This is a genomic window from Streptomyces sp. NPDC016677 (genome assembly GCF_055562815.1).
In genome coordinates, this window is the sequence record NZ_JBVHEO010000011.1 from 1 (window position 1) to 111,953 (window position 111,953).

At 73.5% G+C, this 111,953-nt stretch carries 108 protein-coding genes and 1 pseudogene (1 of these 109 running past the window's edge); 61 read left to right on the forward strand and 48 right to left on the reverse strand.

Going from position 1 to position 111,953, the window contains the following annotated elements; translation table 11 throughout:
• The 5 genes from ACZ3IG_RS25595 to ACZ3IG_RS25615 all read left to right on the forward strand — a co-directional run.
• The coding region (locus ACZ3IG_RS25595; RefSeq protein WP_467434935.1) for an alpha-glucosidase C-terminal domain-containing protein at positions 1–418 on the forward strand (418 nt) is incomplete at its 5' end.
• Complete coding sequence (gene treS / locus ACZ3IG_RS25600; protein ID WP_467434937.1) at positions 415–2,133, forward strand: maltose alpha-D-glucosyltransferase; 1,719 nt, start codon at positions 415–417, stop codon at positions 2,131–2,133. The genes ACZ3IG_RS25595 and treS, both read left to right, overlap by 4 nt.
• Before the next feature lie 28 nt (positions 2,134–2,161).
• Positions 2,162–3,529 (forward strand): maltokinase N-terminal cap-like domain-containing protein, encoded by a 1,368-nt coding sequence (locus ACZ3IG_RS25605; RefSeq protein WP_467434938.1) that lies wholly within the window; start codon positions 2,162–2,164, stop codon positions 3,527–3,529.
• 1 nt (position 3,530) lies between these two features.
• Positions 3,531–5,750 (forward strand): 1,4-alpha-glucan branching enzyme, encoded by a 2,220-nt coding sequence (gene glgB, locus ACZ3IG_RS25610; RefSeq protein WP_467434939.1) that lies wholly within the window; start codon positions 3,531–3,533, stop codon positions 5,748–5,750.
• 108 nt (positions 5,751–5,858) lie between these two features.
• On the forward strand, positions 5,859–6,947 hold the full coding sequence (locus ACZ3IG_RS25615; RefSeq protein ID WP_467434941.1) for a glutamate--cysteine ligase 2: 1,089 nt from the start codon (positions 5,859–5,861) through the stop codon (positions 6,945–6,947).
• 13 nt (positions 6,948–6,960) lie between these two features.
• Here ACZ3IG_RS25615 and ACZ3IG_RS25620 read toward each other — a convergent pair whose 3' ends face one another.
• Positions 6,961–7,194, reverse strand: a complete 234-nt coding sequence (locus ACZ3IG_RS25620; RefSeq protein WP_467434942.1) for a DUF6480 family protein — start codon at positions 7,192–7,194, stop codon at positions 6,961–6,963.
• A gap of 191 nt (positions 7,195–7,385) precedes the next feature.
• Between ACZ3IG_RS25620 and ACZ3IG_RS25625 the strand changes: the two genes are divergently transcribed.
• Positions 7,386–9,326, forward strand: coding sequence for an AMP-dependent synthetase/ligase (locus ACZ3IG_RS25625; RefSeq protein ID WP_467434944.1), 1,941 nt, complete (start codon positions 7,386–7,388; stop codon positions 9,324–9,326).
• Here ACZ3IG_RS25625 and ACZ3IG_RS25630 read toward each other — a convergent pair.
• Entirely contained in the window at positions 9,304–9,591 is a 288-nt protein-coding gene (locus tag ACZ3IG_RS25630; protein WP_467434945.1) for a DUF4190 domain-containing protein, read from the reverse strand. The two genes, ACZ3IG_RS25625 and ACZ3IG_RS25630, sit on opposite strands and share 23 nt — an antisense overlap.
• 368 nt (positions 9,592–9,959) lie before the next feature.
• Here ACZ3IG_RS25630 and ACZ3IG_RS25635 point away from each other — a divergent pair, with 368 nt between their 5' ends.
• The gene (locus tag ACZ3IG_RS25635; protein ID WP_467434947.1) at positions 9,960–10,394 is read left to right on the forward strand and encodes an ATP-binding protein; all 435 of its coding nucleotides are present in this window, start codon (positions 9,960–9,962) and stop codon (positions 10,392–10,394) included.
• Positions 10,395–10,432: 38 nt separating this feature from the next.
• Here the strand turns inward: ACZ3IG_RS25635 and ACZ3IG_RS25640 are convergent, their stop codons facing one another.
• Positions 10,433–10,798, reverse strand: a complete 366-nt coding sequence (locus ACZ3IG_RS25640) for a PRC-barrel domain-containing protein (RefSeq protein ID WP_467434948.1) — start codon at positions 10,796–10,798, stop codon at positions 10,433–10,435.
• Positions 10,799–11,203: 405 nt separating this feature from the next.
• On the opposite strand from ACZ3IG_RS25640, the gene ACZ3IG_RS25645 reads away from it, so the two are divergent.
• The 10 genes from ACZ3IG_RS25645 to ACZ3IG_RS25690 all read left to right on the forward strand — a co-directional run bounded on the left by ACZ3IG_RS25645 (position 11,204) and on the right by ACZ3IG_RS25690 (position 26,892).
• A complete protein-coding gene (locus ACZ3IG_RS25645) occupies positions 11,204–15,205 on the forward strand; it encodes a HAMP domain-containing protein (protein ID WP_467434949.1) in 4,002 nt (1,333 codons plus the stop codon).
• 103 nt (positions 15,206–15,308) lie between these two features.
• Positions 15,309–17,744: a SpoIIE family protein phosphatase gene (locus ACZ3IG_RS25650; RefSeq protein WP_467435171.1), complete on the forward strand. Its 2,436-nt coding sequence runs from the start codon at positions 15,309–15,311 to the stop codon at positions 17,742–17,744.
• 208 nt (positions 17,745–17,952) lie between these two features.
• Positions 17,953–18,354, forward strand: coding sequence for an STAS domain-containing protein (locus ACZ3IG_RS25655; RefSeq protein WP_467434951.1), 402 nt, complete (start codon positions 17,953–17,955; stop codon positions 18,352–18,354).
• Positions 18,355–18,522: 168 nt separating this feature from the next.
• Entirely contained in the window at positions 18,523–19,422 is a 900-nt protein-coding gene (locus tag ACZ3IG_RS25660) for an STAS domain-containing protein (RefSeq protein WP_467434952.1), read from the forward strand.
• Complete coding sequence (locus tag ACZ3IG_RS25665; protein WP_467434953.1) at positions 19,419–19,838, forward strand: STAS domain-containing protein; 420 nt, start codon at positions 19,419–19,421, stop codon at positions 19,836–19,838. Before ACZ3IG_RS25660 ends, ACZ3IG_RS25665 begins: the two co-directional genes overlap by 4 nt.
• On the forward strand, positions 19,838–20,278 hold the full coding sequence (locus ACZ3IG_RS25670; protein ID WP_467434955.1) for an anti-sigma regulatory factor: 441 nt from the start codon (positions 19,838–19,840) through the stop codon (positions 20,276–20,278). Before ACZ3IG_RS25665 ends, ACZ3IG_RS25670 begins: the two co-directional genes overlap by 1 nt.
• On the forward strand, positions 20,279–21,349 hold the full coding sequence (locus ACZ3IG_RS25675; RefSeq protein WP_467434956.1) for an anti-sigma regulatory factor: 1,071 nt from the start codon (positions 20,279–20,281) through the stop codon (positions 21,347–21,349). It abuts the gene before it with no gap.
• Entirely contained in the window at positions 21,349–23,067 is a 1,719-nt protein-coding gene (locus ACZ3IG_RS25680) for a PP2C family protein-serine/threonine phosphatase (RefSeq protein ID WP_467435172.1), read from the forward strand. The genes ACZ3IG_RS25675 and ACZ3IG_RS25680 overlap by 1 nt, the downstream gene beginning before the upstream one ends.
• A 121-nt stretch (positions 23,068–23,188) precedes the next feature.
• On the forward strand, positions 23,189–24,556 hold the full coding sequence (locus tag ACZ3IG_RS25685; protein WP_467434957.1) for an NAD(P)/FAD-dependent oxidoreductase: 1,368 nt from the start codon (positions 23,189–23,191) through the stop codon (positions 24,554–24,556).
• A gap of 89 nt (positions 24,557–24,645) precedes the next feature.
• The gene (locus ACZ3IG_RS25690; RefSeq protein ID WP_467434959.1) at positions 24,646–26,892 is read left to right on the forward strand and encodes an FUSC family protein; all 2,247 of its coding nucleotides are present in this window, start codon (positions 24,646–24,648) and stop codon (positions 26,890–26,892) included.
• Positions 26,893–26,921: 29 nt separating this feature from the next.
• Here the strand turns inward: ACZ3IG_RS25690 and ACZ3IG_RS25695 are convergent, their stop codons facing one another.
• From ACZ3IG_RS25695 to ACZ3IG_RS25710, 4 genes are all read right to left on the reverse strand, one after another.
• On the reverse strand, positions 26,922–27,353 hold the full coding sequence (locus ACZ3IG_RS25695) for a hypothetical protein (RefSeq protein WP_467434960.1): 432 nt from the start codon (positions 27,351–27,353) through the stop codon (positions 26,922–26,924).
• 28 nt (positions 27,354–27,381) lie between these two features.
• Positions 27,382–28,221 carry a DUF1206 domain-containing protein gene (locus ACZ3IG_RS25700; protein ID WP_467434961.1) on the reverse strand — a complete coding sequence of 280 codons (840 nt, stop codon included), beginning with the start codon at positions 28,219–28,221 and terminating at the stop codon, positions 27,382–27,384.
• A gap of 304 nt (positions 28,222–28,525) precedes the next feature.
• A complete protein-coding gene (locus tag ACZ3IG_RS25705; protein WP_467434962.1) occupies positions 28,526–29,407 on the reverse strand; it encodes a SigB/SigF/SigG family RNA polymerase sigma factor in 882 nt (293 codons plus the stop codon).
• Between the two features lie 170 nt (positions 29,408–29,577).
• Positions 29,578–30,036: an ATP-binding protein gene (locus tag ACZ3IG_RS25710; RefSeq protein ID WP_467434963.1), complete on the reverse strand. Its 459-nt coding sequence runs from the start codon at positions 30,034–30,036 to the stop codon at positions 29,578–29,580.
• A gap of 165 nt (positions 30,037–30,201) precedes the next feature.
• Here ACZ3IG_RS25710 and ACZ3IG_RS25715 point away from each other — a divergent pair, with 165 nt between their 5' ends.
• The 3 genes from ACZ3IG_RS25715 (at position 30,202) to ACZ3IG_RS25725 (ending at position 32,753) form a co-directional block, all read left to right on the forward strand.
• On the forward strand, positions 30,202–30,423 hold the full coding sequence (locus ACZ3IG_RS25715; protein WP_467434964.1) for a hypothetical protein: 222 nt from the start codon (positions 30,202–30,204) through the stop codon (positions 30,421–30,423).
• 86 nt (positions 30,424–30,509) lie between these two features.
• Positions 30,510–31,988 carry an aminotransferase class I/II-fold pyridoxal phosphate-dependent enzyme gene (locus ACZ3IG_RS25720; protein WP_467434966.1) on the forward strand — a complete coding sequence of 493 codons (1,479 nt, stop codon included), beginning with the start codon at positions 30,510–30,512 and terminating at the stop codon, positions 31,986–31,988.
• A 306-nt stretch (positions 31,989–32,294) separates the two neighbouring features.
• Positions 32,295–32,753 (forward strand): cyclic nucleotide-binding domain-containing protein, encoded by a 459-nt coding sequence (locus ACZ3IG_RS25725; protein ID WP_215167190.1) that lies wholly within the window; start codon positions 32,295–32,297, stop codon positions 32,751–32,753.
• A gap of 4 nt (positions 32,754–32,757) precedes the next feature.
• On the opposite strand, the gene ACZ3IG_RS25730 is transcribed toward ACZ3IG_RS25725, so the two are convergent.
• The gene (locus tag ACZ3IG_RS25730; protein WP_467434967.1) at positions 32,758–34,065 is read right to left on the reverse strand and encodes an MFS transporter; all 1,308 of its coding nucleotides are present in this window, start codon (positions 34,063–34,065) and stop codon (positions 32,758–32,760) included.
• Between the two features lie 76 nt (positions 34,066–34,141).
• Entirely contained in the window at positions 34,142–34,759 is a 618-nt protein-coding gene (locus tag ACZ3IG_RS25735; protein ID WP_467434969.1) for a LysE/ArgO family amino acid transporter, read from the reverse strand.
• An 80-nt stretch (positions 34,760–34,839) separates the two neighbouring features.
• Here ACZ3IG_RS25735 and ACZ3IG_RS25740 point away from each other — a divergent pair, with 80 nt between their 5' ends.
• From ACZ3IG_RS25740 to ACZ3IG_RS25750, 3 genes are all read left to right on the forward strand, one after another.
• On the forward strand, positions 34,840–35,853 hold the full coding sequence (locus tag ACZ3IG_RS25740) for a LysR family transcriptional regulator ArgP (RefSeq protein ID WP_467434970.1): 1,014 nt from the start codon (positions 34,840–34,842) through the stop codon (positions 35,851–35,853).
• 31 nt (positions 35,854–35,884) lie between these two features.
• Positions 35,885–36,136: a WhiB family transcriptional regulator gene (locus ACZ3IG_RS25745; protein ID WP_467434971.1), complete on the forward strand. Its 252-nt coding sequence runs from the start codon at positions 35,885–35,887 to the stop codon at positions 36,134–36,136.
• A 97-nt stretch (positions 36,137–36,233) separates the two neighbouring features.
• Complete coding sequence (locus tag ACZ3IG_RS25750) at positions 36,234–36,587, forward strand: DUF488 domain-containing protein (protein ID WP_467434973.1); 354 nt, start codon at positions 36,234–36,236, stop codon at positions 36,585–36,587.
• A gap of 69 nt (positions 36,588–36,656) precedes the next feature.
• Here the strand turns inward: ACZ3IG_RS25750 and ACZ3IG_RS25755 are convergent, their stop codons facing one another.
• On the reverse strand, positions 36,657–38,330 hold the full coding sequence (locus tag ACZ3IG_RS25755; RefSeq protein ID WP_467434975.1) for an FAD-binding dehydrogenase: 1,674 nt from the start codon (positions 38,328–38,330) through the stop codon (positions 36,657–36,659).
• A 177-nt stretch (positions 38,331–38,507) separates the two neighbouring features.
• Here ACZ3IG_RS25755 and ACZ3IG_RS25760 point away from each other — a divergent pair, with 177 nt between their 5' ends.
• The 3 genes from ACZ3IG_RS25760 to ACZ3IG_RS25770 all read left to right on the forward strand — a co-directional run bounded on the left by ACZ3IG_RS25760 (position 38,508) and on the right by ACZ3IG_RS25770 (position 40,555).
• Positions 38,508–39,134, forward strand: a complete 627-nt coding sequence (locus ACZ3IG_RS25760; RefSeq protein WP_467434977.1) for an alpha-ketoglutarate-dependent dioxygenase AlkB — start codon at positions 38,508–38,510, stop codon at positions 39,132–39,134.
• 89 nt (positions 39,135–39,223) lie between these two features.
• Entirely contained in the window at positions 39,224–40,006 is a 783-nt protein-coding gene (locus ACZ3IG_RS25765; RefSeq protein ID WP_467434979.1) for an MBL fold metallo-hydrolase, read from the forward strand.
• Between the two features lie 129 nt (positions 40,007–40,135).
• Positions 40,136–40,555: a RidA family protein gene (locus ACZ3IG_RS25770; protein WP_467435173.1), complete on the forward strand. Its 420-nt coding sequence runs from the start codon at positions 40,136–40,138 to the stop codon at positions 40,553–40,555.
• Positions 40,556–40,571: 16 nt separating this feature from the next.
• On the opposite strand, the gene ACZ3IG_RS25775 is transcribed toward ACZ3IG_RS25770, so the two are convergent.
• Positions 40,572–41,408 carry a PhzF family phenazine biosynthesis protein gene (locus ACZ3IG_RS25775; protein WP_467434981.1) on the reverse strand — a complete coding sequence of 279 codons (837 nt, stop codon included), beginning with the start codon at positions 41,406–41,408 and terminating at the stop codon, positions 40,572–40,574.
• Between the two features lie 53 nt (positions 41,409–41,461).
• A complete protein-coding gene (locus tag ACZ3IG_RS25780) occupies positions 41,462–42,025 on the reverse strand; it encodes an esterase/lipase family protein (RefSeq protein WP_467434982.1) in 564 nt (187 codons plus the stop codon).
• Positions 42,026–42,377: 352 nt separating this feature from the next.
• Between ACZ3IG_RS25780 and ACZ3IG_RS25785 the strand changes: the two genes are divergently transcribed.
• Positions 42,378–43,613, forward strand: a complete 1,236-nt coding sequence (locus ACZ3IG_RS25785) for a DUF4032 domain-containing protein (RefSeq protein ID WP_467434983.1) — start codon at positions 42,378–42,380, stop codon at positions 43,611–43,613.
• Position 43,614: 1 nt separating this feature from the next.
• Here ACZ3IG_RS25785 and ACZ3IG_RS25790 read toward each other — a convergent pair whose 3' ends face one another.
• The gene (locus ACZ3IG_RS25790; RefSeq protein WP_467434985.1) at positions 43,615–44,487 is read right to left on the reverse strand and encodes a universal stress protein; all 873 of its coding nucleotides are present in this window, start codon (positions 44,485–44,487) and stop codon (positions 43,615–43,617) included.
• 65 nt (positions 44,488–44,552) lie between these two features.
• Between ACZ3IG_RS25790 and ACZ3IG_RS25795 the strand changes: the two genes are divergently transcribed.
• The 9 genes from ACZ3IG_RS25795 (at position 44,553) to ACZ3IG_RS25835 (ending at position 53,402) form a co-directional block, all read left to right on the forward strand.
• Positions 44,553–44,906 carry a VOC family protein gene (locus ACZ3IG_RS25795; protein WP_215167176.1) on the forward strand — a complete coding sequence of 118 codons (354 nt, stop codon included), beginning with the start codon at positions 44,553–44,555 and terminating at the stop codon, positions 44,904–44,906.
• A 155-nt stretch (positions 44,907–45,061) separates the two neighbouring features.
• Positions 45,062–46,738 (forward strand): NAD(P)/FAD-dependent oxidoreductase, encoded by a 1,677-nt coding sequence (locus tag ACZ3IG_RS25800; RefSeq protein ID WP_467434986.1) that lies wholly within the window; start codon positions 45,062–45,064, stop codon positions 46,736–46,738.
• The gene (locus ACZ3IG_RS25805) at positions 46,735–48,195 is read left to right on the forward strand and encodes an ATP-binding protein (RefSeq protein ID WP_467434988.1); all 1,461 of its coding nucleotides are present in this window, start codon (positions 46,735–46,737) and stop codon (positions 48,193–48,195) included. Before ACZ3IG_RS25800 ends, ACZ3IG_RS25805 begins: the two co-directional genes overlap by 4 nt.
• Positions 48,192–48,563 (forward strand): UBP-type zinc finger domain-containing protein, encoded by a 372-nt coding sequence (locus ACZ3IG_RS25810; protein ID WP_467434990.1) that lies wholly within the window; start codon positions 48,192–48,194, stop codon positions 48,561–48,563. Before ACZ3IG_RS25805 ends, ACZ3IG_RS25810 begins: the two co-directional genes overlap by 4 nt.
• Positions 48,564–48,755: 192 nt before the next feature.
• Positions 48,756–50,096, forward strand: a complete 1,341-nt coding sequence (locus ACZ3IG_RS25815) for a CAP domain-containing protein (RefSeq protein WP_467434992.1) — start codon at positions 48,756–48,758, stop codon at positions 50,094–50,096.
• A gap of 43 nt (positions 50,097–50,139) precedes the next feature.
• Positions 50,140–50,817, forward strand: a complete 678-nt coding sequence (locus tag ACZ3IG_RS25820; RefSeq protein ID WP_467434994.1) for an AIM24 family protein — start codon at positions 50,140–50,142, stop codon at positions 50,815–50,817.
• A 37-nt stretch (positions 50,818–50,854) separates the two neighbouring features.
• On the forward strand, positions 50,855–51,835 hold the full coding sequence (locus tag ACZ3IG_RS25825) for a threonine/serine dehydratase (protein ID WP_467435175.1): 981 nt from the start codon (positions 50,855–50,857) through the stop codon (positions 51,833–51,835).
• Positions 51,836–51,899: 64 nt separating this feature from the next.
• Positions 51,900–52,877 carry an LLM class F420-dependent oxidoreductase gene (locus ACZ3IG_RS25830; protein WP_467434995.1) on the forward strand — a complete coding sequence of 326 codons (978 nt, stop codon included), beginning with the start codon at positions 51,900–51,902 and terminating at the stop codon, positions 52,875–52,877.
• A gap of 99 nt (positions 52,878–52,976) precedes the next feature.
• Positions 52,977–53,402 (forward strand): SsgA family sporulation/cell division regulator, encoded by a 426-nt coding sequence (locus ACZ3IG_RS25835; RefSeq protein WP_467434996.1) that lies wholly within the window; start codon positions 52,977–52,979, stop codon positions 53,400–53,402.
• A gap of 9 nt (positions 53,403–53,411) precedes the next feature.
• Here the strand turns inward: ACZ3IG_RS25835 and ACZ3IG_RS25840 are convergent, their stop codons facing one another.
• Positions 53,412–53,927: a DUF6328 family protein gene (locus ACZ3IG_RS25840; RefSeq protein WP_467434997.1), complete on the reverse strand. Its 516-nt coding sequence runs from the start codon at positions 53,925–53,927 to the stop codon at positions 53,412–53,414.
• Positions 53,928–54,072: 145 nt separating this feature from the next.
• Here ACZ3IG_RS25840 and ACZ3IG_RS25845 point away from each other — a divergent pair, with 145 nt between their 5' ends.
• Positions 54,073–54,417 carry a hypothetical protein gene (locus ACZ3IG_RS25845; RefSeq protein ID WP_467434999.1) on the forward strand — a complete coding sequence of 115 codons (345 nt, stop codon included), beginning with the start codon at positions 54,073–54,075 and terminating at the stop codon, positions 54,415–54,417.
• Between the two features lie 18 nt (positions 54,418–54,435).
• Here the strand turns inward: ACZ3IG_RS25845 and ACZ3IG_RS25850 are convergent, their stop codons facing one another.
• Together ACZ3IG_RS25850 and ACZ3IG_RS25855 are read right to left on the reverse strand one after the other, a co-directional pair.
• Positions 54,436–55,419: an aldo/keto reductase gene (locus ACZ3IG_RS25850; protein ID WP_467435001.1), complete on the reverse strand. Its 984-nt coding sequence runs from the start codon at positions 55,417–55,419 to the stop codon at positions 54,436–54,438.
• Between the two features lie 12 nt (positions 55,420–55,431).
• Positions 55,432–56,646: an FAD-dependent monooxygenase gene (locus ACZ3IG_RS25855; protein ID WP_467435003.1), complete on the reverse strand. Its 1,215-nt coding sequence runs from the start codon at positions 56,644–56,646 to the stop codon at positions 55,432–55,434.
• Positions 56,647–56,785: 139 nt separating this feature from the next.
• Here ACZ3IG_RS25855 and ACZ3IG_RS25860 point away from each other — a divergent pair, with 139 nt between their 5' ends.
• Entirely contained in the window at positions 56,786–57,235 is a 450-nt protein-coding gene (locus tag ACZ3IG_RS25860) for an SRPBCC family protein (RefSeq protein WP_467435004.1), read from the forward strand.
• 12 nt (positions 57,236–57,247) lie between these two features.
• On the opposite strand, the gene ACZ3IG_RS25865 is transcribed toward ACZ3IG_RS25860, so the two are convergent.
• Both ACZ3IG_RS25865 and ACZ3IG_RS25870 read right to left on the reverse strand, forming a co-directional pair.
• Positions 57,248–57,931 carry a ribonuclease H family protein gene (locus ACZ3IG_RS25865; protein ID WP_467435006.1) on the reverse strand — a complete coding sequence of 228 codons (684 nt, stop codon included), beginning with the start codon at positions 57,929–57,931 and terminating at the stop codon, positions 57,248–57,250.
• Positions 57,932–58,379: 448 nt separating this feature from the next.
• On the reverse strand, positions 58,380–58,871 hold the full coding sequence (locus ACZ3IG_RS25870; protein ID WP_467435008.1) for a VOC family protein: 492 nt from the start codon (positions 58,869–58,871) through the stop codon (positions 58,380–58,382).
• A 119-nt stretch (positions 58,872–58,990) separates the two neighbouring features.
• Between ACZ3IG_RS25870 and ACZ3IG_RS25875 the strand changes: the two genes are divergently transcribed.
• From ACZ3IG_RS25875 to ACZ3IG_RS25885, 3 genes are all read left to right on the forward strand, one after another.
• Positions 58,991–60,205 (forward strand): epoxide hydrolase family protein, encoded by a 1,215-nt coding sequence (locus tag ACZ3IG_RS25875; protein WP_467435009.1) that lies wholly within the window; start codon positions 58,991–58,993, stop codon positions 60,203–60,205.
• A 109-nt stretch (positions 60,206–60,314) separates the two neighbouring features.
• A complete protein-coding gene (locus ACZ3IG_RS25880; RefSeq protein WP_467435011.1) occupies positions 60,315–60,956 on the forward strand; it encodes an ATP-dependent Clp protease proteolytic subunit in 642 nt (213 codons plus the stop codon).
• Between the two features lie 2 nt (positions 60,957–60,958).
• Complete coding sequence (locus ACZ3IG_RS25885) at positions 60,959–61,561, forward strand: ClpP family protease (RefSeq protein ID WP_467435013.1); 603 nt, start codon at positions 60,959–60,961, stop codon at positions 61,559–61,561.
• Positions 61,562–61,638: 77 nt separating this feature from the next.
• On the opposite strand, the gene ACZ3IG_RS25890 is transcribed toward ACZ3IG_RS25885, so the two are convergent.
• Positions 61,639–62,019: a helix-turn-helix domain-containing protein gene (locus tag ACZ3IG_RS25890; protein WP_467435015.1), complete on the reverse strand. Its 381-nt coding sequence runs from the start codon at positions 62,017–62,019 to the stop codon at positions 61,639–61,641.
• A gap of 242 nt (positions 62,020–62,261) precedes the next feature.
• Between ACZ3IG_RS25890 and ACZ3IG_RS25895 the strand changes: the two genes are divergently transcribed.
• On the forward strand, positions 62,262–63,125 hold the full coding sequence (locus tag ACZ3IG_RS25895) for an RNA polymerase sigma factor SigF (RefSeq protein WP_467435176.1): 864 nt from the start codon (positions 62,262–62,264) through the stop codon (positions 63,123–63,125).
• Between the two features lie 60 nt (positions 63,126–63,185).
• On the opposite strand, the gene ACZ3IG_RS25900 is transcribed toward ACZ3IG_RS25895, so the two are convergent.
• On the reverse strand, positions 63,186–63,638 hold the full coding sequence (locus ACZ3IG_RS25900; RefSeq protein WP_215167157.1) for an ATP-binding protein: 453 nt from the start codon (positions 63,636–63,638) through the stop codon (positions 63,186–63,188).
• 180 nt (positions 63,639–63,818) lie between these two features.
• On the opposite strand from ACZ3IG_RS25900, the gene ACZ3IG_RS25905 reads away from it, so the two are divergent.
• The 4 genes from ACZ3IG_RS25905 to ACZ3IG_RS25920 all read left to right on the forward strand — a co-directional run bounded on the left by ACZ3IG_RS25905 (position 63,819) and on the right by ACZ3IG_RS25920 (position 66,317).
• Positions 63,819–63,965, forward strand: coding sequence for a hypothetical protein (locus ACZ3IG_RS25905; protein WP_467435016.1), 147 nt, complete (start codon positions 63,819–63,821; stop codon positions 63,963–63,965).
• Entirely contained in the window at positions 63,962–64,549 is a 588-nt protein-coding gene (locus tag ACZ3IG_RS25910; protein ID WP_467435018.1) for a PRC-barrel domain-containing protein, read from the forward strand. The genes ACZ3IG_RS25905 and ACZ3IG_RS25910 overlap by 4 nt, the downstream gene beginning before the upstream one ends.
• Entirely contained in the window at positions 64,546–64,962 is a 417-nt protein-coding gene (locus ACZ3IG_RS25915; protein ID WP_467435019.1) for a PRC-barrel domain-containing protein, read from the forward strand. The genes ACZ3IG_RS25910 and ACZ3IG_RS25915 overlap by 4 nt, the downstream gene beginning before the upstream one ends.
• Before the next feature lie 77 nt (positions 64,963–65,039).
• Positions 65,040–66,317, forward strand: coding sequence for a streptophobe family protein (locus ACZ3IG_RS25920; RefSeq protein ID WP_467435020.1), 1,278 nt, complete (start codon positions 65,040–65,042; stop codon positions 66,315–66,317).
• Here ACZ3IG_RS25920 and ACZ3IG_RS25925 read toward each other — a convergent pair.
• Positions 66,281–66,766 carry a carboxymuconolactone decarboxylase family protein gene (locus ACZ3IG_RS25925; RefSeq protein WP_467435022.1) on the reverse strand — a complete coding sequence of 162 codons (486 nt, stop codon included), beginning with the start codon at positions 66,764–66,766 and terminating at the stop codon, positions 66,281–66,283. The genes ACZ3IG_RS25920 and ACZ3IG_RS25925 overlap by 37 nt on opposite strands.
• Positions 66,767–66,904: 138 nt before the next feature.
• Here ACZ3IG_RS25925 and ACZ3IG_RS25930 point away from each other — a divergent pair, with 138 nt between their 5' ends.
• Positions 66,905–67,798, forward strand: coding sequence for an RNA polymerase sigma-70 factor (locus tag ACZ3IG_RS25930; RefSeq protein WP_467435024.1), 894 nt, complete (start codon positions 66,905–66,907; stop codon positions 67,796–67,798).
• A gap of 6 nt (positions 67,799–67,804) precedes the next feature.
• On the opposite strand, the gene ACZ3IG_RS25935 is transcribed toward ACZ3IG_RS25930, so the two are convergent.
• Entirely contained in the window at positions 67,805–68,215 is a 411-nt protein-coding gene (locus ACZ3IG_RS25935; RefSeq protein WP_467435026.1) for a hypothetical protein, read from the reverse strand.
• A 197-nt stretch (positions 68,216–68,412) separates the two neighbouring features.
• On the reverse strand, positions 68,413–69,405 hold the full coding sequence (gene mgrA, locus ACZ3IG_RS25940; protein ID WP_467435027.1) for an L-glyceraldehyde 3-phosphate reductase: 993 nt from the start codon (positions 69,403–69,405) through the stop codon (positions 68,413–68,415).
• 110 nt (positions 69,406–69,515) lie between these two features.
• On the opposite strand from mgrA, the gene ACZ3IG_RS25945 reads away from it, so the two are divergent.
• Positions 69,516–70,400 (forward strand): LysR family transcriptional regulator, encoded by an 885-nt coding sequence (locus tag ACZ3IG_RS25945; RefSeq protein WP_467435029.1) that lies wholly within the window; start codon positions 69,516–69,518, stop codon positions 70,398–70,400.
• Between the two features lie 25 nt (positions 70,401–70,425).
• The gene (locus ACZ3IG_RS25950; protein ID WP_467435030.1) at positions 70,426–70,941 is read left to right on the forward strand and encodes a mycothiol transferase; all 516 of its coding nucleotides are present in this window, start codon (positions 70,426–70,428) and stop codon (positions 70,939–70,941) included.
• On the opposite strand, the gene ACZ3IG_RS25955 is transcribed toward ACZ3IG_RS25950, so the two are convergent.
• From ACZ3IG_RS25955 to ACZ3IG_RS25975, 5 genes are all read right to left on the reverse strand, one after another.
• Positions 70,905–71,996, reverse strand: a complete 1,092-nt coding sequence (locus ACZ3IG_RS25955) for an adenosine deaminase (RefSeq protein ID WP_467435031.1) — start codon at positions 71,994–71,996, stop codon at positions 70,905–70,907. The genes ACZ3IG_RS25950 and ACZ3IG_RS25955 overlap by 37 nt on opposite strands.
• Positions 71,993–72,400: a VOC family protein gene (locus tag ACZ3IG_RS25960; protein WP_467435033.1), complete on the reverse strand. Its 408-nt coding sequence runs from the start codon at positions 72,398–72,400 to the stop codon at positions 71,993–71,995. The genes ACZ3IG_RS25955 and ACZ3IG_RS25960 overlap by 4 nt, the downstream gene beginning before the upstream one ends.
• Before the next feature lie 83 nt (positions 72,401–72,483).
• A complete protein-coding gene (locus ACZ3IG_RS25965; protein WP_467435034.1) occupies positions 72,484–73,368 on the reverse strand; it encodes an aldo/keto reductase in 885 nt (294 codons plus the stop codon).
• 33 nt (positions 73,369–73,401) lie between these two features.
• A complete protein-coding gene (locus ACZ3IG_RS25970; protein WP_467435035.1) occupies positions 73,402–74,289 on the reverse strand; it encodes a glycoside hydrolase family 19 protein in 888 nt (295 codons plus the stop codon).
• Between the two features lie 210 nt (positions 74,290–74,499).
• Positions 74,500–74,667, reverse strand: coding sequence for a hypothetical protein (locus ACZ3IG_RS25975; RefSeq protein ID WP_215167143.1), 168 nt, complete (start codon positions 74,665–74,667; stop codon positions 74,500–74,502).
• A 234-nt stretch (positions 74,668–74,901) separates the two neighbouring features.
• On the opposite strand from ACZ3IG_RS25975, the gene ACZ3IG_RS25980 reads away from it, so the two are divergent.
• From ACZ3IG_RS25980 to ACZ3IG_RS25995, 4 genes are all read left to right on the forward strand, one after another.
• Positions 74,902–75,351 (forward strand): SPW repeat protein, encoded by a 450-nt coding sequence (locus ACZ3IG_RS25980; RefSeq protein ID WP_467435036.1) that lies wholly within the window; start codon positions 74,902–74,904, stop codon positions 75,349–75,351.
• Between the two features lie 156 nt (positions 75,352–75,507).
• Positions 75,508–75,771 carry a GlsB/YeaQ/YmgE family stress response membrane protein gene (locus ACZ3IG_RS25985; RefSeq protein WP_467435037.1) on the forward strand — a complete coding sequence of 88 codons (264 nt, stop codon included), beginning with the start codon at positions 75,508–75,510 and terminating at the stop codon, positions 75,769–75,771.
• 127 nt (positions 75,772–75,898) lie between these two features.
• Entirely contained in the window at positions 75,899–76,384 is a 486-nt protein-coding gene (locus ACZ3IG_RS25990) for a nucleoside deaminase (protein WP_467435038.1), read from the forward strand.
• Positions 76,385–76,585: 201 nt separating this feature from the next.
• The gene (locus ACZ3IG_RS25995) at positions 76,586–78,187 is read left to right on the forward strand and encodes an alpha/beta fold hydrolase (protein WP_467435039.1); all 1,602 of its coding nucleotides are present in this window, start codon (positions 76,586–76,588) and stop codon (positions 78,185–78,187) included.
• A 4-nt stretch (positions 78,188–78,191) separates the two neighbouring features.
• On the opposite strand, the gene asnB is transcribed toward ACZ3IG_RS25995, so the two are convergent.
• Positions 78,192–80,033: an asparagine synthase (glutamine-hydrolyzing) gene (gene asnB, locus ACZ3IG_RS26000; RefSeq protein WP_467435040.1), complete on the reverse strand. Its 1,842-nt coding sequence runs from the start codon at positions 80,031–80,033 to the stop codon at positions 78,192–78,194.
• Between the two features lie 349 nt (positions 80,034–80,382).
• Here asnB and ACZ3IG_RS26005 point away from each other — a divergent pair, with 349 nt between their 5' ends.
• Positions 80,383–81,411 (forward strand): Gfo/Idh/MocA family protein, encoded by a 1,029-nt coding sequence (locus tag ACZ3IG_RS26005; RefSeq protein ID WP_467435042.1) that lies wholly within the window; start codon positions 80,383–80,385, stop codon positions 81,409–81,411.
• A gap of 259 nt (positions 81,412–81,670) precedes the next feature.
• A complete protein-coding gene (locus ACZ3IG_RS26010; protein WP_467435043.1) occupies positions 81,671–82,996 on the forward strand; it encodes a PAS domain-containing protein in 1,326 nt (441 codons plus the stop codon).
• A gap of 15 nt (positions 82,997–83,011) precedes the next feature.
• On the opposite strand, the gene ACZ3IG_RS26015 is transcribed toward ACZ3IG_RS26010, so the two are convergent.
• A complete protein-coding gene (locus ACZ3IG_RS26015; protein ID WP_467435045.1) occupies positions 83,012–84,514 on the reverse strand; it encodes a DNA-binding protein NsdB in 1,503 nt (500 codons plus the stop codon).
• 338 nt (positions 84,515–84,852) lie between these two features.
• Between ACZ3IG_RS26015 and ACZ3IG_RS26020 the strand changes: the two genes are divergently transcribed.
• Together ACZ3IG_RS26020 and ACZ3IG_RS26025 are read left to right on the forward strand one after the other, a co-directional pair.
• Complete coding sequence (locus tag ACZ3IG_RS26020) at positions 84,853–85,986, forward strand: aminoglycoside phosphotransferase family protein (RefSeq protein ID WP_467435046.1); 1,134 nt, start codon at positions 84,853–84,855, stop codon at positions 85,984–85,986.
• 458 nt (positions 85,987–86,444) lie between these two features.
• Positions 86,445–88,301 carry an N-acetylmuramoyl-L-alanine amidase gene (locus ACZ3IG_RS26025; RefSeq protein WP_467435177.1) on the forward strand — a complete coding sequence of 619 codons (1,857 nt, stop codon included), beginning with the start codon at positions 86,445–86,447 and terminating at the stop codon, positions 88,299–88,301.
• A 3-nt stretch (positions 88,302–88,304) separates the two neighbouring features.
• On the opposite strand, the gene ACZ3IG_RS26030 is transcribed toward ACZ3IG_RS26025, so the two are convergent.
• The 7 genes from ACZ3IG_RS26030 to ACZ3IG_RS26060 form a co-directional block, all read right to left on the reverse strand.
• Positions 88,305–88,802, reverse strand: coding sequence for a hypothetical protein (locus tag ACZ3IG_RS26030; protein WP_215167132.1), 498 nt, complete (start codon positions 88,800–88,802; stop codon positions 88,305–88,307).
• Positions 88,803–88,892: 90 nt separating this feature from the next.
• Positions 88,893–89,804, reverse strand: coding sequence for a universal stress protein (locus ACZ3IG_RS26035; RefSeq protein WP_467435047.1), 912 nt, complete (start codon positions 89,802–89,804; stop codon positions 88,893–88,895).
• Between the two features lie 157 nt (positions 89,805–89,961).
• Positions 89,962–90,204, reverse strand: coding sequence for a DUF397 domain-containing protein (locus ACZ3IG_RS26040; RefSeq protein WP_467435048.1), 243 nt, complete (start codon positions 90,202–90,204; stop codon positions 89,962–89,964).
• Positions 90,205–90,360: 156 nt separating this feature from the next.
• Positions 90,361–90,552 (reverse strand): DUF2795 domain-containing protein, encoded by a 192-nt coding sequence (locus ACZ3IG_RS26045; protein WP_467435049.1) that lies wholly within the window; start codon positions 90,550–90,552, stop codon positions 90,361–90,363.
• 121 nt (positions 90,553–90,673) lie between these two features.
• Positions 90,674–92,242 carry a phytoene desaturase family protein gene (locus tag ACZ3IG_RS26050; RefSeq protein ID WP_467435050.1) on the reverse strand — a complete coding sequence of 523 codons (1,569 nt, stop codon included), beginning with the start codon at positions 92,240–92,242 and terminating at the stop codon, positions 90,674–90,676.
• 183 nt (positions 92,243–92,425) lie between these two features.
• A complete protein-coding gene (locus ACZ3IG_RS26055; RefSeq protein WP_467435051.1) occupies positions 92,426–94,645 on the reverse strand; it encodes a serine/threonine-protein kinase in 2,220 nt (739 codons plus the stop codon).
• Positions 94,646–94,799: 154 nt separating this feature from the next.
• A complete protein-coding gene (locus ACZ3IG_RS26060; protein WP_467435052.1) occupies positions 94,800–95,219 on the reverse strand; it encodes a four-helix bundle copper-binding protein in 420 nt (139 codons plus the stop codon).
• Positions 95,220–95,354: 135 nt separating this feature from the next.
• On the opposite strand from ACZ3IG_RS26060, the gene ACZ3IG_RS26065 reads away from it, so the two are divergent.
• From ACZ3IG_RS26065 to qcrB, 4 genes are all read left to right on the forward strand, one after another.
• Entirely contained in the window at positions 95,355–95,759 is a 405-nt protein-coding gene (locus ACZ3IG_RS26065; protein ID WP_467435054.1) for a ChaB family protein, read from the forward strand.
• Positions 95,760–95,795: 36 nt separating this feature from the next.
• Positions 95,796–96,155, forward strand: a complete 360-nt coding sequence (locus ACZ3IG_RS26070; protein WP_467435055.1) for a DUF6479 family protein — start codon at positions 95,796–95,798, stop codon at positions 96,153–96,155.
• Between the two features lie 95 nt (positions 96,156–96,250).
• Complete coding sequence (locus ACZ3IG_RS26075; RefSeq protein ID WP_467435057.1) at positions 96,251–96,601, forward strand: DUF8129 domain-containing protein; 351 nt, start codon at positions 96,251–96,253, stop codon at positions 96,599–96,601.
• 46 nt (positions 96,602–96,647) lie between these two features.
• Complete coding sequence (qcrB, locus tag ACZ3IG_RS26080; protein ID WP_467435179.1) at positions 96,648–98,237, forward strand: cytochrome bc1 complex cytochrome b subunit; 1,590 nt, start codon at positions 96,648–96,650, stop codon at positions 98,235–98,237.
• On the opposite strand, the gene ctaF is transcribed toward qcrB, so the two are convergent.
• The 11 genes and pseudogenes from ctaF to ACZ3IG_RS26135 all read right to left on the reverse strand — a co-directional run.
• Complete coding sequence (gene ctaF / locus ACZ3IG_RS26085; protein ID WP_467435058.1) at positions 98,204–98,623, reverse strand: aa3-type cytochrome oxidase subunit IV; 420 nt, start codon at positions 98,621–98,623, stop codon at positions 98,204–98,206. The genes qcrB and ctaF overlap by 34 nt on opposite strands.
• Positions 98,620–100,315, reverse strand: a pseudogene (gene ctaD, locus ACZ3IG_RS26090) (aa3-type cytochrome oxidase subunit I). The gene ctaF and the pseudogene ctaD overlap by 4 nt, the downstream one beginning before the upstream one ends.
• A gap of 182 nt (positions 100,316–100,497) precedes the next feature.
• Complete coding sequence (locus ACZ3IG_RS26095) at positions 100,498–102,621, reverse strand: golvesin C-terminal-like domain-containing protein (protein WP_467435059.1); 2,124 nt, start codon at positions 102,619–102,621, stop codon at positions 100,498–100,500.
• A 50-nt stretch (positions 102,622–102,671) separates the two neighbouring features.
• Positions 102,672–103,637 carry a dihydrodipicolinate synthase family protein gene (locus ACZ3IG_RS26100; protein ID WP_467435060.1) on the reverse strand — a complete coding sequence of 322 codons (966 nt, stop codon included), beginning with the start codon at positions 103,635–103,637 and terminating at the stop codon, positions 102,672–102,674.
• Positions 103,637–105,250: an FAD-dependent oxidoreductase gene (locus ACZ3IG_RS26105; RefSeq protein WP_467435061.1), complete on the reverse strand. Its 1,614-nt coding sequence runs from the start codon at positions 105,248–105,250 to the stop codon at positions 103,637–103,639. Before ACZ3IG_RS26105 ends, ACZ3IG_RS26100 begins: the two co-directional genes overlap by 1 nt.
• Positions 105,247–107,415: an MGH1-like glycoside hydrolase domain-containing protein gene (locus ACZ3IG_RS26110; protein ID WP_467435063.1), complete on the reverse strand. Its 2,169-nt coding sequence runs from the start codon at positions 107,413–107,415 to the stop codon at positions 105,247–105,249. The genes ACZ3IG_RS26105 and ACZ3IG_RS26110 overlap by 4 nt, the downstream gene beginning before the upstream one ends.
• Positions 107,416–107,483: 68 nt before the next feature.
• Complete coding sequence (locus tag ACZ3IG_RS26115) at positions 107,484–108,347, reverse strand: ABC transporter ATP-binding protein (protein WP_467435064.1); 864 nt, start codon at positions 108,345–108,347, stop codon at positions 107,484–107,486.
• Complete coding sequence (locus ACZ3IG_RS26120; RefSeq protein WP_467435066.1) at positions 108,344–109,375, reverse strand: ABC transporter ATP-binding protein; 1,032 nt, start codon at positions 109,373–109,375, stop codon at positions 108,344–108,346. Before ACZ3IG_RS26120 ends, ACZ3IG_RS26115 begins: the two co-directional genes overlap by 4 nt.
• Entirely contained in the window at positions 109,372–110,913 is a 1,542-nt protein-coding gene (locus tag ACZ3IG_RS26125) for an ABC transporter substrate-binding protein (protein WP_467435067.1), read from the reverse strand. Before ACZ3IG_RS26125 ends, ACZ3IG_RS26120 begins: the two co-directional genes overlap by 4 nt.
• A 54-nt stretch (positions 110,914–110,967) precedes the next feature.
• Complete coding sequence (locus tag ACZ3IG_RS26130; RefSeq protein WP_467435068.1) at positions 110,968–111,843, reverse strand: ABC transporter permease; 876 nt, start codon at positions 111,841–111,843, stop codon at positions 110,968–110,970.
• A protein-coding gene (locus ACZ3IG_RS26135) for an ABC transporter permease (protein WP_467435180.1) crosses the window boundary here: on the reverse strand, positions 111,843–111,953 show its 3' portion. Its footprint extends 807 nt past the window's final position; the window shows 111 of its 918 coding nt (coding positions 808–918); the start codon falls outside the window, past its right edge — the gene reads right to left on this strand; the stop codon is at positions 111,843–111,845. The genes ACZ3IG_RS26130 and ACZ3IG_RS26135 overlap by 1 nt, the downstream gene beginning before the upstream one ends.

Below are 111,953 nucleotides of genomic sequence, written 5' to 3' on the forward strand. Positions count from 1 at the left end.
ACCCCGCGACTGGGAGGCCGCCGCCCGCGAGGGCCGCACCATCGCCCCCCTCATCACCCGCCTCAACACCATCCGGCGCACCCACCCCGCCCTGCACCGGCTCAGGAACCTCCGCTTCCACCACACCGACAACGACCAGGTCATCGCGTACAGCAAGCGCGCGGGCTCCGATGTCGTGCTGGTGGTCGTCAACCTCGACCCCCACCACACCCAGGAGGCCACGATCTCACTCGACATGCCGCACCTCGGCCTCGACCGGCACGCGTCCGTGCCGGTGCGTGACGAACTCACGGGTGAGACCTATCACTGGGGCGGGAGGAACTACGTGCGGCTGACGCCGGGCCGGGCTCCCGCCCATGTCCTGCACGTCCGACCGCCGTCCGCCACGCCGAAGACCGGGGAGCCGGGAACCTCATGACCGTCAACGAGCCCGTCCCGGACACCTTCGAGGACACGCCCGCCAAGGACCGCGACCCGGACTGGTTCAAACGAGCCGTCTTCTACGAGGTCCTGGTCCGCTCCTTCCAGGACAGCAACGGCGACGGCGTCGGCGACCTCAAGGGCCTCACCTCACGCCTGGACTACCTCCAGTGGCTCGGCGTGGACTGTCTGTGGCTGCCGCCCTTCTTCAAGTCCCCGCTGAAGGACGGCGGTTACGACGTCTCCGACTACACCGCCGTACTGCCCGAGTTCGGGAACCTGGCGGACTTCGTGGAGTTCGTCGACGCCGCCCACCAGCGCGGCATGCGCGTCATCATCGACTTCGTCATGAACCACACCAGCGACCAGCACCCGTGGTTCCAGGAGTCCCGGAAGAACCCCGACGGCCCCTACGGCGACTACTACGTCTGGGCCGACGACGACACCCGGTACGCCGACGCCCGCATCATCTTCGTCGACACCGAGGCGTCGAACTGGACCTACGACCCGGTGCGCGGCCAGTACTACTGGCACCGCTTCTTCTCCCACCAGCCGGACCTCAACTACGAGAACCCGGCCGTGCAGGAGGAGATGCTGGGCGCCCTGAAGTTCTGGCTGGACCTCGGCATCGACGGGTTCCGCCTGGACGCGGTGCCGTACCTGTACGCCGAGGAGGGCACCAACTGCGAGAACCTGCCCGCCTCGCACGCCTTCCTCAAACGGGTCCGGCGCGAGATCGACGCCCAGTACCCGGACACGGTGCTGCTGGCCGAGGCCAACCAGTGGCCCGAGGACGTCGTCGACTACTTCGGCGACTACCCGAGCGGCGGCGACGAGTGCCACATGGCGTTCCACTTCCCGGTCATGCCGCGCATCTTCATGGCCGTGCGGCGGGAGTCCCGGTACCCCGTCTCGGAAATCCTGGCGAAGACCCCGGCGATCCCGGCGCGTTGCCAGTGGGGCATCTTCCTGCGCAACCACGACGAGCTGACGCTGGAGATGGTCACCGACGAGGAACGCGACTACATGTGGGCGGAGTACGCCAAGGACCCCCGCATGCGCGCCAACATCGGCATCCGTCGGCGGCTCGCCCCGCTCCTCGACAACGACCGGGACCAGATCGAGCTGTTCACCGCCCTGCTGCTCTCCCTCCCCGGCTCGCCGATCCTCTACTACGGCGACGAGATCGGCATGGGCGACAACATCTGGCTCGGCGACCGGGACGCCGTCCGCACCCCGATGCAGTGGACCCCGGACCGCAACGCCGGGTTCTCGTCCTCCGACCCGGGACGGCTCTTCCTCCCCACGATCATGGACCCGGTCTACGGCTACCAGGTGACCAACGTCGAGGCGTCCATGTCCTCCCCGTCCTCACTGCTGCACTGGACCCGGCGGATGATCGAGATCCGCAAGCAGAACCCGGCCTTCGGCCTCGGCTCGTACACCGAACTGCCCTCCTCCAATCCGGCGGTGCTGGCGTTCCTGCGCGAGTACGAGGACGACCTGGTGCTCTGCGTCAACAACTTCGCGCGGTTCGCCCAGCCCACCGAACTGGACCTGCGCGCGTATGCCGGGCGTCACCCGGTCGAGCTGTTCGGCGGTGTCCGCTTCCCGGCCATCGGCGAACTGCCCTACCTGCTGACCCTCGGGGGCCACGGCTTCTACTGGTTCCGGCTCACCCGAGTCGCATCCCGCATCGGCCGCCGGGCATGAGCCCGTGCCGAGGAAAGGACGCGTCACCATGCCGAAGACCGCACCCCTGCGCCCGAGACCCGCGCGCCATCCCGACGACCCGATGGCGTCGCTCGGCGGTCTGCTGCGCCAGTGGCTGCCCAGGCAGCGCTGGTTCGCGGGCAAGGACCGGCCCGTGGCCGACCTCGGCCTGCTGTCGATGACGGAGCTGTTCCCCGGCTGTCTGCACCTGCTGATCCACGCCGGGCACGGCACGGTGCCCGCGCCCGGCGGCGCCCCGCCGGCCGGTGACTGCTACCAGCTGCTGCTGGGCGTGCGCGAGCACCCCTCGCCGCGCCTGGGCCGGGCGATCATCGGCCGGGTGGAGGAGGGCTCGCTCGCCGGTCTGACGGTGTACGACGCGCTGCAGGACCCCCGGATGGCCCAGTTGCTCCTGGAGCGGCTGCGGCACCCCGGCACGGCGGGCCCGCTCTGCTTCGAGGCGGACCCGGCGCGTCCGGTGCCCGCCGCCGCGCTGGCGCCCCGGCTGCTCGACGCCGAGCAGTCCAACTCCTCGCTGGTCTACGGCGACGAGCTGATCCTGAAGGTGTTCCGGCGTGTCCAGCCCGGCGTCAACCCGGACCTGGAGGTGCCGGGCGCGCTGGCCCGGCAGGGCTGCGGCCGGGTGCCGGCGCCGGTGGCCTGGTTCCGCACCACGCACCCGTTCGAGGCGACCCTCGGCGTGCTCCAGCCGTTCCTGCCGGGCGCCACCGACGGCTGGACGCTGGCGCTGGACGCGCTGGCCGCCGGGGACGACTTCACCGCGCAGGCGCACGCGCTGGGGCGGGCCACCGCCGATGTGCACGTCGCCCTGGCCTCGGCGTTCCCGGCCGGCACCCCCGGGGAGAACGGCCGGACGGCGGCGGCGATGACCGAGCGGCTGACCGCCGCCGCGCACGCCGTCCCGGCGCTGCGGCCCTTCGTGCCCCGGCTCCAGGGCGCGTTCGCCGCGCTGACCACCTGCGACGTCGGACCGGCCGCCCAGCGCATCCACGGCGACCTGCACCTCGGGCAGGTGCTGCGGGCGGGGCGCGACTGGTTCGTCATCGACTTCGAGGGCGAGCCGTCCCGGCCGCTGACCGAGCGGCGCAGCGCCCACTCCCCGGTGCGGGACATCGCGGGCATGCTGCGCTCCTTCGACTACGCCGCCCGCCAGCGCCGCCCCTGGCGCCCGGAGTGGGCGCGCCGCTGCCGGGAGGCCTACTGCGCGGGTTACGCCGTACGGGCCGGCTGGGACCCGCGCAAGAAGCACGGCCTGCTGCGCGCCTACGAGACGGACCGCGCCGTCTACGAGGTGCTGTACGAGGCCCGGCACCGTCCCGACTGGCTTCCCGTACCCATGGCGGCGATCGAACGACTCGCCGTGAGAGGAGACTGACATGGCCCTCCGCGACACCTCGCTCCCCGAGCCGTCCGGTCCCGCCGCGCCCACCGGGGCGGTCGGTACCGCGCCGCCGCTGGACGCGACCGACCGGGGGCGCCTGCTGGCGGGCGCCCACCACGACCCGCACGCGCTGCTCGGCGCCCATCCGGTGCCCGGCGGTATCGCCTTCCGGGCGCTGCGCCCCTTCGCGCGGGCGGTGAGCGTGGTGATCGACGGCGAGCGCCACCCCCTCGCCTCCGAGGAGGACGGCCTCTTCTCCGGCGTACTGCCGCTGGCCGCCGTCCCCGCGTACACGCTGCTGGTGGAGTACGAGAACGGGACGCGGGAGACGCCCGACCCGTACCGTTTCCTGCCGGCGCTCGGGGAGCTGGACCTGCATCTGATCTCCGAGGGCCGGCACGAGCAGCTGTGGCGGGCGCTGGGCGCCGAGCCGATGGTCCACGAGGGCGTGGCCGGCACCCGCTTCACGGTCTGGGCGCCGAACGCGCAGGGCGTGCGGGTCGCCACGGACTTCACCCACTGGGACGGCACCGCCTTCCCCATGCGCTCGATGGGCTCGTCCGGGGTGTGGGAGCTGTTCCTGCCCGGCGTCGGCGAGGGCGTGAAGTACAAGTTCGAGATCCACTCCCGTTACGGGCACCGCTTCCTCAAGGCCGACCCGATGGCCCGCGCCGCCGAGGAGCCGCCGAACACGGCGTCCGTGGTCACCGCGTCGCACCACGAGTGGAGCGACGCGCGGTGGATGCGCGACCGCGCGGCGACACCCGTGCACCAGGCGCCGTTCTCGGTCTACGAGGTGCACCTGCCGTCCTGGCGGCCGGGGCTCGGGTACCGGGAACTGGCCGAGGTGCTCCCCGCGTACGTGCGGGACCTCGGCTTCACTCACGTGGAGCTGATGCCGGTCGCCGAGCACCCCTACGGGCCGTCCTGGGGCTACCAGGTCACCGGCTTCTACGCGCCGACCGCGCGCCTCGGCACACCGGACGACTTCAAGTACCTGGTCGACGCCCTGCACCGGGCCGGGATCGGCGTGATCATGGACTGGGTGCCGGCGCACTTCCCGAAGGACGACTGGGCGCTGGCCCGGTTCGACGGGGACCCGCTGTACGAGCCCGGGGACGAGCGGCGGGCGACCCACCCGGACTGGGGGACGTACACCTTCGACTTCGCGCGGACCGAGGTGCGCAACTTCCTGGTCGCCAACGCCGTGTACTGGTGCGAGGAGTTCCACATCGACGGGCTGCGGGTGGACGCGGTCGCCTCGATGCTGTACCTGGACTACTCGCGCGACTCCGGGCAGTGGGAGCCCAATGTGTACGGCGGCCGGGAGGACCTGGCGGCGATGGCGTTCCTCCAGGAGATGAACGCCACCGTCTACCGGCGCTGCCCCGGCGTGGTGACCATCGCGGAGGAGTCCACCGCGTGGGGCGGGGTGACCCGGCCCACCGACGTGGGCGGGCTCGGCTTCGGGTTCAAGTGGAACATGGGGTGGATGCACGACTCGCTGGAGTACGTCGCCAAGGAGCCGGTGCACCGCAAGTACCACCACCACGAGATGACCTTCTCGATGGTGTACGCCTACAGCGAGAACTACGTCCTGCCGATCTCCCACGACGAGGTGGTGCACGGCAAGCAGGCGCTGGTGTCGAAGATGCCGGGCGACTGGTGGCAGCGGCGCGCCAATGTCCGCGCCTATCTGGGCTTCATGTGGGCCCACCCGGGCAAACAGCTGTTGTTCATGGGGCAGGAGTTTGCGCAAGGGGCGGAGTGGTCGGAGAAGCAGGGTCCGGAATGGTGGCTGCTCGACGACGGGTACCACTCGGCGGGTGATCACCGCGCGGTGCGGGACCTGGTCCGTGATCTCAACGCGCGGTACCGGGCCGCCCCGGCGCTGTGGCAGCGGGACACCGACCCTGCGGGTTTCCGCTGGGTCGCGGTGGACGCCGCCGAGGACAACGTCTTCGCCTTCCTCCGGTACGACGCGCAGGGCAGCCCGCTGCTGGCGGTGTCGAACTTCTCCCCCGTCGTCCGGCACGACTACCGGCTGGCCACCGGCGACGACGTCCCCGTCTGGCAGGAGGTCCTCAACACCGACGCCGCGCGGTACGGCGGCTCCGACGTCACCCATCCCGGCGCCGTCAAGACCGAGGACGGTCATCTCGCGCTCACGCTGCCGCCGCTGGCCACGGTGTGGCTGATGCCGTTCGCCGGCTGAGACCCCGGCGGCGCGCCAGGTGTCCGACGGCGGGTGAGGGGGCAGTCAGGTTCCTACGACTCGAGAACCCTCGTCGTCGCCGCACAGGCCACAGGAAGGCGGCATCAAGTGCGTACCGTCGGAGTGGAGGAAGAACTCCTCCTGGTCGATCCCGAGACCGGTGAGCCGCGGGCGATGTCCGCGGCGGTGCTCGCCCGGGCCGCTCTGGACCCGGGCGACCAGGACGTGTTCGAGAAGGAACTGCACGACCAGATGCTGGAGTTCGCCACGCATCCGCAGGCGGAGATGGAGCGGCTCCAGGCGGAGATCGTGCGCTGCCGCAAGGAGGCCGCGCGGCACGCCGGTGAGCTGGGCTGCACGGTGGCCGCGCTCGCCACCTCCCCGCTGCCGGTCAGCCCCGCCGTGGGGATCAACAACCGCTACCAGTGGATGGCCGGCCAGTACGGCGTCGTCGTCCAGGAACAGCTGGTCATGGGCTGCCATGTACATGTCGCCGTGGACTCCGACGAGGAGGGCGTCGCCGTCGTCGACCGGGTGCGGCCCTGGCTGTCGGTGCTCAGCGCGCTGAGCGCGAACTCGCCGTTCTGGCAGGGCAAGGACACGGGGTACAGCAGCTACCGCAGCCGGGTCTGGCAGCGCTGGCCGTCGGCCGGTCCCACCGAGCTGTTCGGGTCGGCGGAGCGCTACCACCGGAGGGTCGCCGACATGGTGGCCACCGGCACCATCCTCGACGAGGGGATGATCTACTTCGACGTCCGGCTGTCCCAGCGGTACCCGACCGTGGAGTTCCGGGTCGCGGACGTGTGTCTGCACGCCGACACCGCCGTACTGCTCGCCTGTCTCGCCCGGGGCCTGGTGGAGACCGCCGCGCGTGAGTGGCGGGAGGGCGTGGAGCCGGCCGGGCACAGTGTGAGCCTGCTGCGGCTGGCCGCCTGGCGGGCCGCCCGGTCCGGGCTGACGGGCGAGCTGCTGCATCCGGCGACCATGCGGCGGATGCCCGCCGAGACCGTCGTACGGGCGCTGCTGGACCATGTCGGTGACGCGCTGGCCGAGGCCGGGGACACGGAGCGGGTGCGCGAGGAGTGCGCCGCGCTGCTGCGGCGCGGCAACGGGGCCCGGGTGCAGCGGGAGCTGCTGGAGCGCACGGGCAGCCTGCGGGACGTCGTCACCGGCTGCGTGCGCCGGACCCAGGGGTGAGACGCCCCGCCGGTCACACCATCAGGGTGATCGCGTAGGCGAGGAAGAAGGCCGCGACCAGGACGACCAGGAGGACGATCAGCGTCAGCGGGCCTTTGCCCCAGCCCTTCGCGGGGTTGTGGACCTCGCGCGGACCGGCCTCGGGCAGGCTGCTCTCCGCGGGCGGGGTCTCGCCGGGCGGTACGCCGCCGCCGGGTTCCAGGCCGGTGCTGCGCTCGGGTTCGGGGTCGGGATTCGTATAGCTCATGCCGTCCGGGTCCCCCTTCTCACCGAGGTCATCAGGGCGGAGGCGGTTCCCTTTCCGCCGGGGTGGTCAAGGGCGGACGCGCGGTTCGGCCGTCCGGGTGCCCGGCCGCCGCGGCCTCGGCTAGATTCGGGCACCGTCGACCACGCTGTCCGACGGTTTCCGTCACAGCCCGCACACATCAGGAGCAGTGCATGCGCGACTCCGCTCCCGCTGCCTGGGCCCCTCCCCGGCCGGCCGGCGGTCTGGCCGACCGGCTCTTCGAGACGGCGGACCGCGACCCGGCGCTGCCGCTGCTGGCCCGCCGCCCCGAGGCGGACCCGGCCGGCTGGCGGAAGGTGACGGCCGCGGAGGTCCGCGACGAGGTGGTCGGGCTGGCCAAGGGGCTGATCGCGGCGGGGATCGCGCCGGGCGAGCGGGTCGCGGTCATGGCCCGCACCCGGTACGAGTGGACGGTGCTCGGCTACGCGCTGTGGACGGTGGGCGCCGAGGTCGTCCCCGTCCACCCGGCCTCCTCCCGGGACCAGGTCGCCTGGATGCTGCGGGACGCGGGCTGCGTGGCCGTGGTGGTGGAGGACGAGCGGTGCGTGATGACCGTCGGTTCGGTGTGCGCGGCGCTGCCCGCGCTGCGCCACGTCTGGCAGCTGGACGCGGGGGCCTGCGCCGAGCTGGCGGCCCGGGGCGCGGACGTACCGGCGGCCGCGGTGGACTCGATGCGCCGCATCGTGCTGCCGGAGGCCACCGCGGTGGTCGCCTACACCTCCGGCACCACGGGCCGGCCCCTGGGCTGCGCCCTGAGCCACCGCGCGCTGGCGTCCCCCTGCGACGTCCTGCTCGACAACTGGGGCTCGACGGCGGCGCCCCCGGGGGAACAGGGCTCCGTCCTGGCGTTCCTGCCGTTCTCGCACGTGTACGGCCTGATGGTCCAGGCGCTGTGCGTACGCGGTGGTCTGCTGATGGCCCATGAGCCGGAGACCACGGAGGCGGCGCTGACGTCCGCCCTGCGCTCCTTCCGCCCCACCTGCCTCTACACCGTCCCCTCGGTGCTGGAGAAGATCTACAAGGACTTCCTGCGCACGGCCCAGCGGGCGAGCCGGGGCGCCCTGTTCGAGCGGGCCGCCGCCACGGCGCGGGACCACGCCGAGGCCCGGGAGCGCCGAAGACTGGGCACGGGACCGGGGCCCGGCCTCGACCTGCGGCTGCGGCACGCGATGTACGAGCGGACGGTGTACCGCGGGCTGCGTCAGACGCTGGGCGGCCGGGTGCGGCGCGCGACGTCCGGCGGCTCGCCGCTGGGCCGTGAGCTTTCCTTGTTCTTCGAGGGCATCGGCATCTACGTGCACGACGGCTACGGGCTGACCGAGACGGCCGGCGGGGTGACGATGCAGCCGCTGGGCCGGGAGAAGTCCGGCACCGTGGGCCGGGCGCTGCCCGGCACGGAGATCCGGGTGGCGGACGACGGGGAGATCCTGGTCCGCGGCCCGTCGGTGTTCCAGGGGTACGTCGGCGACGAGGCGGCCACCGCGGCCGCGCTGCGCGACGGGTGGCTGGCCACCGGTGACCTGGGGCGGCTGGACGACGAGGGGTATCTGACGATCACCGGCCGCAGGAAGGACACCGTGGTCACGAGCGGCGGTACGAGCGTGGCCCCGGCCGTCCTGGAGCAGCGGCTGCGGGCGCACCCGCTGGTCCACCAGGCGGCCGTGGTGGGTGACGGCCGGCCCTGCGTGGGCGCGCTGATCACCCTCGATCCCGAGTTCCTGACGCACTGGCGGGCGGGCCTGGCGCTCCAGGGGGACGCCTCGGCGCGGGAGGCCCGTGAGGAGAACGCCCTGCGCGAGGAGATCGCGCGGGCCGTGGCCGCCGCCGGCAGTGCCGTGTCGCGCGCGGAGTCGATCCGGGTCTTCCGGGTCCTGCCCGAGCCCTTCGACGTGGCCAGGGGGCTGCTGACCCCGTCGATGAAGCTGCGCCGCGACGAGATCGCGCGGGTCTTCGCCCTGGAGATCGACGCCATGTACGAAGCGCGCTCCGCCCGGCCCGCGCGGGCCCTGGAGCGGGCGGCGGGCCGGGCGGACGGCGACCCGGACTGGGAGGAGTCCGACAACGTCTTCGTCAGCCGCCGACGTACCAGCTGAACCCGCCGTTGGCCGCGCTCACCGCGAGCAGCACGCCGAAGAGGACGAGGGCGAGCACGCCGAGCACGATGCCGGCCTTGGCCATTCCCGCACCGCCCTTGGCCCCCGCCTGCCGCAGTCCGACGGCGCCCAGCACGATGGCGACCGGCCCGAGGATCACGTTGAAGACGAACAGTCCGACGATGCCGCAGACGAGGCTCGCGACGGCCAGGCCGTTGGTCCGGGACCGGGGGGACGCGGTGGGGGAACTGCCGTAACTGGTCATCAGAATCTCCTGGTGTAGGGGGATTCGAGCGGCGGAGCACTCCCTGTCGTGAATGCTCCGGTGTGTTCCGCCCACCGAGTGCCCGCACAATTGGCCCCGCATTCCCGGGAATTGACAAGTCACGGATTCACCGGTAAGAGGAATTCGGTATTCCACTCCCCCGGTGTCTTTTCCCGTGGGCACCCGGCGCCGGGATTCCGCCCGCCTCCGGCGATACGCACGGTCGGCTACGGTCCGGTCACACCGGGCCATCTTCCGGTGCCGCCGCAAACAGGCGCGTAGGCTCTGCCGGCACGGGAACTAGCAGACGAAGGGGGCGCACGGGAAAGGACGAGACAGCCCTGCTGATGCCGGGCCGGGAAGGCGAAATGGCAGCCGAGTCGCGTTGGGACAGGACACTGGCTTCCGAGGAGATCACGGACCGCACCGCCAGCTTCACCGGGGAGCTGCACAATGTGACCGGTGCGCGCCTGGTCGCGGAGGAATTCCTCTACGACCTCTCGCGCGTGGCGTCACCGGCGGCCCCCGAGCACTGGGACGACATTCTCCTGGTGGTCACGGAGCTGGCCGCGAACGCGGTGCAGTACGCCCCGGGACCCTTCCAGCTGCGGCTGCGGCGCACGTTCGACGGGGTGCACGTGGCGATGCACGACACCAATCCGACCCCGCCCGCGCCCCGGCCCTTCCACCCGAGCAGCGGGGGCGGCGGCATCGGCTGGCACCTCATCCACACCCTGTGCGACCAGGTCAGCGTGGTGCCCGACGAGCGGGGCAAGGACATCCACGTCTTCCTGCCCTGGTGACGGCCGCCCTTGGGGGCGGCCGCAGGCCTGCCCCGGCGTCAGGGCGCGGAGGTCTCCCGGGGCGGCAGCGCGGCGTAGTAGGCGCCGACGGCCGTCAGGTACTCCGGGTCCATGGTCTCGCTGTCGGTGCGGAACCGGGGCGCGGCCTTGACCTCGGCCCTGGTGCAGGACACCGTGACCTTGCGGGCCCCGGTGTCGATGCCGCTCACCACGCCGACCGGCACCAGCACGCTGCGGCCGAAGACCCAGACGCCGGTGTCGACGACCAGGTGCCGCATGCCGAAGTGGTCCGCCTGGCGGTCCACGTGGCCGATGGTGCCGTCGCTCGCGACGACGGTGCAGCCCGACAGGTCCTCTCCCTCGACGTGACCGCTCTCCGGTGCGTACGACCAGATTCGTTCCATCGGCACGCTGCTCCTTCCCTCCCGCGTCATGGCCGGTCGTGGCCCGGGCCGGGCAGCACGCCCGCCCGGCTCCACAGCAGCAACTACCCTCCCCGGCGACCGGCATTCGGCGCGCGCCGCCGCACGTCGCGCAGCGGCGCGGGGCCCGGCGGCGAAATCCGCCCGGGTACCCCTGTGCCGCCGCTTCATGCCCGGCTCACCCCGAAGGCATGAGGGAGACCCGGGACAGGGCCGACTTTTCGTTCCCCGCCCGGCGGACACCTCTGACTCTGGCGTATTTTTCTCCTCGGGCAACTCCGCTGAACTGTGGAAACGCACATACGAAGGACCGGGCCGCCGATCGGCCCGTACGGGGTTCCGAGTCCTCTGCCGCGAGGACTCCTGGGGAGCGGAACGAGGGTGCGCATGACGAGCGACAGCACCGGGGTCGTCGACGCGGTCTGGGGCGACCAGGAGCTGCGACGGCTCCTGGCCGGTCTGACGGCCGTACGGGACGGCGATTTCGGCACGCGTCTGCCGGACGACGCCGACGGCCTGATGGGCGACATCGCCAAGGTCTTCAACGGCATGGTGGACCAGCTGTCCGTGTTCACCTCCGAGGTCACCCGGGTGGCCCGCGAGGTCGGCACGGAGGGGCAGCTGGGCGGACAGGCGAAGGTGCCGGGGGTCTCGGGCACCTGGGCCGATCTGACGGACTCGGTCAACGCGATGGCCGGGAACCTGACCACGCAGGTCCGGGACATCGCCCAGGTGGCCACCGCCGTCGCCAAGGGCGACCTGTCCCAGAAGATCGACGTGGACGCCCGCGGCGAGATCCTGGAGCTGAAGAACACCATCAACACCATGGTCGACCAGCTCTCCGCCTTCGCCGACGAGGTCACCCGCGTCGCCCGCGAGGTCGGCACCGAGGGCCGCCTGGGGGGTCAGGCGGACGTGCAGGGCGTCCGGGGCACCTGGCGGGACCTGACCGACTCGGTGAACTTCATGGCGGGGAACCTGACCAACCAGGTCCGCAATGTCGCCCAGGTCGCCACCGCCGTCGCCAAGGGCGACCTGTCCCAGAAGATCACCGTGGACGCCCGCGGCGAGATCCTGGAGCTGAAGAACACCATCAACACCATGGTCGACCAGCTCTCCGCCTTCGCCGACGAGGTGACGCGGGTCGCCCGCGAGGTCGGCACGGCCGGGAACCTCGGCGGGCAGGCGCAGGTGCGGGGGGTCTCCGGCACCTGGAAGGACCTCACCGACAACGTCAACGTGATGGCGTCCAACCTCACCCACCAGGTCCGCTCCATCGCCCAGGTCGCCACCGCGGTGGCCAAGGGCGACCTGTCGCAGCGGATCACCGTGGAGGCCAAGGGCGAGGTCGCGGCGCTGGCCCAGGGCATCAACACGATGGTCGACACGCTGTCCGCGTTCGCCGACGAGGTCACCAGGGTCGCCCGCGAGGTCGGCACCGAGGGCCGGCTCGGCGGCCAGGCGCACGTGCCCAACGTGGCCGGCACCTGGAAGGACCTCACCGACAACGTCAACTCCATGGCCAACAACCTCACCGGCCAGGTGCGCAACATCGCGCTGGTGACGACCGCGGTGGCCCGGGGCGACCTGTCGAAGAAGATCGACGTCGACGCCAGCGGCGAGATCCTCGAACTCAAGACGACCATCAACACCATGGTCGACCAGCTCTCCGCCTTCGCCGACGAGGTCACCCGCGTCGCCCGCGAGGTCGGCACCGAGGGCCGGCTCGGCGGCCAGGCCGAGGTGGAGGGCGTCTCCGGCACCTGGAAGCGGCTGACCGAGAACGTCAACGAACTGGCGGGCAACCTGACCCGGCAGGTCCGGGCCATCGCCGAGGTCACCAGCGCGGTCGCCGAGGGCGACCTGACCCGCTCCATCAACGTGGAGGCGTCCGGCGAGGTCGCCGAGCTGAAGGACAACATCAACGCGATGGTGGAGTCCCTGCGCGAGACCACCCGGGCCAACCAGGAGCAGGACTGGCTCAAGACCAACCTCGCCCGGATCTCCTCCCTGATGCAAGGCCACCGCGACCTGCCCGTCGTCGCCGAGCTGATCATGGACGAGCTGGTGCCGCTCGTCGGTGCCCAGTACGGCGCCTTCTACCTGGCCGAGGACGGCGTGCGCGGGCCCGAGCTGCGGCTCGTCGGCTCCTACGGCTACCCCGACGACGACGGCCGGCCCACCCGTATCCCGTTCGGCCGGACCCTGGTCGGCCAGGCCGCCCGCAGCCGCCGCGCCATCACGGTGGACGAGCTGCCGCCCGACTACGTGACGATCTCCTCCGGGCTGGGCCAGGTGGTACCCAGCGCGCTGGTGCTGCTGCCCATCGTCGTCGAGGGCCAGGTGCTCGGCGTCATCGAGCTGGCCTCGGTGACCGCCTTCACCCAGATCCACCACGACTTCCTGTCCCAGCTGATGGAGACCATCGGGGTCAACGTCAACACCATCGTGGCCAACGCCCGCACCGACGAGCTGCTGGCCGAGTCGCAGCGGCTGACGGCCGAGCTCCAGGTCCGGTCCACGGAGCTGCAGGTACAGCAGGACGAACTCCAGCGCTCCAACGCCGAGCTGGAGGAGAAGGCGTCGCTGCTCGCCGCCCAGAACCGGGACATCGAGGCGAAGAACCTCCAGATCGAGCAGGCCCGCCAGGAGCTGGAGGCCCGCGCCCAGCAGCTCTCGCTGGCCTCGAAGTACAAGTCGGAGTTCCTGGCCAACATGAGCCACGAGCTGCGCACCCCGCTCAACAGCCTGCTCATCCTGGCCCAGCTGCTCGCCCAGAACCCCTCGCGCAACCTCACCCCCAAGCAGGTCGAGTACGCGGGCATCATCCACTCGGCGGGCTCCGACCTGCTCCAGCTCATCAACGACATCCTCGACCTGTCCAAGGTCGAGGCCGGGAAGATGGACGTGGCGCCGGAGCGGGTCACGCTGCGGCAGCTCATCGAGTACGTCGAGGCCACCTTCCGGCCGATGACCACGCAGAAGAGCCTGGACTTCACGATCAGCACCGCGGCCGGGGCGCCGGCCGACCTGCTGACCGACGACTCCCGGCTGCGCCAGGTGCTGCGCAACCTGCTGTCCAACGCGGTGAAGTTCACCGAGCGGGGCAGCGTGGAGCTGCGGATCGAGCCCGCCGCGGACGGTGAGGTCCCGCAGAACGTGCTGCGCGGCGGCGCGGTGGTCGCCTTCCGGGTGCGGGACACCGGCATCGGCATTCCCGAGCAGCACCTGGAGACGATCTTCGGCGCGTTCCAGCAGGCGGACGGCACCACCAGCCGCAAGTACGGCGGCACCGGCCTCGGGCTGTCCATCACCCGGGAGATCGCCCAGTTGCTGGGCGGTGCCGTCACCGTGGACAGCACCCCGGGACAGGGCAGTACGTTCACGCTGTTCCTGCCCGTGGCCCGGCCCGACTTCGAGGAGCTGCTGGGGCACGGCCGGTCCGACGGGCCCGGCACGGCCGGCGCGTCCGCCGGCGCGCTCGCCGGCCCGGCTCCGCTGCCCGAGCCGGCCGCCGGGCCCCGGCAGCGGCCGCGGCGGCTGCTGGTCGTGGAGGAGCGGCCCCGGGGGCTGCTGACCCTGGTCGCCGAGAGCGTGGTCGCCGATCTCGCGCACGGCCGGGAGGAGACGGGCGACCGCCCGCCGCTGGACGTGATCACCGCCGTCGGGGCGCAGGAGGCCGCGGGCGCGCTGGCCGCCGACCCCTGCCACTGCGTGGTCCTGGAGCTGGGCATGCCGGACGGTGAGGCGTCCCGCTTCCTGAAGGCGCTGCGGGGCGACTCGGCGCTGGCGAGTGTGCCGGTGCTGGTGCACAGCGGGCACCGCGCGGACGCCGCGCTGGAGGAGTCGCTGCGGTCCGGGGTGCCGGGCGGGGCGCTGGAGTTCCTCTCCAGCCTGGACGAGCTGCGCGAGCGGATCGCCCTGCACCTGTCCGCGGAGGAGCCCGGCGACGTCCTGTCCCTGGTCCGCGTCGAGGAACCGCGCCGGCCGGCCGCGCCGGAGCCCGGCGGCGCGGCGGACGGACGGACGGTCCTCGTCGTCGACGACGACGCCCGCAACTTGTTCGCGCTGAGCGGCATACTGGAACTGCACGGCTTCCGGGTGCTGCACGCAGAGAACGGCCGCAAGGGCATCGACACCCTGCTGGACAACCCGGACGTCGCGCTGGTGCTGATGGACGTGATGATGCCCGAGATGGACGGCTACACGGCCACGGCCGAGATCCGCGCCATGCCCCGGTACGCGGAGCTGCCCATCATCGCCGTCACCGCCAAGGCGATGCCCGGCGACCGGGAGAAGTCCCTCGCCTCGGGCGCCAGCGACTACGTCACCAAGCCCGTGGACACCGGCGAGCTCATGGCCCGCGTACGACAGTGGCTGCCCGCGTGAGCGGACCGGCCCCCGTCCCGTACCCCGGCGGGCACCGCGGCGCGCGCCGTACCGTGTCGCGCGCCGCGGCGCCCGCCACCCGAGGAGCAGTGACACCGTGAGCATCTCCGAACGCACACCCGGCGGCACACCCGGAGGCGGACCCGACGGCGGACCCGACAGCCTCGTCGGTGACTTCGCGGGCGACCTCGTGGGCGTCTCCGCCGAGTCGCCCGTGGGCCGGCTGGCGGCCACCGTGGAGCGGCTCAGCCGCGAGGTGAGCCGGGCCCAGGCGGAGGCCGAGGGACGCGCCCTGATCGAACTGGCCAAGGGCATCCTGGTCGAACGGCTCGGCTGCGGCCCGGCGCAGGCCGCCCGGCAGCTCGCCGAACTGGCCGAGCAGGCCCAGGTGACGCCGCTGGAGTTCGCGGTCGACGTCATCAACCAGGCCGCCCGGGACCGGATGTCGGAGGTGACCGACGCCTTCCTGGCGGCCACCGCCGCCGAGGCCGAGGACGAGCAGGCGGCGGAGTCGGCCGCGGTGCGGCTGCGGGCCGCCGAGAGCGGAGCGCTGGCCGCCGACGACGCCCAGGCCGTCGCCGACGCCCTGCTGGAGCAGGCGCTGCGGCCGCTGGGCGCGGTGGCGGTGGCGATCTGGGCGGCGGGCTCCGACGGCTCGCTCAGCCTGGCCGGCAGCGCGGGCTTCTCGCCCGCCGAGGCGGTCCGCTGGCGGTACGTGCCGCCGGACGTCGCGACGGTGGCCCGCTCCGGCCTGACCGGCCGGGACGGGCGGTGGATCACCTCGCTGGCGGACACCGGTCTGCCCAGCCTCGGCCGGCACCAGTACCCCCGGGGCGGCCGGGTGGCGGTGCCCGCGGGGACCGGCGGGCGGGTGCACGGCGTCCTGGAGATCGCCTGGCCGGTGCCGCTGGCCCCGCAGCCCCCGCAGGTCGTCCGGCAGGTGGAGGCGCTGGCCGAGCTGTGCGCGCACACGCTGGAGACGCGCGTACCGGTGGCGGGCGCCGGGCTGGAGCCGCGGGTGCTGCCGGACGCGGCGGAGCTGGTGGACCTGGCCGACGGACTGCACGACCCGGCCCTGGTCCTGGTGCCGCACCTGGACGAGTCCGGGAGCCTGGCCGACTTCCTCATCCAGCACGTCAACGACCGCTTCCTGGACCCGGCGGGGCGGCCCCGCGCCGTGGTGAACGGCGCGCTGCTGCTCCAGGCGTACCCGATGGCGGCCGGGGACAGCGAACTGTTCCAGAACGTGGAGCGGGTGTACGCCACCGGGGAGCCGTTCCGGGCGCACCGGATGAGCCTGACCGCCCTCGTCGACCAGGTCGCGCTGTCGGCGGTCGCGGACATCAGCATCAGCCGGCACGGCAACGCCGTCCTGCTGATCTGGCGCATCGAGGACGAGACGGCGCGGCTGGCCAGCCTGCTCCAGCACGCCCAGCGGCTCGGGCGCATCGGCGGGTTCGAGGAGAACCTGCTGACCGGCGAGATCACCTGGAACGGGCAGCTGTTCGACCTGTACGGGCGTCCGGAGACGAGCACCCCGGTGCCGCTGGAGCAGTTGCCGGCCCACGCCCACCCCGACGACGCCGTCACCATCGGCCGGTTCCTGCGCACCCTGATGCACCACCGGCGGCCGGCCTCGGCGGCGTTCCGGCTGGCCCGGCCGGACGGCGTGACCCGGCACATCCGGGTGGTGGCCGAACCGGTCCTGGACAACGACGGCCGGCTGCTGATGCTGCGCGGCGCCTGCCAGGACATCTCGGCGCAGCACTGGACCGAGGTGGCGCTGGCCGCCACCCGTGACCAGCTCGCCCACACCGAGCAGCAGGCCAGCGAACGCAACCGGCTGACCCTGCAACTGCAGCACGCCATCATGCCGCCCGCGCAGGCGCCGCTGCGGATGGACGGCCTCCAGGTCGCCGTCCGCTACCGGCCCGCGGAGACCGAGCAGCTGGTGGGCGGCGACTGGTACGACGCGGTGGTGCTGCCGAACCGGCTGGTGCTGCTGTGCGTGGGCGACGTGGCCGGGCACGGCATAGAGGCCGCGACCACCATGGTGGTCCTGCGCAACGCGCTGCGCGGTCTGGCCGTGACCGGGGCGGGACCGGGCCAGCTGCTGTCCTGGCTGAACATCGTGGCGCACCATCTGACCGGCGGGGTGACCGCGACGGCGGTGTGCGGCCTGTACGACCCCGCCCGGCGCACCCTGCGCTGGGCCCGGGCCGGTCATCTGCCGCCGGTGCTGGTGCGGGACGGGTCGGCGGCGCCGCTGCCGCTGGTCAAGGGCATGCTGCTGGGCGCGGTCCCGGAGGCCCGGTACGAGGAGGCCGAGACGCAACTGGCCGCCGACGACACCCTGTTGATGTACACCGACGGTCTGGTCGAGCGGCGCGACCGTTCCGTGGAGGAGTCGCTGAGCCAGTTGCTGACCACCGTACGGACGGCGCCGACCACGCTGGACCAGCAACTGGACCGCCTGCTCACCTACAGCAGGTCGGACACGGACGACGACACCTGTCTGGTGGGCGTCCGCCTCGCGTGAGCCCCGGCGCGCGCACACGCCTCGCTGCCCCGTCCGGCAGGCATGAAGAGCACGGCAGCGGGTATACGCGCGGGCGATGAGGACGCCGCGGACGAGGGGGACCTGCATGCGATGAGATCTTGATCACCCGCGCGCCCCGGAAAAGGCACGCATCGAAATGACTCACGGGGGTAACCGGCCTGGCTGTCCGCATCTGATGGAGGTACACGTGCCCATTGCCCAGAATCCGCTGTCCGTCGAGGTGACCCTGCCCCGGCAGGACGTGGCGCTGCTCACCGTCGAGGGATATCTGGACGTCGACACCGCGACGGAGTTCCAGCACCACCTTGCCAACCAGCTCCACCACGGCCGGCGGCACTTCCTGCTCGACCTGTCGGCGGTGCCGTTCATGGACTCCTCCGGCATGAACATCATCCTGCGGGTCTACCAGGAGGCCCGGGAGCTGCCGGGCAGCGTGCACATCATCCGGCCCACCTCCGCGGTGCGCCGCATATTGGACCTCACCGGCGTCAGCATCACGGTCCCCGTCTCGGAGAGCGTGGAGGACGCGCTCGCCCTCGTCGACGAACGGGCCGCCGGACGGGACGGGGAGCAGGAGAGCGACGGCTGACCGGCGCCGCTCGCCCGGCCGCGGCTCGCGCCGGCCGTCCGGAGAGCTGTCGCACGAGGTGTCGTACGAGGTCGGCGGGTGGTTACAGTTGTCGCCCGGCAGAGTCACGTCGCCGGCCCGTTGCCGCAACGGTTCGCGCGACGCAGTTGCGGATGAGGAGTGGAACAGGTGCCGGAGCACGCAGTGGACACAACGCCCGGAACGCCGACCGGCGAGGTCCGCGACTTCCTGCGCGGCCGTCGGGAGCAGATCGCGCAGCGCTGGGCGGACGAGCCTCTGTTCCGGGCCGTGTTCACGGTCTCGCGGGACGAGGCGGTGGAGGCGGGCAAGGCCGTGGTCGACGCCCTGGCCGAGGTCGCGGACGTGGCGCGGGTCGAGGACCCGGACGCCGCCGGGTTCGCTCCCGTGCGGGAGCAGTTGGGGCGGATGGCGGCGGCCCGTTCGCGGGCCGGCCTGAGCACCGGGCAGATCTCCAGCGAGCTGGCGTCGCTGCGTCCGCCCGTGGAGAACCTGCTCCTGGAGGACCTGCGGGACGCCCCGGCCGACCACGTCCGGGCCTGTACGACCACGCTGAGCGTGCTCATGGGCACACTGCGGGTCCTGGTCATGCAGACCGCGCTGAGCGAGGGGCAGGCCCTCATCGACCGGCAGCGGCTGCAGCTGATGGAGGTGGCCACCCCGGTCATCAAGCTGTGGGACGGCATCGTGGCGGTCCCGCTGATCGGGACGCTGGACAGCGCCCGCAGCCAGGTGGTGATGGAGACGCTGCTGGAGGCCATCGTCGAGCAGCAGGCGCGGTACGCGATCCTGGACATCACCGGGGTGCCGACGGTCGACTCGCTGGTGGCCCAGCACCTGATGAAGACGGTGCAGGCGGCCCGGCTGATGGGCGCGGAGTGCATCGTCTCCGGCATCCGTCCGGCGATCGCGCAGACCATCGTCCACCTGGGCCTGGACCTGGGCGGGGTGGTCACCCGCGCCGGCCTCGCCGACGCGCTGGGCTACGCGCTGCACAAGCTGGGCGCCGGCATCTTCAACACCTCGCCGAACGGTACGGACCAGCGGTGAGCCAGGCCTTCTCCGGCCCCTCCGCCGGACACGTCCCGGTGCTCAGGCTGGGGCAGGTCCTGCTCGTCACTCTCCAGGGGGACCTGCACGACAGCACCGCCCAGCAGCTCCAGCAGGACCTCTCCGAGACGGTGGTGGCCAGCGGGGCCACCGGTGTGGTCATCGACATCTCCGGCGTGGAGATCGTCGACTCCTTCCTCGGCCGGGTGCTGGCCGAGATCGCCGCCCAGTCGGGTCTGCTGGCCGCCCGGACCGTGATCGTCGGCATGCGGCCCGCGGTCGCGATCACCCTGGTGGAGCTGGGGCTGACGCTGCCGGGGCTGCACACCGCGCTCAGCACCGAGGCGGCCATGGAGCTGCTGGACGTGCCCGTCCCGTCCGCCCGTCCCGGCGCCCCGCGCCCGGAGCGTCCGTGATGGGCACGGCAGCGGGTGTCGAGGCCCGCCTGCCGATCCGTTCGGACCTGGATCTGATGTGGGTGCGCCAGCACGTGCGGCAGGCCGCCGCCCAGCTCGGCTTCGGCCTGGTGGACCAGACCAAGCTGGTGACCGCGGCCAGCGAACTGGCCCGCAACACCCTGGTGTACGGCGGTGGCGGCACGATGGAGTCGCAGCACCTCGTCGACGGCTCCGCGCACGGGCTGCGGCTGGTCTTCAGCGACCAGGGGCCGGGCATCGCGGACGTGGAGCAGGCGCTCAGCGACGGCTACACCTCCGGCGACGGGCTGGGCATGGGCCTGGGCGGGGCACGCCGGCTGGTGCACGACTTCGCGATCGAGAGCGCCCCGGGCGCCGGTACGACGGTCCGGGTGACCTCCTGGACGGGGCGGCCCCCCAGGCCGCGTGAGGAGTTCTGAATGCCGCGCGTGTGGGAGGTGCCGGTGCACGACTCGACCCGGGTGCGCGACGCCCGGGTCGCGGCCGAGCACGCGGCCGCCGCCGCCTCGCTGGACGAGCCGCGCACCGCGGTGGCGGCGCTGGTCGCCACCGAACTGGCCACCAATCTGCTCAAGCACGCGGGCGGCGGCCGGGTCCTCATCGACGTCGTGGCGCCGCCGGTGCTGGCGGCGGGCCGGGACGCGGGCCCGGTGGTGCAGATCGCGGCGATCGACCACGGCCCGGGCATCGCCGACGTGACCGAGGCCCTGCGCGACGGGTTCTCCACGGCGGGCTCGCTCGGCGCGGGCCTGGGCACCTGCCGGCGGATCGCCGGCCACTTCGAGCTGCACAGCGTCCTGGACCGGGGCACGGTGGCGCTGGCCCGGGTCGGCGCCACGCTGCCCCGGACCGGCGCCGGCTCCGGCGCCCCGGGGCTGACGGCCGGGGTCCGGGCCGGCGGGGTGAACGTGCCGTTCGGCGGGGCGGAGTACTCGGGGGACGCCTGGGCGTGGGTGCGGTCCGGGGACCGGGTGACGCTGATGCTGGCGGACGGACTGGGCCACGGCCCGGAGGCGGCCCTCGCCTCCACGGCCGCCGCCGACGCCCTGCGCGGCGCGGCCGGGCTGCCGCCCGCCGAGGCGCTGCGCCGGCTGGACGGGGCGCTGCGCGGTACCCGGGGCGCGGCCGTCGCGGTGGCCCAGGTCGATCTGCGGGCCGGGCGGCTGCGGTTCGCCGGGATCGGCAACGTGGGGGCGCGGCTGTGCGAGGCCGGGGTGTGGCGCCCGCTGGTGTCCCGGCCCGGGATCGTCGGCGTGCACCGGCCGGGGACCCTGCGCGAGGAGGAGGCGGTCTGGGGCGACGACCACCTGCTCATCCTGCACAGTGACGGCCTGCCCAGCCGCTGGACGCCGCCGCCCGAGACGTGCCGCCCCCACGTCGACCCCGCCGTCACGGCCGCGGTGACCGTGCGCGACGCCAGCAGCCCCGCGCGCCCGGTGCGGGACGACACCGCCGTGGCCGTGCTGACCTCGAACCCGTCGGACCGGTGATGATGCGTACGTGGCAGATCTCCGGCGTCCTCGACGCGGCCCGGGCGCGTATCGCCACCGCCCGGCTGGCCGCCGCGTACGGGGTGCCGCCGCTGGAACGGACCCGGCTGTCGGCGGCGCTCAGCGCGCACCTGCGCCAGTGCCTGACCAAGGGCGGCACCTGGCGGCTGGCCCTGAACCCGATCGCGCGGGAGTGCGGGGAGGGCCGCCTGGAGGTGCTGGTGACGCCGTCCCGAGAGGTGTCGGAGGCGGGCCAGCCGCCCTGGCGGATGACGCTGGCCTGCCGGGAGCCGGACCGCGCGCCGGAGGCGGGCACGGTGGCCGAGGACCCGGCGGCGCTGGCGGAGGCGCTGCTGGGCGCCGACGAGGACACCGCGCTGGTGCTGCGCAAGCTGCGCGAACAGGAGGAGCTGGTCGCCTTCCACCGGGAGGAGCTCCAGCAGACCAACCAGGGCGTGGTGGCGCTCCACGCCGAACTGGACGCCGCCGGGCGGGCGCAGCGGGAGGCGTTCGCCGCCGAGCGCAAGGCGCGCACCGAGGCGGAGGAGGCCCGGCGCCGGCTGACGTTCCTGGCGGACGCCAGCGCGGTGCTGACCACGCCGCTCAACCACCACGAGATCCTGCGCCGCCTGCCGGACCTGCTGGTGCCCGCCTACGCCGGGAACGTCGACCTGTGGCTGTTCGAGACCGACGGCGACGCGCGCGGCGCCGCGGCCCATCCGGCGGCGCTGACCGCGGCCCGCACCGGGCGTCCGCAGTACGCCGCCGACCATCCGGGCCGGCTGGCCGGGGTGGACGACCATCCGCCGGCGCCGGAGCACGCCGCCCGGCCGGTGCTGTGCATCCCGCTGCCCACCCGCCGGGAGCCGCTGGGCGTGCTGACCATGTCGCCGCCCGGCGAGCGCTGGGACCCCGACGACGCCGTGATGCTGGTGGAGCTGACCCGGCGGGCCAGCATCGCCATCGACAACGCCCGGCGCTACGAGCACAACCGGGACATCGCCGAGACGCTGCAGCGCGCGCTGCTGACGGAACTGCCCACGCCCGGCTTCCTCGGCATGGCCGCGCGCTATCTGCCGGCCACCCAGGGAATGAACATCGGCGGCGACTGGTACGACGCGTTCCGTCAGCCCGACGGCGGGGTGATCGCGGTGGTCGGCGACGTCACCGGGCACGGGCTGCACGCGGCGGTCATGATGAGCCAGCTGCGCACCGCGCTGCGCGCCTACGCGGTGGACGGCGGCAGCCCCGGACGCCTGCTGACCCGGCTGCACACCTTCCTGCACAACCTCCAGCCCGACCTGTACGCCACCGCCGTCATCGCCCGCTTCCACCCGGACGAGCCGACGATGACCTGGGCGGCGGCCGGTCACCCGCCGCCGGTGCTGCGCGGCCCGGACGGGCGGGTGCGGATCCTGGACGCCAAGCCCGGCGCCATGCTCGGCATCCCGCTCAAGCAGGACATCGCCGACCACACCGTAAGGGTGGCGCCCGGGACGACATTGGCGCTGTACACGGACGGTCTGGTGGAGCGGCGGGCGCGGGGCATAGACCCGGGCATCGAACGGCTGGCGGCGGCGCTCGGGTCGTTCGGACCGGCCGAGCTGGACATCGACCTGGGGGGTGCGGCCGACGGCATCCTGGACCCGCTGCTGAGCGACTCCGAGCGGGACGACGACGTGTGCCTGCTCCTGTGCCACCTGCGCGAGCACGGCTGACACGTCCGAGTGGCGAAACGCGCGGCGGCGCGATGAGATCGGTGGGTGCGAAGCAGCGATCCAGGGGCAGGCGAAGGACGTTCGAGGAAGACCGCCCGGAGCCGCAGAAAGGGATGACACCGTGACACGACCCAGGATCCTGGTGGTCGGCGCAGGTTTCGCCGGTGTGGAGTGCGTCCGCCGCCTGGAGAGGAAACTCACCCCGGGCGAGGCGGAGATCACGCTGGTGACGCCCTTCGCCTACCAGCTCTATCTGCCCCTGCTGCCCCAGGTCGCCTCCGGCGTCCTGACCCCCCAGTCGGTCGCGGTCTCCCTGCGCCGCAGCAGCAAGTACCGCACCCGGATCATCCCGGGCGGCGCCATCGGGGTCGACCTGAAGGCCAAGGTCTGTGTGGTGCGCAGCATCACCGGCAAGATCATCGACGAGCCGTTCGACTACATCGTGCTCTCGCCCGGCAGCATCACCCGCACCTTCGACATCCCGGGGCTGACCGACACCGCGTTCGGCATGAAGACCCTGGCGGAGGCCGCGTACATCCGGGACCACGTCATCACCCAGCTCGACCTGGCCGACGCCAGCGAGGACCCCGCCGAGCGCGCCTCCCGGCTGCAGTTCGTGGTGGTCGGCGGCGGCTACGCCGGTACCGAGACGGCCGCCTGCCTCCAGCGCCTGACCTGCGCCGCCGTCAAGCGCTACCCGCGGCTGGACCCGAAGCTCATCAAGTGGCACCTGATCGACATCGCCCCGAAGCTGATGCCCGAGCTGGGCGACAAGCTGGGCCGCAGCGCCCTGGAGATCCTGCGCCGGCGCGGCATCGAGATCTCGCTGGGCGTCTCCATCGCCAAGGCCGCTCCGGAGGAGGTCACCTTCACCGACGGCCGGGTGATCCCGACCCGCACGCTCATCTGGACCGCGGGGGTCGCGGCCAGCCCGCTCATCGCCACGCTCGGCGCCGAGACGGTCAAGGGCCGGCTCGCGGTCACCGCCGAGATGTGCCTGCCCGACCACGACGGGATCTTCGCGCTCGGTGACGCGGCGGCCGTGCCCGACCTCGCCAAGGGCCAGGACGGCGCCGTCTGCCCGCCGACCGCGCAGCACGCGATGCGCCAGGGCGTCCACGTCGCCGACAACGTCATCGCCGCCCTGCGCGGTCAGCCGATGCGGCCGTACGTCCACAAGGACCTGGGTCTGGTCGTCGACCTCGGCGGGGCGGACGCGGTGTCCAAGCCGCTGGGCGTGGAGCTGCGGGGCGTGCCCGCGCAGGCGGTGGCCCGCGGCTACCACTGGTCGGCGCTGCGCACCGGCGTCGCCAAGACCCGGGTGATGACCAACTGGCTGCTCAACGCGGTGGCCGGCGACGACTTCGTACGCACCGGCTTCCAGGCCCGCAAACCGGCCAAGCTGAAGGACTTCGAGTACACCGACGCCTACATGTCGCCGGAAGAGGTCCGGGCCCATGTCGAGGGGGCCGGCCGGGCGCCGGCCTGACCCGGCGCGCGCGGCCCGGTCACGGCATGAGATGCTGAGAAGTCGATCTAGGTGTTGGACCGGGTTCGACCAGGGGAGAGTACGGCGGCGTGAAGGCAGCGGGGCGCTCGGTGCGGACACGGCTGCGGGACCGCGTCGCCGCCTCCGATCCAGGACTGCTGCGGCTGGTCGCCGGGCTGCGGACGGTGGGCGCGATCGCGCTGGCGCTCGCCGTACTGGCCGTGCTCGGCTCCGACGTCCCGCATCTGGTGGCGGGCGCGATGGCGGCGATGGTCGCCACCTTCGCCATCCAGGAGAAGCAGCGCGGCCCGCAGGCCGTCACCCTGGCGCTGGGGCTGCCCGTCGCTCTCGCCTCGGTGTCGCTGGCGGCGCTGCTCGCCTCACGGGTGGTGATCGGCGACGCCTTCTTCGTCGTCCTCATCTTCTGCGCCGTCTACGGCCGCCGGTTCGGCGACCGGGGGACGGCGCTCGGCCTGATCGGCTTCCAGCTGTACTTCGTCTCCCTGTTCGTCGGGGCGACGGTGGCGGAACTGCCGGACCTGTACCTGTCCCTGGCTGTGGCGTTCGCGTCCAGTGCCCTGGTCCGGTTCGCGATCGTGCCGGCGACCCCGGCGGGCGTCCTCCAGCGGCTGCGGCAGGCCTTCCGGGCCCGGCTGGCCCAGTTGATCTCCGCCCAGCTGGAGCTGCTGGACGCCGGTCCGGACGACATCGACAAGGTGCTGGAGGACCTGCGGGAGGGCCACGCCCGGCTGCACGAGACGGCGCTGATGATCCAGACCCGGCTGGACGACAACACCCTCGACGCGTCCACGACCCGGCTGGTGCAGCGTCGTATCGCGGACGCCGAGATCGCCGCCGAGCGGCTCGGGCTGCTGCTGCTGACCGCGCGCAGCGCCCGGCGGGCGGACACCCTCACCCTGCACCTGCCGGGCGCCCCGGCGCCGTCGGTGCGCCGGATGCCGGGCGCGGACGAGGCCGTCACGCTGCTGCGCCGTGACCTCACCGCGCTGCGGGAACTGGTGGTACGGCCGCCCGCCGAGGCGCGCGGCACCGCCCTGTCCCACCTGCGCAACCGGCTGCTGGGCTACCGCGACGAGGAGAACCTGCCCGCGGCGTCCCCGGCCGTCCAGGACGTCTTCCGCGGCATCGGTGAGACGGCCCGCGCCGTCATGGGCCTCAGGGTCGCCCTGGACGGGCCGCAGGACGAGTCCGACGACTCCCCCGCCACCACCCGCTCCCGCGAGGAGCTGGACGCCGAGGACGCGGCGATCGACGCCGGGGAGGAGACGGCCGACGAGGAGCAGCCGACCGGACTGCGGCGGCCCACCACGCGTGCGGCCGTGCAGGTCGCGGTCGGCTCGACGCTGGCCATCGTCGGCGGCGAGATGCTCTCCGCGCAGCGCTGGTACTGGGCGGTGCTCACCTGCTGGATCGTGTTCATCAACACCGCGTCCACCGGCGAGATCCTGGTCAAGGGCTACCGGCGGCTGCTGGGCACGGTCTTCGGGGTGGTGGCCGGGATCGTGCTGGCCGGGCTGGTCGGACAGCACACCTGGACGGCGTTCGCGCTGGTCCTGGTGTTCATCTTCGCGATGTTCTACACGGCGCCGCTGTCGTACACCCTGATGTCGTTCTTCGTCACCGCCATGCTGGGGCTGCTGTACACCCTGCTGCACACCTACAGCGCGTCGGTGCTGCTGCTGCGGGTGGAGGAGACGGCGCTCGGCGCGGCCTGCGGGGTGGTGGCGGCGGCGCTGGTGCTGCCGGTGCGCACCGACAGCCGTACGGACGAACTGCTCGGCACGGTCCTGGAGCGGCTCACCGACGTCACCGAGGGCGCCGTGGACCAGCTCAGCGGCGGGCCGGCCGCCGATCTGCTGGACCGGGCGCGCGACCTGGACCAGGCCCTCGGCGACCTGCGCGGCGCCACCCAGCCGCTGACGCACCCGATCACACCGCTGCGGGCCCGGCGGGACACGGCGCGTTACGTGGTGGCGCTCCTGGAGACCTGCGCGTACCACGCGCGTGCGCTGGCGGCGACGGCCGAGCTGCTGCCCACCCACCCGTCCATCGCGGCCGACCCCCGGCTGCGCGGCGCGGTACGGCGCACGGTGCGCAACATCGGGGCGATCGCGGCGCACGTCGCGGACCCGGACACGGCCGTGGAGGTCGAGACCGGACCCAGTGTCGCCTCGCTGCTGGAGTACGACACCGCCGGCGTTCCGCGGTACGGCCGGATCACCGGCCGGGTGCTGCGCCACCTGGAGCGGCTGGACGAGGCGGTGACCGGCCTCGCCCGGCCGCTGGGCGTGCCCGTGGCGGCACCGAAGCGGTGACGGCGGGACTCGCCCGGGGCCGCGGGCGGTCAGAAGTCGCTGGGCAGGCCGCTCGCCTCGGCGATGCCGCGCAGTTCCTCGTTCTGCCGGTGGCGTTCCTTGAGGTAGTCGGCGATCTCGCCGAGGCGGTCCGGGTCGGAAGCGGTGGCCGCGTCGGTGACCACGCGGATCGGCCCGGTCTCCTCGGTGCTGATCTCGATCACCTCGTTGTCGAGCCGGCCCGTCACCGCGGTCGCGATGACCAGGGCGGCCTCGTCGCGGATCTCCTGGGGCAGGGCGTCGGCGTCCTGCCCGTCGAGGGCGAAGTCGATGGTGGGCAGCTGCTGGTCGTCGATCGCCCGTAGGACCGGCTCCACGACGCTGAGCAGCATCCGGTAGTCCTCGGTGTCCATCCGGACGCGCAGAAGGTCGAGGTAGACGTCCACGGGACGGCCGTCCGGCGGAATCTCGTGTTCGTTCATCTGCTCCGGGTTCCCCCTCCCACGTCCCTCAGACGCGACGCCAGCGGGCCAGGGCGAACGAGAACACGCCGAACAGCACCAGTCCGGCCGCGACGCAGACCAGGAGCCAGGGTCCGAGCGGGGTCTCGGCGAAGGAGCGCAGGGTGTCGTCCAGGCCCTTGGCCCGGCCCGGCTCGTAGTCGGCCGCGGCCCGTACGGCGAAGGCGCCGGCCACGGCGAACACCAGGCCCCGCGCCACTCCCCCGGCCACGCCGGTCACGTCCACCAGCCGCCGGGACCAGGGGGCCAGGCCGCTCGCCTTGAGCTTCTTGCGGTAGCGGCGCCGGGCGGCCTGGACTCCGATGACGACACCGGCGACGACTACGCCGGCACCGGCGGCGCCCACCAGCCACTGTCCGCCGGGCACCTGAAGGACCCGGGCGGTGACGTCGCGGGACTGCTGGTCGCTGGAGCCGCCGGAGCCGTTGCGCGGGCTCGCCGCGAACGCCAGCACCGAGTAGGCGACGAAGGCGTAGAACACGCAGCGGGCGGTGGCCGCCAGCCGCTTCTTCGCCGTGCGGCCGTCGGGTCCCACGGCGCCGGACACCGCCTCCGACAGCCGCCACAGGGCCATGCCCACCAGTCCGATGCCCAGGGCCCACAGCAGGACCGAGCCGAACGGCTGGTCCGCCAGCGCCTCCAGGGCACCGGAGCGGTCGGCCTCCTCGGTTCCGTCGCCGAAGGCGATCCGCAGGGCCAGGGTGCCGACCAGCAGATAGATCACGCCACGGGCGGTGAGCCCGGCGCGGGCGGCGCTCTCGGCGGCCGTTCCGTCGGCCGCCCTGCGGGCCCGCCCGCGGGCGGTGTCGGTCAGTACGCGCGTGGTCATCTCGTCCTCCCCTTCCGAGACTCCCGGATGCCCCGGCGCGCACCGCGCACACCCTGCTGCCCGGGAACCGGTACCGGACCGTTCGGCTCCGGCGGGGGCGGCTTCCCGAGCGGGTGCCGTGCCCGTCGGGGGCAGGCCCGTGGCCCGCACGCCGGCCGGCGTGCGGGTGTGCGCGCCGGGTTTCCCGGGCGCGGGCGCGTTCCGCCCCGGCCGGCCACCGCCGCACCGCGCGGGCCGGCCGGGGCCGGGCGCGGTACGGCGGTGGCCGGCCGGGGCGGCCCGGCGGCTCAGGGCGTCGGGCGGGTCAGGGCGCCGGGCGGCGTCCGGGGCCCCGGCGGGCGGGGCGCCGACCCATCGCCTCGTCGCGCACCCGGGCGCAGCTGCGGCTGATGAGCCGGGAGACGTGCATCTGCGAGATGCCGAGCTGGTCGGCTATCCGGCTCTGCGTCATGTCCTCGAAGAACCGCATGTAGAGGATGGCGCGCTCCCGCTCGGGCAGCCGGCGCAGCCCCTCCTTGGCGGACTCGCGGTCGACCACGACGTCGTAGGAGTCGTCCGACGAGCCGAGGGTGTCGGCGAGGCTGTAGCCGTCGTCGCCGGCCGAGAGCTCGGCGTCCAGCGACAGGGTGCTGAAGCTCTCCAGGGCCTCCATCCCGGCGCTGACCTCCTCCTCGGTCAGTCCGGTGTGGGCGGCGATGTCGGCGGTCGAGGGCTCGGGGCTGCCGGGGTTCTGGGTGAGTTCGCGCCGGGCCACCCGCACCTTGTTGCGCAGTTCCTGTACGCGGCGGGGTACCCGAAGGGCCCACATCCGGTCGCGGAAGTGCCGCTTGACCTCGCCGGTGATGGTGGGCACGGCGTAGCTCTCGAAGGCGCCCCGCTCCGGGTCGAACCGGTCGATGGCCTTCACCAGGCCCAGTGCCGCGACCTGGCGCAGGTCCTCGACGGACTCGCCGCGGTCGCGGAAGCGGCCCGCGATGCGGTGGGCCATGGGCAGCCACGCGGTGACGAGTTCGTCGCGCACCGCGTCGCGTTCGGGCCCCTCCTCCAGTGCCGCCAACCGGGTGAACAGGCTCGCGGTGTCGGGGGCGTCGTCGTGGCGGCGCCGGGGCGGCGCGCTCGTCGGCTCGGGGGCGGTGGTGGTGGGCTCGGGGGTGGCGGGACGGTCTGTGGGGGTGTCGATGAGCATGCGGATCGCTCCTGAACGGTGGTCTCAGGGGGACTTCCGCGGGAACGGCGCTGCGGTCGACTGGAGTGCCGAAGCAGCCATACCGCTCCCGCTGCTGCGCCTCCGGTCCGAAGCACGAAACTGCGACTGCCCTTCCCCTCGGGGAACAAACGCCGCTTCTTCAAAAGTACTCAGGACAGTGGTATCAGCACGCTGATGCACTTGCCTCCGGAGGGCAGCTCGGACACGCGTACGTCGCGGGCCAGGCGGCAGACGATCGGCCAGCCCCGGCCGCCCACCCGCCAGCGGCCCCCCGGGCCGGCGGGCGGCGGGGGCGCCGGCAGTTCGTCGCTCCGGTCGCTCACCGAGACCCGCAGCCCGGGGCCGTCGACGTCGACCCGGAAGTCGGTGACGCCGCCGCCGTGCAGGATGGCGTTGGTGGTCAGTTCCGAGGCGACCAGTACGGCGTCCGACAGGGCGTCGGCGTCGTACCGGGTACCGCCCTCCCGGCCGCGCGCGGTGACCGCGCGTTCCACGGCCCGGCGCGCGTCGGCGGGTTTGGGCGGCCCGGGCGGCCGGTCACGTCCGGCACCGTCGCGTCCCGTGCCGTTCCGCTCGGTGGCGGAGGGGGTCATGGGCTTCTCACACATCCGTCAGCTCCCTGATCGTGTGGAACATCGTGTGAACCGAGCCGGAGCCCGCCCTGCCCGCGGCTGCCTCGTGTTCCGGCTGACCTCTCACCGCACCCGCAAACCTCAGGACCTCCGTACGGCCCAGCGGCCATGCGGCCGCCGTGCCGGGGGTACGCGGTGTGCATGACGGATGTTGTGGACTCGGACGAACTGCTGCGGCGCATGCACCGGGCGCGGGCCTGCGCGGCCCAGGAGGAGCGGGCCTGGCGGACCCGGCGGGACGAACTGCGGCCGACCGACCCGGAGGGAGCGCGGGAGGCCGAGGTGCGCTCGGCGGCCTACGAGGCGGTGCTGCGGGTGCTGGACGAGGTACTGACGCCCGGCCGGCGCACGGAGCGGGGCTGACCCCCGGCCCCGCCCCGGAAGGACCTCCGGGACGGACCCCCCGGACGGCACCGATTGGGCCGGCCGGAGCGGGGAAACCGCAGGGCATGGCCATCGATCACACCCAGGCTCCGGTGCTCCAGGCTCTCGCCGACTACCGCCGGGAGGGCCGGCTGTCGTTCACTCCCCCGGGGCACAAGCAGGCGCGGGGCGCCGACCCGGCCGTCCGTGAGGTGCTGGGCGACGCGGTCTTCCTCGGTGACGTACTGGCGACCGGGGGGCTCGACGACCGGCTCACCCGCGACCGGGTGCTCCAGCGCGCCCAGGAGCTGATGGCCGACGCCGTCCACGCCGACCACACCTTCTTCTCGACGTGCGGCAGCTCCCTGTCGGTCAAGGCGGCGATGCTCGCGGTCGCGGGGCCGCACGAGAAGCTGCTGATCGGCCGGGACGCGCACAAGTCGGTGGTGTCCGGTCTGGTGCTGTCGGGCATCGAGCCGGTCTGGGTCGAGCCGCGCTGGGACGCGGAGCGCCATCTCGCCCATCCGCCGTCCGCGGCGGAGTACGAGGCGGCCTTCGCCGGCCACCCCGACGCCAGGGGCGCCCTGATCACCAGCCCGACGCCGTACGGCGCCGGCGCGGACCTGGCCGCCGTCGCCGAGGTCTGCCACCGGCGCGGACGGCCGCTGATCGTCGACGAGGCGTGGGGCGCGCACCTGCCCTTCCACCCCGACCTGCCGTCCTGGGCGATGGACGCGGGCGCCGACATCTGTGTGACCAGCATCCACAAGATGGGCAGCGGCCTGGAACAGGGCTCCGTCTTCCACCTCCAGGGCGACCTGGTGGAGCCGAAGCTGCTGGGCATGCGCGCGGACCTGCTGAGCACCACCAGCCCGTCGGTGCTGATCTACGCGGGACTGGACGGCTGGCGCCGCCAGATGGCACTGCGCGGGCAGGAGGTCATGGGCGGCGCTCTGGAACTGGCGGCGGAGGTGCGGGCCGCGGTCGAGGAGATCGACGGCATGCACGTCAACGACCGGGCGGACTTCTGCGGCCCGGGGCTGGCCGACGGTTTCGACCCGCTGCCGGTCGTCATCGACCTCGACGGGCTCGGTATCTCCGGCTACCAGGCCGCCGACCGGCTGCGCGAGCGGCACGGCATCATCGCCCACCTCACGGACCACCGGCGGATCGGCGCGCAGATCACCCACGGCGACGACCGGGAGACCACCGGGGAACTGCTGGCGGCGCTCAAGGAGCTCGCGCAGGCCGCCCCCGGGCTGCCGGACGCCCCCCGGGTGGCGGTCCCGTCACCGGCCGAGCTGCGGATGACGCAGGTCGCGCTGCCCAGGGACGCGTTCTTCGGGCCGACCGAGGACGTGCCCGTGGAGCGGGCGGCCGGAAGGGTCGCGGCGGAGATGATCACCCCGTATCCGCCGGGCATCCCGGCCGTCCTGCCGGGCGAGCGGCTGACCGAGCCGGTGCTGCGCTACCTGACCAGCGGCCTGGCCGCCGGGATGTACCTGCCGGACCCGAGCGACCCGGCACTGGAGACGGTGCGGGTGGTCGCGGAGCACGCCGGCTGAGGCGGGTACCCCCGCCCTCCGGCGCCGTACCGTCCGGCGGGTGAGACGGGTCACGTGCTCCGCCCCCGGTTTCATGGAACGTCCGCAAATGGTTTAGCGTTCACCTATACGTGGTGACGGAGTCGATCCGCGCGGTCCTCCGGCGCCACTGTTCACGGCCCTGGCTGGATCCCCCCGTCCAGCCAGGGCTTTTTCATACCGTCACGGAATCTCCGCGCCCGCCGAGGTGCCCGGGGCCGCGCCGGCCGCTGAAATGGGCGTAGGGAAAACACCGGAACCGCATCGGCCGGCGAGGAGTTCCGTGTCATGACCAAAGCGATCAAACTGCTCAACGCCCTCCCCCCGCCCCAGCGGGCGCGGCTGACCGAACTGGCCAGGGAGGTCCACTTCCCGGAGGACACCCGGATCTTCGAGGCGGGCGGCACGGCCGACCGCTTCTGGGTGGTCCGCTCCGGCGCCGTCTCCCTCACCCAGCGGGTGACGTCCCTGCAGAGCGTGACGGTCGCCAGCCTCGGCGCCGGCGACCTGCTCGGCTGGTCCTGGCTGTTCCCGCCGTACCGGTGGGACTTCGGCGCCGAGGCGTTCAGCGCGGTGCGCGCCTACGAGTTCGACGCCGCCGCGGTGCTCCGGCTCTGCGAGGACGACCCCCGGCTCGGCGTGGTCCTGGTGCGCTCCGTCGCCGAGATCCTGGCGCACCGCCTGGAGACGACCCGCGGCAAACTCCTGGAGCAGTACGCGCTGCACCGGCGCGGCGGTCCGCTGTAACGGGTCAGACGCGGTAGCGGCGCAGGGCGGGCACCGTCAGGGCCAGGCCCAGCATCACCACGACGACCAGCAGCCCGCCCCCCGTCACCGCGCCGCGGGCCCCGAAGGCCGAGCCCGCGGTGCCGTGCAGCACGTCGGCCAGACGCGGTCCGCCCGCGACGACGACCGTGAAGACGCCCTGCATCCGGCCGCGCATCTCGTCGGTCGCGGCGGACAGCAGGATGGCGCCGCGGAAGACCATGGAGACCATGTCGGCGACGCCCGCGACCGCGAGGAAGACCACCGCGAGCCACAGGCTCCCGCTCAGTCCGAAGCCCGCGACGGCCGCGCCCCAGGCGACGACCGCGCCGATCACCATCCAGCCGTGCCGCCGGGCCCGGGAGAAGGTGCCGGAGAACAGTCCGCCGGCCACCGCGCCGATCGGGATCGCCGCGTACAGCAGCCCGAGCGCCAGCCCCTCGCCCGAGCCCGCGTACGTCTCGGCGGCGAGCTGCGGGAACAGCGCCCGGGGCATGCCGAACACCATCGCGACGATGTCGGCGAGGAAGGACAGCAGCAGCACCGTGTGCCCGGCGATGTAGCGGAAGCCGGCCACCACCTCGCGCAGGCCCGCGCGGCCCTTCCCGCCGCCCGTCAGCGGCAGCAGGGCGGGCAGCCGGTAGACCGCCCACACCGTGACGCACAGGGCGACCGCGTCGATGAGGTACAGCTCGGGCAGGCCGATGACCGGGATCAGGACGCCCGCGAGCAGCGGACCCACCACCTGGCCGGTCTGCATGACGGTCGAGCCGAGGGCGTTGGCGGCGGGCAGTTCGTCCTCGGGGACCAGCCGGGCGATGGAGGCGCTGCGCGCCGGGGAGTTCAGGCCCCAGAAGGCCTGCTGGAGCGCCAGCAGCACCATCAGTACGACGACCGACTCCAGACCGGTGGCGGCCTGCGCCCAGAACAGCAGCGAGGTCACGGCTATGCCGCTGTTGGTGATCAGCAGCAGTTTGCGGCGGTCCATGGTGTCGGCGACCGCGCCGCCCCACAGCGCGAACACGACCAGCGGCACCAGGCCGGCCAGGCTGGCGGCGCCCACCCAGGCCGAGGAGCCGGTGATGTCGTAGATCTGCTTGGGCACGGCGACGGCGGTGAGCTGGCTGCCGACGGCCGTGACGATGGTGGAGACCCACAGCCGCCGGAAGGCGGGACGGCGCAGGGGGCGGGTGTCCATCGCCCAGCGCCACCAGCCCCGGCGCGGGGCGGGGGGCGCGTCGTCGGCGCCGGGTGTCTGGGCCCGGGGTTCGGTACTGCTGTCGCTCGTGTCCACGCATTCCTACTTGGTCGCTACATCTTTCGGCTGCCTCACTATCGCAGGACGGCGGGGCGGCGTGGTGTGACGGGCGTCAACTCCCGGCGATCAGCGAGACGCCGAGGACGATCATGACGGCGGCGACCAGACCGTCCAGGATCCGCCATGCCCGGGGACTGGCGAGGAAACGGCCGAGGTGGCGGGCGCCGAAGCCCAGCGCGGCGAACCAGGCGAGGCTCGCGAGCGCCGCGCCCAGTCCGAAGGTCCAGCGCAGCGGGCCGCGGTCGGCGGCGACGGAACCGAGCAGGAAGACGGTGTCCAGGTAGACGTGCGGGTTGAGCCAGGTCAAGGCCAGGCAGGTGAGCACCGCCCGCCGCCGGGAGCCCGCCGCGCCCCCGCCGTCCGCCCGCAGCGCGCCGGCCGGCCGGAACACCCGCCGGGCGGCCAGGGCGCCGTACCCCAGCAGGAACGCCCCGCCGATCCAGCCGACCGCCGTCAGCGCGCCCGGCCACGCCACCACCAGGGCGCCGACCCCGCCGACCCCCAGGGCGATCAGCACCGCGTCGGACAGGGCGCAGATGCCGACCACGGCCAGGACCGCGTCCCGGCGCACACCCTGGCGCAGGACGAAGGCGTTCTGGGCGCCGATGGCGACGATGAGGGAGAGGCCGGTACCGAAGCCGGCGGCCGCGGTGGCCAGGGCGTTGTTCATGCCTCCGACGCTAAGCGAGCGGTCTTCGCGCGTACAGCTGAAGATTCTTACGTATCCTTAGCTCGCGTGAAGGTGACGCGATGAGTGGACCGGCGACGGCGGCACTGGGCGACCTGCCCCTGGACCAGGTGCGGACCCTGCTGGCGGTGGTGGACGAGGGGACGTTCGACGCCGCCGCGGCGGTGCTGCACGTGACGCCGTCGGCGGTGAGCCAGCGGGTGAAGTCCCTGGAGCAGCGCACCGGCCGGGTCCTGCTGCTGCGCACCAAGCCGGTGCGGCCCACCCCGTCCGGCGCGGTGCTGGTGCGGCTCGCCCGGCAGGTGGCGTGGCTGGCCCGGGACGCCCACGCCGAACTGGGGCTGAGCGGGGCCGGTGAGCCGGTCCGGGTGTCGGTGGCGGTGAACGCGGACTCGCTGGCGACCTGGTTCCTCGGCGCGCTCACCCGGGTGCCGCGCGATCCGCCGCTCTGCTTCGAGCTGCGCCGCGAGGACGAGGACCACACGGCGGCCCTGCTGCGGGAGGGTGTGGTGATGGCCGCGGTGACCTCGTCGCCGGACGCGGTGCCGGGCTGCTCGGTACGGCCCCTGGGGCGGATGCGGTATCTCCCGGTGGCCGCACCGGAGTTCGCCGCCCGGCACCTGGCCGGACCGCTGCTCCCGGCGCTGACGGAGGCGCCCGTGGTGGTGTTCGACCGGCGCGACGACTTCCAGGACGGCTTCGTGCGCCGGCTCGGCGGCGGGCACGGGTCCGCGAGCCAGGTGCGGCACTACGTCCCCACCTCGGAGGGGTTCGTCGAAGCCGTCGCCGCCGGACTGGGGTGGGGCATGGTGCCCGAGCCACAGGCCGAACCCCTGCTGCGCAGCGGCCGGTTGACCGAGCCGGCCCCCGGGACGGCGGTCGACGTGCCGCTGTACTGGCAGCAGTGGAAGCTCGACTCGCCGGCCCTGGCCACGGTGGCCGAGGCGGTGGGGGCGGCCGCGGCCCGGGCGCTGCGGCAGGAGGAACTCCCTTACCCGGAAGCGACTTCGCGGCCTCCCGCCCGTTTGGCCCCGCCGTCCACAGGTCACCCGAGGGTGAGCAACCCGAATCCGTGACAGCGCGATACGACGATCGCAGGTGACTTTGATGGACGACTGGCGAGAGCACGCGGCCTGCCGCGCCGAGGACCCCGACCTGTTCTTCCCGGTCGGCAGCTCGGGCCCGGCCCTGCTGCAGACCGAGCAGGCGAAGGCGGTCTGCCGGCGCTGCCCCGTCCGGGACCAGTGCCTGGAATGGGCCCTGGACACGGGGCAGTCCATCGGCGTCTGGGGCGGGACCGACGAGAACGAGCGACGCGCCCTGAAGCGGCGTCTGGCGTCCCGCCGGCGGACGGGCTGACCCCGCGGCCAGGTCCGGCCCCCAAGCGGACGGGCGGGCGGCGCCGGGGCCGCGTAGTCTCGGCACCAGCGCCGTCCGCCGCCGAAGGGACCGAGCCGTGAACGTCCGTGTGCGCCGCGTCTACGACCCGCCCGAGCCGGACGACGGCACGCGGGTGCTGGTGGACCGGCTGTGGCCGCGCGGCCTGAAGAAGGAAGCCGCGCACGTGGACGAGTGGCCCAAGGAACTCACCCCTTCCCCGGAACTGCGCCGCTGGTACCACGCGGGCGAGGGCTCCCACGAGGAGTTCGCCGGGCGTTACGAGGCCGAGCTGGCCGCTCCGGAGGCGGCCGGGGCGCTCGACCGGCTGAGAGAGCTGGCGGGCCGGGCGCCCGTGACGCTGCTGACCGCGTCCAAGGACCCCGACCGCGGCCACGCCGCCGTACTGGTCCGCCTGCTCGACGGGAGCTGAGTCGGCGGGGCCTGAGGGGCAGGAGCTGAGCACCTGCGCCCTCAGGCCCCGGCCCTCGGACTCCGCCCCTCAAGCCGTCTGCCGCGCCGCCGCGCGTCCGGCCGCCCGCCCCGAGAAGAGGCAGCCGCCCAGGAAGGTGCCCTCCAGGGCGTTGTACCCGTGCACGCCGCCGCCGCCGAACCCGGCCACCTCACCGGCCGCGTACAGGCCCTCGACAGGGCTGCCGTCGGCGCCGAGGGCGCGGGAGTCGAGGTCGGTCTGGATGCCGCCGAGGGTCTTGCGGGTGAGGATGTGCAGCTTGACGCCGATCAGCGGGCCGGCCGCCGGATCGAGGACGCGGTGCGGGGCCGCGACCCGGCTGATCCGGTCGCTCAGGTAGCGGCGGGCGTTGCGGATGCCCTGGACCTGGGCGTCCTTGCTGTAGGGGTTGGCCATCTGGAGGTCGCGGGCCTCGATCTGGCGGCGGACGGCGGCGGCGTCGAGGAGCGGCTCGTCGGTGAGCCCGTTCATCCGGTCGACGAGCTGTTCGAGGGTCGGCGCGGTCACGAAGTCGGCGCCCTCGCGCACGAAGGCGGCCACCGGCCCCGGGGCGCCCTTGCCGACGACCCGTTCCCGCAGGAAGGCCGCCCGGTCCTTGGCCGTGATGTCCGGGTTCTGTTCGGAGCCCGACAGCGCGAACTCCTTCTCCACGATCTTCCGGGTGAGGATGAACCAGGAGTGGTCGTACCGCGCGATGTCCTCGTCGGTGCGCAGGTGCCTGAGCGTGCCCAGGGTGTCGTAGCCGGGCAGGCAGGGGTCGGGCAGGCGGCGGCCGAGCGCGTCGAACCACATCGGGGACGGGCCCGGCAGGATGCGGATGCCGTGGCCGGGCCAGACGGGGTCCCAGTTGCGCAGGCCCTCGGTGTAGTGCCACATGCGGTCGCGGTTGACCAGGCGGACGCCCGCCGCCGCGCTGATGTCCAGCATCCGTCCGTCGACGTAGGCGGGGACACCGGTGACCATCTCGGCGGGCGGGGTGCCCAGCCGCTCGGGCCAGTACCGGCGGACGATGTCGTGGTCGGCGCCGATGCCGCCGGAGGTGACGATCACGGCCTGGGCGGTCAGTTCGAAGTCGCCGATCCGGTCGCGGTTGGAGGCGACGCCGCGGGGTGAGCCGTCCTCGGCGAGGACCGTGCCCCGTACGCCGCGCGCGGTGCCGCCCTCGACGATCAGCTCGTCGACGCGGTGCCGGTGGTGGAAGGTGAGCAGTCCGTCGCGCACGGCCTGCTTGGCGTACCGGGCGAAGGGCTCGACCACTCCGGTGCCGGTGCCCCAGGCGATGTGGAAGCGGGGCACCGAGTTGCCGTGTCCGTCGGCCCGGAGGCCGCCGCGCTCGGCCCAGCCCACGTTGGGCAGCAGCTTGATGCCGTGCCCGTCCAGCCAGGACCGCTTCTCCCCCGCCGCGAACTCGACGTAGGCCCGGGCCCAGCGCACCGCCCAGGAGTCCTCGTCGTCGAGGCGGTCGAAGCCGGCGCTGCCCTGCCAGTCGTTCCAGGCCAGCTCGAAGCTGTCCTTGACGCCGAGGCGCCGCTGTTCCGGGGAGTCGACGAGGAACAGCCCGCCGAACGACCAGAACGCCTGCCCGCCGAGGTTGGCGGCGTTCTCCTGGTCGACGAGGGCCACCCGGCGGCCCCGGCCGGTCAGCTCGTGCGCCGCGACCAGTCCCGCGAGGCCCGCTCCGACGACGATGACGTCGGCGTCCATGGCGATCGTCCCTTCCTCGTTCCCTTGTTCCCTTGTTCCCCCGGCCACCGCCCCGCCGCGGCCCGCTCGTCACCGTCGGCCCGCGTTCGACACGGGAACGTATCCGATGCACCGGCGCGTGCGAACCTCCCGCACTACACTTGGAACGTACGTTCGATTGCGAGGTACGCTCGGGATATGAGCACGCACCTCCAGGGTTCCCTCTTCGACCAGACCGACCGGCCGCGGCTCGGCCCGCTCGACGGAATCCGCCGCACCCGGCTGGGCTCCGGCGCCTGGATCGACGTACTCCCGGGGTGGCTGAGCGGCGCCGACGCGCTGTTCGAGCGGCTCGCCGCCGAGGTCCCCTGGCGCGCGGAACGGCGCGAGATGTACGACCGGGTGGTCGACGTCCCCCGGCTGCTCGCCTTCTACGGGGCGCGGGACCCCCTGCCCGACCCGGTCCTCGACGAGGCCCGCGACGCCCTCACCGCGCACTACGGCGAGGAGCTGGGCGAGCCGTTCACCACGGCGGGCCTGTGCTACTACCGGGACGGCCGGGACAGCGTCGCCTGGCACGGCGACCGGGCCGGCCGGGGCGCGCGCGAGGACACGATGGTCGCCATCCTCTCCGTGGGCACGCCCCGGGACCTGCTGCTGCGTCCGGTGGGCGGCGGCAGCGCGGTGCGCCGGCCGCTGGGCCACGGCGACCTGATCGTGATGGGCGGCTCCTGCCAGCGCACCTGGGAGCACTGCGTACCGAAGTCAGCGCGGGTCGCGGGCGGCCGGATCAGTGTCCAGTTCCGCCCGCACGGCGTGCGGTGAGACCGACCGGAACCCACCGCTCCGCCACCGCCCGGCGTCTGCTTGGCTGTTCCCGGTCCACCAGCCCCTCTCAGGACGCGGAGTGAGTGATGAGCGCCGACGTGCGACAGGTCGCGGACGGCACCTATCTGGTGCACGGCAGCGACACCAACTGGGTGATCCTCGCCGACGGGGACGCGGTGACGCTGATCGACACCGGCTACCCCGGTGACCGGCAGGCGGTGCTCGACTCGCTGGCCTCGGCGGGGAGTTCGCCCGAGGCGGTGGCGGCCGTCCTCATCACGCACGCCCACAACGACCACCTGGGCTCCGCCGAGTACCTGCGCACCACGTACGGCACGCCCGTCCTGCTGCACGCGGCCGAAGTACCCCACGCCCGACGGGACTTCCTCCAGCAGGTCTCGGTCCCGACGGTCCTGCGCAACGCCTGGCGGCCGGGCGTGCTGCCGTGGATCACGCACGCCGCCCGGTCCGGCGGCACCGCGCGGCTGCCGGTCGCCGAGCCACGGCCGTTCCCGGCGGCGGGCGCCCTTGACCTGCCCGGCCGGCCCGTCCCCGTGCACACTCCGGGACACACGGACGGCCACTGCGCCTACCACCTGCCGGAGACCGGGGTGGTGGTCTCGGGCGACGCCCTGGTCACCGGCCACCCCGTCTCCCGCGCCGAGGGACCGCAGTTGCTGCCCGACATGTTCCACCACGAGCGCGCCCGGACGGTGGCGTCGCTGGACGTGTTCGAGGAACTCGACGGCGACCTCCTGCTGCCCGGCCACGGGCCGGCGCACCACGGGTCCGTGGCCCTGGCCGCGCGGCGGGCACGGGAGCGCGCCGAGCCCGCCGGCCGGGCACGGGGTTCCGCTTCCCTCCGTTGACGTGGCCCCCCGAACCCCCCCGAACTCCCCCGACATCCAGCCACAGCACCTCTGGACCCGGCCCATGTCGCCGCATGAGCCGGACCGGGCCGTTCCCCCTCGGAGGTTCTCGCCTCACTGGGACTGAGCCTGCCGTCGGTCAGTCCGCCCAAGGACCGGTACGTGCCCGCCGTCGTGAGCGGCCGGTACGTCTTCGTGGCGGGGCAGATCCCCCTTGAGGACGGCAGATCGGCGGCGACCGGGCACGTGGGCGGGGACGTGCCGGTGTCCCTGGCCCGAGAGCTGAGCCGGCGCTGCGCCCTCGCGTCGCTGGCCGCCGTCGACGCGAGGGCGGGGATCGACCGGGTGACCCGCATCGTCAAGGTCACCGGCTATGTAGCGGTGACACCCGGGTTCCGTGACCTGGACGCAGCCCGTCGACGGCGCCAGCGCGCTCCACGAGGCGGTGTTCGGCGCCCGCGGCGCACACGCCCGCGCGGTGGCAGGGTCGCGGACCCGCCCCTGCGGACGCCCGTGGAGATCGAGACCCTGGTCGAGATCGACCGGTGACGGCGGGGCCGCGCCCTCACAGGGGCACGGCCGTACCGGTGACGCCGATGCCGGTGCGCGGGTCCTCGGAAACGGTGACGGTGATGGTGCTCGGACGGCCCATGTCGTACCCCTGGAGGACGGTCAGCCGCGACGGCAGGGGGATCAGGCGCGCCTCCCGCAGATAGCCCCCGAACGCGGCCGCCGCGGCCCCCGTGGCGGGGTCCTCGAAGACCCCGCCGGTGGGGAAGGGGTTACGGGCGTGGAAGACCGTGGTGCTCTCCCGGCAGACCAGATCGACCGTCACCCAGCCGTGGCGGTTCATCAGGGCGGCCAGACGCGGCATGTCGTAGTCGAGCCGGGCCAGCCGGTCGCGCGAGGCGGTGGCCAGCACGACATGCCAGGCGCCGGCGTAGGCGGCTCGGGGCGGCAGGAGCGGGTCGAGATCCGACGGCCGCCATCCCAGGACGTCCAGCAACTGGTCGGTCTGGGCATCGGTCACCGCCGCCGTCCGCGGGGGCACGCTGGTCAGGGTGGCGACGACCCAGCCGGTGTCGTCGACGCCGGTGTGCACCGGGACGACACCCGCCGGCGTGCGCAGGGTGAGCTCGCCCGCGCCGTACTGCCGGGCGAAGGCGACCGCGGTCGCGATGGTGGCGTGTCCGCAGAAGGGGACCTCGACGCTCGGGCTGAAGTACCGCACGTCCAGGTGGCCGTCGCCCTTCGGGACGACGAACGCGGTCTCCGAGTATCCGACGTCCTTGGCGATGTCCGCCATGTCGGTGTCCGCCAGCCCCGTGGCGTCCAGGACGACACCGGCCGGGTTTCCGCCGTCCGCCTGCTTGGTGAAGGCGGCATAACGCAGTACTTCCATAGTCACCACATCAGTCAGGTGTTTCGGTTCGCGATCGGGGCCCCGCGACGCTCTCAGCCCCGGGCCAGCAGGTCTCCGGTGTCGGTGAGGCCCAGGGAGAAACCGAGAGCGATCCGCCGGCCGCCGTGACTCGGTTTCACGGCGTGGCAGGGCCGCAGCTGCCGCTTCTGCGGGTGCCGCCAGAAGAACAGGGAGCGGCGCAGCGACAGGAAGAACGTCGAGCCGTGGTCCGGGCAGGCGAACCTGACGACCCGCGCGACGCGGCTCAGCGCGGGCCCCTGGGCCTCGCGCAGTGTCCGGGCCAGGAAGCGCTGGACGATCAGGCCGCCCTGGCTGTGGCTGACCAGGACGACCCGGCCCTTTCCCGGGATCTGGACGCGCGAGTAGGTACGGAGCGAGTCCGCTGTGTCGTCGTACTCGGCGATCGCGCGGTCGGCGCGTATTTTGATCTTCCGGCTTCCACAGGGACAGCAGTGGGCGACCACACCGCGCGATGCCTCGTCGGCGGCGAGCAGTTTCCGGAACTGGTCCCACACTCCGACCGACGAGAACAGGCCGTGCACGAACACCACATGGACGGTCGTCCGTGATCGCAGTTCCCCTGGCATCGTCGTCATCGACCGCCACCCCCTGTACCGGCGGAACACCCACCAGCCATGCACATCGCCCGTTATACCCGTCCGCAAACCGGTGGGCCATGATCGGAAAGAAAACAGTCCCGAATGAATCGACCGACACGAAAGGCGACCGCTGTTCTGCCTCGCTCCGTCACAAACGGGCACCGCGCCTCCCACCGGAGTCGGCGCGATCTCGCCGTCACCGTCGTCCTCACCGTCGTCTTCACGGTCGCCCTCACCGTCGTACGAGAACGCCGGCAGCGGAGCTGTCACGCCCGCTCCCGAACGGGCCGGCATCGCGGAGAAGTCCTTAAGGTGATCCCGTTCACCGGCGAGACGAGGACACCGACCCATGGCTCTGCAGATCAACGCGACCAACCCCGAGCACCCGGCGCTCCTGCTCGAACTGCCCTGGCACACCCCGCTGGAGGAGTGGCCCGAGAAGCACCTCGTACCGCTGCCGCGCGGGATCTCCCGGCACGTGGTCCGGTACGCCCGGGCCGGGGACGAGATCGTCGCCGTCAAGGAACTGGCGGAGCGGCCCGCGCTGCGCGAGTACGAGCTGCTGCGCGACCTGGACCGCCTCGGCATCCCGGCGGTGGACGCCCTCGGCGTGGTCACCGGCCGCGCGGACGCCACGGGCGAGCCGCTGGAGCCGGTGCTGATCACCCGGCACCTCGGCGGCTCGATGCCGTACCGGTCGATGTTCGAGACGACGCTGCGCCCGGCGACCATGCACCGGCTGATGGACGCCCTGGCGGTGCTGCTGGTGCGGCTGCACCTGGCCGGGTTCGCCTGGGGCGACTGCTCGCTGTCCAACACCCTGTTCCGGCGCGACGCGGGCGCCTACGCCGCCTACCTGGTGGACGCCGAGACCGGCGAGCTGCACCCGCGGCTGAGCGAGGGCCAGCGGGACTACGACCTCGACCTGGCCCGGGTCAACATCAGTGGCGAGCTGCTCGACCTGGAGGCGTCCGGCGCGCTGCACCCGTCCGTGGACGCCATCGAGTTCGGCACCGAGATCTGCGCCCGCTACCGGAGCCTGTGGCAGGAGCTGACCCGGACCTCCGTGTACCCGGCGGGCAAGTACCACTACATAGAGCGGCGGATACGGCGGCTCAACGACCTCGGTTTCGACGTGGCCGAGATGCAGATCGAGCACGCCGCCGACGGCGACACCGTCACCTTCGTGCCCAAGGTCGTCGACGCCGGGCACCACCAGCGCCAGCTGCTGCGGCTGACGGGCCTGGACGCCGAGGAGAACCAGGCCCGGCGGCTGCTCAACGACCTGGAGTCCTGGATGGCCGGCCAGGACGACTACGCCCCCGACGACCCCCTGGGCGCCCGCCCGGAGGTCCTCGCCCACCGCTGGGTGCGCGAGGTGTTCCGGCCCACCGTGCGGGCGGTGCCGCACGAGCTGCGCGGCGCGATGGACCCGGCGGAGATCTACCACGAGCTGCTGGAGCACCGCTGGTACCTCTCCGAGCGGGCCCAGCACGACATCGGCCTGGACACCGCCGTCCAGGACTACATCGCCGACGTCCTGCCCAAGGCCCGCGAGACGCTCCGGCCGACGACCGGGGACTGACTCACCCGTGGGGTACGACGGCCACCGGGCAGCCCGCGTGGTGCAGCACCCCGTGGGCGACCGAACCGATCCGGGCGCCGACGGCCGAGCGGCGGGCGCGGCGGCCGACGACCATCAGCTGGGCACGCCCGGCCACCGACAGCAGGACCTGCCCGGCGCTGCCCATCTCCACGTGCTCGACCACGGGCACGTCGGGGAAGCGGTCCCGCCACGGCCTGAGCGCCTCGGCCAGCGCCTTGCGTTCGTAGGGTTCCAGGCCCCCGGCGTCGTCCAGCAGCTTGAGCGAGGCGGGGCTGTAGGAGAACAGCGGCGGCAGGGTCCAGGCCCGTACCGCGCGTACGGTGGCCCCGCGGGCGGCGGCGGCCTCGAACGCGAACCGCAGCACCTCGGCGCTGTCCTCCGCCTCGCCCTGCTGTCCGACGACGATCTCGTGCCCGGCCACCTCGTCGGAGGGACGGTCACCGGCGCGGACCAGGACGACGGGCCGGGTGGCCTCGGCGATGACCTGCTGGCCCACGGAACCGAGCAGGAAGCCGACGACCGCCCCGTGGCCGCGCGAGCCGAGCACCAGCATCCCGGTGTCGGCCGCCACGGCGACCAGCGTCTGGACCGGGTCGCCCTCCACCACGTCGGTGGTGACCTCCAGGCCGTGATGGCGGGCCGTCACCGTGCCCACCGCCTCGGCCAGCGTCTCGCGCACCCACCGCCCCTGCGCGTCCCGGTCCCCGGCCCGTTCCACCGCCTCCGGCTCGAACCGCCAGACGTGCACCACGCGCAGCGCCGCCCCCTGCCGGACGGCCTGCCGGGCCGCCCAGGCCAGTGCCGCCAGGCTCTCCTCCGATCCGTCCACCCCTGCCGTGATCGGGCGCGTCATGCGGTTCCTCCCTGCGTCGCGGTAATTCCGTGCGCTGTCAGTCTTCCTTACGTACCCTGCCCGCCATGACGTTGGAGTGGGAACAAGTGATCATCGACTCGGCCGATCCGGAGGCGCTCGGCCGCTGGTGGGCCGAGGCGCTGGGCTGGGTGGTGGTGGACGACTCCTCGGGGGTGTACGAGATCCGGCCGGAGCCGGACCGGCTGCCCGGGCTGCTCTTCGTCCCGGTGCCGGACGCCAAGACCGTCAAGAACCGGCTGCACCTCGACTTCCGGCCCGTCGACCAGGCGGCCGAGGTCGCCCGGCTGCTCGCGCTGGGCGCGCGCCGCGCCGACGTCGGGCAGGGCGAGCAGTCCTGGGTGACGATGACGGACCCGGAGGGCAACGAGTTCTGCGTGCTGGGCGCGCGCCGCGGCTGACCCGGGCCGGGCGGCGAGCGCCGGGCGGCGCACGTGATCCGGGCCGGGTCCCGCACGCCGGGCAGCGCACGACGATCGAACATACGATGGACGGCGGCCGGTGCGGTCACGGAATCCGCCGTGCCGTGAACCCGGCCGCCCGACGTGGGGGACGCATGACACAGGCCGCCGAGACGGCACGGACCGTCATCATGACCGTGGACGACGACCCGGGGGTGTCCCGGGCCGTCGCCCGCGACCTGCGGCGGCGCTACGGCGCCGCGCACCGCGTCGTGCGCGCGGAGTCCGGGGAGTCCGCGCTCCAGGCGCTGCGCGAACTGAAACTCCGCGGCGATCTCGTCGCCGTGATCCTCGCCGACTACCGGATGCCGCGGATGAACGGCATCGAGTTCCTCGAACAGGCCATGGACGTCTATCCGGCCGCGCGCCGGGTCCTGCTGACCGCCTACGCGGACACCAACGCGGCCATCGACGCGATCAACGTCGTCGACCTGGACCACTACCTGCTCAAGCCGTGGGACCCGCCGGAGGAGAAGCTCTACCCGGTCCTGGACGACCTGCTCACGGCGTGGCGGGCCGGCGACCACAAGCCGGTGCCCAGCACCAAGGTCGTCGGACACCGCTTCTCGGCCCGCTGCTCCGAGGTCCGGGAGTTCCTGGCCCGCAACCAGGTGCCGTACCGGTGGTACTCCGCCGACGAACCGGAGGGCAGGCGGCTGCTGTCGGCCGCCGGGCAGGACGGGCAGCGGCTGCCGGTGGTGATCACGCCGGACGGGACGCCGCTGGTCGAGCCGGAGGCCACCGACCTCGCCGCGCGGGTGGGCCTGGCGACCACGCCGGCCGCCGACTTCTACGACCTGGTGGTGATCGGCGGCGGCCCGGCCGGCCTGGGCGCGGCCGTCTACGGGGCCTCCGAGGGGCTGCGCACGGTCCTGGTGGAGCGGTCGGCGACCGGCGGGCAGGCAGGGCAGAGCAGCCGCATCGAGAACTACCTCGGCTTCCCGGACGGCGTCTCCGGCGCCCAGCTCACCGACCGGGCCCGGCGCCAGGCCACGAAGTTCGGCGCCGAGATCCTCACCGCCCGGGAGGTGACCGGCCTGGAGGTCAACGGGTCGGCGCGGACCGTACGGTTCTCCGACGGCTCGGCGGTCGCCGCGCACAGCGTGATCCTGGCGACCGGCGTCTCCTACCGGGAACTGGCGGCCCCGGGCACCGGCGACCTGGCCGGCTGCGGCGTGTTCTACGGATCGGCGCTGACCGAGGCCGCCGCCTGCCAGGGCCACGACGTGTACATCGTCGGCGGCGCCAACTCGGCCGGGCAGGCCGCGATGTACCTGGCGCGGGGCGCCAAGTCGGTGACGCTGCTGGTGCGCGGCCCGTCGCTGGCGGCGTCGATGTCGCACTACCTGATCCAGCAGATCGAGGAGACGCCCAACATCGTGGTGCGCTGCGGCACGGTGGTGGAGTCCGCGCACGGCGACGGCCGTCTGGAACGGCTCACGCTGCGGGACACGGAGTCGGGGCGGAGCGAACTGGTCGACGCGCAGTGGCTGTTCGTGTTCATCGGCGCGGCCCCGCTCACCGACTGGCTGGACGGCACGGTGGCGCGGGACGAGCGCGGGTTCATCCTGGCCGGGCCGGACCTGACCGCCGACGGACGGCCGCCGGCCGGGTGGGAGCTGAACCGGCCGCCGTACCACCTGGAGACCAGCGTCCCCGGCGTGTTCGTGGCGGGCGACGCCCGCGCCGAGTCCGCCAAGCGGGTCGCGTCCGCCGTAGGAGAGGGTGCCATGGCCGTGATGCTCGTCCACCGGTATCTGGAGCAGTCGTGAGCGGCCGTCCGATGCCGTGCAGCCCCGGCGAGATCGGGGAGCTGTTCCTGTTCGAGAAGCTGACGCCGCAGCAGCTCGGGCGGCTGTGCGCCGAGGGCCGGGTGGAGCTGTTCGAGCCCGGCCCGGTGTACGCCGAGGGAGACCCCGCCACCTGTTTCTACGTGATGCTGGAGGGCTCCGTGGTGCTCTCCCGCCGGGTCGGCGGGGACGACGTGGAGACCCACCGGACCTCGCAGCGCGGGGTGTACGCCGGGGCGATGCAGGCCTATCTCGGGGACCGGGTGCCGCAGGTCTACAACAACTCCCTGCGGGTCACCGCGCCGACCCGGTTCTTCGTGCTGCCCGCGGACACGTTCGCGAGCATCATGCAGGAGTGGTTCCCGATGGCGGTCCATCTGCTGGAGGGGCTGTTCTTCGGTTCGAAGAGCACCCAGCGGGCCGTCGGGCAGCGTGAGCGGCTGCTGGCGCTGGGCTCGCTGTCCGCCGGGCTCACCCATGAGCTGAACAACCCGGCCGCCGCGGCGGTGCGGGCCACCGCCACGCTGCGGGAGCGGGTGGCGAAGATGCGGCACAAGCTCGCGGTGATCGCCGGGGGGCCGTTCTCCCGGGAGGCGCTGGCCGGGCTCATCGACATCCAGGAACGCACGGCCGAGCGGGTCACCAAGGCGCCCGCGCTGACCCCGATGGAGGCCGCGGACCGGGAGGACGCGGTCACGGACTGGCTGGACGGTCACGGCATCCGCAACGGCTGGCAGTACGCGCCGACCTTCGTCCAGGCCGGGCTGGACGCCGAGTGGCTGGACCAGGTCGCGGCGGCTGTGGACGAGGAGATCCTGCCGAACGCGGTCGGCTGGCTCAACTACACGGTCGAGACGGAACTGCTGATGAACGAGATCGGCGACTCCACGGCCCGCATCTCCCACCTGGTGGACGCCACCAAGCAGTACTCCCAGCTGGACCGCGCGCCGTACCGGATCGCCGACGTGCACGAACTCCTGGACAGCACCCTGCTGATGCTGTCGGGCAAGATCGGCCCGCGGATCAAGGTGGTCAAGGACTACGACCGTACGCTCCCGGGCGTGCCCGCCTATCCGGCGGAGCTGAACCAGGTGTGGACCAACCTGATCGACAACGCGGTCTCCGCGATGGACGGCGCGGGCGGGGAGGGCACGCTGACCGTGCGGACGGTCCGGCAGCACGACCGGCTGCTCGTGGAGTTCCGCGACACCGGGCCGGGGGTGCCCCCGGAGATCCGGGACCGTATCTTCGACCCGTTCTTCACCACCAAGCCGGTGGGCGAGGGCACCGGGCTCGGCCTGGACATCTCCTGGCGGATCGTGGTCGACAAGCACCACGGCAGCCTCCAGGTGGACTCCCGGCCGGGCGACACCCGCTTCCAGGTGCTCCTGCCGCTCACCGCGGCGGAGCCCGGACCGACGGCCGAGGAGCCGGGATGAGTGATGTGAGCGACGTGAGCGACGGCCGGGCGATCGACCCCGCCGTACCGCCGAGCGGCGCGGGCTGTACCGAGTGCGAGGCGGGCGGCGGCTGGTGGTTCCACCTGCGGCGCTGTGCCGCCTGCGGCCACGTGGGCTGCTGCGACAGCTCGCCCGGGCAGCACGCCACCGCCCACTTCCGGGCCTCGGGGCATCCGGTGGTGCAGAGCTACGAGCCCGGCGAGGACTGGTTCTGGGACTACGCGGCCGGCCGGCTGCGCGAGTCGGGACCGGCGCTCGCCCCGCCGGTCAGCCACCCCGAGGACCAGCCGTCGCCCGGACCGGCGGGCCGGGTACCGGCGGACTGGGCGCGGTCGCTGCGCGGCTGAGGCGGGCCGCACCGCACGCCCGGGGCGGCCGCAGCCGGCGGCGCCGGCGGGCCGGCGCCGGCCGACCCGCACGACCGCACCGCACCGCACCACCGCACCGCCGGGACCGGATCACGCCGGGAACCCTCGTGCCGCTCCACCCGTTCACCCGGCACCCCCACCGGAGCGCGAGCACGACGACAGGGCGGTGCCATGAACGAGTTGGTCCCGGGCGGAAACCTCGCCCTGCCGGGCGGTCCCGTTCAGGTACGGGTGCCGGGCGGCTTCGACGTGTCCGCGCTCATCACCGGCGACGGCGGCAAGGTCGGCGGCGACGACGACTTCGTCTTCTACAACCAGCCGGAGGCTCCCGGCGCCCGGCTGCGCGGCGACACCCTCACCGTCGACCCGCGCGCGCTGCGCGCCGGCGCGACCCGGGTGACGGTCGCCGTCAGCGCCGCCGACCCGGGCACCGAGCTGAGCGCGCTGCCCTCCCCCACGCTGCGGGTGACGGACGCGGACGGCCGCGCCCTGGCCCGGTTCACGCCGCCGCGCCCGGGGCGCGAGACGGTGCTGCTGCTCGCGGAGTTCTACCGGCGCGGCGAGGGGTGGAAGCTGCGGGCCCTGGGACAGGGCTACGCCGACGGACTGGCCGGGCTCGCCCGGGACTTCGGGGTGGACGTCGACGACGAGACGCCGCCGGCGGTCGCCGCGACGGGCCCGGGGGCGGTGCCCGCGGTGGGCGGCCACCCGGGTGCCGGGCCGGTCCCCCCGCCGCAGGACGACGGCTTCCTCCGGGAGGTGAACTCCGCCCGCGCCGCCGCCGGTTCCCCGCCCGTCGCGCTCGACGCCCGGCTGGCCGCCGCCGCCCGCGCGCACGCCTCGGCGATGGCCGCCGCGGGCACGCTGAGCGTGCAGACCCGGGACGGGATCTCCGTCTACCAGCGCGCCCTCGGCGCCGGATACGCCTACCTGACCGTCGGCGAGCACCTGGTGTCCGGACCGCGCGCCCCGGGCGAGTTCGTCGCCTACTGCCTCAGGACCGACGGCGCCCGCCGCACCCTGCACGACCCGGCCCACACCCACGTCGGCCTGGCCCACGTCACCGGCGGACCCTCGGGCGACACCTACTGGACCGCGCTGTGGGCCTCGCCGCTGACCCCGGCCGGCCTGGCCCGGACGGCCACGGAGGTCGTCGCCCTCACCAACCGGGAGCGGACCGCGGCGGGGCTGCGGCCGCTGGCCCCCGATCCGCTGCTCACCGCCGCCGCGCAGGCGCACAGCGCGGACATGGTGACCCGGGACTTCTACTCCCACACCTCCCCCGACGGCGGCGGACCCCGGGACCGTGCCGTCGCCGCCGGTGCCGCGCGGGGCACGATCGGCGAGAACATCGCCTGCGGGCAGCGCTCCCCGGCCGCCGTGGTGGAGGGCTGGATGAACAGCCCGGGCCACCGCGCCAACATCCTGAAGGCCGAGTTCACACACATCGGGATCGGCCTGGCCGGCGGCGGCCGGGCGGGCACGTACTGGACGCAGTTGTTCGGGGGCTGACCCGATCTTGGCGGAAGGGACCGGTCCGGGACAGGATGCCCGTATGAAGGGTGACCTCTTTACCAGTGAGCACATGGTCCAGCCCGCGCAGGCGCCGGGCATGACCGTCGAGAACTCCAAATGCATCCGGTACGCGGTGAACGGCGAGATGCTCGCCCGCCAGGGCGCCATGGTCGCCTACCGCGGCAACCTCCAGTTCGAGCGCAAGGGCCAGGGCGTGGGCGGCATGCTCAAGCGCGCGGTCACCGGTGAGGGCCTGCCGCTGATGGCGGTGCGCGGACAGGGCGAGGCGTGGTTCGCCCACGAGGCGCAGAACTGTTTCGTCGTGGAGGTGGACCAGGGCGACGAGTTCACGGTCAACGGCCGCAACGTGCTGTGTTTCGACGCCTCGTTGGCGTACCGCATCGCCACCGTCAAGGGCGCCGGAATCAGCGGGGGCGGCCTGTTCAACAGCGTCTTCACCGGCCAGGGCAGACTGGGGCTGGTGTGCGAGGGCACCCCGCTGGTCATCCCGGTCTCCCCGCAGTACCCGGTGTACGTCGACACGGACGCGGTGGTCGGCTGGACCGCCGGGCTCCAGACCTCGCTGCACCGCTCGCAGTCCATCGGCTCGATGCTGCGCGGCGGTTCCGGGGAGGCCGTCCAGCTGATGCTCCAGGGCCAGGGGTACGTGGTGGTCCGGCCCAGCGAGGCGACGCCGCAGAAGGCCCAGCAGCACTGAGAGGCACTCCCTTGAGTTCGATCGGAATCGCATGAGTTTGATCGGTATCGAAGAGATCGAAGCCGTCGCGGAGCGGATCGCCGGACATGTCCTGCGCACCCCGACGGTGCCCGGTCCGGGGCTGTCCACGCTGCTCGGGGTTCCGGTCACCACCAAGCTGGAACTGCTCCAGCGCACCGGCTCGTTCAAGGCGCGCGGCGCGGTGGCGAAGCTGCTGTCGCTGGGCGAGGCGGAGCGGGCCGCCGGGGTGGTCGCGGTCAGCGGCGGCAACCACGGCATCGCGCTCGCGGTCATGGCCGCCGACCTCGCTGTGAAGGCCACGGTGGTGATGCCGCGCTCGGCGCCCGCCCGCTCCGTACGGATCGCCGAGGAGGCGGGTGCGTCGGTGCGGCTGACGGACGGCATGGCCGAGGCGTTCGCGCTCGCCGGGCGGCTGGGCGAGGAGGGGCTGACGCTGGTGCATCCCTTCGACGACCCCGTGGTGATCGCCGGGCAGGGCACCGTCGGCCTGGAGTTCGCCGCCGACGCCGGTGACCTCACCGACGTGCTGGTGAGCATCGGGGGCGGCGGACTGATCGCCGGGGTGGCGGCGGCGCTGCGGGCCGCCCGTCCCGGCGTACGGGTGTGGGGCGTGGAGACGGAGGGCGCCGAGGCGATGTCCCGGGCGCTGGCGGCGGGCGGACCGCTGCCGGTCGAGCTGTCGTCGATCGTCTCCACCCTCAGCGCCCCGGCCGTCTCGCAGCTGACCTACGACCATGTGTCGGCCCTGGTCACCGAGGTGCTCGTGGTGTCCGACCGGGAGGCCGTACAGGGGTCGCTGGAGCTGGCCGAGCACGCCAAGCTGTGGACCGAGCCGGCCGCCGGCTGTCTGCTGCCCGCCGCCCGGCGGGTACGGGAGAGAGTCGGCGACGGGGCCCGGCTGGGGCTCGTGGTGTGCGGGGGCAACGCGACGGTCCCCGACATGGCGGCCTGGTCCGCCCGCTTCGGGCTGGACGGCGCGCCTCTCCCCCGCCACTGACGGCGGGCCCGCCGGGTCCCCTGCCGGGCTGTTTCCTCCCGGCCTGGCAGGGGACCCGGCGCTTATGGTGCAAATCGGATACACGATGATGACCGAGCAGGCCGGCCCCCGTGAACTGGTCGGCCATGTGGTGCGGGCCGAGGAGGTCGGGTTCGACTTCTCGGTCACCTCGGACCACTACTTCCCGTGGCTGCGCTCCCAGGGGCACTCCCCCTACGCGTGGAGCGTGCTGGGCGCGGCGGCCCAGGCCACCCGGCGCATCCCGCTGATGACGTACGTGACGTGTCCGACCCTGCGCTACCACCCGGCGGTGGTCGCGCAGAAGGCGGCGACCATGCAGCTGCTGTCCGAGGGGCGGTTCCGGCTGGGGCTCGGCTCGGGCGAGAACCTCAACGAGCACGTGGTGGGGCGGCGCTGGCCGACCGCCGACGTACGGCACGAGATGTTCGAGGAGGCCGTCGAGATCATCCGGGCGCTCTTCGAGGGTGGTCACGTCACCTACCGGGGCAAGCACTTCGACGTGGAGTCCGCGAAGCTGTGGGACCTGCCCGACAGTCCGCCGCCCATCGGCATGGCCGTCTCCGGCGAGCGGTCCTGCGCGCTGGCGGGCCGGCTCGCCGACCTGGTGATCGCCACCGAGCCCAAGCCGGAGCTGCTGGAGTCCTTCGACCGGCACGGCGGCACGGGCAAGCCGCGGGTGGGCCAGCTGCCGGTGTCGTACGACCCCGACCGGTCCACGGCGGTCAGGCGCGCCCGTGACCAGTTCCGCTGGTTCGGTCTGGGCTGGAAGGTCAACTCCGAGCTGCCGCACCCGGACTCCTTCGCGGCGGCCACCCAGTTCGTCACCCCGGACGACGTCGCCGGGTCCATCCCGTGCGGCGACGACCCGGACGCCTTCGTGGAGGCGGTACGCCCCTACGCCGAGGCCGGCTTCACGGAGATCGCGCTGGTGCAGATCGGCGGCGAGTCCCAGCCGGCCTTCCTGGACTGGTCCGAGAAGACCCTGCTGCCCGCGCTGCGCGAGGCACTGGGCAGATCGTGAGCCCGGTCGCCCGGAACAATCACCCGGACGCCGGAGCATTGTGCGGGGGACGGGGGTACCCGGAGGGTTCCAGGCAGATTCTCTCCCGGAGGCCCGTTCGTGAACTCCCTCGTGCACCACACGCTCGTCGTACAGCTCCAGGCGGGTGACACGGAGCGCTGTCCCGTCTTCGCCCACCTCGAGTACGACGCCGCGGACCCGTTCGCGCTCACCGTGGTCTTCAGCCACGACGGCCACGTACTGGCGCGCTGGGCACTGGACCGGGAGATGGTCGCCGAGGGACTGCTGCGTCCGGTCGGCATCGGCGACGTACGGCTGCGGCCCGTGTCCCAGGGGACGCTGGACGAACTGCGCGTCGAGTTCCTGGGCGACCCGCGCGCCGACGGGGACCGTCATCACGCCGTGGTGTTCGCGTGGGCCCCGGCCGTCGCGGCCTTCCTGCGGGAGACGTACGCCGTGGTGCCCCCGGGCCGCGAGGAGTTCCGCGTCGACGACTTCCTGGCGGAGGTCATCGACGCGGGCTGAGGCGGCGGTTCAGTCCGAGGTGTGGCGGTAGCGCGTCCACAGCGGGATGACGAACCAGCACAGCAGGTACCAGGCCACGACGCCCGCGACCAGCCAGGGCACGAAGCCGTCGTGCGTGGCGACGCGCAGGATCAGCAGCAGGGACGCGGTCGTCGTGGCGAGCAGCAGCACCAGGCCGAGCAGGGTGAGCCGGGAGGCCCACCGCACGGCCTGGGGCTTGACGCGCCGGCCCGAGACGAGCCGGTGCAGCGAGACCGGTCCGATCAGCGCACCGGTCGCGGCGGCGCCCAGGACCACGGTGATCAGGTAGATGCTCTGGTCCGTGTCGGACAGCTGCTCGTACTTGGGCTGGAACACGACCGTCAGCAGGAAGCCGAACAGGATCTGTACGCCCATCTGCGCGACGCGGACCTCCTGGATCAGCTCCGTCCACATCCGGTCGGCGCGCTCCTCCTCGGTCTCGTCGCGCCCCCGGCGCCTGCCCGTGTCCTTCGTCCCGCCCGCGCCCGCGCCCGCGTCCGCCACTGGTCCTCCCGGTTGTCACGATGTGACTGACAGCTTCCCGGCTTCCCGTCACTCAGACACGGCGACGGGCGGACGCCCTGTTTGGGAGGTGCGGGCACGGTTACACGGACGTCGACCGAAGCACCGTACGAGGAGGTCGCCAAGGATGTCCGACACGCAGCTCACCGTGACGCTCAGCGGCGGCGGGATCGACGACGCGCGGGCGGTCGTGCACGCGCTGGAGGGCGTGTTCGGGGCCCCGGACGACCTTCCGGCGGACGACCGGGCCACGGTCCGTACCGCCACCTTCCGTTCCCCGTCGGCTCCGGACGCCTCCCGGGCGCCCGCGGCCGGGGCGCGGCTGTCCGCTCCGGTGACCGTCACCGTGCAGGGCACGCCGCAGGCCGTGACGGCGGCGAGCGAGACGCTGGCCCACGCCTTCACGACCCGCGACGAGGGCGCCGCCTCCGGCGACCAGGAGCAGGAGCGGGAACTCCACCTGGTGCCGTGAGGCGGCCTGAGCCCGCCGTCACCAGCGGCTTTCCACCTGCTCCATGATCCGCCGCTCGTACAGCTCCGTGACGGCCGCGAGCGTGGCGTCGGACAGCTCGGGCAGCGCGGCGGCGTCCGCGTTGGCCCGGGCCTGCTCGGGCGAGCGGGCGCCGGGGATCACCGTGGTCACGCCGGGCTGCTGGACGATCCAGCGCAGCGCCAGCTGGGCCGGGGTGCAGCCGTCGGGGGCCAGCGCGGCGAACTCCGCGGCGGCCTCGACCCCCGTGGCGAAGTCGACGCCGGAGAAGGTCTCGCCCTGGTCGAAGGCCTCGCCGTGCCGGTTGAAGGTGCGGTGGTCGTTGGCCGCGAAGACGGTCTCGCGGGTGTACTTGCCCGACAGCAGGCCGGAGGCGAGCGGCACCCGGGCGATGATCCCGACGCCGGCCTCCCGGGCGGCCGGGAGGACCTCGCGCAGGGGCTTCATGCGGAACGGGTTGAGGATGATCTGGACACTGGCGACGTTCGGCCGGGCGATCGCGGTGAGCGCCTCGGCGCACGTCTCCACGCTGACGCCGTACGCCTTGATCCGCTCCTCGGCCACCAGGGTGTCCAGGGCGTCGAACACCTCGTCCGTGGAGTAGACGGGGGTCGGCGGGCAGTGCAGCTGGACCAGGTCGACGATGTCGACGCCGAGGTTGCGCCGGGACCGGTCGTTCCAGGCGCGGAAGTTGTCCAGGACGTAGTTCTGCGGCACCTGCTCGACGCGGCGCCCCATCTTGGTGGCGACCATGACGTGCAGGTCGGGCCGGCCGCGCAGGAAAGCGGCGATGGTCTCCTCACTGCGGCCGTCGCCGTAGACGTCGGCGGTGTCGAAGAAGGTCACCCCGGCCTCGGCCGCCGCCTCCAGCACCGCCAGGGCTTCCTTGTCGTCGACGTCGCCCCAGTCGGCGCCCAGCTGCCAGGTGCCGAGACCGATCACGGAGGCGTGCTGACCCGACCTGTCGAATGCGCGTTCTTCCATGAGGTCAGTCTGTCATCCGCCGGCCTTGGCGAGGGCCCTGGTCTGGGCGAGGCGGGCCATCCTCGGGCCCAGCCGGCGTTTGGCCCGGCGCAGCGGCGCGAGCCGTCCCGCCGCCCGGTCGAGCCGGTAGTACAGGCGGGGCGGGACGTGTGGCAGCAGGGGTGAGTGGCGCTGTCCGAGCAGCGCGAACATCTGCTCGGGCGGCAGGGCGAGGTAGCGCGGCAGGTTCTCGTAGAACCGGGCGCTGTAACGGGCGGCGCTCTGTACGGGGAGCAGGGCGGCCCGGCGTTCGGCCTCGTAGCGGGCGAGGGCGTCCGGCACGGCGGAGTGCTCGCGCAGGGCGGCGGCCAGGCAGACGGCGTCCTCCAGGGCGAGGGTGGTGCCGGCGCCGATGGAGTAGTGCGTCGTGTGGGCCGCGTCGCCGAGCAGGACCAGGTTGCCGCGCGACCAGACGCGGTTGGTCAGGGTGCGGAAGGGCTGCCAGGGCAGGGCGCCGCCGGTGGCCGGCCGTGCGATCAGCGGATGGCCGTCGAGGATGTCGGCGAAGAGCTTCTCCAGCAGCACCAGCCCCTCCCCCTCGTCCGCCCGGTCCAGGCCGAGGCCGGTCCAGGTCTCGGGCGCGCACTCGACGACGCAGGTGCTGTGGCCGGGGCCGAAGCCGTAGCCGTAGGCCCAGATCCAGCCGTGGTCGGTCGCCGTGAAGGCGAAGGTGAAGGCGTCGAAGACCTTGGTGGTGCCGAGCCAGAGGTAGCGGTTGCGTCCGGCGCGCACCTCGGTGCCGAAGTGCCCGGCGTGCCGGGCGCGCAGCGCACTGCCCACGCCGTCGGCGGCGACGACCAGGTCGGCGGCGGGCGGCCGGTCCGCGCCGACCTCGTGCCCGTACTCCAGCCGTACGCCGAGCGAGCGGGCCCGGGCGGCGAGGATCTCCAGCAGCCGGTGCCGTCCGATGCCGTGGCCGGTGTCGCCCCGGTGACGCGCCGTCAGCGCTCCGACGTGGGCGACGCCGTCCCGCCAGGTCACCGAGTACTCCTCGACGGCGCGCGCCGACTCGGGGTCGTGGTGGTGGAGCCGGTCGAGCAGGGGGCGCCAGTAGGTGACGCCCCAGCCGTAGGTGGAGCCTTCCGGGTCTCGTTCGTGGACGGTGACGTCGTGGTCGGGGTCGTCCCTTTTCAACAGGATCGACAGATACAGCCCGGCGGGCCCGCCACCGACGCAGGCGATCTTCACACACCCTCCTGAAAATGCCGCAAAACGGTCATATAACCCGCAGGGTAACAGTGAAGTGACGGGCAATCAGGAGGTTCGCGCCGCGGGCGCCGGGTACCCGGACCGTCCACCCGACGAAAGCCGAAGGAGGCAGTACCTGATGTCGCAGGTCGAGGAATCCATCGAGGTCGGCGTGCCGGTCCACACCGCCTACGACCAGTGGACCCAGTTCGAGTCGTTCCCCGAGTTCATGAGCGGGGTCGAGCGCATCGAGCAGCGCACGGACACCCTGACGCACTGGGTGACGAACGTGAACGGGGTGCGCCGGGAGTTCGACGCGCGGATCACCGAGCAGATCCCGGACGAGCGGGTCGCGTGGACCACGGTCGCCGGTGAGACCGAGCAGGCGGGGGTCGTCACCTTCCACCGCCTCGACGACGATCACACCAAGGTGATGCTCCAGATGGAGTTCCGGCCGGACGGCGTCGCCGAGAAGGTGGGTGACAAGCTCGGTGTCGTGCGGCGGCAGACCAAGGGCGACCTGGAGCGCTTCAAGCACTTCATCGAGCGGCGCGGCCACGAGACCGGGGCCTGGCGCGGCGTGGTGTGAGGCGCGCCGCCGCTACCCGGCCGCCGCCGTGCGGCACTCCGGGTGGCCCCAGCCCTTGTCGTTCTTGGCGATGGACTCGCCGGCCGCGTAGGAGCGTCCGCACAGGCAGCGCCCGGCGAACTTGGCCTTGATCGTCCGCGCGGAGCCCCCGCCGCCCTTCCGGGCGGTGGGGGCTTTGCGGCGTGGGGCCCTGGCCGGGGTGTCCGGCGCGGGCGGGGGCTCGGGGGAACCCAGGGTGCTGCCCGCCGCCTCCTGGACGACGGCCGCGTGGCTGGCGGCACGGTCCGCGAAGTCGTTGAGCCGGTCCCCGTCGACCTGGTGGGCCGGTACGTAGCGGAACTCGACCGAGCGGCCGTCGAGCAGCTCGTCGATGCGGACGACCAGCTCCTGGTTGGCGACCGGCTTGCCGGCGGAGGTCTTCCAGCCGTTGCGCTTCCAGCCGGGCAGCCAGGTGGTGACGGCCTTCATCGCGTACTGGGAGTCCATCCGGATCTCCAGCGGCACCGCCGGGTCGGTCGCGGCCAGCAGCCGCTCCAGCGCCGTGAGTTCGGCGACGTTGTTGGTGGCCCGCCCCAGCGGGCCGGCCTCCCAGCGGTCCGGGGTCTCGCTCTCGTCCGCGACGACCCAGGCCCAGGCCGCCGGTCCGGGGTTGCCCTTCGAGGCCCCGTCGCACGCGGCCACAACACGTTCACGCATGGGCTCGATGATGTCATGACCGGGTGCGGGGTCCCGCCCGGGTCCGAGGGCTTCGCCGGCCGGCGTCCAGGAGATGTCCGCGCGCGCCCCCGCGGGGCGCGCGGCGCCGCGAACCGGCCGGAGGGCGAGTCCGCCGGACGGAGCGCGGCACGCCGTCGCGCTCGGTGGCGCGCTCGGTGGCGCGGGAGACGGCCTCGTCGCAGTCGGCGGCCGTGCGGCAGACATCGATCCACGGCGGCGGCGCGGGCGGGGAGTCGTCCGTCATGGCCCACGCGGCCCAGGACGGTCCGCTCGCCCAGGCCGAAGAGGCGGAAGCCGGTCGCGTCGTCCTCCAGCCGCCCGGCCCGGCAGCCGAAGACGTCCGGGAAGCAGGCGTCCGGGCTCGCGGGCGACGATCTCCGCCCGGCGGTAGCGGAGAGACGAAGGGTCGGCGTCGCCGGCCGGCGCGTCACCGCGCCCCGGCGAATGCCTTCTCCAGAGCGGCGATGTCCAGCTTGCGCATCGACTCCATCGCCTTGTTCGCGCGGGCGGCCTTCGCCGGGTCCGGGTCGGCGAACATCTCCAGGAGCCGGCGCGGCACGACCTGCCAGGACACCCCGAACCGGTCCTTCACCCAGCCGCAGGGACCCAGCTCGCCGCCGTTCTCGGTCAGCCGGGCCGAGTAGTGGTCGACCTCCTCCTGGGTCTCGCAGGTGATCTGGAAGGAGATCGCCTCGGTGAACCTGAACTCCGGCCCGCCGTTGAGCGCGACGAACTTCTGCCCGTTGGCGGTGAACTCGACGGTGAGCACGGTGCCGGCGGGACGGTGGCCGCCCTCGGGGTAGTGGGTGATGCCGCCGACGTGGGAGTCGGAGTCCTTGAACACCGACACGTAGTACTGGGCCGCCTCCTCGGCCTGGTCGTCGAACCACAGGCACGTGGTGAATCCGTCGCCGGTCATCGGTACCTCCTGGACGCGTGGAACGCGGTCATCTGTGTCGACCGGCGCGAGGCCGGAAACTCATCGGCCGCGTGGCGATCCCTTCGACCGGGGCGGGCCCCCGTGCCTACCATCCCGCCGTGCTCTCCTTCCCGCCCGCCGACGACGGCGCCCTCCGCCCCTTCCGCCTCGACGTCCCGCAGCGCGACCTCGACGACCTGCACGACCGCCTGGACCGCGCCCGCTGGCCGGACCAGCCCGCCGGCGCCGGATGGGCGTACGGGGTGCCCCGGGACTACCTGCGGGAGCTGGTGCGGTACTGGCGCCACGACTACGACTGGCGGGCCGCCGAGGCGGAGCTGAACGCGTGGCCGCAGTTCACCACCACCATCGACGGCGCCAACGTGCACTTCGCCCACGTCCGCTCCCCCGAGCCGGACGCCACACCGCTGGTGATCACCCACGGCTGGCCGGGGTCGGTCGCCGAGTTCCTCGACGTGGTCGGGCCGCTGACCGATCCGGCCGCGCACGGCGGCGACCCGGCCGACGCCTTCCACGTCGTGGTGCCGAGCGTGCCCGGGTTCGGTCTGTCGGGCCCGGCGCCGGACACCGGCTGGGAGGCGGGCCGGATCGCCGACGCCTGGGCCGAGCTGATGCGGCGCGTCGGCTACGACCGGTACGGCCTGCAAGGCGGCGACTGGGGCGCGGCGATCTCCCGCGAGCTGGGCCGGGTCCACCCGGAGCGGGTGATCGGCGTGCACCTCAACCTGCTGCCGGGCGCCCAGCAGGCCACCGAGCCGACCGCCGCGGAACTGGACGCCCTCGACCCCGCGGAGCGGGAACGCGCCCTCCGCTCGTGGCGCCGCTGGGAGGCGTGGTCCCGCGAGGGCACCGGATACGCCGCCCAGCAGTCCACCCGGCCGCAGACCCTGGCGTACGCGCTCACCGACTCCCCCGTCGGGCAGCTCGCCTGGATCGTGGAGAAGTTCGCCGAGTGGACGGACTCGGCCGGGCTGCCGGAGGAGGCGGTGGACCGCGACCGGCTGCTCACCGACGTGATGCTCTACTGGCTGACCGGGACCGCCGGTTCGTCGGCCCGCGTCTACTACGAGCGGGCGCACGCCACCGGCCGGGCCGCCGCCCCGCACGAGCCGTCCACCGCGCCGACCGCGGTCGCCTCGTTCGCCGCCGACCCGCAGATCCCGCTGCGGCACAAGGCCCGGCGTACCGAGAACCTGGTGCGGTGGACGGAGTTCGACCGGGGCGGGCACTTCGCGGCGCTGGAACAGCCCGACCTGCTGGTCGGTGATGTGCGGGCCTTCTTCCGGCAGTTGCGCGAGGGGCGGGCCGGCTGACCGCTCTGCCCTCGGCGAATCTGCCGCGGGCAGAGAAAGCCCCGGCCGGGGCGGTCGCGGGCCGACAGTGGGGACGACGGCACGATCCGAACGGAGCGAAGGAGCGCCGATGTCCCCACTCACCACCCGTCCGCTGCCGCGAGCGCAGGAGGACGGCACCCCGCCGAGCCGGTTCGACGACCACCTCGCCGCGCAGTTGCTCGCCCAGCGCATCGTCGTGCTGGGCACCCAGGTCGACGAGGTCTCCGCGAACCGGGTCTGCGCCCAGTTGCTGATCCTGTCCGCCGAGGACCCGCGCACCGACATCAGCCTGTACGTCAACAGCCCCGGCGGCTCGGTCCACGCGGGGCTGGCCATCTACGACACGATGCGGCTGATCCCCAACGACGTCTCCACGCTCGCCGTGGGGTTCGCCGCCAGCATGGGGCAGTTCCTGCTCAGCGTGGGCGCGGCGGGCAAGCGGTACGCGCTGCCGAACGCGCGGATCATGATGCACCAGCCGTCGGCGGGCATCGGCGGCACCACCGCCGACATCGAGATCCAGGCGGACAACCTGGAGTTCACCAAGCGGACCATCGAGCGGATCACCGCCGAGCACACCGGCCAGTCGCCGGAGACGATCTCCCGGGACGGTGACCGGGACCGCTGGTTCACGGCCGAGGAGGCCAGGGAGTACGGGATCGTGGACCGGGTGGTGGAGTCCCTCGCGGACGTCCGCCCGGCCGTCACGCGGCGACGGATGGGGCTGTGACCATGGGGACGTACACCATTCCGAACGTCGTGGAGCGGACCCCGCAGGGTGAGCGGTCCTACGACGTGTTCAGCCGCCTGCTGGCGGAGCGGATCATCTTCCTCGGCACCGAGATCGACGACGGTGTCGCCAACGTCGTCATCGCCCAGCTCCTGCACCTGGAGTCGTCGGCGCCCGAGCACGAGATCTCGGTCTACCTCAACTCCCCCGGCGGCTCGTACACCTCGCTGATGGCGATCTACGACACCATGACCTTCGTACAGGCGCCGATCTCGACGTTCTGCGTCGGCCAGGCGGCCTCCACGGCGGCGGTGCTGCTGGCGGGCGGCGACCCCGGGCGGCGGTTCGTACTGGAGCACGCGCGGGTGCTGCTCGGCCAGCCGGCCAGTGGGGGACGGCAGGGCACGGTCTCCGATCTGGCGCTCCAGGCGAAGGAGATGGTGCGGATCCGCTCCCAGGTCGAAGAGGTGCTGGCCCGGCACACCGGTCACGACGTCACCGCGCTGCGCGCGGACATGGACCGCGACAAGGTGTTCACGGCCCGGGAGGCGGTGGCGTACGGGCTGGCCGACGAGGTGCTCAGCCGGCGGCTCGTGACGGTCTGAGCCCACGCGGTCCGGCGCCCCGCAGGGGAGGGCGCCGGGCCGCGGGAGGGACGGCGCGACGGGCGGCGCCGGCGTGGTCAGGCCGCCAGGCAGAGCCCGTCGTGGCGGGAACGGCTGCCGCCGCGGCCGGTGACCGAGGGGCGGGCGGTGACCCGGACCAGTTCGCCGTGGACCCGGGTCAGCAGATCGCCCAGGCCCAGGCCGAGCGCCCCGGCGGCGGCGGCGAGCACCTCGGAGGAGGCCTCCTTGCGGCCGCGTTCCACCTCGGACAGGTACGGCATCGAGATCCGGGCCGCCTCCGCCACGTCCTTCAGGGTGCGTTCCTGGGCGAGGCGTTCACGCCGCAGGACGTCACCGACCAGGTCGCGCCAGAGCGGCTCCCGTGAAGCGGGGGCCGGCTTCGCGGCGGGCGGGCGCAGGGGGATGACACGGGCTTCGTCCGGTGTTCGGCTGCTCACCCTCCCAGCCTAGGAGCGACCGGCGGGAGGGGAAGGGGCACGCGTTCCGCCCTGAGGGGAATCGGGGTCCGCGCGCCGTCGGCGCCGCCGGTGTGCGGGCGCGCGGGGGCGGATATCCTGAGCGGGCGGTACCGGGCCATTCGGGCGGCATGCGCCGAAGCGGACCCGGGTGTCCGCACCCCCGGACGGATGCAGGGAGGCGTCGAAACGTGACTTTCGTGGCAGAGGCGAGCGACACCGCCGTGGTCCGGCCGCAGGCGCCGCGCGCCGGGGAGACCGCGGACGGGGAGGTGCCGCCGGGTGTGGTGGACGGCCGGTCCGTGGCGCCGCGCGACGCGCGGGAGCTGTCCCGTCAGTTCTTCCAGCGGCTGTCCGTCCTGGAGGAGGGGACGCGCGAGTACCAGTACGCGCGGGGCACCCTGATCGAGATGAACATGTCGCTGGTGCGGTTCGCCGCCGGCCGGTTCCGAGGCCGCGGCGACGACATGGAGGACGTCGTCCAGACCGGGATGATCGGTCTGATCAAGGCCATCGACCGGTTCGAGCTGTCGCGCGAGGTGGAGTTCACCTCCTTCGCGCTGCCGTACATCGTCGGTGAGATCAAGCGCTTCTTCCGGGACACCACCTGGGCGGTGCACGTGCCCAGGCGACTCCAGGAACTCCGCGTCGAGCTGGCCAGGGCCCGTGAGGAACTGTCCAGCCGGCTGGACCGCGAGCCGACCGTCGCCGAGCTGGCCACGCTGATGAACCTCAGCCCGGAGCAGGTGATCGAGGGGCAGATCGCCGCCAACGGCTACCACTCCTCGTCACTGGACGCCGCGCTCACCGGGGACGGCCCCGAGGGCGGCGAGTCGGTCCTGGCCGACTTCATCGGTGTGGAGGAGGACGGGCTGCGGCTCGTCGAGGACGTCCACTCGCTGGCGCCGCTGATGGCCGCACTCAGCGAGCGCGACCGGCGGATCCTGCACATGCGGTTCGTGGAGGAGGCCACCCAGGCGGAGATCGGCGAACGGCTCGGCTGCACGCAGATGCACGTCTCCCGGCTGATCAAGCGGATCATCGCCCGGTTGCGCGAGGGCATGCTGGGCGAGCTGGACCGCGCCTGAACCCCGCACTCCGCGGGCCGGTACCGCCCGTTCGGGCGGGCTCGTCCGGTGCGGGCGGGTTCATTCGGTGAGCGGGACGACCGCGCGGACGCGTTTGCCGACCGGGACCCGTTCCACGACGAGTTCGCCGGCCAGGGCGTGCACGATCTCCAGGCCGTGCCGGCCGACCCGCTCCGGGTCGCGGGGGAAGCGCTTGGGCAGCGCCGCGCTGCTGTCGTAGACGGAGACCGTCACCGACGTGTCCGTGCCCTCCAGCTCCAGGATGTAGGGGCCCTGGCTGTGCCGGTCGGCGTTGGTGACCAGTTCACTCACCACCAGGAGCACCGCGCCGTCGGCGGGGCGGCCGATCGTGGCGCACCACTCGGTCCTCAGCTGCTGGAGGAAGAGCGAGGCGAAGGAACGCGCCTCGGCGATGCATCCAGGCTCGCCGGTGTAGTGCGCCGCCCGCCGTAGCGGTTCCACGGGCACGTCGAAACCAGTCGGTATCACTGCCCCGTCCAGGTGGTCGATCATGCGTTTCTCTCTCGGAAGCCGGACTGGCCGGACGCTGCTGCACCAGTCCTGGTACCCCGCCGTCGGCCGTGCATGTCCCCTCATTCTGACTGCGGGAATTGTCACAGCCGCACGGGGCACCCGGTCCGTGACCGGAGCCGTCGCACAGGGGCGGCCGGGGCGGACCCGCGGAGGTGGACCGTGGCCTGGTGGACGTGGCTCGTCGTGGTGGTCGCGGTGCTGGTCGCCGCGGCGCTGCTGACGCTGGCGGTACAGGCCCGCCGGCGGTCCGGCACGGTCGTCGCGGTGCGGTCCGGGCGCCGGTCCGGCGGGAAGGACGTGCGATGAACGAGCTGATGGCCGCGCGGAGTCTGACCACCCGGCCGGTGGTGACCCTCGGCGGTGACGCGGTGGCGCAGGTCAAGGACACCGTCTTCGACGCGGAGGCCGGACGGATCACGGGTTTCACGCTCAGCGGGCGGGGCCTGCTGTCGGGCCCGCTGCGGCAGAGCCTGCCCTGGGGCGCCGTGCACGCACTCGGCCATGACGCGGTGCTGGTCCGGGACCGGCGGGAGCTGGCGGAGACGGCCGCCGTGGTGGCCCGCCGGGAGGCGACGCAGGGCCGGGTGCTGGGGGCGAGGGTGCTGACGGACGCGGGCACCGACGTCGGCACGGTGCTCGACGTGGTGGTGGAGGGCGGTGGCAGTGGCCGGGTGGTCGGCTTCCGGGTGGCCGCGAACAAGTCGCTCGCGCCGGGGCCGCGACGCCGCCGTCGCCAGGTCTACGTGCCGCGCGGCGAGACCCTCGCCGTGTCGGGCCGAGCACTCGTCCTGCCCGCGGACGCCGTCCGCCATGTCGTCGGAAGTCTCGACGAGCTGGCCGCTGCGACGCCCGGTGGCGTGCCGGGCCACCGGGGGGAGCCCTCGACATGACGCTGTTCTCCGAGATACGGGGGCTGCCGGTACTCACCGTGACCGACGCGGCGGAGTTGGGGGCCGTGACGTCGCTGGCCGTCGACGCCGGCTCCGGCACGGTCACCCACCTGCGGTTGCGCGGCCGGCGTCCGCGCCGGGAGACGGTGCTGCCCTGGGCGGCGCTGCACGGTGTGGGGCCGGACGCCGTCCTGGTCCGGTCGGCGGGCCCCGCCGATCCGGTGCCACCGCCGCACGACCCGGTGGGCAGCCGGGTGCTGACCGACGCGGGGGACGAACGGGGCACGGTCCGGGACATCGCCTTCGACCCGGACACCGGCCGGGTACTGACCGTCGTCACGGCCCTCGGGGACATCCCTGCGGACCGGCTGCTGGGGCTGGGCGACTACGCCCTGGTCGTCCGGGCCGGATGAGGCCGCGCCGGGCGGCGGACGACTCCGTGCGCCCCGCCCGGCGGGCGGGGGTGCCGGACGCTGCTTAGCGTGGCGGGGTGAGTGTGCGCACCCCCTCCGACCACGGCTGGACAGCGGCGCTGGGCACGGTGCTGGCCGGGCTGGCCGCACCGTTCGCGGTCGCCGCGCTCGGGCTGTGGGCGGCAGGGGCGGCCGACCTGCCCGACGGCGCCTTCTGGCCGGTCGTCGCGGCGGTCCTCGTGACCGCGCTGGGCGGGGCGGTGGAACTGTCCGGGGACGCCGGGGAGCTGGCCGGCGCCGAGGCCGGGCTCACCGTGATGCCGCTGTCGGTGACGCTGGCCGGGGCGCTGGTGGTGGGCCGGGGCTTCCTCGGGCCGCTGCGCCGCCGCACGGTGGCCGACGCGCCCGGACTGGCCCGCTGGGCCGGCCGGATCGCCGTCCTGTGGCTGCTCGCCCTGCTCGCCCTGGCCCTCGCCGCCCGGCACACCTTCGAGGTCTCCCTCGGCGAGGGGTGGCTGGACGACCTCGGTGACCTGTTCGGCGTCTCCCCGACCGTCGGCTTCACCACGGACGTGCCGCTGACGGTGTTCTTCGGCCTGCTGTGGCTGGCGGGCGTCCTCCTCGTGGCGCTGCTGGTGACGCGCGGGGCGCCGCTGTCCGGGCGGCTCGGGCGCCTGCGGTCGGCCGCGCGGCCGGCGGCGTACGCCATGGTCGCGCTGCTGCTGGCCTGCGTCGCGGTCGGCGTCGTCGTCGCGCTGGTCGTCGCGGCCGGCCGGGGGCGTCCGGCGCAGACCCTCGCCGTGGTGCTGCTCGGGCTGCCCAACCTGGCGTGGCCCGCGCTGACCATCGGCATGGGCGGCACCTGGAACGGACGGGTGGAGGGGCCGTTCGGGCTGCCGATGCCCCGCGTCCTGGACGAGGCGCTGCGCACCCCGGACGTCTCGGCCGTGAACCTGGGGACGCTCACCGGCCAGGACGGCCGGGCGTGGTGGCTGCTGGTCGCCGCCGCGGTGCTGCTCCCGGCCGCCGGGTGCGTACTGGCGGCGCGGTCGCCGGCCGGGACGCCGGCCTGGCGCAACGCCGTGCGGATGGCCTGCGCGCTGGTGGCGACGGTGCTCGTGATCGGCCTGACCGGCCGGGTCTTCGCGCGGTACGGCCTGTCGCTGCTGGGCATCGGCGATCTGGGCGGCGGACTCTCCGGGGAACTGTTCCTGCGGCCGCGGCTGTGGACCGTGGTCGGCCTCGCGGCGGGGTGGGGGCTGGCCGCCGGGTTCCTCGGCACGCTGCTCACGCGCCTCGGAACCCGGCGTCGCAGAGCTCAGTCGAACGCGGCGGCGAACGCCCCGGGCTCGTAGGAGCCGCCCTTCTGACGGGTGATCACGGCGAGCCGGTTGGCCGCGTTGATCAGCCCGACCAGGCAGACCAGGGCGGCGGTCTGATCGTCGTCGTAGTGCTTGCGCACCAGCTCCCAGGTCTCGTCGGACACGCCCTGGTGGGCGTCGGCGAGCCGGGTGCCCTCCTCGGCGAGGGCCAGCGCGGCCCGTTCGGCCTCGGTGAAGACGGTGGACTCGCGCCAGGTGGCGACCAGGCTGAGCCGCACCGCGCTCTCCCCGGCCGCCGCGGCCTCCTTGACGTGCATGTCGACGCAGTGGCCGCAGCCGTTGATCTGACTGGCGCGCAACGACACCAGTTCCTGCGTGGACCTCGGCAGCGGCGACTGCTGGAGCACCACCGCGGTACCCGCGAACCGCTTGGCGAACTTGGCCGCGATCTCGTTCTCGAACAGGTTGAACCGGGTTTCCATGGCGTCGTCCTCACTCGTGTTCCGTGCGTCGGATGCCCACAGGACGCCGACGTCCCGCTTCGTGTGACGTGGCGGGAATGTGACGTGCGCCACCGGCCGGTGCTGTCACAGAACCGCGCCGGCCGGCGTCTCGGGTACGTGACGACAGAACACAGCGACCGAGCCACCGAGGCGTTCGTCGCCCACCGCAACCTGCTGTTCACCGTGGCCTACGAGATGCTCGGCTCCGCCGCCGACGCGGAGGACGTGCTCCAGGAGACCTGGCTGCGGTGGGCGGGCGTCGATCTGGGCGAGGTACGGGACCCGCGGGCCTACCTGGTCCGCGTCACCACGCGCCAGGCGCTGAGCCGGCTGCGCGCGCTGGGCCGCCGCAAGGAGTCCTACGTCGGCTCCTGGCTTCCGGAGCCCCTGCTGACCACGCCGGACGTGGCCGAGGACGTCGAACTGGCCGACAGCGTCTCGATGGCCATGCTGCTGGTGCTGGAGACGCTGGCGCCCGTCGAGCGGGCGGTGTTCGTGCTGCGCGAGGTGTTCGACCTGGCGTACGGGGAGATCGCCGACGCGGTCGGCAAGAACCCGGCCGCGGTCCGGCAGATCGCGCACCGGGCCCGGGCCCATGTCGCGGCACGCCGGCCGCGCGGGACCGTCTCCCCCGCCGACACCCGGGACGCGCTCGCCGCGTTCCGGCGGGCGGTCGAGACGGGCGACCTGCAAGGTCTGCTCGACATTCTGGCGCCCGACGTGGTGCTGCTGGGCGACGGCGGCGGGGTCCGGCAGGCCGTCCTGCGGCCCGTCGACGGCGCCGACAAGGTGGCCCGGCTGCTGCTCGGCGCGCTGGGCCGGCTCACCGCCGAGGTCTCGCTGCGGCCGGCGCAGGTCAACGGTCACCCGGCGCTGGTCGTGCGGCTCGACGGCGGCCTGGACACCGTGGTGGCGGTGCGCGTCGACGACGGCCTCATCACCGGCCTGTACGCCGTGCGCAACCCGGAGAAGCTGTCGCGCATGGAGCGGGAGACGGCACTGCGCCGGTGACGCCGGTCAGGCGACGGGCACCACCAGGACCGGGCCGGTGCGCTGCATGCGCAGGGCGTCCACCGACTCGGCGAGCAGTTCGTACTCGGTGGTCTCGTCGCTGGTGGCGACCCGCACCAGCCGCCCGGCGGCCAGTTCCTCGCCGACCAGTTCCTGCTGCACCACGTCGGCGCACCAGGCGCGCAGCGCCCGCGGGACGTCCGGCGCGTCGTCGGCGACCGGGGTCAGGGCGCCGCGCGGCAGGTGCGGCCGGCCGGGCTGCGGATCGAGCCGCTCGGCGATCCAGAAGGCGCGGTCGCGCAGCCACCACAGGGCGAGGGCGAGGGTGGGCGCCCGGTAGGTTCCCAGGGGGACGCCGATCCGTCGCCCGTCACAGACTCCGTACGCGGTGACATGGCACAGGAACTCGTCGTGCACGTCTCCCCTCCCCCGTCGCGTGCGTCGTGCGCTGTGGGTGAGGGCGCTGTCGCGTGGCGTGATGCGCCCTAGGAGTCGAGTATGTTCACTGCTGAACCACTGTCACCACGTCTTTCCGGCCAGTCTCTTGGCATATTCACAGCTTCGACTGGCCGGACCTCGGCCGGACCTCGGCCGGGCCTCAGCCGGAACTCCGCCTAGGCCGCGACGAGTTCGTCGATCCGGGCCAGCTCGTCGGCGTCGAAGTCCAGGTTGCCGACGGCCGCGACGCTGTCCTCCAGCTGCGCCGGGCTGCTCGCGCCGACCAGCGCGGAGGTCACCCGGCCCCCGCGCAGCACCCAGGCCAGGGCCATCTGTGCCAGGGACTGGCCGCGGGACTTGGCGATCGAGTCGAGCGCGCGCAACGTGCCGACCAGGTCCTCGGTGACCGCGTCCGAGTTCAGGAAGGGACTGTCGCTCGCCGCCCGCGAGTCCTCCGGGATGCCGTGGAGGTAGCGGCCGGTCAGCAGGCCCTGCTCCAGCGGGGAGTAGGCGATGGAGCCCACCTCCAGCTCGTCGAGCGTGTCCAGCAGGCCCTCGCTCTCGGGGCGGCGGTCGAGCATCGAGTAGCGCGGCTGGTGGATCAGCAGCGGCGTGCCGAGGCCGGCGAGGATGCGCGCGGCCTCCCGCGTCTGCTCCGGCGAGTAGTTGGAGACGCCGACGTAGAGCGCCTTGCCCTGCTGCACCGCCGAGTGCAGGGCGCCCATCGTCTCCTCCAGCGGAGTCTCCGGGTCGGGGCGGTGCGAGTAGAAGATGTCGACGTACTCCAGGCCCATCCGCCGCAGGCTCTGGTCGAGGGAGGACAGCAGGTACTTGCGCGAACCCCACTCGCCGTACGGGCCGGGCCACATCAGGTAGCCGGCCTTGGTGGAGATCACCAGCTCGTCGCGGTACGGCGCGAAGTCGGCCTTCAGCGCCTCGCCGAGGGCGGACTCGGCGGCGCCGGGCGGCGGGCCGTAGTTGTTGGCCAGGTCGAAGTGGGTGACGCCGAGGTCGAAGGCGCGGCGCAGGATGGCGCGCTGGGTCTCCACCGGACGGTCCGGGCCGAAGTTGTGCCACAGGCCGAGCGAGAGCGCGGGGAGCTTGAGGCCGCTGCGTCCGGTGCGCCGGTAGGGCAGGGTCGCGTAGCGGTCGGGGTGTGCGGTGTACAACGCGTCTCCAGGGGATCGGTACGACGGAACCGGCTCCCACTCTGGCGCCCGTCCCGGCGAGTGGTCCAACAGGAGAATCCGATGGGATTCAGCGACTACGCTTCTCAGTCGTGGAACTACGCCATCTCCAGCACTTCGTCGCGGTCGCCGAGGACCAGCACTTCACCCGGGCGGCGGAACGCCTGGTCGTCTCCCAGTCGGGCCTGTCGGCGTCCATCCGGGCGCTGGAGAGGGAACTGCGGGCGCCGCTGTTCGTCCGCACCACGCGCCGGGTGACGCTGACCGAGGCCGGCCGGGCGCTGCTGGGCGAGGCGCAGCGCATCCTGGCACAGGTGCGGGCGGCGCACGAGGCGGTCGCCGCGGTGCAGGGCGTGCTGCGCGGCACGCTCTCGGTGGGCACCGAGCAGTGCATCGCCGGGGTGCCGGTGGCGGGGCTGCTGGCCGGTTTCCGCCGCCGTCACCCGGACGTGGAGATCCGGCTGCGGCAGGCGGGCTCCGGCGAACTGGCGGAGGAGGTCGCCGCGGGCCGGCTCGACCTGGCCTTCGCCTACCGGATCCAGCCGGACAGCGACCGGCTGCGCTCGGTGTCGCTGTCGGCCGAGCCGATGACCGTGCTGTGCCACCCGGGTCACCGCCTCGCCGGACACGGGGCGGTACTGGCCCCCCGCGACCTGGCCGACGAGGTCTTCGTCGACTTCCACCCCGACTGGGGGCCGCGCCGCGTCACCGACACCGCGTTCGCCGCGGCGGGCGTACGCCGCACGGTCGCGCTGGAGGTCAACGACGTGCACGGGCTGCTCGACCTGATCGACGAGAACCTGGGCGTCGCCGTCGTGCCGCGCCACTTCCGGCACAAGCGGGCGTCCCTGACGTCGCTGCCGCTGAAGGAGACCGACGAGGTGCTGTACGAGACCGTGGCCCTGCTGCCGCCCCCGCAGGCCACCAGCCCGGCGGCCCGGGCGCTGATGGCGCTGCTGGAAACGAGGAGCGCCTGACGGACGCGTGCGTCATGGTGGACGTATGCATGCCAAGGACATCCTCATCGAGGGCTACGGCCGTATCCGGGAAGAGGTCCACGCCGCCGTCGACGGCGTCGGCCCCGACGGCCTGGCCGCCCGCCCCACCCCCGACGCCAACTCCGTCGCCTGGCTGATCTGGCATCTGACCCGGGTCCAGGACGACCACATCGCGGATGCCTTCGGCCTGGACCAGGTGTGGCTGGCCCAGGACTGGCACCAGCGCTTCGGCCTCGGCCTGCCCGCCCAGGACACCGGGTACGGGCACAGTCCCGCGCAGGTCGCGAAGGTGCGGGTCGACTCGGCGGACCTGCTGACCGGCTACTACGACGCCGTGCACGAGCAGACGCTCGGCGCCCTGCGCTCCCTGACCGCACAGGACCTGGAGCGCGTGGTGGACGACAACTGGGACCCGCCGGTCACACTGGCCGTCCGGCTGGTCAGCGTCCTGTCCGACGACCTCCAGCACGCGGGGCAGGCCGCCTACGCGCGCGGGCTCCTCGCGAGCACGGCGGCGTAACCGGGCAGGACGACGTCCTCGATCAGGGCCTCGCGCTCGTCGAACGGGACGAAGGCGCTCTTGAGGGCGTTGACCGTGACGGTGCGCAGGTCCTCGGCCGTCCAGCCCGCCTGCTCCACCAGCAGGGACATCTCACGGGTCATCGTCGTACCCGAGACGAGGCGGTTGTCGGTGTTGAGGGTGACCCGGAAGCCGAGGTCCTTCAGCGCGGTGATCGGGTGCTCGGCGATGGAGGCCGCGGCGCCGGTCTGGAGGTTGGAGGTGGGGCACATCTCCAGGGCGATCCGGCGGTCCCGCACCCAGCCGGCCAGGCGGCCCAGCTTGCCGGCCGCGAGGTCGGGGATGTCGTCGGTGATGCGCACGCCGTGGCCGATGCGCTGGGCGCCGCACACCTGGATCGCCTGGTGGATGCTGGGCAGGCCGTACGCCTCCCCGGCGTGGATGGTGAACGGCATGTTCTCGCCGCGCAGGTGGGTGAAGGCGGCGAGGTGGTCGGCGGGCGGGAAGCCGTCCTCGGCGCCGGCGATGTCGAAGCCGACGACCCCGGCGTCCCGGAAGGCGACCGCGAGGTCGGCGGCCTCACGGACGCGGTCGAACATCCGCATCCCGCACAGCAGGGTGCCCACCCGGACGGGCGTACCGGCCGCCGCGGCCTTGGCCATGCCCGCGGCCAGCCCCTCCTGGACCGTCTCGACGACCTCGGGCAGGGTCAGACCGCCCTGGAGCATCAGCTCGGGGGCGTAGCGCACCTCGGCGTAGACCACGCCGTCCGCGGCGAGGTCGAGGACGTACTCCTCGGCGGCGCGCAGCAGGCCCGCCCGGGTCTGGAGCACGGCGAGGGTGTGTTCGAAGGTGGCTATGTAGCGCACCAGGTCCCCGGAGTTCGCGGCCGCGCGGAACCAGGCGGCCAGTGCGTCGGGGTCGTCGGCGGGCAGGGTGTGGCCGGCCTCCCGGGCCAGTTCGACGACGGTGGCGGGACGCAGGCCGCCGTCGAGGTGGTCGTGCAGCACGGCCTTGGGGAGCCGGCGGAGGGTGTCGGTGTCGAGCGTGGTCATGCGTCGGTGTCCTCGGATGGGGTGGGCTGGAGCAGGTCCCAGCGGTTGCCGTACAGGTCCTGGAAGACCGCGACCGTGCCGTAGGGCTCGTGCCGGGGTTCCTCCAGGAAGGTCACGCCGGCCGCCGTCATACGGGCGTGGTCGCGGGCGAAGTCGTCGGTGTGCAGGAAGAAGCCGACGCGCCCGCCGGTCTGGTCGCCGACCCGGGCGCGCTGCCGCTCGCCCTTGGCCCGGGCCAGCAGCAGCGCGGTGCCGCCCGCGGTGCCCGGCTCGACGACGACCCAGCGGGAGCCGTCGGGCCGGGGCGTGTCCTCGGCCAGGCGGAAGCCGAGGGCGCCGGTGTAGAAGCGGAGGGCCTCGTCGTAGTCGTCGACGACGAGGGTGACCAGGGCGATACGGGACATCGGGACCTCTCCGGGCGGGGTGAGGGGAGAGGTTAGTACGGATGACAGTTATACGTAAAACTGTCATCCGTACTCCGTCCGGGTCATCCGAGGCGGGCCAGTTCCTCCCCGGTGAGCCGCAGCGCGCCCGCGGCCACGTTCTCGGCGAGGTGGGCGGGGTCGCCGGTACCGGGGACGGCGAGCACGTGCGGACCCTGGTGCAGGGTCCAGGCGATCCGGACCTGCGCGGCGCCGACGCCGTGCGCCCGGGCGACCGCGCGGACGTCGGCGTCGTGGTCGGCGGCGGCCCGCCGGGGCCCGGCCTCGCCGGCGATGGCGTAGAACGGCACGAAGGCGATGCCCTGGTCGCGGCACAGGCGCACGAGTTCGTCGGTGGCGGGGTCGTGGAAGCCGAGGCCGTAGCGGTTCTGGACGCAGACGACCGGGGCGATGGCCTGGGCCTCGGCGAGGTGGCGCGGCTCGACGGCGGAGAGGCCGAGGTGGCGGACCAGGCCCGCCCGGCGGAGTTCGGCGAGCGCGCCGAAGTGCTCGGCGACCGAGTCCTGGCGCATGCGGCGCAGGTAGACGATGTCGAGGTGGTCGCGGCCGAGCTGGCGCAGGTTCTCCTCGACGTGGCCACGCAGGTCCTCGGGGCGCGCCGAGGTGCCCCACGCGCCGGACCAGTCCCGGAACGGGCCGACCTTGGCGGCGATCACCAGATCGTCGGGGTAGGGCGCCAGGGCGCTGTTGATCAGTTCGTTGGCGGAGCGGAGGGAGGAGAAGTAGAAGGCGGCGGTGTCGATGTGGTTGACGCCCAGGTCGACCGCCCGGCGCAGCACGGTGAGGGACCGCTCGCGGTCGCCCGGTGTGCCGAGATGGAAGGCGGCGCTGCCCGTCAGCCGCATCGCGCCGAGGCCGACGCGGCGGACGGGCAGGTCACCGAGGGTCCAGGTGCCGGAGGCGTGGGCGGTGATCGTTTCCGAGGTCATCGGCGGAGTCTGGCACACGCCCGCCGCCCCGGATCAGCAGTACAGGTTGCCGCCCGGGTCGACCCCGAGGATCTGCGCGAAGCGCTGGTACGTCGTCACCCGGCTCTGCACCTGCGCGGGGTTGCCGCCGTCGCACTCCACGTAGCCGTTGATGGAGCGGATGGTCTGGCCGAAACCGGCGCCGTTGACCATGGCGTTGTGCGGGGTCATGGTGCCGGGGCCGGACTGGGTGTTCCAGTACCACAGGCCCGTCTTCCAGGCCACGGCCGCGTCGTTCTGCACCAGCCAGGGGTTGTTCAGCAGGTCGATGCCGAGGGCGTCGCCCGCGGCCTTGTAGTTGTAGTTCCAGCTGAGCTGGATGGGACCGCGCCCGTAGTAGGCCGCCTGTCCCGCCGGGCAGCCGTAGGACCGGTTCCAGTCGCAGTAGTGCGCGTAGTTGGAGGTGTTCTGCTCGACGATGTGCACCAGTCCGCCGGTCTCGTGGCTGACGTTGGCGAGGAAGGCGGCGGCCTCCTGCTTCTTGACCGTGTCGCTGCCGGTGGTGGCGAAGCCGGGGTAGGCGCCGAGCGCTGCGGTGAGCCCGCCGTAGGTGTAGAACCCGTTCCGGCTCGGGAACATCTGGTTGAACTGGGCCTCGGAGACCACGAAGTTCCCGACCGGCGTGGAGCCGCCGTCACAGGCGTACGGCTCCCAGTACCAGGTGCTGATGACCGGGTCGTAACCCGGGTTGGCGTGTTCGGCGATGTACGCCTTGCCGTCGGTGTAGCGGACGATGTCACCGGCGGCGTACGACTTGCCCGCCACCCAGCTCGGGTAGCTCGAACAGGCGGCGGCGGACGCCTGGGTGGCCGGCATCAGCACCGGCACGGCCCCGGCGAGGGCGAGGACGGCCACGACCGCGGAGATACGACGTCTCGACACGGGATCAACTCCTTGGCGGAGCACGGCCGTTCCCGACACGGGGCAGGGTGGAGCGGACCCTGGGGACGGCCGTGGTGGGGGTGGTCAGCACACTCAACCGTATTGGTATGTACCAGTCAAGGGTGTAGACCAGTCCACCTCAGCCGTCCCGGGGCCGCGGCACCGGGGCCGTCCCGCGCTCACGTCCCGGCGGAACGCGCCGCCGGCCGGTCAGTCGTCGTCGGACGTCGGCACGACGACGAGGAACGCGTCCGACTTCAGATCCATGACGACCGTCGCGGGCTCACCCTGGGCCCGTCGTGCGGCGGCGAACTCCTCCGCCGGCCACGAACCGCGCGGAGCTCCCGCCGGAAATCGCTCCAACACCTTCGCGCCCATAGCGGCAGACACCTCCAGGAGTGGAAACCGGTGGCCGATCGGCTCGGCCGGGTACGTTCCGCCTGCCCGCGTTCGTTCCGCGCATACCCCCTCCCCCACCCCCTCCGACCGCACGGCGGGACCCTTCGCCCACCACTACACATAAGGGAGACATAAGGAGCAGAATGGAGATGTTGCGACACTCATCGCATACCGCACCAGACGCGGACGGTCTGCCAGTCAAAGGAGACGACCATGGCCAACGTCTCGCACACCAGAGGCGACACCAGAGGCGACATAAGCAGCCACCCCGACGCCCCGGAGATGCGGGCCCGGTACGACCGCATGCTCGGCGGCCGGGACGTGGCACTCGTGGACGGGCCGGTCTTCCTGCTCGGTCTGTACTGCGCCGTGTCCCCCTGGGTCCTCCACTTCACGACGAGCCAGCCCTCGCTGGTCGCCCACAACCTGATCGTGGGCATCGCGATCGGTCTGCTGGCCCTGGGGTTCACCCGGGCCCCGGAGCGCATGTACGGCCTCAGCGGAGCCATGTGCGCCATCGGCGTGTGGATGATCATCTCACCGTGGATCGTGGGTTCCTCCCCCGATGCCGGAGTCATCTGGAACAACATCATCATCGGTGCCCTGGCCCTGATGCTGGGAACGGTCTGCCTCGGTACGGCGGCGAAGAGCGCCAAGCCCTAACCGATCCGGAACCCCTACGGGCCGGTCCGCCCCGCGCGGACCGGCCCGCCGCGCGCCGCGGCGCCGACCGCGCACTCCGGCGCCGACCGGACGGGACTGGGTCCGCCCCGAGCGGGCAGACGCCCGGTGCGGGGGTCTTGACGGAAAGGGGCGGAGATGGAAGTCGACGGCATCATCAGCGCGATCGTGATCGGCATCGTCATCGGTGTCCTGGGGCGCCTCGTGGTCCCGGGCCGCCAGCGCATCGGCATCCTGTGGACCATCCTCGTGGGCATCGTGGCCGCGCTGATCGGCTCCGCGATCGCCGGAGCGTTCGGCGTGGCGGACACCGACGGCGTGGACTGGGTCGAGTGGCTCATCCAGATCGGGCTGGCCGCGCTCGGCGTGGCCGCGCTGGACCGGTCGAAGGCACGCCGCTGACGGCGTGGCCCTGGACGCGCGAACAGCGACGGCACCGCCCACCGCGGGCGGCGCACCGGACCACCGGTGCGCCGCCCGCGACGCGTAGGCTGGGGCGGCTTGATCACTCCCCCGAGGGCCGGAGGCCATGACCGTGAAGGACACCGAGCTGCCCCATCTGCGCCGGTGCGTGGAACTGGCCGCCGAAGCGCTGGAGGCCGGGGACGAGCCCTTCGGTTCGGTCCTGGTGAGCGGGGACGGCACCGTGCTGGCCGAGGACCACAACCGGGTCGCGTCAGGCGACCGCACCCGCCACCCCGAGTTCGCGCTCGCCCGCTGGGCCGCGGACCGCCTCACCCCGGCGCAGCGGGCCGCCGCGACGGTCTACACCTCGGGCGAGCACTGTCCCATGTGCGCCGCCGCCCACGCCTGGGTGGGCCTCGGCCGCATCGTCTACGTCGCCTCCGCGCGGCAGCTCGTGACGTGGCTCACCGAGCTGGGCGTTCCCGCCGCGCCGGTCCGCGCACTGCCGGTCCAGGAGATCGCCCCCGGCGTGACCGTGGAGGGCCCGGTGCCCGAACTGACGGAGGAGATCCGCGCGTTGCACGTGCGGTTCCACACCGGACGGGGCTGACGGAGCAGGTCACGCCCGGTCCGCCGGCGTTCACCGGGAGACTCGCCGGGAGCCGGCCGGTGTCGCCGGAGACCGGCCCCGGTGAGAGCAGGCGGCAGGGCGCGCGGGGCGGGCCCGCCCGGAGGCGAGCCGCCACCGCCCCGCTTATGGTGATCGAGGGCGCCGTTCTCCGGTCCCCGACGGGGCGCCCGGGAGGCATCGATGCTGGCCAAGCTGTCGACCCGGCCCACGGCCCTGCGCTGGGCGGTACTCGGAGCCCTGGGCCTGTCCCTGCTGGGCGCGGGCCTGCCCGCCGCCACCGCCGACGACTCCGCGGCCGAGGGATCAGGGGCCGGGCTGTCCCGGTTCTACGACCAGCGGGTGACGTGGTCCGCCTGCGAGGGCCTGGACATGCCCGAGGACCTCCAGTGCGGGAAGGTCACCGTGCCCCTCGACTACGCCCGGCCGGAGAAGGAGACCCTCGACCTGGCCCTCGCCCGTTACCGGGCGACCGGCGAGCGAAAGGGCTCGGTGCTGCTGAACTTCGGCGGACCGGGCGGCTCCGGCGTCAGTGAACTGTCCGCCGGCGGCAAGGACTTCATGCATCTCACCAACGGCTACGACGTCGTATCCTTCGATCCGCGCGGCGTCGGCCGGTCCTCCCCGGTCAGCTGCGGGCCGGGCTCGGTCGAGATCATGGAGGCGACCGACGGGGACGAGGGACTGAAGGACCCGCGGGAGGCACTGGAGCGGCTGCGGAAGGCCGCGGCCCAGTGCGAGAAGCACTCCGGGCCGGTGCTGTCCCACATAGGCACCGTGGACGCCGCCCGTGACCTGGACGTGATGCGCCGGGCGCTCGGTGACGACAAGCTCAACTACCTGGGCTTCTCCTACGGGACCCGGCTCGGCGCGGTGTACGCCGCGCGGTTCCCCCACCGGGTGGGCCGCCTGGTGCTGGACGGTGTGGACACCCTGACCGAACCCCTCGCGGAACAGGGCCTGGCGAGTGCGCGGGGGCAGCAGACCGCGCTGGAGAACTTCCTCGACTGGTGCGTGCAGGACATCGCCTGCCCGTTCGGCCAGGACAGCAGGGACGCCCGCCGCCAGGTCGAGAAGCTCGTCGCGTCCCTCGACGACGAGCCGGTGCCCTCGGTCTTCGGCGAGCCCTTCTCCGGGCAGGATCTCGTCGGTGCCCTCGGGGAGGCGCTCTACAGCCGGGAGCTGTGGCCGTCGCTGGAGCGGGCCGTCGCGCAGCTGGTCGAGGACGGCGACTCCAGTCGCCTGGAGGGTTTCGTGTCCGGCGGGGTCGGCTTCCCCGTCCGGCAGGACGCGGACGGCGGGCTCACCGACGCGCAGGACGTGCCGCTGGACAACCTCCCGGCGGCGCTGATGGCGATCAACTGCGCCGACGACCCGGACCGCCCCACCGCCGGCCAGGTCACCCGGTCCCTGGGCCGTCTACGGGAACGGTACGAGCAGGCGTCGCCGGTCTTCGGCCGGTACCGGCTCACCCAGGTGCTGATGTGTTACGGCCGCCCGAAGGGCACCGGCTACATCCGCGACGAGGTCAAGGGCGTCGACACGCCGAAGATGCTGCTGGTCGGCACGCGCGGCGACCCGGCGACGCCGTACCACTGGACGCAGGAGACGGCCGACCGGCTGGGCCCCTCGGCCGTGGTCCTCGACAACAAGGGCGAGGGGCACACCGGGTACTCGTCCTCCAAGTGCGTGCACCGCAAGGTCGACGGCTTCCTGCTGCACGGCTCCCTGCCGCCCGACGGCAGTTCCTGCGGGCCGGAGGGCGACCGGGAGGCGGGGCGCTGAGCCGTCAGCCGAGGACGAGTTCGGGATCGTACATCTCCAGCCAGAGGGCGAGGTCGAGGGCGCGTTCGAGGCCGCGCCGGTCCGCCTGGCCGGTCATCGGGGCCTCCCGGTCCACGGCGCGGCGCAGCCGGGCGGGGTCGACGAGTTCGAAGACCCGGTGGTCCGGGCGGGCGAGCAGGTCCCGCGCCTGGTCCTGGAGGGCCGCCGCGTACCTGGGGTCCTGCGTCGAGGGGTACGGGCTCTTGACCCGGTCGTAGACGGACTTGGGGAGGACGTCGGCGGTGGCCTCGCGCAGCAGGGTCTTCTCCCGGCCGTCGTAGGACTTCAGTGCCCAGGGCGTGTTGTAGACGTACTCCACGAGCCGGTGGTCGCAGAACGGGACGCGGACCTCCAGGCCGACGGCCATGCTGGCGCGGTCCTTGCGGTCGAGCAGGATGCGCACGAAACGGGTCAGGTGGAGGTGGGAGACACGCCGCATCCGGTACTCGAAGTCGCTCTCGCCGTCCAGGCGCCGGATGCCCGCCACGGCGTCGCGGTAGCCGTCGGCGACGTAGGAGGAGAGGTCCAGGGCCTTCGTCAGGTCGGGGCGCAGTACGTCGGCGTCGTCCCCGAAGCGGCGGCCCATCGTCACCAGCCAGGGGAAGGCGTCGGCGGTGCGCGCCGCCTCGTCGAAGAACTGGAGGTAGCCGCCGAAGACCTCGTCGGCGGACTCGCCCGACAGCGCGACCGTGGAGTGCTCGCGGATGGCCCGGAAGAGCAGACAGAGGGAGGCGTCCATGTCGCCGAGGCCGGCGGGCAGGTCGCGGGCCCGGATCACCTTCGCGCGGATCCCGGGGTCGGCGAGGGCCTGGGAGTCCAGCACGATGTCCTGGTGGTCGGTGCCGGCCGTGCGGGCGACGTCGTGCACGAACGGGGTGTCGGGGGTGCCGCGCAGTTCGTCGGCGACGAAGTTCTCGGCCTGGCCGGCGAAGTCGACGGCGAAGCTGCGGATCCTCTCGCCCCGCCCGGCCAGTTGCCGGGCGCCGAGCGCGGTCAGCGCGGAGGAGTCCAGCCCGCCGGAGAGCAGGGTGCAGCGGGGCACGTCGGCGACGAGCTGGCGGCGCACGATGTCGTCGAGGAGGGTGCGGACATGGGCGACGGTGGCGTCCCGGTCGTCGGTGTGCGGGCGGGTCTCCAGCTCCCAGTAGCGGCGCTGCCGTACGCCGTCGCGGTCGACGGTGACGACGGTGCCCGGTTCGACCTCGTGGATGCCGTCCCACACGGCGTGCCCCGGCGTCTTGATCATGGTGAACAGTTCGCGCAGCCCGTCGAGCCGGACCCGGCGGCGGGCCAGCGGGTTGGCGAGGATCGCCTTGGGCTCGGAGCCGAAGAGGACGCCGTCGGCGGTGGGGTGGTGGTAGAAGGGCTTGATGCCCATGCGGTCGCGGACCATGACGAGCTTGTCGGCGCGGCCGTCCCAGACCGCGAAGGCGTACATGCCGTTGAGACGCTCGGCGAGCGCGTCGCCCCACTCCAGGTAGCCGCGGAGCACGACCTCGGTGTCGGAGTCGGTGGTGAAGCGGTGGCCGCGGCCGGCCAGGTCGCGGCGGAGCTCGGTGAAGTTGTAGGTCTCGCCCGAGTAGACGAGGGCGACCGTGCCGTGCGGGGTCTCGGCGGTCATCGGCTGCCGGCCGCCGGGCAGGTCGATGATGGCGAGCCTGCGGTGGCCGAGCGCCGCGGGGCCCTGGGCCCAGACGCCGCGGTCGTCCGGTCCCCGGCAGGACATCGTCTCCGTCATCGCATCCAATGCCGCCCGCTCGGTCTCCAGATCGCGGTCGAAGGAGACCCAGCCGGTGATGCCGCACATGTGCTACCTCCTGCGTGCGGTCCGCCCTGAGCGTCCACCCCGACGTGCGTTTTCGCACGCGGGAGCGAACCACCCGGCAAACCAGTTGTACTTGCCATCTACATATCGAGCCTGCGCGCCACGAGCGGGAACGGTCAATGCGTCCGTAACGTGATCGACACACGGAGGCTCGTCATTTCGGCCACACTTTGCGATCGCGATACCTTCGGACCCGCCCATGAGGGGCCCGTGCCGCGCGGAACCGGCCACGGGCAAAAACTGCCCCAACGCCGCCTCGGCCGCCGTCCGCCCGCCCTTGACGGCCGTGACACCCTGGTCGTGCGGGACGACCGGGAGGAGCCGACGGGACATGGGGCAGTCGCTGGGCGTGGCGGTGCTGGGCGCGGGACACATGGGCGCCGATCACATACGCCGCCTGGACACGGTGGTGAGCGGCGCCCGGGTGGTGGCCGTCGCCGATCCCGACGCCGACCGGGCCGAGGCGGCGGTCGCCGGACGGGAGGGCGTCGCGGTCCGCACCGACCCCGAGGCCGCGCTCGACGCGCCCGGCGTCGAGGCGGTGCTGATCGCCTCCCCCGGCGAGGCCCACGAGGCGGCACTGCTCGCCGCCTTCGAGCGGAACCTGCCGGTGCTGTGCGAGAAGCCGATGGTGCCCGACCCGGCGGGCGCGCTGCGGGTGGTGGAGGCCGAACTCCGGCTGGGGAGACGGCTGGCGCAGATCGGGTTCATGCGCCGCTACGACACCGAGTACGCGCGGCTCAAGTCGACGCTGGACAGCGGGCGGCTGGGACGTCCGCTGATGCTGCACTGCGTGCACCGCAACGTCTCCTCCCCGCCCCGCTTCACCTCGGCGATGCTGGTGAACAGCTCCCTCTCGCACGAGATCGACGCCGCCCGCTGGCTGCTCGGGCAGGAGCCGGTCGCGGTGACCGTGCACCGGCCGCGGCCGTCCGCCGGCGCGCCCGCCGGGCTGCACGACCCGCAGTTCACGCTCCTGGAGACCGACGGGGGCGTCCTGGTCGACGTGGAGGTCTTCGTCAACTGCGGCTTCGGTTACCAGGTCCGCTGCGAGGCCGTCTGCGAGGCGGGCGGTGTCCGGATCGGGGAGGAGCACGGCATCGCCGTGACGGCGGCGGACGGCGTGCGCCGCCAGGTGCCGGGGGACTACCTCGTACGGTTCGCCGACGCCTACGACCGCGAGGTGCGCGCCTGGGTCGACGCCGCCCGGCGCGGCCGGGTGACCGGACCGAGCGCCTGGGACGGTTACGCGGCGTCCGCGGTCGCCGAGGCCGGCGTCCGCGCCCTGGAGTCCGGCACCCGTACGGCCGTCGCCCTCGCCCCGCGCCCGGACCTGTACGGGGAGCACGCGACGGCGTAGGACACCAGGGCGTCTCCGGCGTCGGGCGCCCCGCCCGCACCTCGACTCCCGTGGCCCGCCTGCGTCCTGGTCCACCGGGAGGGCATGAGATACGACCGGACGAGTCGCTCGCCCCGGGACTCTGGCATATGCCATCGGCATCGCCGTATCGTGTGTCACCAAATCCCTCACAGAGCGTCGCGGGCTGTGCAACAGTCATTACGTCCCTGCGCCCCTTCCGTCCCCGCCTGGCCGTACCGTCTGCACACCGGAGTGCGTCATGCCGTCCCATCTCTCCGCGGACCCTCCCTCCGCACAGCCGTCGCAACACGGCTCGGTGGAGGCGCTGATAGCGCAGGCGCGACGGCTCAAGGGCGAGGTGGACGCCGTACGGCGCGGCGCACGCGGGAACGGGGCGGATCCCCGGGGCCGCTGGCAGCTCGCCCTCTACGACCTGGCCCTGCACCAACTCGACGACCTCGACCAGCACCTGGCCCAGCTGCGCGACGGCCCGCTGCCCCGGACGCCGCCCGGCGAACCCGCCGCCCGGGCCGGCTCGCTGCTCAGCCGGGTCGGCAGCGCGGAGTGGAACCTGCTGACGGACGGGGCCCACTGGTCCCCGGAGCTGTACCGGATCCTGGGCCGCGACCCCGCCGCTCCCCCGCTCACCCTGGACGAGCTGCCCTCCGTGGTCCTGGAGGAGGACCGGCCCGAGCTGACCGCGATGGTCACCGGCTGCCTCGTCGACGCGCGCCCGATCAACGGCGAGTTCCGTGTCGTCCGGCCCGACGGCACGGTGCGGACGGTGCACATGATGGGCGAGCCCGTGCTCGACCCCCACGGCAGCACCGCCTCGATGTGGGCGGTGCTGCGCGACGTCAGCGAACTGCGCCGCAGCCAGCGGACGGTGCGTGAGACCCGCGACTCCCTCCCCGCCGCCGAGCACCGGGTGCCGCCCCGGGCCACCGGCGGGGCACCGGAGAGCACGCCGCCCCGCCCGCCCGGCCGGCTGTCCCGTACGGCCGGTCTGGAGCTGGCCGTCGCGCTGCCACCGGAGACCGCAGGACCGGCCGGCGCCCTCTGGTACGACGCCTGCGAGATCGCCGAGGGCGTGACCTTCCTGAGCGCCGGCTCCCTCACCCGGCCCGGCCCGGACGGGACCGCGGACCCGGCACTGCTGGCCGGCACCCTGCGCGGCATGGCGCTGGCCGGCCTGACCCCCGCGGCGCTGCTCGACCGTCTCGACCGCCTGCCCGGCGCCGCCCCCCGGCCCGCCCTGGACGGCGCCGTGTGCTGTGCCTACCGGGCCGCCGACCGCACGCTGGTGTGGGCGCACACCGGACGCCCCGCCCCGCTGCTCTTCCGCGGCGGGACGGGGCGCGTGCTGGGCCCCGGGCGCGAGGAAACCCTCGAAGCCGGGGACCTGCTGCTCGTGCACACCGGGACGGCACCGGCGGACCGGCTCCTCGCCCTGGCTCCCCGGCTGGACGGGGCAGGCCCGGCACAGGACGCCGTACGGCTGGTGGCACGGGAGTGCGCCGCAGCGGACCCGGCCGGACGCCGCCGGGACACCGGCTGTGTACTGGCCGCCCGGGTGAGAGAGTAGGAGATCAGACGTGGGCTACGCGGAGGCGCTGTTGCCGGGCTTCCCCTTTCCCTTCGTCTTCGGCAGCGCCAGCCTGATCTCCTCCCGCAGTTGCTGGATGTCCGGATAGCCGGCGTACTCGGCGGTGAGCCGGTACATCTGGCGCAGCCGGTCCCAGGTGCGGTGGGAGGAGTTGGAACCCATCGCCATCAGGGCCAGCCGGGCGTAGCGGTCCGCCTGTTCCGGGTCGTCGGCGATGAAGCAGGCCGAGGCCATGGAGAGATGGTCGAAGATCTTCGACCGCCCCCGGGCGTCGGTCCGCAGGTCCAGTGCCTTCCCGGCGTAGTACTGGGCGTGTGCCGCCGCGCCCGGGTCGAACTCGGCCAGGGTGCGGTAGGCCAGGGCCGTCATGCCGTACAGGTCCTCCTCCGTGAAGAGCTGCATCCAGTCCGGCGGCTCGATGTCGTCGCGGTCGGAGACGAACAGGTCCTCGGCCTGGCCGAGGGTGCGGCGCATGGCCTGGCCCTTGCCCATCGACGCCTGCGCCCACGCCTCGATGGTGTGGAACATCGCCCGGGTGCGCGGCAGCAGCCGCTCTCCGGCACCGGACGTGGCGAGCTTCATCAGGTCCAGCGCGTCGTCGGGCCGGCCCAGGTGCACCATCTGGCGGGCCGCCCGGGAGAGCGCCTCGCCTGCCCGGGGCCGGTCGCCGCCCTCACGCGCGGCGTGGGCGGCGATGAGGAAGTACTTCTGGGCCGTGGGTTCCAGGCCGACGTCGTGCGACATCCAGCCGGCCAGGACGGCGAGGTTGGCGGCGACGCCCCACAGGCGCCGCTGGAGATAGGGAGGGTGTCGGTAGGCGAGCATGCCGCCCACCTCGTTGAGCTGGCCCACCACCGCCTTGCGCTGGAGCCCGCCCCCGCGGGCGGCGTCCCAGGCGCGGAACACTTCGACCGAACGCTCCAGTTCCTCGATCTCCTGCGACCCGATGGGAGCGGCCTCGTAGCGGTCGAACCCGGCGGGGTCGGCGGTGTGCAGGGGACGGTCGAGGTCGGGAGCGTCGGCAGCCAGAGCAGGGTCGGTGTGCAGCCAGTCGTGCATGGCGCCGCTGAGTGCGGATCCCGCGGCGAGCGCGGCGCCCGCGCCCACCAAGCCGCGTCGGTTGAGCATGAGGTCCATTCCCGTGAATTCGGTGAGGACCGCGGCGGTCCGCTCGGGCGCCCACGGCACTCCGTCGGGATGTTCCTCGCTCCCGCCGCCCTGCCGTCTCCCCGCACGCCCGTGCCGGACCAGACCGAGATCCTCGATGGTCACGACACGGCCGAGACGCTCGGTGAACAGCACCGCCAGCACCCGCGGCACCGGATCGCGCGGGATCTCTCCCCTGTCGATCCACCGCCGCACCCGCGAGGTGTCGGTCGCCAGCTGGGGGTGGCCCATGGCCGCCGCCTGCCGGTTGACCAGCCTCGCGAGTTCGCCCTTGGACCAGCCGGCCAGGCCGAACAGGTCCGAGAGCCGGGTGTTGGGTCGTCCGCTCACGTCAAGCCCCCAGGTTCTCGGCTGAGTTGACAGTAGCCCCGGGCAGGTTGCCGGGCGACTATTCGCCAGGGTTCGCCAGGGTTCGCCAGATGGTGTGCCAGGGCCGGTCGGGTGTCAGGTAGGAACGCGTCACCCCGACTTGGCCGCCGCCGGGACACTCCCCAGGGTGGCCCGACGGCGGCCGGTCGGGCGGCGCGGCCCACGTGCCGTGCCGGAACACGGCACAGGCACAGCACGCATTCGCCGGCCCTGGCTGAACGGCTGGACACGCGGTCCAGCCGGCAGTCGGCAGCCGGCCCAGGCAGTACAGCAGGAACACGAAGGGATCTGTCTCGCCCATGTACGCAGCATCGTCCTCCGTGTCCGCCCCGCCCCGGTCGCCGCACGCCCGCCCGGCGGGCAGCGGCCCGTACCTGGCCCCTCCGCGACCGGCGGGCCCCGTCCTCGGCGCGGGCACGGCACGGCGCGCCACCGGGCCCGGCGCGCCACCCCTCAGCGGAAGAATCGACCTGTCCGGCGCCCAGGGTGCCCAACTCCGTACGGCGATCGCCGCCGTACACCGGATCTGCCCGGAGTTCTCGCCGGTCCAGGTACTGCGGCGCAGCGGACGGTCGGTCCTGCTGGTCGGCACCACGGGGCGCAACACGGCCGTCGCCAAGTGTCTGCTGGACCACTCGCCCGCGTGGGCGGAGCGGATCCGGCACGAAATAGCGGCCTACCGCACGTTCGTCCGGCACCGCCCGCCGGCGCGGGTGCCGAGGCTGATCGCGGCGGACCCGGACAACTGCACGCTCGTGATCGAGCGGATGCCGGGACGGGTGGCCGCCGTGCAGCGGCACCCGGTGGAGACTCCGCCGCGGGCGGACATCAGGGCGGCGCTCGGCACGATCTGCCGGCTCAACGCCTGGCGGCCGCCGGCGGACACCTTCGGCCAGCCCCTGAAGTACGCGGAGCGGATCTCCCGGTACCACGAGCTGGGACTGCTCACCGACCGGGACCTGGGCGACCTCCAGAAGCTGCTGCACGGCATCGCGCACGCGGCCGGAGGCCAGCCGATGGGCCAGTTCTGCCACGGCGACGCGCTGCTGTCGAACATCCTCCTGTCACCGGCCGGTCCAGTCCTGGTGGACTGGGAGCACGCGGGCTGGTACCTGCCGGGCTACGACCTGGCGACGCTGTGGTCGGTGCTCGGGGACGCGCCGGTGGCCCGGCGGCAGATCAGCCAGCTCGCCCAGTCGGGTGGCCCGGCCTCGCGGGACGCGTTCCTGGTCAACCTGATGCTGGTGCTGACCCGGGAGATCCGTACCTACGAGACGGCGGTGCAGCGTTCGATGCGCGACGGGACCCTGGCGGCGCCGGTGGCTCCGGGTGCCACGACGTCGGGTGAGGAGCAGCGGCTGCTGCTGCGCCGACTGCACGACGACTGTCAGCTGGCCCGCCGGGCCGTGCGGGCGGCGGTCGGCACGCGCTGAGCGAAGGTCCAGAAGGTCGGGAGGACCCAGAAGGCCCAGAGGTCCGCGGTGGCTTGGCAGGGGCACACCGCGGACCTTTCGCGTGCCTGCCGCCGGGGCGGCCGGCGGTCTGCTCCACTGACGCCGCCCAGGCCCGCGGGCCGCCCGCCCGGAAACCCCGCCGCCCCCTTCGCTGACGTGAGAAGGCCGGTGCGCGTGGGCGTGATTGACGGATTGTCGGACCGCCGGGTACCACTGACGGACGCCCGGCCCGCACGCCCCGCCAACGCCCCACGTCACAGGAGGCTGTCTTGCGAGGATCCGCCCCCGGCCCCGTTTCCGTCCCCGTCGGCAGACGCCGACGCCGTCGCGTCCTGCCCGTCGCGGCGGTGCTGCTGCCGCCGCTGCTCGGCGCCGCCCCGCCCACCGGCCCGGCGTCCGCCGCCACGTCCGCCTCCGTCCCGTCCGTCCCCTCCGTCGTGTCCGTCGTGTCCGCCTCCGGGTCCGCCCCGGACGGCCTCCAGCGGGCGTTCGCCGCCGCGGCGGCCGAGTACCGGGTGCCGCAGAGCGTGCTGCTGGGTGTCTCCTACCTCCAGTCCCGCTGGGACGCGCACGGCGGCGTGCCGAGCGTGACGGGAGGGTACGGCCCGATGCACCTCACCGACGCCCGCACCGCCCTGGCCAACAGTTCCTCGCACCACGACGAGGGCACCGAGGACCCGCGCGGCGACGACGCCCGGCCCGCGCCGCGCCCCGAACCGGCCGCACCGGTGACCGAGGCGTTGCCGGCCCGGCTGTCCACCCTGCCCCGGGCGGCCGGGCTGACCGGGCTGAGCCCTCAGGCGCTGCGCACCGACCCGGCCGCCAACGTGGTCGGCGGTGCCGCGCTGCTGGCCGCCGCCCAACGGGAGTCGGGCGAGCCCCTGAGCGCCGACCCGGCCGACTGGTACGGGGCGGTGGCCCGTTTCTCCGGCGCCGACGACACCGCGACCGCGTCGGCGTACGCCGATGACGTGTACGCGGTGATCCGGGCCGGGGAGCGGCGCACGACGGACGCGGGCCAGCGGGTCGTACTGGCCGCCCGTCCCGATGTGGCGCCGGAGACCGGGCAGGTGGCGCGCACCGGGCTGCGTACGGCGTCGGCGGCCGGCACCGAGTGTCCGCGCACCGTCTCCTGCGAGTGGATACCGGCGCCGTACGAGGAGTTCGGGGACGGCGACTACGGCAACCACGACCTGGGCGACAGGCCCGCCTCGCAGCGCGTCCGGTACATCGTCGTGCACGACACCGAGGGCGCCTGGGACGGCGTGCTGAACATGGTGCGGGATCCCACCTACGTCTCGTGGAACTACACGCTGCGCTCCACCGACGGCCACATCGCCCAGCACGTGAAGGCGAAGGACGTGGCCTGGCACGCGGGCAACTGGTACGTCAACGCGGGCTCGATCGGGCTGGAGCACGAGGGGTTCCTGGCGCAGCCGGACGCCTGGTACACGGAGGCGATGTACCGGTCGTCGGCGCGGCTGGTGAAGTACCTGGCGAAGAAGTACGGCATCCCGCTGGACCGGCAGCACGTCCTGGGCCACGACAACGTGCCCGGCCCGACCGCGTCCACGATCCCCGGCATGCACACCGATCCGGGGCCGTACTGGGACTGGGCGCACTACTTCCGGCTGCTGGGCCGGCCCTTCCGGGCGACCGCGGGGAAGAACGCCGCGGTGGTGACGATCCGCCCCGACTACGCGGCCCACCGGCCGGTGTTCACGGGCTGCGGGAGCGCGGGCGAGCCGTGCGCGGGGCACGGTTCCAGCGCGGTGCGGCTGTACTCCGACCACTCCGAGGACGCGCCGCTGATCAAGGACATCGGCCTGGGCACGGCGCCGACCACGGGCGTGAACGACCTCTCGTCGCGGGTGTCCGCCGGCCAGCAGTACGCGGTGGCCGGCCGGTGGGGGGACTGGACGGCCGTCTGGTACCTGGGCCAGAAGGCGTGGTTCAGGAATCCGCCGTCCCGGCCCACCGCCGTGCCCGCGAAGGGCACGACGGTGACGGCCAGGCGGGGAGCGGAGAGCGTCCCGGTGTACGGGCGTGCCTATCCGGAGGCGTCGGCCTATCCGGAGGGGGTGCCCGTCCAGGCGGTGTCCCCGCTGCCGTACCGGCTGCCCGCGGGCCAGAAGTACGTGGTCGGCGACGAGGTCCCCGGCGAGTACTACTACGCGGTCACCTTCTCCGAGGACTCGCACCGGGTGGTGACCGGCGAGGACCGGTACTACGAGATCCAGTACGGCCACCGGGTGGCGTATGTGCGCGCCGCCGACGTGGAGGTCGTGCGCTGAGCCTCAGCCCTGCTGGAACAGTTCCGCCGGGAGCGGTTTCAGCAGGGCGTACAGGTCGTCGGTGATGGGGCGGTCCCAGGCGGCGATGGTCACCAGGACGTTGTCGCTGCGGTCGAACTGCACGCAGGAGATCCGGCTCTCGGAGAGCTTCAGGCGACGCACGATCAGGAGGTTGTCGCCCTGCATCACGGGAGTGTCCTCGGTGCCGACGACGGTCACCTCCTCGTCGTTCTCCAGGGCCAGCAGCAACTGGGCGACCTCGAACGGGATCTCTCCCTCGGGAACCTCGCGGGCCGGGGAGCCCTCCGGCAGATTGCCGATGATCATCGCGGGGCCGCGGCCGCCGAACAGGTCGTAGCGCAGGAAGACGCCCTGGCACGTGCCGTCCGGGGCGGGCAGCAGGCCGGCGCCCAGATTGCCGGGCCAGTCACCCGGGTCCATGGCCAGTACGTCGAAGTCGGGCCCGGCGGGCGTGGCGCTGCGGCGGCGGAGGAACGACATGCCGCCCATGGTACGTGGTCGCGCCCGACCGGCTCGGTGCCCTCGGCCGGTCAGGGGCGGGGATCGGGGGGCGGGAGCCGAGGGCGCGGGTCACTCCTCCGGCGGTGCGGGCGGCACCACCGCGACCGGGGCGGCGGCGTGCAGCAGCACGGCGTGGGCGACCGAGCCCATCATCCGGGCCGGGGCCAGCAGGCGCCGCCGGTGGCGGCCGACGACGACCAGGTCGGCGCCTGCGGAGGCGGCGACGAGGTTGCCGGCGGCGTCACCGGGCACGGCGTGGGTCTCGGCCCGGACGCCGGGGTGCCGTCCGCGGTGGGGGGCGAGCAGGCCGTCGGCGAGGACCCGGGTCTCGCTCGCCACGGCGACCTCGTCGATGACCGGGGCCACCGCCTGGCCGGGGGCCGTCATCCAGGTCTGCACCGGCCACGGGTAGGCGGCGACCACCTGGAGGCGGGCGTCGCGCAGCGCGGCCTCGGCGAAGGCGAAGGCGAGCGTGGTCTCGTCGGGGCTGTCGACGTGCAGTCCGACGACCACCCGGGGGCCGGGCTCGGCCGGTGCGGTGCCGTGGACCTCGCGGCCGGGGCGGGGCACCACGACGACGGGGCACTCCGCGTCGCGGGCGGCGGCCAGCGAACTGGAGCCGAGCAGGAGACTGGTGAAGCCGCCGCGGCCCCGGGAGCCGAGTACCAGGAGCTGGGCCTCGGCGCCGAGTTCCGGCAGAGCGGCGGCGGGCACGCCGTCCGCGCCGATGTACTCGACGGCCGGTCCGCCGTCCTGCTGTTCCCGCAGGCGGGCGCGGGCCGCGTCGAGGACGGGGTCGTCGTCCGGGTCGGGGGGCGGGACGACGGCCAGGACCTCCGGCTGCGCCCAGGCGGCGTACTGCCGCACGTGCACCACCCGCAGGGGGGCGTCGCGTCTGCGGGCGGCGTCCCGGGCCCAGTCCAGGGCGCGCAGGCTGTCGTCCGAGCCGTCGGTCGCGGCGACGACGGGCAGAGTGCTCATGGGTCCTCACCTCCGGGGAGTACGGCCTCCTCCCTCCGGGCCGGCCGCGCTCGGGCGCGGTCCGGAAGGAGTGCTCAAGGTCGCGTGTCCGGAAAAACGGGGGGAACACCACCTTCGGCGCGGCCGGTCGGCCCGCCCGCCCGCGCCGCCGGGCGTCTCAGGTGAGGTCGAACTCCCCTTCCCGCGCTCCCGACACGAAAGCCCCCCATTCGTCGGGGGTGAAGATCAGGGAGGGGCTTTCCGGGCGGGCACTGTTGCGCATGGCGATGAAACCTTCGACGAAGGCGATCTGGACATCGCCCCGGCCACCGCTGCTGGACTGCCAGTGCGCGTTGCTGAGGTCCAGCTCCGGCTTGTCCCAGCCGATGAGCGGGCGCTGGTGGGTGGTGGTCTCGGCCACGTCCGTGCTCCTCCCGATTGCGTCGTCCGCGGGTCAGCCTAGCGATCGAGTGCAACCGCCGACAGGCCGTACGGGCGGGACCTTTCGGGAGAGAGCCGGTCCGTCGCGGGCGCGGATCACCGGCCCGGTGCGCCGGGCCGGCCGGCCGCCCGGCGCCTATTGGTCGAAGACGGCCTTCTGCACCTCGTTGGGCCCGTCGAAACTGTCCTTCTTCAGTCCGCCGAGGCGGCTGACGACCTTGTCGTCGGCCTTGTTCTTGCGGGCGCAGTCGACGAGCGACTTCTTGTCCGCCGGGTAGTCCGCGCCTCTGAGGGCCTTCTGCAGGTCGATGGGGCTGAGGTCAGCCATGACGGCCTCCTTGTCGTACAGAGTCACGCACAGCGCGTGCATTGCAGGTATTGCGTGCGGATCGTCCGCTATGTCGCGGTACCCGTTCTGACACGGCACATGCGCCCCTCAGTACGCCGGGTCAGTGGGCCGGGCTCTCCAGGACGGCCATGGCCGCGTTGTGCCCGGGTACCCCGCTCACCCCGCCGCCACGGACCGCGCCGGCGCCGCACAGCAGAACGTTCGGGTACGGGGTCTCCACGCCCCAGCGGCCGGTGCCTTCCTGGGCGTACGGCCAGGTCAGCTCGCGGTGGAAGATGTTGCCGCCGGGCAGTGCGAGGTCGCGTTCCAGGTCCAGCGGGGTCTTCACCTCGACGCAGGGGCGGCCGTCCGCGTCAGTGGCCAGGCAGTCGGCGAGGGGCTCGGCCAGGTGGGCGTCGAGCTGGGCCAGTGTCGCCCGGAGCAGGTCGTGACGCACGGTGTCGTGGTCCCGGGCGAAGAGCCGGGCGGGGGTGTGCAGGCCGAACAGGGTGAGCGTGTGGTGGCCCCGCCCGGCGAGGCCGGGGCCGAGGATCGTGGGGTCGGTGAGCGAGTGGCAGTAGATCTCCGAGGGCGGGGCGGCGGGCGGCCTGCCTGCCGCCGCCTGGGCGTGGGCGGCGGCCAGTTGCCGGTAGCCCTCGGCGACGTGGAAGGTCCCCGCGAACGCCTCCCGGGGGTCGACCGCCGGGTCGCGCAGGGCGGGGAGCCGCGTCAGCAGCATGTTCACCTTGAGCTGCGCGCCCTCGGCGGGCGGCGGAGGAGGAGCGCCGGTCAGCTCCGCCAGCGCCTGCGGGGAGGCGCCGACCAGCACGTGGCGGGCGGCGGCGACGCCCTCGCCGTCGGCGGTGCGCCAGGTGACCTCGGCCGACCGGCCGTCGGTGTCGACGCGTACCGCCTCGTGTCCGGTGGCGAGCACGGCGCCCGCGTCGCGCGCCGCCGCGGCCAGCGCGTCGGTGAGCGCGCCCATGCCGCCGACCGGCACGTCCCAGGCGCCGGTGCCGCCGCCGATCACGTGGTACAGGAAGCAGCGGTTCTGTCGCAGGGACGGGTCGTGGGCGTCGGCGAAGGTGCCGATCAGAGCGTCGGTGAGGACCACGCCGCGCACCAGGTCGTCGGCGAAGTGGTCCTCGATCGCGACGCCGACCGGCTCCTCGAACAGGGCCCGCCAGGCCGTCTCGTCGTCGACCCGGCGGCGCAGTTCCGCCCGGGTGGGCAGGGGCTCGGTGAGGGTCGGGAAGACCTTGCGGGCGACGTGGCCGGTCATGCCGTAGAACCGCCGCCAGGCCGCGTACTCGCGCTCGCCGCCGGTGAGCCGGGCGAAGGAGGCGCGGGTGCGCCGCTCGTCCCGGCCGACCAGCAGACCGGTGGGCCGCCCGTCCCGCTCCACGGGTGTGTACGAGGAGACGGTACGGGGCCGGAGGCGGAAGTCGAGGCCGAGGTCCCGGACGATCTTCGCGGGCAGCAGGCTGACCAGGTAGGAGTAGCGGGACAGCCGGGCGTCGACTCCGGCGAACGGCCGCGTGGACACGGCCGCGCCCCCGGTGCGGTCCAGCCGCTCCAGCACCAGGACCGAGCGCCCTGCGCGGGCCAGGTAGGCGGCGGCGACCAGGCCGTTGTGGCCTCCGCCGACGATGACGACGTCGTGTCCGCGCGTGCCGCGCTGCGTGGTCATGGCAGTCATGGCGGGCATGGCTCTTGGTAGCACGCGTCGGTCGGCCCCGCCAGAAGGCCGAGGGACGCAGGGCGGTCTACGACGGCCGCGCTCGGGGCTCGGCCCGCGCTGCGCCTGGCCCGGCGCGGTCCGGTGGTGCAGGGGCTGGGCCGTCTCCCCCGGCACCGCCCGCCGACGGCTCCGTCAGCGGCCCTCCGGCGGCTCCCGCCGCCGGAGGGCCGCCCCGCCATACAGCTCTCTCGCCTCGGCGGTCCGGCCCAGCTGCTCCAGACAGTGCGCCTCGTCCTCGCGGGCGGCGGCCGTGTCGGGGTGGTCGGCGCCCAGGACGCGTTCGCGGGCGGCGGTCACCCGGCGGTACTCGGTCAGCGCGGACTCCCAGCGGCCCAGCCAGCCCAGGCCGACGGCGACCTCGCGGCGGCTGACGAGGGTGTCGGGGTGGTCGGGGCCGAGGACGCGTTCGCGGGTCGCAGCCACCGCGCGGGACTCGGCGAGCGCCTCCTCCCAGAGCCCGAGCCGGCCGAGGTTGACGCCGATGCCGTGCCGGGCGCGCAGGGTCTCGGGGTGGTCCGCGCCCAGGACGCGGGCGCGGTCGTCGGCCAGTTCGCGGTACAGGGTGAGCGCCTCGCCGCCGCGGCCGAGCCGCCCCAGGCTGATGCCGGTCTCGTAGCGCGCGGCGAGGGTGTCGGGGTGGTCGGCGCCCAGCACCCGGGCGCGGGCGGCGGCCACGCCCCGGTAGGTGGCGAGCGCCTCCTTCCAGCGGTCCAGCTGGCCCAGGGCGTACGCCACCTCGTAGCGGGTGACGAGGGTGTCGGGGTGGTCGGCGCCCAGCACCCGGGCGCGGGCGCCGGCGACGTCGGCCGCCATCCGGTGGGCGTCCGTCCAACGGCCGAGCCGGCCGAGGCTGAAAGCGAGGTTGTGGCGGCAGCGCAGGGTGTCGGGGTGGTCGGCGCCCATGGTGTGCTCCCGGGCTGCGAGGACGGCGGCGTACACCTGGTGGGCGTCGGCGTGCCGGCCCAGCCGCCCCAGGACGTACGCCATCTCCTGGCGGACGGCGAGGGTGTCGGGGTGGTCGGGGCCGAGGACCCGGATCCTGGCCTCGGCCACCCGCTTGTAGACGCGGAGGGCGTCGGCGGGGCGTCCGGTGCGGCTGAGGGCGAAGGCGGCCTCGTAGTGGCTGGCCAGGGTGTCGCAGTGGTCGGGGCCGAGAAGGCGCTCGCGGGCGGCGGCGACCGTCCGGTGCACCTCGCCGGCCTCGGTCCAGCGGCCCAGCCGGCCCAGCCGCAGGCCGACGTGGTGCCGGGCGGCCAGGGTGGCGGCGGTCTCGTCGGCGGGCCGCGCGAGCCGCCCGTCGGACGCGCCGCCCGCCTCCCCGCCCGTACCGGACGCCCCGGAGCCGCCGCCCGCCACCGCTTCGGAGCCGGCCGAGCCGTCGGCCGTGCCCCGGGCGTACGTCCAGGACGGCGGGCCCGCCGCGCGCCCGGCCGGCTGGGGCGCCCGCGGCCGGACCGCGACGGCGGTCGGCACATACGCCGGTGCGGTGCGGCCGGCCGCGATCCGGCGGCCCAGCTCCCGGGCGTCGCCGGGGCGCTGCTCGGGCCGTTTGGCCAGCAGGTCCAGGATGATCCGCTCCAGGTAACCGGGCAGGTCGGGCCGGTGGCCGCGGGGCGGCAGCGGCGGGGTGTCGCGGTGGCCGGCGAGCACCGCCCAGGGATCGTCCAGGTCGAACGGCGGTACTCCGGTGGCCAGTTCGTACAGCACGCAGCCCAGCGAGTACAGGTCGCTGCGCCGGTCGACCTCCGTGCCGCCGATCTGCTCCGGGGACATGTAGTGCGGGGTCCCCATGGCGACGCCCGTGCCGGTGAGCCGGGCGGTGAACCCCACGTCGTGGCCGAGCCGGGCGATGCCGAAGTCGCAGATCTTCACCGTGCCGTCGGCCAGCCGCACCATGTTGGCGGGCTTCAGGTCCCGGTGCACGATGCCCTGCTCATGGGTGTAGGCGAGGGCGGCGGCGACCTGTTCGGCGATGTCGACGACGTCGGAGACCGCCAGCGGATGGTGCTTGTTGTCCTCCAGGAGCTGACTGAGGTTGCGGCCCTCCAGCAGTTCCATGACCAGGAACAGCACCCCGTCGAAGTCACCGAAGTCGTGCACCACGGTCACCCCGCGGTGCTGGAGCGCGGCGGCCACCCGGGCCTCGCGACGGAACCGCTCCCGCAGTACCCGGGTGAAGGAGTGGTCGTCCTGCGCGGCGAGCGGTTTCAGGCACTTGACGGCCACCCGGCGGCCCAGCGACTCGTCGCGGGCCCGCCACACCTCCCCCATCCCGCCGCGTCCGATCAGGTCGAGCAGCCGGTACCGGCCTTGGATCAGCGTGCCGTCCCCCGTGCACCCCGTGGACCCCATAGAAGCGCGCCCCCGTCGCTGTCGCTCCGCCCTCCCCTGGCCCGTCCAGTATGGCGGTCTATGGGCCTGGTTTGTACGGTGCCGGGGCCGCCCGCGGTCCGATGCCTTATCGGCGCGCACGGGGGCGGTGCTCACCGGCGCGCCCGGGCGCGGGTCAGCGCAGGGTGTCGAGGAACGCCCCGCACGCCTTGGCGCAGTCCCGGCACGACGCGGCGCTGTCCTCCGCGCCCGGCTGCCGGTCGAAGCCCTGTGCGCTCTCCAGGCACACCTGCCGGCACCACTCCAGCTGGACGCGTATCGCCTCCTCGTCCACCTGGGTCTGCTCGGAGAGCACCCGGCAGGTCGCGTCGCAGACCTCGGCGCACATGATGCCCTGGCGCCGCACGAGTTCCTGGTTCTCCGTGCCGTCCGGGTCCACGAGGCTCGCCCGCAGCGCGCACACGCGGGCGCACTCGGTGCACGCCTGTGCACATGCGAAGCGGTCCTCGAGGAACTGGAACAGCTCCTGCTGCGAACTGGGCGAACTGGGTGAACTGGCGGAGCTGGTCGAAGTGGTCGAAGTCGTGGAAGTCACACCGGGCGGGTTGCCGCCGCGGCTCGCGCCAAACCCGCCGAGCCCGGTGTCCCCAAGGCCTCCGGCCTGTTTTCCGCCACCCGCCCCGGGCACTCGTGCACCCTCCGGAAGCGACGATGAACGGAGGTGGACGACATGCCGGGACGACAGGAACTGCCGTCGACCCTGGAGCGGTCTCCCCGGGAGGCCCAGCGCACGTGGATCAAGGCGCACGACTCGGCCGTGCGGGAGTACGGCGAGGGCGAGCGCGCCCACAGGGTGGCCTACGGCGCGCTGAAGCACACGCACGAGAAGGTCGGCGACCACTGGGAACGCAAGGAGGGCGGCCGCAAGGGCCCCTCGGACCCGCAGTCGGCCCGGCCCCGGGGGCAGGGCGGACGCAGCGGCGAGGGCGTCGACGAGAAGGCGACCAAGCAGCACCTGTACGACGTCGCCAAGCGGCTCGGCGTCGAGGGGCGGTCACGGATGTCGAAGGAGGAGCTGCTCGGCGCGATCCGCAAGGCGAACCGTTCGCAGACGCGATCCGCGCGATCGAGCTGAGGGGTTCGTGGCGGGCACCGGGGGTACTCGGCGCCCATGACTAGCGCATGGATGGAGATGGCCGCGAGCAACGGCGCCATGGGCGTCGGACTGGTCGTGGCGGCTTTCGTGGTCGTGGCGCTGCTGATCGGCGCCTTCGCTGTCGGCATCCGCGTCAAGCGCCGGGAGTCGCCGCCGCCGACTCCGGACGAGCAGCCGCACATGCCCGCGGGCGGACCGGTCCGCGAGACACGGGAGAGCAGGGCGCCCGACGAGGTGCCGCGCGGCGACGAGCGGCTGCTGCCGCACGACCTCCATCGCCAGAGCAGCCGCTCCGCCCCGGGGCAGCCGCGACGCCGCTGGGACGAGGGCAGCAGCGGTTCGTTCGGCAGTGGCGGGCCGGGCGGCGGTCACTGACCGACAAGGCCGCCGGCCGGCCCGGTCACTGTGACGAGGTCACCGGATGACGAGATGACCGAACGAGGAAGTGGCTGAACGAGGAAGTGAGAATCATGGCGGACCCCGCCCACAACGCCCTGCCGTTGCCCGACTACGACCATCTGCCGCTCGGCAGCCTGGAGAGCCGGGTGCGGTCGCTGGGCACGGACGAGGTGGAGGAACTGCTCGCCTACGAGCGGTCGCACGGCGACCGGCTGCCGGTGACGGAGCTGCTGGCGTCCCGTCTGGAGCAGTTGCGGGCGGGTGCGGTGCCGACGTCCGGCGACCCCGGTGCCCTGCGCCCCGAGCAGAGCCGGGGCCACGGCGGCTCCCCCGTCTCCCCCGCGACCTCGCCGCAGCCGTTCGGCGCACCGCCGCACGGCACCCCGGACCAGCGGGGCAAGCCGAAGGGCGACCGGAGCTGAGCCGCGCGGTTTCCGGCCCGGACCCCCGGGAAACCCATGGTCCGTGCTGCCGCTGAACAGGAGAAGGGCCCGCGCGGGTGCGCGGGCCCGTCGCGTGGGCGAGCGTCTCGCCGACCGGGCCGACGCGCGGCTGCCCGTCCTGGAGGGCGGGCGGCTGCTGCGCAAGGCGTTCCCGGACCACTGGTCGTTCCTGCTGGGCGAGCTGGCCCTGTACTCGTTCGTGGTCCTGCTGCTCACCGGCGTCTGGCTGACCCTGTTCTTCGACCCCTCCATGACCGAGAGCGCGTACGGCGGTTCCTACCGGCCGCTGCTCGGGGTGCGGATGTCGCAGGCGTACCGCTCGACGCTGGACATCAGCTTCGAGGTGCGCGGCGGGCTGCTGATCCGGCAGCTGCACCACTGGGCGGCGCTGGTGTTCCCGGCGGCGATCGGGGTCCATCTGCTGCGGGTCTTCTTCACCGGCGCGTTCCGCCGTCCGCGCAAGGCCAACTGGGTGATCGGCGTGACGCTGTTCCTGCTGGCCCTCGCCGAGGGGTTCGCGGGGTACTCGCTCCCCGACGACCTGCTGTCCGGCACCGGCCTGCGGATCGCGCAGGGCATCACGCTGGCGGTGCCGGTGGCGGGGACGTACGTCAGCATGTTCGTGTTCGGCGGCGAGTTCCCCGGTCAGGACGTCGTCCCGCGCCTGTACTCGCTGCACATCCTGCTGCTGCCCGGACTGCTGCTGGCGCTGGTCTGCGCCCATCTGGTCCTGGTCTTCCACCTGAAGCACACCCAGTGGGCGGGCCGGGGCCGCACCGAACGCAACGTGGTGGGCAAGCCCCTGGTCCCGCGCTTCGCGGCCAGTTCCACGGGCCTGTTCTTCCTGGTCTTCGGGGTGCTGACGCTGCTGGCGGGGGTGGCGCAGATCAACCCGGTGTGGGCGTACGGCCCCTACCGCGCCGACCTGGTCTCCACCGGGTCGCAGCCCGACTGGTACGTCGGCTTCCTGGAGGGCGCGCTGCGGCTGGTGCCGCCGTGGGAGACGGCGGTGGCCGGGCACACGGTGATGTGGAACGTCCTGCTGCCCGCGCTCGTCCTGCCCGGGCTGCTGTTCGCGGTGCTGTACTCCTACCCGTTCTTCGAGCGGTGGGTGACGCGTGATCAGGAGGAGCACCACCTCGCCGACCGGCCCCGGGACAAGCCGGTGCGGACGGGCCTCGGAGTCGCGGCGATCGCGTTCTACGCGGTGCTGACGGCGGCCGGCGGCAACGATGTCCTCGCCCACGCCTGCGACGTCTCGCTCAACCTGCTGACCTGGGTGTTCCGGGTGGCCCTCGTGGTGCTGCCGCCGGTCGCGTTCATGGCGGCCAAGCGGGTCTGCCTGGCGCTCCGGGAGGCGGACCGGGAGCGGCTGGCCGAGGGTGCGGAGACGGGCGAGGTGCGCCAGACCCTCGCGGGCGGCTACGCCGAGCGGCACGAACCGCTCGACGAGGCGCACAGGTACGTGCTGTACGGCCGGGACCTGCCCGAGCCGCCGGCGCCCGAGGAGGCCGGGGGCCGGGCGGGGCGGTTGCGGGCCTCGTTGAGTTCCTGGTACTGCGACGACCGGGCCGGCGCGCCTCAGTCGTCCGACGACGACGCCCTGGAGCGCTGACCCTCGCGCCGCGCGTACTGGAAGACGGTGCCGAGCACCCCGGGGGCGAGCACGCCGAAGCCCAGCAGCGCCAGCCACAGGCCGTGGACGACGCCGAGGGCGAGGAGGAGGGCGCCCAGCGCGGTGACGAGGGGCCAGGGGCTGCGCGGCGGGAAGAAGTCCAGCGGTCCGGCGGTGTCGAGGACCTCGGCGTCCCGGTGGTCCTGCGCCCGGAAGCCGTGCCTGCGGTACTGGACCCGGCAGAAGAACGCGACGAGCGCCGCCATCAGGAAGGCGACGGTCAGGACGGCGGTACCGGCGGGTTCGGCGGAGAACCAGCCGTAGCCGGCGGCGGTGACCGCGAAGAACAGCGCCACCCCGGTGAACAGTCGGGACTCGGTCTTCACCGCGCGTGCCTCTGGTCGTGTCGGCTGATGTCGGGGTGGTGCAGGTCGAACGCCGGGGACTCGGAGCGGATGCGGGGCAGCGCGTGGAAGTTGTGGCGCGGGGGCGGGCTGGAGGTCGCCCACTCCAGGGACCGCCCGTAGCCCCAGGGGTCGTTCTCCCGCGCGGCGCGGCCGTGGTGGCGGGTGTGCCACACGTTGTAGAGGAACGGCAGGGTGGACAGGCCGAGCAGGAACGCCCCGATGGAGCTGACGGTGTTGAGCAGGGTGAAGCCGTCGGCGGCCAGGTAGTCGGCGTAGCGGCGGGGCATGCCCTGTTCACCGAGCCAGTGCTGGACGAGGAAGGTGGTCTGGAAGCCCGCGAACAGCGTCCAGAAGTGCACCTTTCCCAGCCGTTCGTCGAGCATCCGGCCGGTGAGCTTGGGCCACCAGAAGTAGAAGCCCGCGAACATGGCGAAGACGACGGTGCCGAACAGCACGTAGTGCAGGTGGGCGACGATGAAGTACGAGTCGGTGAGGTGGAAGTCGAGCGGCGGGGAGGCGATGAGGACGCCGCTCATGCCGCCGAGCAGGAAGGTCACCAGGAAGCCGCAGGACCACAGCATCGGCGTCTCGAAGGAGAGCGACCCTCTGACCATCGTGCCGATCCAGTTGAAGAACTTGACCCCGGTGGGCACGGCGATCAGGAACGACATCAGGGAGAAGAACGGCAGCAGCACGGCGCCGGTGGCGAACATGTGGTGGGCCCAGACCACGGCGGAGAGCATGGTGATGGCGATGGTGGCGCCGATCAGGCTGACGTAGCCGAAGACCGGTTTGCGGCTGAACACCGGGATGATCTCGGAGACGATGCCGAAGAACGGCAGCGCGACGATGTACACCTCGGGGTGGCCGAAGAACCAGAACAGGTGCTGCCAGAGCAGGGCGCCGCCGCTGGGGGCGTCGAAGATGTGCGCGCCGAACTTCCGGTCCGCCTCCAGGGCCAGCAGCGCGGCCGTGAGCACCGGGAAGGCGGGGAGCACCGGGAAGGCGGGGAGCACCAGGATGGACGTGAACAGTACGTTCCAGGTGAAGATCGGCATCCGGAACATGGTCATGCCGGGGGCGCGCAGGCACAGGATCGTGGTGATGAAGTTGACCGCGCCGAGGGTGGTCGACACCCCGGACAGGACCAGGCCCATCGTCCACAGGTCGCCGCCGGTGCCGGGGCTGAAGACGGGGCCGTTCAGCGGGGCGTAGGCGAACCAGCCGAAGGCCGCCGCTCCCCCGGGGGTCAGGAACCCGGCGACCACCGTCAGCTCCGCCGAACAGGTACAGCCAGTACGACAGGGCGTTGAGCCGGGGGAAGGCGACGTCCGGGGCGCCGATCTGGAGCGGCATCACGGCGTTGGCGAACCCGGCGAACAGCGGGGTCGCGAAGAGCAGCATCATGATCGTGCCGTGCACGGTGAAGAGCTGGTTGTACTGGTGGCTGGTGACCAGTTGCAGCCCCGGGCGGGCGAGTTCGGCGCGCATCAGCATGGCGAGCAGGCCGCCGAAGAGGAAGAAGCCGAAGGCGGTCGTCAGGTAGAGGTTGCCGATGACCTTGTGGTCGGTGGTCGTCGTCCACCGCACCAGGGCCCGGCCCAGGGTCCGGTTCGTCCGGGTGGGCCGGCGTGCTCCGCGCGGCTCCACGGTCGTGCTGTCCACCGCCATGCGGCGGAGGGTACCCAGTGATCGGGGGGCAGTCGCACGGCCACGCCGTCGGCGGACGGCCGTGGCCGTGCCGGTCACACGCTCAGGGCCGCCCGGACCACCGCCCCGGGCCGCCGTCGGGGGGCGGGGCGAGGATCGTCGCGGGTGCCCGGGCCCGGGGCCGTGGGCCCGGGCCGGCGGTCTCAGGTCCGTGGGCCCAGCAGGCGGATCGCGTCGGCGGCCACGGTGCCGTCCGCGTCGTCGGTCAGCTCCACCGAGGTGTCGAGACCGGCCCGCAGCCGGAACTCGCCGAGCGAGACCCACGAACCGCCTCGCGGCTCGCCGGCGCCCGCGACCCGCTGGTCGATCCGTACGGTGTCGCTGCCGTCGCCCCGGCGGACGGTGTACGGGGCGTTGCTCGCGCGGCCGGCGGCCGGGGGGTAGGACGTTTGTATCTCGTACACCCCGTCCTGCGGCACGACCGGCCGCCAGCGCACCCTCCGCTCTCCCGAACCGGCGGGCGCGGTGCGGTAGTTGCCGGACCAGAAGCCCGGGTCCGCCGTCGTCGTCGGCCAGCTGCCGCTGACGACCTCGAAACCCAGCCGGTCGTTGTCCACCACCACCTCCCGGCGTACGTCGGCGGAGCCCGGCGCCTCGGTCAGGGCGAGCGAGTCGAGGCCGAGCCGCATCCCGCCGCCCCGGCCGGCCCCCGTCACCTCGCACCGCAGGGTGTGCTGCCCGGCACGCAGCCGGGTGCTGCCGAGACGGGCCAGGTCGAAGCCGTCCGCCGACTGCGCCGTGGTGTCGAGCACGAAGGCGGGCAGTGCGGCGCGGTCCAGCGTGACGGCGGCCAGTGCGCCGTCGGCGGTGCGGTGGTGGCGCAGGAGCAGTTCGTACTCCGCGGTGCGCGGGACCCGGAAGGTGAACACCACCGCGTCGCCCACCCGTCCGGGGGTGAGGAACAGCCGCTCACCACGGCGCGCGAGGGGGTCCGCGACGGTCCGCACCTCTCCCCCGGTCACCTCGCGGTCCGCCGCGGCGAGGGCGATCACGGTCTCCCGCAGGCGCGGGCCCCGGCGCAGGCTGTCGCGGCCACGGGTGAGCCAGTCGAGCGAGAAGCGGCAGACGGCGACCCGGCGCGGGGCACTCGCCAGGTCGCCGTCGCAGCCGTAGAGCAGCACGATGGTCCCGTCGGAGAGCCGGGCGAGATCCGAGTAGAAGGAGCGGTTGGCGTTGATGACCCGGTGGTACCGGTACGAGACGCCTTCGTCGTAGCTGACCGACACCGTCATGTTGTACCGGACGGGGGAGTCGGGGCGGCTGAAGAGCACCCGTCCGGGCTCGTCGCTGCCGGGGCCGCCGGTGTAGCGCAGCAGCCCGGCGTCGACCGCGTTGAAGGAACCGGTGCCCCCGTCGAACGCCGGCCGGGACCAGGTCATGCCGTCGTCCGGGCTGACGGAGACGATGCGCTGCCCTTCCCCGCCCGCGGCGGCCCGCCCGTTGACGAGCACGGTGCCGTCGGAGCGCTGCACCATGCGCGCCTCGTTGATGGGGTACTTCACCTGGACGGGTACTTCGCCGGTCGCCCGCCAGGTGGCGCCGTGGTCGTCGCTGTAGATCGGTGCGACGCCGTAGTACCGCTCGGCCACGGTGTTGCCGACGATCACCCTGCGGTGCGCGCAGTTGAGCAGCAGCCGGCCGGAGCGCAGTTGCAGTCCGTGGCCCGGACCGGGACCGTGCAGCGCCCAGTCGTAGGGGAACCCGTCGAACAGACCCGCCAGGTTCCGTACGTCGCTCCAGGTCCGGCCGCTGTCCCGGCTGGAGATCACGTAGAGGTCGCCCGAGTCGCCCGAGCAGGTGGTGTTCTGCGGCAGTCGCTGCGAGAGCATGTAGAAGAGGAAGACCTCCCGGGTCTCCCGGTCGACGACCAGCGCCGGATTGCCCCAGGACCGGCCGTCGACGGAGGTGACCAGCGTCCGGCTGGCCTCCCAGGTCCGGCCGCCGTCGGTGCTGCGGCGCAGCAGCAGGTCGCGCGGCCCGGCGTCGCACACCTCGTGGCGGCCCTCGGTCACGGCCAGCAGGGTGTCGTCGGGCAGCGCGGCGAGCGCGTGGACGTGGTAGTTCACGAGCGGGCCCTCCGCGGAGTCCCAGAGGGTCTGCTCGTGGAAGAAGGGGCCGTGCCGGTCGGAGGCGGACCGCCGGCCGGCGGCGTGTGCCGGGGGTCCGAAGGCCGCCGGGCCGAGCGTGGCGGTCACCGAGGCGCCGAGGACGCCCAGGGCGAAGAATCTCCGGTTCACGGCGGTGCGACGGGGTCTGCTGTCGGTCATCGCGGGGCCACCCCTTTCGGGCGGTGCGGAGGAGGGGGACGGGCAGGGGATCAGGCGCGTACGAGATGTGCGTCGAGGGGCGCGAGCAGGCCGAGCAGTGCCTGCCGCTCCTCGTCGGAGCACGGTGTGAAGGGCGCCGCGGCGTGCGGCGGGCACAGTCCTCGGGCGGCCAGGACGGCCTTCACCGCGGGCACCCCGGGGCGCACGGTGTGCAGGGCCAGCACCTCGTCGATCACGTGTTGCGCGTGCCGCGCGTCGCCGTCCCGTCCCTCGCGGTGGGCCCGGAACAGTTCGACGGCCGCCCGGGGCGCCAGATTGGCCACCCCCGGCACCACACCGTCGGCCCCGAGCCGCAGCGCGTCCAGCGCCTGGCGCTCCGCTCCCTGGCTGACCCCGAAGTCCGCGCGCCGGCGGGCCGCCGCCAGGGCGTGGCCGAACAGTTCGGGATCGCCCGAGCTGTCCTTGATGCCCACCAGGTGTGCGAGCTGCGTCAGTTCGTCGAGCAGGGCGGGGGTGAGCGGGTTGCCGTACCGGGGCGCGTGGTAGGCGACGACGGGGGTACCGAGGCCGGCCAGGGCGGTGTAGTGCGCGACGATCTCCTCGGGACGGTGGTGGTAGTAGGCCGGCGGGCCGAGCACCAGCGCGTCCGGCCCGGCGCACCGGACGGCCTCCGCCCGCTCCAGTGCTTCGGCGGTGCCGGGCGCCGTGACATTGACCAGCACCGGTCCCGAGCCGGTCAGTTCGCGCCAGCGCCGGGCCACTCCGGCGGCGAACTCGCCCAGCAGCGCCGTGGGCAGCAGCGCTCCCTCGCCGTTGCTGCCGAAGAGCATGAGGCCGCGGGCGCCCGCCGCCGCCAGCGCGTCGAGCAGGGCGTGGGCGGCCGGGACCGACGGCCGTCCCGGCCGGCGCATCGGTGTGACCAGCGGGACGATCACTCCGGACAGCAGCGCGCGGCCGTCGGTTCCGCCGCCCCCGGCCGGTCCGCGCCCGCTGGTTCTCGCGTCCTGACCGCTCATCAGTACCCCCTGACCTCGGGCCAGGCCAGTTCCACCCCGGCGCGCGTGAGTTCGTCCTGGAAGGTGCTCAGCCGCTCGCCGTCCTCGTACACCTGCGCGATGTCCAGCCGGTTGTCGAGGCAGTGCGCCACCAGCGATCCGGCCGCCTCGCCGATGTTCCACTCGACGGGGTGCATCCGGTAGCAGCCGTTGGTGATGTGGGTGGTGCCGATGTTCTTGCACACCGGCAGCAGGTTGCGCACCCGTACGGGGAGCAGGGCGCCCAGCGGTATCTGGAAGGGGCTGCTGGGCACGTCGATGTAGGTGTCGCCGCCGGTGGACGGGTGCAGGTCGATCCGGTACATCCCGATGCCGACGGAGTCCGGGCAGCGCACCGCGCCGTGCCCGCCCCGCGCGGTGAGGGACACGTCCTGCTCGACGATCCGGCGCCGGGCGACGATGCGGCGTGACTCACGGATGTACGGCGCCTTGGCCAGCCCGTCGGCCGTGCCCAGCACATCGCCGCGCAGCCGCAGGCCGGGCCAGCCGGTGCCGCCGTCGGGACGTGGAGCCTCGGTCTGCAGCCAGTAGAGCATGCTCATGCTCAGCTCGCGGGCTCCTGCCCGATGCCGCTCCCGCTCCTCGTCGTCCACCCCGATCAGCGGTCCGGGCAGATAGTCGATCATGGGCCAGTTGACGACGGTCACATCGCTCAGGGCGAATCCCGGCCGGTACAGCTTCCGGGAGACCACCCGGCGGAACTCCCATAGTTCCTTGTCCCCCGGGTCCCTGCTCTGGTCGGCGACGACGGGCCCCGAATCGGCGTTCGGGGTGAAGGTGCGCGGTACGGTCCGCAGCGTCCGCGGATCGGGCGCGCTCAGGCTCAGCAGCCGGCCCGGCCACTGCGGGGGGTGGTAGGCGGCCCAGCCGTCGTAACGGGCCGGCCGGTCGACGGTGTGGTCCTCGCCGGCCCGGTGCTCGACGGCGAACACCCAGGAGAACGCCTGCATGTTGGCGGGCTGGGCCTCCTCGGGGGCGCTCGGCTCCCCGGTGTCCCGCCGCGACTCGAAGCCGGTCACGTGCTCGGTGCCGGTCAGGGGCAGCAGGTCGCCGAGTTCCGTCGCGTCCAGGACGTACGCCGCCGACACCTCGACGCGGGTGCCGTCGGGGCCCTCGACGAGCACGGACCGTACCCGGTCACCGTCGGTGGCGGCGGCGACCGGCCGGTGCCGGTACAGGATCCGCAGCCGGCCGGCGGCCACGTACGGCGCGACCATCGCCTCCAGGACCGCGGCGCCCACCCTCGGTTCATGGCACAGCGCGCTCACCCGTCCCTCGCCCGGGTTGAGGTACCGGCTCCGCCTGGCCTCGTCGGTGAGCGGGTACCAGGCGCGGTAGTAGGCGCGGATCGCCTCGCGCAGCGCGCGGTAGGCGCGGGTGGCGCCGAACTGCTCGATCCAGGCGTGCTCGTCGGGCGGCACCCCCTGGCTGGTGAGCTGGCCGCCGATCCAGTCGGTCTCCTCGGTGAGCAGGACGGACCGTCCCCGGTCGAGGGCGGCCAGCGCCGCGGCGACCCCGCCGAGGCCCCCTCCCACGACGAGGATGTCCGGGTCCGGTGACGTCGGCGCGCTCATGTGCCGCTGCCCTTCCGCGTGGTGGCGGCGCCCAGATCGAAGGGCCGGGTGCCGCCCCGGACGTCCACCGGCACGGGCGGACCGCCGCCCGGCGGGGTGACGAGCAGCCGGCCGGTGCCCTCGGCGGTCCCGGTGACGCGGTCGCCGGTCCGCAGGTAGCCGCGTACGACGACGCCCGGCTCCATGTCCAGCAGGACCCGTCCGTCGAGGTGGACGGTGAGCCGGCCGGCCGCCCGGACGTCGAGGCGGCCCTCGCCGAGCGGCAGGCTGCGCAGTTCGGCCGGCTCGCCGGGGTGGGCGAACCGCCAGCCGTCGCAGCGCGCGTCGGCCAGTTCGCCGAAGGCGAGGTAGGCCAGCAGCCCGCCCCAGGCCATCAGTCCGTCCGAACGCTTGTGCAGGCCCGTCAGGTTCTCGCCTTCGACGGCCGGATAGTTCTCCCTGACGTGGCGGTACTTCCGCCACTCGTCGAGGAAGAGCCGCAGCAGGGCCGCCACCACCGGGCGGCTCAGCTCGGTCAGCTCGTAGCGGCGCAGTCCCCGGACGGCGAGATACGCCATCGGCGCCCAGATCCGGCCGCGCCAGTACGTCGCCGCGAAGCCGGGATCGTCGCGGGCCACACTGGGCAGTGGCCGTGTGCCGCCCAGCGCTTCGGGTCGCAGCAGAGCGGTGGCCATGGCCGCCGCGCGGCCGGCGTCCGGCAACCCGCCGAGCAGCGCGTACAGCATCGTCGGCGAGACGTGCGGATCGTGGGTGCCCGCCGCCGTGAGGTTGCGGTAGCCGCCGCGCTCGTCGTCCCACAGCAGCCGGTCGGCGACCGTCCGGGCGGCGGCGGCCTCGGCGTGCAGCCGGTCGGCCGTCGCGTGTTCGCCCAGGACGCCGGCGATCCTGGCCAGGGCCTCGGCGTCGGCGATGTGCAGCGCGTTCAGGCCGACATCGGCGAGGTCCATGGTGCGGGTCACCGGGTCGTACCGGGCGTCGTCGTACATCGGCGAATCGTCCAGGCCCGACTCCCGCTTGGCCCGGTCCAGGGTCGCCGACGCCGGGTCGCCCGCGACCGGGTCGGACCCCCAGGCGAGCAGGCCGTGCGGCCCGCGGCGAGCCCGGGGCCACCAGTCGTGCCAGGCCAGCAGTGCCGGGAAGACGGCGGCGAGCAGCGCCGGGTCGCGGGTCTCGGACGACAGGCCGCCCGCCAGGTACGCCTGGTACACCGTCAGCGCGCCGACCGGCGGCTGCGAACGGTCGTCGGTGCGGCCCCTGTCGTCCGAGACCCGGTTCGGGACCATGCCGGACCCGTCCGCGTACGGCAGGATCTGCTCGAAGATGCCGCGCGCGTAGTCCCGGTCGACGGCCGAGGCGGCCAGACCGGTGAAGAAGGTGTCCCAGGCGTGCAGGGCCCAGGTGCCGTAGAAACCCTTGCGCTCGGCGCAGACGAAGTCCCGCGAGGTCGGCGTGATGACGCGGCCGAGGTCGGGGGCGTGGACGGTGTTCCAGGTGACGGCCCGGGTCAGGGCGTCGGCGGCGTCGCCGAGCCAGCCGCCGGAGCGCAGCCGGGTCCGCTCGGCCGCCGCGCGGTGGGCCGCGAGCACGGCGCCGGTGCGGGCCACCGAGCCCGGAGCACCCGTCGGCGCGATCCGCGTCTCCAGGACGGTGGGACCACCGCCGGCCGGGCCGAACGCCAGCACCGGCGCCCCCGCCGGGCCCTCGACGCGCCGGGCGGGCGAGGAGGCGGTGACCTCCCAGCGGATGCCGCCCGCGCGTACGGTGCCTGCCGGGAAGGCGCCGGCCGGGGCGGCGCCCGCCGTGCCGGGACCGTCCGCCGGCTCGTCGGCGCCTTCCAGGCCGTCGACGGACAGCACGACGCACCCTGTGCTCTCGGCACGGACGTGCAGCTCGTCACCGGGGCCCCCCGCGAAGACCAGCCGCAGCCGGTGTCCGGCCGCGCGCACGCTCACCTCGGCGTAGGAGCCGTCCACGGTGTGCGGGCCGAGCCGGTCCAGTCCGTCGCGCCAGGTGAACCCGTCCAGCACCGGACCCGCGGGACCCAGTACGCCGAACCGCACCCGCGGTCCGGACGGCAGCCGGCTCATCCCGGTGTGCGTACGGACGTCCCAGGTGTTCCAGCCGGCCGGCGCGGGAACCCCGGCGGCCCGTCCTCGGCTCGTCACGGCCCCCGTCTCCTCGTCCACCCCGCCCCTCGTCCCTTCGTCCGTCCCGTCCCTCGTGCCGGGCTCGTTCATACGACCGCCTCCCCGCCGGCGGTGCCGCCGTCCGGCACCGGGTCATCCAGGTCCAGGGCCGCGTCCAGCAGGTCCCGGGTGTACGCGTGACGCGGCCTGGTCAGCACCTCGCCGGCCGGGCCCTCCTCCACGATCACGCCCCGGCGCATCACCGCGACCCGGTCGGCGATCTGGTGCACCACCCCCAGGTCGTGCGAGATGAACAGCAGGGCGAGCCGGTGTCTGCCGCGCAGATCGGCCAGCAGCCGCAGGATCTGGGCCTGGACCGACACGTCGAGCGCCGACACCGCCTCGTCGCACACCAGCAGCCGGGGCCGGGCCGCCAGCGCCCTGGCGATGCTGACCCGCTGGCACTGGCCGCCCGACAGCTCGCCCGCGCGCCGCGACGCCACCTCGGGGCCGAGCCCCATGCCGGCGAGGAGGCGGTGCAGTGCCTCGGTGCGGTCGCCCTCGGGTGCGGTGACCGGGTGGGTGCTCCAGACCTCGGCGATGACCGAGGCGACCGTCATGCGCGGGTTGAGCGACGACCTCGGGTCCTGGAACACCATCTGCACGGCACGCTGCAGTTCGGGCGGCCGGCGCCCCACGCGGCCGACCGGCCGGCCCTCGAAGGCGATCGTCCCGGTGCCGGGCCGCAGCAGCCCGGCCACGCACCGGGCCACGGTCGTCTTGCCGGAGCCCGACTCCCCGACCAGACCGAGCGTCTCCTCCGGCGCCACCGACAGGCTCACCCCGTCCACCGCTGTCCGGCCGCGTCTTCCCCGCCCCCCGTACCGGACGCGCAGGTCGCGCACCTCGACGAGGGGGCGCTCAGCGGGCGGCGCGGACGCGCCGGGACGCTCGGGCTCACTCGCGCTCACAGCCCCAGGACCTCCTCGGCGAAGTGACAGGCGCTCCAGCGGCCCGGCGCCGTCTCCCGTACCGCCGGTGCCTCACCGCGGCACCGGTCCCGTGCCAGCGGACAGCGGGGATGGAACGCGCAGCCGGCCGGCCGGTTCGCCGGTGTCGCCGGGGCCCCCGGCAGCGGATCGGCCAGAGCGCTGCGGGTCCGGACGGCCGGCACGCCGCGCACCAGGGCGGCGGTGTACGGATGCGCGGGCCGCCGCAGTACGTCGCGGGCGGGCCCGCGCTCGCAGCTCCGTCCCGCGTACATCACGACGACCTGTTCGGCGACGTGCGACACGACCCGCAGGTCATGGCTGATCAGCAGCATCGCCAGGCCGTCCGCCGCCTGGATGCCGGCCAGCAGCGACAGGATCCGGGACTGCACGGTGACGTCGAGTGCCGTCGTCGGCTCGTCGGCCAGCAGCAGCGCGGGGTTCCCGGCCAGTGCCATGGCGATCATGGCGCGTTGGCGCAGTCCCCCGGAGAGTTCGTGCGGGTAGGCGCGCATCCGCCGCCTCGGCTCCGGCACACCGGCCCGGTCGAGGAGTTCGGCGACCCGGCGGTCCACCTCGGCACGCGGCAGCCGGTCGCGGCGCGGCACCTCGCCGACCTGACGACCGATCCGCTGGGTCGGGTTGAGCGCGGCGAGGGGGTCCTGGAAGATCATCGCGATCTCCCGGCCGCGCACCGCGCGCAGCCGTGCCGGACCGGCCGTGAGCAGGTCCTCGCCGTGCCACAGGAGCCGGCCCGCCAGGGTGGCGCCCTCGGGGGCCAGGCCCAGGACCGCCCGGGCGGTCATCGTCTTTCCGCTGCCCGACTCGCCGATCAGCCCCACCGTGGTGGCCCGCGGCACGTCGAAGGACACGCCGTCCACCACGCGCACCTTCGGGCCGCGCGGGCCCGGCAGTTCCACCACCAGGCCGTCGATCCTCAGGACGGGCCCGCCGGCCGCGGGCGCCGCCTGTCCGGCCCCGCGGCCGCGCGCGGATCGGGCGGGGGTCACGCGTCACCGGTCCGTACGGTGGCGAAGTCCGGCAGGCCGCTGGCGTCGGGGACGAACCCCTTCAGGCCGCTGTTCCAGGCGTAGGCGATGCTCACCGCCATCGGGTACATCCCGACCGCGTCGCGCCAGATGATCCGGCTCGCCCGGCCGTAGAGGTCGGTGCGCTTCTCCTGGTCGGCCGTCGCTCCCGCCGCCGCCAGCAGAGTGTCCAGCTGCTTGTTGCAGTAGCCGTTCCGGTCGGCCGCGCAGGTGTAGAGCCGGCCGAGGTTGCTGGCCGCGTCGTAGCTGGGGGTGGCCAGTTGCTGGAAGTTGATGTCCCACCTGAGCGCGAGCAGGTCCTCCGTGAAGACGGCCTGCTCCTTCTCCAGCGGTTCCACCAGTACGCCGATCCTCCGCAGGTCGGAGACGACGGCCTGGATGAAGGGCCGGAACTCGGCGTTGGCGAACTGCAGCCGCAGCTTCTTCGAGAAGTCGAAGCCGGCGGCGGTGAGGGCGGCCTTGGCGGCCGCCGGGTCGTGGGACACCGGCGGCTGGGGCACATGGCCGAGAACGACGCTCGTCACCGGGGCGTCGGCCGCCTTGCCGGTCTCGGGATAGAGCTCGCCGATGATGGTCTTGAAGTCGACCGCCTGCCAGATCGCCCGGCGCACGGCCGCGTCGTCGAGGGCGGGGACCGAGGAGTTGAACCACATGGTGAACTCGGCGCTGCTCGGCACGGTCCGCACCGTCAGGGACTCCTGCCCTTTCAGCGAGGCGAGCTGGTCGTCCGGGATGCCCCACACGACGTCCACCTCGCCCGTGCGCAGTGCGGTCATGCGGGCCGCCAGCTCGGGAATGTTCCGTACGGTGACCCGGCGGAGCGCCGGCTTGCCGCCCCGGTACCTCCCGTTGGGCACCAGGACCAGGGACCCGCTCGGGGTGAACTCGTCGACGGTGAACGGGCCCGCGCCGACGGGGTCGTTGAAGAAGGCGGTGTCGTCCTCGCCGACTCCCGACGGGATGACGTAGAAGGTGCCCAGCTTGCCGGGGACGGACGCGTCGGGCACCGGGCTGCGCAGGACCACTTCGGTGGGTGAGGTCTTGGTCATGGTGGCGCCGGGGAAGTTGCCCGCGTTGGGGCCGTTCAGGCTGACCATCCGCTGGAAGGACGCGACCACGTCGTCGGCGTCGAGCGCGGAGCCGTCGGAGAACGTGACGCCGGTGCGCAGTGTGAACGTCCAGGTGGTGACGTTCTCACTGGGTTTCCAGGAGGTGGCGAGGTCGCCCCTGAGGGTGCCGTCCGGGTCGGGTTTCACCAGCCTGGTGAAGATCTGCTGGGCGGCCAGCTGCGTCCCCGTGGAGGCGCCTTGCGCACCGTGCGGGTCCAGACTCTCGATCGGGTAGGTGCCCGCCACCGTCACGTCGCCCGCGGCGGAGCCGCCCTCGTCGTCGCCGCCGGTCGTCGTCGAGCAGGCGGCGAGGAGCGCCGCGCCCGCCGTGGCGGTGGCGGCGAGCCGGATCAGCCGGCTCCGCCGCCCGTGCTCCCATGTGCTGGTCATGTTGGTGCTCCTGTCGATCGGGGGCGATCGGGAGACGATCAAGATCAGTCGGAGTCAGCCGGAGCGGCCGCGCCCATAGCGGGCGGTGAGCTGGTCACCGAGGATGCCCACGCTGACGATGAGGAGGGACAGGGCGATACCCGGCAGGGTGGAGATCCACCAGTGCGTCTCCAGGTACTCCTTGCCGTTCGCGATGGTCTGCCCCCACGACACGCTCGACGGGGGCAGCCCGATGCCGAGGAAGCTGAGCCCCGCCTCCGCGAGCACCACCAGCGCGAACTCGAGCGTGGCGAGGGCGACCACCGGTCCCACCGTGAACGGGACGACGTGCCGGGCGAGGATGATCCGGCCCGGCACCCCCAGCACCCGCGCGGCGTCGACCCAGGGCCGTTCCCTGAGGGAGAGCGCGACACCGCGCGTGACGCGGGCGAAGGTGATCCAGCCGGTCGCCGAGAGCGCGACGACGACCAGCAGGGCACTGCGTTCGAAGGCCCCCGCGATCACGATCGCCAGCAGGATCGCGGGAAAGGCCAGCAGGATGTCGAAGACCCGGGCGAGTACGGCGTCGACGGCGCCGCGGAAGTAGCCGGCGACGGCGCCGAGGAGGACCCCGACGAGACAGGAGAGCCCGACCGTGCAGACGCCGATGAGCACCGCGGTCCTGGCGCCGTGGACGATCTGGGCCAGCAGGTCGCGGCCGAGGCCGTCCGTGCCGAGCCAGGCCGTCCCGCCGGTGGCCTTCCCGGCTCCGGGAGGCAGCAGCCGGTCCTCCAGCGACGTGCGCACCGGGTCGTAGTCGATCAGCAGCGGTCCGACGACGGCGGTCAGCAGGTAGCAGCCCACGATCAGGGCGGGGACCCGGGACAGGAGGGTGCGCCGTGCTCGCGTCGGAGCCGTCGTCAGCTTGTCGGCGACGGTGATGTCGGCCATCACGGGGCTCCCGTCCGGATGCGTGGGTCCAGCTGGGCGATGAGCAGGTCGGCCATCAGGTTGAGTACGACGACGATGCCGGCGATCAGCAGGGTGGCGCCCTGCACGAC

Coding starts and splice junctions, on each gene's coding strand:
- ACZ3IG_RS26030 (WP_215167132.1), bottom strand. CDS start 88,802: ATGTCGTTCCTCCGCCGCCGCAGCGCCACGCCCGCCGGGCCCGACTTC.
- ACZ3IG_RS25910 (WP_467435018.1), top strand. CDS start 63,962: ATGAACGAGCTGATGGCCGCGCGGAGTCTGACCACCCGGCCGGTGGTG.
- ACZ3IG_RS25785 (WP_467434983.1), top strand. CDS start 42,378: ATGGCTCTGCAGATCAACGCGACCAACCCCGAGCACCCGGCGCTCCTG.
- ACZ3IG_RS25640 (WP_467434948.1), bottom strand. CDS start 10,798: ATGGAACGAATCTGGTCGTACGCACCGGAGAGCGGTCACGTCGAGGGA.
- ACZ3IG_RS25675 (WP_467434956.1), top strand. CDS start 20,279: ATGCCGCGCGTGTGGGAGGTGCCGGTGCACGACTCGACCCGGGTGCGC.
- ACZ3IG_RS25605 (WP_467434938.1), top strand. CDS start 2,162: ATGCCGAAGACCGCACCCCTGCGCCCGAGACCCGCGCGCCATCCCGAC.
- ACZ3IG_RS25775 (WP_467434981.1), bottom strand. CDS start 41,408: ATGGAAGTACTGCGTTATGCCGCCTTCACCAAGCAGGCGGACGGCGGA.
- ACZ3IG_RS25950 (WP_467435030.1), top strand. CDS start 70,426: ATGCATGCCAAGGACATCCTCATCGAGGGCTACGGCCGTATCCGGGAA.
- ACZ3IG_RS25880 (WP_467435011.1), top strand. CDS start 60,315: ATGTCCCCACTCACCACCCGTCCGCTGCCGCGAGCGCAGGAGGACGGC.
- ACZ3IG_RS25780 (WP_467434982.1), bottom strand. CDS start 42,025: ATGACGACGATGCCAGGGGAACTGCGATCACGGACGACCGTCCATGTG.
- ACZ3IG_RS25865 (WP_467435006.1), bottom strand. CDS start 57,931: ATGCGTGAACGTGTTGTGGCCGCGTGCGACGGGGCCTCGAAGGGCAAC.
- ACZ3IG_RS25815 (WP_467434992.1), top strand. CDS start 48,756: ATGAACGAGTTGGTCCCGGGCGGAAACCTCGCCCTGCCGGGCGGTCCC.
- ACZ3IG_RS25670 (WP_467434955.1), top strand. CDS start 19,838: ATGGGCACGGCAGCGGGTGTCGAGGCCCGCCTGCCGATCCGTTCGGAC.
- ACZ3IG_RS26065 (WP_467435054.1), top strand. CDS start 95,355: ATGCCGGGACGACAGGAACTGCCGTCGACCCTGGAGCGGTCTCCCCGG.
- ACZ3IG_RS25645 (WP_467434949.1), top strand. CDS start 11,204: ATGACGAGCGACAGCACCGGGGTCGTCGACGCGGTCTGGGGCGACCAG.
- ACZ3IG_RS25885 (WP_467435013.1), top strand. CDS start 60,959: ATGGGGACGTACACCATTCCGAACGTCGTGGAGCGGACCCCGCAGGGT.
- ACZ3IG_RS25710 (WP_467434963.1), bottom strand. CDS start 30,036: ATGTGTGAGAAGCCCATGACCCCCTCCGCCACCGAGCGGAACGGCACG.
- ACZ3IG_RS26125 (WP_467435067.1), bottom strand. CDS start 110,913: ATGACCAGCACATGGGAGCACGGGCGGCGGAGCCGGCTGATCCGGCTC.
- ACZ3IG_RS26095 (WP_467435059.1), bottom strand. CDS start 102,621: ATGACCGACAGCAGACCCCGTCGCACCGCCGTGAACCGGAGATTCTTC.
- ACZ3IG_RS25915 (WP_467435019.1), top strand. CDS start 64,546: ATGACGCTGTTCTCCGAGATACGGGGGCTGCCGGTACTCACCGTGACC.
- ACZ3IG_RS25990 (WP_467435038.1), top strand. CDS start 75,899: ATGACCGTGAAGGACACCGAGCTGCCCCATCTGCGCCGGTGCGTGGAA.
- ACZ3IG_RS25735 (WP_467434969.1), bottom strand. CDS start 34,759: ATGAACAACGCCCTGGCCACCGCGGCCGCCGGCTTCGGTACCGGCCTC.
- ACZ3IG_RS26035 (WP_467435047.1), bottom strand. CDS start 89,804: ATGAGCACTCTGCCCGTCGTCGCCGCGACCGACGGCTCGGACGACAGC.
- ACZ3IG_RS25800 (WP_467434986.1), top strand. CDS start 45,062: ATGACACAGGCCGCCGAGACGGCACGGACCGTCATCATGACCGTGGAC.
- ACZ3IG_RS25850 (WP_467435001.1), bottom strand. CDS start 55,419: ATGGAAGAACGCGCATTCGACAGGTCGGGTCAGCACGCCTCCGTGATC.
- ACZ3IG_RS26010 (WP_467435043.1), top strand. CDS start 81,671: ATGCCGTCCCATCTCTCCGCGGACCCTCCCTCCGCACAGCCGTCGCAA.
- ACZ3IG_RS25700 (WP_467434961.1), bottom strand. CDS start 28,221: ATGACCACGCGCGTACTGACCGACACCGCCCGCGGGCGGGCCCGCAGG.
- ACZ3IG_RS25900 (WP_215167157.1), bottom strand. CDS start 63,638: ATGATCGACCACCTGGACGGGGCAGTGATACCGACTGGTTTCGACGTG.
- ACZ3IG_RS25630 (WP_467434945.1), bottom strand. CDS start 9,591: ATGACCAGTTACGGCAGTTCCCCCACCGCGTCCCCCCGGTCCCGGACC.
- ACZ3IG_RS25625 (WP_467434944.1), top strand. CDS start 7,386: ATGCGCGACTCCGCTCCCGCTGCCTGGGCCCCTCCCCGGCCGGCCGGC.
- ACZ3IG_RS25695 (WP_467434960.1), bottom strand. CDS start 27,353: ATGAACGAACACGAGATTCCGCCGGACGGCCGTCCCGTGGACGTCTAC.
- ACZ3IG_RS25995 (WP_467435039.1), top strand. CDS start 76,586: ATGCTGGCCAAGCTGTCGACCCGGCCCACGGCCCTGCGCTGGGCGGTA.
- ACZ3IG_RS25635 (WP_467434947.1), top strand. CDS start 9,960: ATGGCAGCCGAGTCGCGTTGGGACAGGACACTGGCTTCCGAGGAGATC.
- ACZ3IG_RS26075 (WP_467435057.1), top strand. CDS start 96,251: ATGGCGGACCCCGCCCACAACGCCCTGCCGTTGCCCGACTACGACCAT.
- ACZ3IG_RS25745 (WP_467434971.1), top strand. CDS start 35,885: ATGGACGACTGGCGAGAGCACGCGGCCTGCCGCGCCGAGGACCCCGAC.
- ACZ3IG_RS25720 (WP_467434966.1), top strand. CDS start 30,510: ATGGCCATCGATCACACCCAGGCTCCGGTGCTCCAGGCTCTCGCCGAC.
- ACZ3IG_RS26100 (WP_467435060.1), bottom strand. CDS start 103,637: ATGAGCGGTCAGGACGCGAGAACCAGCGGGCGCGGACCGGCCGGGGGC.
- ACZ3IG_RS25980 (WP_467435036.1), top strand. CDS start 74,902: ATGGCCAACGTCTCGCACACCAGAGGCGACACCAGAGGCGACATAAGC.
- ACZ3IG_RS26070 (WP_467435055.1), top strand. CDS start 95,796: ATGACTAGCGCATGGATGGAGATGGCCGCGAGCAACGGCGCCATGGGC.
- ACZ3IG_RS26130 (WP_467435068.1), bottom strand. CDS start 111,843: ATGGCCGACATCACCGTCGCCGACAAGCTGACGACGGCTCCGACGCGA.
- ACZ3IG_RS26055 (WP_467435051.1), bottom strand. CDS start 94,645: ATGGGGTCCACGGGGTGCACGGGGGACGGCACGCTGATCCAAGGCCGG.
- ACZ3IG_RS25740 (WP_467434970.1), top strand. CDS start 34,840: ATGAGTGGACCGGCGACGGCGGCACTGGGCGACCTGCCCCTGGACCAG.
- ACZ3IG_RS25985 (WP_467435037.1), top strand. CDS start 75,508: ATGGAAGTCGACGGCATCATCAGCGCGATCGTGATCGGCATCGTCATC.
- ACZ3IG_RS25725 (WP_215167190.1), top strand. CDS start 32,295: ATGACCAAAGCGATCAAACTGCTCAACGCCCTCCCCCCGCCCCAGCGG.
- ACZ3IG_RS25790 (WP_467434985.1), bottom strand. CDS start 44,487: ATGACGCGCCCGATCACGGCAGGGGTGGACGGATCGGAGGAGAGCCTG.
- ACZ3IG_RS26050 (WP_467435050.1), bottom strand. CDS start 92,242: ATGACCACGCAGCGCGGCACGCGCGGACACGACGTCGTCATCGTCGGC.
- ACZ3IG_RS25620 (WP_467434942.1), bottom strand. CDS start 7,194: ATGAGCTATACGAATCCCGACCCCGAACCCGAGCGCAGCACCGGCCTG.
- ACZ3IG_RS25820 (WP_467434994.1), top strand. CDS start 50,140: ATGAAGGGTGACCTCTTTACCAGTGAGCACATGGTCCAGCCCGCGCAG.
- ACZ3IG_RS25830 (WP_467434995.1), top strand. CDS start 51,900: ATGGTGCAAATCGGATACACGATGATGACCGAGCAGGCCGGCCCCCGT.
- ACZ3IG_RS25975 (WP_215167143.1), bottom strand. CDS start 74,667: ATGGGCGCGAAGGTGTTGGAGCGATTTCCGGCGGGAGCTCCGCGCGGT.
- ACZ3IG_RS25755 (WP_467434975.1), bottom strand. CDS start 38,330: ATGGACGCCGACGTCATCGTCGTCGGAGCGGGCCTCGCGGGACTGGTC.
- ACZ3IG_RS26105 (WP_467435061.1), bottom strand. CDS start 105,250: ATGAGCGCGCCGACGTCACCGGACCCGGACATCCTCGTCGTGGGAGGG.
- ACZ3IG_RS25845 (WP_467434999.1), top strand. CDS start 54,073: ATGTCCGACACGCAGCTCACCGTGACGCTCAGCGGCGGCGGGATCGAC.
- ACZ3IG_RS25705 (WP_467434962.1), bottom strand. CDS start 29,407: ATGCTCATCGACACCCCCACAGACCGTCCCGCCACCCCCGAGCCCACC.
- ACZ3IG_RS25795 (WP_215167176.1), top strand. CDS start 44,553: ATGACGTTGGAGTGGGAACAAGTGATCATCGACTCGGCCGATCCGGAG.
- ACZ3IG_RS25955 (WP_467435031.1), bottom strand. CDS start 71,996: ATGACCACGCTCGACACCGACACCCTCCGCCGGCTCCCCAAGGCCGTG.
- ACZ3IG_RS25760 (WP_467434977.1), top strand. CDS start 38,508: ATGAGCACGCACCTCCAGGGTTCCCTCTTCGACCAGACCGACCGGCCG.
- ACZ3IG_RS25810 (WP_467434990.1), top strand. CDS start 48,192: ATGAGTGATGTGAGCGACGTGAGCGACGGCCGGGCGATCGACCCCGCC.
- ACZ3IG_RS25765 (WP_467434979.1), top strand. CDS start 39,224: ATGAGCGCCGACGTGCGACAGGTCGCGGACGGCACCTATCTGGTGCAC.
- ACZ3IG_RS26020 (WP_467435046.1), top strand. CDS start 84,853: ATGTACGCAGCATCGTCCTCCGTGTCCGCCCCGCCCCGGTCGCCGCAC.
- asnB (WP_467435040.1), bottom strand. CDS start 80,033: ATGTGCGGCATCACCGGCTGGGTCTCCTTCGACCGCGATCTGGAGACC.
- ACZ3IG_RS25925 (WP_467435022.1), bottom strand. CDS start 66,766: ATGGAAACCCGGTTCAACCTGTTCGAGAACGAGATCGCGGCCAAGTTC.
- glgB (WP_467434939.1), top strand. CDS start 3,531: ATGGCCCTCCGCGACACCTCGCTCCCCGAGCCGTCCGGTCCCGCCGCG.
- ACZ3IG_RS26005 (WP_467435042.1), top strand. CDS start 80,383: ATGGGGCAGTCGCTGGGCGTGGCGGTGCTGGGCGCGGGACACATGGGC.
- ACZ3IG_RS25680 (WP_467435172.1), top strand. CDS start 21,349: ATGATGCGTACGTGGCAGATCTCCGGCGTCCTCGACGCGGCCCGGGCG.
- treS (WP_467434937.1), top strand. CDS start 415: ATGACCGTCAACGAGCCCGTCCCGGACACCTTCGAGGACACGCCCGCC.
- ACZ3IG_RS25860 (WP_467435004.1), top strand. CDS start 56,786: ATGTCGCAGGTCGAGGAATCCATCGAGGTCGGCGTGCCGGTCCACACC.
- ACZ3IG_RS25960 (WP_467435033.1), bottom strand. CDS start 72,400: ATGTCCCGTATCGCCCTGGTCACCCTCGTCGTCGACGACTACGACGAG.
- ACZ3IG_RS26045 (WP_467435049.1), bottom strand. CDS start 90,552: ATGGCTGACCTCAGCCCCATCGACCTGCAGAAGGCCCTCAGAGGCGCG.
- ACZ3IG_RS25870 (WP_467435008.1), bottom strand. CDS start 58,871: ATGACCGGCGACGGATTCACCACGTGCCTGTGGTTCGACGACCAGGCC.
- ACZ3IG_RS25965 (WP_467435034.1), bottom strand. CDS start 73,368: ATGACCTCGGAAACGATCACCGCCCACGCCTCCGGCACCTGGACCCTC.
- ACZ3IG_RS25715 (WP_467434964.1), top strand. CDS start 30,202: ATGACGGATGTTGTGGACTCGGACGAACTGCTGCGGCGCATGCACCGG.